Source organism: Pseudomonas sp. S2_B10, assembly GCF_054668425.1.
Genome location: NZ_CP162768.1, coordinates 3996609 through 4111951, shown reverse-complemented (window position 1 = coordinate 4111951; position 115343 = coordinate 3996609). Strand labels below are relative to the sequence as shown.

The 115343-nt window shown below is 60.0% G+C and carries 101 protein-coding genes and 1 pseudogene (2 of these 102 cut by a window edge); 51 read left to right on the top strand and 51 right to left on the bottom strand.

Annotated features, from left to right (window positions below; all coding sequences use genetic code 11):
* From era to lptF, 6 genes are all read right to left on the bottom strand, one after another.
* Window positions 1-499 carry the 5' portion of a GTPase Era gene (gene era, locus AB4O45_RS18285; protein ID WP_016771562.1) on the bottom strand. It extends 404 nt beyond the left edge of the window, so only the first 499 of its 903 coding nucleotides appear in the window; it begins with the start codon at window positions 497-499; the stop codon falls past the left edge of the window.
* Window positions 492-1181, bottom strand: a complete 690-nt coding sequence (gene rnc, locus AB4O45_RS18280) for a ribonuclease III (RefSeq protein ID WP_024011703.1) — start codon at window positions 1179-1181, stop codon at window positions 492-494. The genes era and rnc overlap by 8 nt, the downstream gene beginning before the upstream one ends.
* Window positions 1182-1350: 169 nt before the next feature.
* Entirely contained in the window at window positions 1351-2205 is an 855-nt protein-coding gene (gene lepB, locus AB4O45_RS18275; protein ID WP_056783094.1) for a signal peptidase I, read from the bottom strand.
* A gap of 9 nt (window positions 2206-2214) precedes the next feature.
* Window positions 2215-4011, bottom strand: coding sequence for a translation elongation factor 4 (gene lepA, locus AB4O45_RS18270; RefSeq protein WP_016771564.1), 1797 nt, complete (start codon window positions 4009-4011; stop codon window positions 2215-2217).
* Between the two features lie 173 nt (window positions 4012-4184).
* Window positions 4185-5246 (bottom strand): LPS export ABC transporter permease LptG, encoded by a 1062-nt coding sequence (lptG, locus tag AB4O45_RS18265; protein ID WP_056783092.1) that lies wholly within the window; start codon window positions 5244-5246, stop codon window positions 4185-4187.
* Entirely contained in the window at window positions 5239-6360 is a 1122-nt protein-coding gene (gene lptF, locus AB4O45_RS18260; protein WP_016771566.1) for an LPS export ABC transporter permease LptF, read from the bottom strand. The genes lptG and lptF overlap by 8 nt, the downstream gene beginning before the upstream one ends.
* Window positions 6361-6656: 296 nt before the next feature.
* On the opposite strand from lptF, the gene AB4O45_RS18255 reads away from it, so the two are divergent.
* The 5 genes from AB4O45_RS18255 (at window position 6657) to rlmF (ending at window position 13325) form a co-directional block, all read left to right on the top strand.
* Window positions 6657-8147, top strand: a complete 1491-nt coding sequence (locus AB4O45_RS18255; protein ID WP_460160405.1) for a leucyl aminopeptidase — start codon at window positions 6657-6659, stop codon at window positions 8145-8147.
* A 60-nt stretch (window positions 8148-8207) separates the two neighbouring features.
* Window positions 8208-8636 (top strand): DNA polymerase III subunit chi, encoded by a 429-nt coding sequence (locus AB4O45_RS18250; RefSeq protein ID WP_056783088.1) that lies wholly within the window; start codon window positions 8208-8210, stop codon window positions 8634-8636.
* 8 nt (window positions 8637-8644) lie between these two features.
* Window positions 8645-9031, top strand: coding sequence for a hypothetical protein (locus AB4O45_RS18245; RefSeq protein ID WP_056783087.1), 387 nt, complete (start codon window positions 8645-8647; stop codon window positions 9029-9031).
* Between the two features lie 194 nt (window positions 9032-9225).
* Window positions 9226-12072: a valine--tRNA ligase gene (locus tag AB4O45_RS18240; protein ID WP_256811867.1), complete on the top strand. Its 2847-nt coding sequence runs from the start codon at window positions 9226-9228 to the stop codon at window positions 12070-12072.
* 233 nt (window positions 12073-12305) lie between these two features.
* Complete coding sequence (gene rlmF / locus AB4O45_RS18235) at window positions 12306-13325, top strand: 23S rRNA (adenine(1618)-N(6))-methyltransferase RlmF (protein ID WP_016771571.1); 1020 nt, start codon at window positions 12306-12308, stop codon at window positions 13323-13325.
* Between the two features lie 194 nt (window positions 13326-13519).
* Here the strand turns inward: rlmF and AB4O45_RS18230 are convergent, their stop codons facing one another.
* Entirely contained in the window at window positions 13520-13801 is a 282-nt protein-coding gene (locus tag AB4O45_RS18230) for an HU family DNA-binding protein (protein WP_003221909.1), read from the bottom strand.
* A gap of 395 nt (window positions 13802-14196) precedes the next feature.
* Here AB4O45_RS18230 and yejK point away from each other — a divergent pair, with 395 nt between their 5' ends.
* The gene (yejK, locus tag AB4O45_RS18225; protein ID WP_305382269.1) at window positions 14197-15201 is read left to right on the top strand and encodes a nucleoid-associated protein YejK; all 1005 of its coding nucleotides are present in this window, start codon (window positions 14197-14199) and stop codon (window positions 15199-15201) included.
* Window positions 15201-15551: a glutaredoxin family protein gene (locus AB4O45_RS18220; protein WP_056783081.1), complete on the top strand. Its 351-nt coding sequence runs from the start codon at window positions 15201-15203 to the stop codon at window positions 15549-15551. Before yejK ends, AB4O45_RS18220 begins: the two co-directional genes overlap by 1 nt.
* A 116-nt stretch (window positions 15552-15667) precedes the next feature.
* On the opposite strand, the gene AB4O45_RS18215 is transcribed toward AB4O45_RS18220, so the two are convergent.
* The 5 genes from AB4O45_RS18215 to AB4O45_RS18195 all read right to left on the bottom strand — a co-directional run bounded on the left by AB4O45_RS18215 (window position 15668) and on the right by AB4O45_RS18195 (window position 19645).
* Window positions 15668-16603 (bottom strand): glutathione S-transferase family protein, encoded by a 936-nt coding sequence (locus tag AB4O45_RS18215; RefSeq protein ID WP_150636211.1) that lies wholly within the window; start codon window positions 16601-16603, stop codon window positions 15668-15670.
* A gap of 84 nt (window positions 16604-16687) precedes the next feature.
* On the bottom strand, window positions 16688-16990 hold the full coding sequence (locus AB4O45_RS18210; protein ID WP_095180433.1) for a GIY-YIG nuclease family protein: 303 nt from the start codon (window positions 16988-16990) through the stop codon (window positions 16688-16690).
* Window positions 16991-17030: 40 nt separating this feature from the next.
* On the bottom strand, window positions 17031-17501 hold the full coding sequence (locus AB4O45_RS18205; RefSeq protein WP_460160404.1) for a nuclear transport factor 2 family protein: 471 nt from the start codon (window positions 17499-17501) through the stop codon (window positions 17031-17033).
* A gap of 190 nt (window positions 17502-17691) precedes the next feature.
* Complete coding sequence (locus AB4O45_RS18200) at window positions 17692-18996, bottom strand: CynX/NimT family MFS transporter (protein ID WP_460160403.1); 1305 nt, start codon at window positions 18994-18996, stop codon at window positions 17692-17694.
* Window positions 18986-19645, bottom strand: coding sequence for a FadR/GntR family transcriptional regulator (locus AB4O45_RS18195; RefSeq protein WP_016771578.1), 660 nt, complete (start codon window positions 19643-19645; stop codon window positions 18986-18988). The genes AB4O45_RS18200 and AB4O45_RS18195 overlap by 11 nt, the downstream gene beginning before the upstream one ends.
* 166 nt (window positions 19646-19811) lie before the next feature.
* Here AB4O45_RS18195 and AB4O45_RS18190 point away from each other — a divergent pair, with 166 nt between their 5' ends.
* Together AB4O45_RS18190 and AB4O45_RS18185 are read left to right on the top strand one after the other, a co-directional pair.
* Window positions 19812-20123, top strand: coding sequence for a type II toxin-antitoxin system MqsR family toxin (locus AB4O45_RS18190; RefSeq protein ID WP_071174464.1), 312 nt, complete (start codon window positions 19812-19814; stop codon window positions 20121-20123).
* The gene (locus AB4O45_RS18185; RefSeq protein WP_150636205.1) at window positions 20120-20608 is read left to right on the top strand and encodes a type II toxin-antitoxin system MqsA family antitoxin; all 489 of its coding nucleotides are present in this window, start codon (window positions 20120-20122) and stop codon (window positions 20606-20608) included. Before AB4O45_RS18190 ends, AB4O45_RS18185 begins: the two co-directional genes overlap by 4 nt.
* Window positions 20609-20665: 57 nt before the next feature.
* On the opposite strand, the gene AB4O45_RS18180 is transcribed toward AB4O45_RS18185, so the two are convergent.
* The 4 genes from AB4O45_RS18180 to AB4O45_RS18165 form a co-directional block, all read right to left on the bottom strand.
* A complete protein-coding gene (locus AB4O45_RS18180) occupies window positions 20666-21430 on the bottom strand; it encodes an amino acid ABC transporter ATP-binding protein (protein ID WP_305382264.1) in 765 nt (254 codons plus the stop codon).
* 13 nt (window positions 21431-21443) lie between these two features.
* Window positions 21444-22538, bottom strand: a complete 1095-nt coding sequence (locus AB4O45_RS18175; RefSeq protein ID WP_024011693.1) for an amino acid ABC transporter permease — start codon at window positions 22536-22538, stop codon at window positions 21444-21446.
* A gap of 10 nt (window positions 22539-22548) precedes the next feature.
* Window positions 22549-23730, bottom strand: a complete 1182-nt coding sequence (locus AB4O45_RS18170; protein ID WP_041479500.1) for an amino acid ABC transporter permease — start codon at window positions 23728-23730, stop codon at window positions 22549-22551.
* Between the two features lie 66 nt (window positions 23731-23796).
* Window positions 23797-24828 (bottom strand): amino acid ABC transporter substrate-binding protein, encoded by a 1032-nt coding sequence (locus tag AB4O45_RS18165; RefSeq protein ID WP_016771583.1) that lies wholly within the window; start codon window positions 24826-24828, stop codon window positions 23797-23799.
* Window positions 24829-25296: 468 nt separating this feature from the next.
* Here AB4O45_RS18165 and AB4O45_RS18160 point away from each other — a divergent pair, with 468 nt between their 5' ends.
* The 5 genes from AB4O45_RS18160 (at window position 25297) to AB4O45_RS18140 (ending at window position 30579) form a co-directional block, all read left to right on the top strand.
* Window positions 25297-25953, top strand: a complete 657-nt coding sequence (locus AB4O45_RS18160; RefSeq protein ID WP_460160402.1) for an alpha/beta hydrolase — start codon at window positions 25297-25299, stop codon at window positions 25951-25953.
* Between the two features lie 96 nt (window positions 25954-26049).
* Window positions 26050-27528, top strand: coding sequence for an ATP-dependent RNA helicase RhlB (gene rhlB, locus AB4O45_RS18155; protein ID WP_460160401.1), 1479 nt, complete (start codon window positions 26050-26052; stop codon window positions 27526-27528).
* Between the two features lie 117 nt (window positions 27529-27645).
* Window positions 27646-28590, top strand: a complete 945-nt coding sequence (locus AB4O45_RS18150) for an ornithine cyclodeaminase family protein (protein ID WP_252877487.1) — start codon at window positions 27646-27648, stop codon at window positions 28588-28590.
* A 150-nt stretch (window positions 28591-28740) separates the two neighbouring features.
* Window positions 28741-29868, top strand: coding sequence for an NAD(P)/FAD-dependent oxidoreductase (locus tag AB4O45_RS18145; protein ID WP_460160400.1), 1128 nt, complete (start codon window positions 28741-28743; stop codon window positions 29866-29868).
* An 84-nt stretch (window positions 29869-29952) separates the two neighbouring features.
* Complete coding sequence (locus AB4O45_RS18140; RefSeq protein WP_016771588.1) at window positions 29953-30579, top strand: helix-turn-helix transcriptional regulator; 627 nt, start codon at window positions 29953-29955, stop codon at window positions 30577-30579.
* A gap of 101 nt (window positions 30580-30680) precedes the next feature.
* Here AB4O45_RS18140 and AB4O45_RS18135 read toward each other — a convergent pair whose 3' ends face one another.
* The 6 genes from AB4O45_RS18135 to AB4O45_RS18110 all read right to left on the bottom strand — a co-directional run bounded on the left by AB4O45_RS18135 (window position 30681) and on the right by AB4O45_RS18110 (window position 35938).
* Entirely contained in the window at window positions 30681-31457 is a 777-nt protein-coding gene (locus tag AB4O45_RS18135; RefSeq protein WP_460160399.1) for an ABC transporter substrate-binding protein, read from the bottom strand.
* Window positions 31458-31719: 262 nt separating this feature from the next.
* Complete coding sequence (moaE, locus tag AB4O45_RS18130) at window positions 31720-32172, bottom strand: molybdopterin synthase catalytic subunit MoaE (protein WP_016771590.1); 453 nt, start codon at window positions 32170-32172, stop codon at window positions 31720-31722.
* A gap of 2 nt (window positions 32173-32174) precedes the next feature.
* Complete coding sequence (locus tag AB4O45_RS18125; protein ID WP_024011686.1) at window positions 32175-32417, bottom strand: MoaD/ThiS family protein; 243 nt, start codon at window positions 32415-32417, stop codon at window positions 32175-32177.
* The gene (gene moaC, locus AB4O45_RS18120; RefSeq protein ID WP_041479492.1) at window positions 32414-32887 is read right to left on the bottom strand and encodes a cyclic pyranopterin monophosphate synthase MoaC; all 474 of its coding nucleotides are present in this window, start codon (window positions 32885-32887) and stop codon (window positions 32414-32416) included. Before moaC ends, AB4O45_RS18125 begins: the two co-directional genes overlap by 4 nt.
* 241 nt (window positions 32888-33128) lie before the next feature.
* A complete protein-coding gene (locus AB4O45_RS18115) occupies window positions 33129-34523 on the bottom strand; it encodes a PhoH family protein (RefSeq protein ID WP_024011685.1) in 1395 nt (464 codons plus the stop codon).
* 338 nt (window positions 34524-34861) lie between these two features.
* On the bottom strand, window positions 34862-35938 hold the full coding sequence (locus AB4O45_RS18110) for a polysaccharide deacetylase family protein (protein ID WP_370695134.1): 1077 nt from the start codon (window positions 35936-35938) through the stop codon (window positions 34862-34864).
* 374 nt (window positions 35939-36312) lie between these two features.
* Between AB4O45_RS18110 and yaaA the strand changes: the two genes are divergently transcribed.
* From yaaA to AB4O45_RS18045, 13 genes are all read left to right on the top strand, one after another.
* Complete coding sequence (gene yaaA, locus AB4O45_RS18105; protein ID WP_150636190.1) at window positions 36313-37092, top strand: peroxide stress protein YaaA; 780 nt, start codon at window positions 36313-36315, stop codon at window positions 37090-37092.
* A gap of 809 nt (window positions 37093-37901) precedes the next feature.
* Window positions 37902-39218, top strand: coding sequence for a nucleotide sugar dehydrogenase (locus AB4O45_RS18100; RefSeq protein ID WP_016771595.1), 1317 nt, complete (start codon window positions 37902-37904; stop codon window positions 39216-39218).
* A 79-nt stretch (window positions 39219-39297) separates the two neighbouring features.
* Complete coding sequence (gene alg8, locus AB4O45_RS18095; protein WP_162098720.1) at window positions 39298-40779, top strand: mannuronan synthase; 1482 nt, start codon at window positions 39298-39300, stop codon at window positions 40777-40779.
* Window positions 40780-40814: 35 nt separating this feature from the next.
* A complete protein-coding gene (locus AB4O45_RS18090; RefSeq protein ID WP_024011680.1) occupies window positions 40815-41984 on the top strand; it encodes an alginate biosynthesis protein Alg44 in 1170 nt (389 codons plus the stop codon).
* A gap of 9 nt (window positions 41985-41993) precedes the next feature.
* On the top strand, window positions 41994-43502 hold the full coding sequence (algK, locus tag AB4O45_RS18085) for an alginate biosynthesis TPR repeat lipoprotein AlgK (RefSeq protein ID WP_177342702.1): 1509 nt from the start codon (window positions 41994-41996) through the stop codon (window positions 43500-43502).
* Window positions 43499-44980: an alginate export family protein gene (locus AB4O45_RS18080; protein WP_056783051.1), complete on the top strand. Its 1482-nt coding sequence runs from the start codon at window positions 43499-43501 to the stop codon at window positions 44978-44980. Before algK ends, AB4O45_RS18080 begins: the two co-directional genes overlap by 4 nt.
* Window positions 44981-45006: 26 nt before the next feature.
* Window positions 45007-46578: a mannuronan 5-epimerase AlgG gene (gene algG / locus AB4O45_RS18075; RefSeq protein WP_051600606.1), complete on the top strand. Its 1572-nt coding sequence runs from the start codon at window positions 45007-45009 to the stop codon at window positions 46576-46578.
* Between the two features lie 10 nt (window positions 46579-46588).
* The gene (locus AB4O45_RS18070) at window positions 46589-48055 is read left to right on the top strand and encodes an alginate O-acetyltransferase (protein WP_460160398.1); all 1467 of its coding nucleotides are present in this window, start codon (window positions 46589-46591) and stop codon (window positions 48053-48055) included.
* Between the two features lie 8 nt (window positions 48056-48063).
* The gene (locus AB4O45_RS18065; protein ID WP_056783046.1) at window positions 48064-49176 is read left to right on the top strand and encodes a mannuronate-specific alginate lyase; all 1113 of its coding nucleotides are present in this window, start codon (window positions 48064-48066) and stop codon (window positions 49174-49176) included.
* A gap of 272 nt (window positions 49177-49448) precedes the next feature.
* Window positions 49449-51014 carry an MBOAT family O-acyltransferase gene (locus AB4O45_RS18060; protein WP_041479485.1) on the top strand — a complete coding sequence of 522 codons (1566 nt, stop codon included), beginning with the start codon at window positions 49449-49451 and terminating at the stop codon, window positions 51012-51014.
* A gap of 10 nt (window positions 51015-51024) precedes the next feature.
* Complete coding sequence (locus tag AB4O45_RS18055; RefSeq protein ID WP_460160397.1) at window positions 51025-52197, top strand: alginate O-acetyltransferase; 1173 nt, start codon at window positions 51025-51027, stop codon at window positions 52195-52197.
* Window positions 52198-52211: 14 nt separating this feature from the next.
* Window positions 52212-52868 (top strand): alginate O-acetyltransferase AlgF, encoded by a 657-nt coding sequence (locus AB4O45_RS18050; protein ID WP_095180418.1) that lies wholly within the window; start codon window positions 52212-52214, stop codon window positions 52866-52868.
* A 208-nt stretch (window positions 52869-53076) separates the two neighbouring features.
* Window positions 53077-54528, top strand: a complete 1452-nt coding sequence (locus AB4O45_RS18045) for a mannose-1-phosphate guanylyltransferase/mannose-6-phosphate isomerase (protein ID WP_024011673.1) — start codon at window positions 53077-53079, stop codon at window positions 54526-54528.
* 79 nt (window positions 54529-54607) lie between these two features.
* On the opposite strand, the gene AB4O45_RS18040 is transcribed toward AB4O45_RS18045, so the two are convergent.
* Window positions 54608-57352 carry an RHS repeat domain-containing protein gene (locus AB4O45_RS18040; RefSeq protein ID WP_460160396.1) on the bottom strand — a complete coding sequence of 915 codons (2745 nt, stop codon included), beginning with the start codon at window positions 57350-57352 and terminating at the stop codon, window positions 54608-54610.
* A 170-nt stretch (window positions 57353-57522) separates the two neighbouring features.
* Between AB4O45_RS18040 and AB4O45_RS18035 the strand changes: the two genes are divergently transcribed.
* The 3 genes from AB4O45_RS18035 to AB4O45_RS18025 all read left to right on the top strand — a co-directional run bounded on the left by AB4O45_RS18035 (window position 57523) and on the right by AB4O45_RS18025 (window position 60304).
* Window positions 57523-57987, top strand: a complete 465-nt coding sequence (locus AB4O45_RS18035; RefSeq protein ID WP_056783040.1) for a hypothetical protein — start codon at window positions 57523-57525, stop codon at window positions 57985-57987.
* A 35-nt stretch (window positions 57988-58022) separates the two neighbouring features.
* Window positions 58023-58847 (top strand): SDR family oxidoreductase, encoded by an 825-nt coding sequence (locus AB4O45_RS18030; RefSeq protein ID WP_056783038.1) that lies wholly within the window; start codon window positions 58023-58025, stop codon window positions 58845-58847.
* Window positions 58848-59008: 161 nt separating this feature from the next.
* A complete protein-coding gene (locus AB4O45_RS18025) occupies window positions 59009-60304 on the top strand; it encodes a hypothetical protein (RefSeq protein ID WP_460160395.1) in 1296 nt (431 codons plus the stop codon).
* 45 nt (window positions 60305-60349) lie between these two features.
* Here AB4O45_RS18025 and AB4O45_RS18020 read toward each other — a convergent pair whose 3' ends face one another.
* The 4 genes from AB4O45_RS18020 to AB4O45_RS18005 all read right to left on the bottom strand — a co-directional run bounded on the left by AB4O45_RS18020 (window position 60350) and on the right by AB4O45_RS18005 (window position 65248).
* A complete protein-coding gene (locus AB4O45_RS18020) occupies window positions 60350-61216 on the bottom strand; it encodes an efflux RND transporter periplasmic adaptor subunit (protein ID WP_236168112.1) in 867 nt (288 codons plus the stop codon).
* 10 nt (window positions 61217-61226) lie between these two features.
* Window positions 61227-61427, bottom strand: coding sequence for a DUF1656 domain-containing protein (locus AB4O45_RS18015; RefSeq protein ID WP_016771611.1), 201 nt, complete (start codon window positions 61425-61427; stop codon window positions 61227-61229).
* The gene (locus AB4O45_RS18010; RefSeq protein WP_460160394.1) at window positions 61417-63609 is read right to left on the bottom strand and encodes an FUSC family protein; all 2193 of its coding nucleotides are present in this window, start codon (window positions 63607-63609) and stop codon (window positions 61417-61419) included. Before AB4O45_RS18010 ends, AB4O45_RS18015 begins: the two co-directional genes overlap by 11 nt.
* A 139-nt stretch (window positions 63610-63748) precedes the next feature.
* Window positions 63749-65248, bottom strand: a complete 1500-nt coding sequence (locus tag AB4O45_RS18005) for an efflux transporter outer membrane subunit (RefSeq protein ID WP_460160393.1) — start codon at window positions 65246-65248, stop codon at window positions 63749-63751.
* A gap of 272 nt (window positions 65249-65520) precedes the next feature.
* Here AB4O45_RS18005 and AB4O45_RS18000 point away from each other — a divergent pair, with 272 nt between their 5' ends.
* The 4 genes from AB4O45_RS18000 to AB4O45_RS17985 all read left to right on the top strand — a co-directional run bounded on the left by AB4O45_RS18000 (window position 65521) and on the right by AB4O45_RS17985 (window position 70161).
* On the top strand, window positions 65521-66489 hold the full coding sequence (locus AB4O45_RS18000; RefSeq protein ID WP_024011667.1) for a LysR family transcriptional regulator: 969 nt from the start codon (window positions 65521-65523) through the stop codon (window positions 66487-66489).
* A gap of 413 nt (window positions 66490-66902) precedes the next feature.
* Entirely contained in the window at window positions 66903-67277 is a 375-nt protein-coding gene (locus AB4O45_RS17995) for a DUF6124 family protein (RefSeq protein WP_150742824.1), read from the top strand.
* A gap of 1259 nt (window positions 67278-68536) precedes the next feature.
* A complete protein-coding gene (locus AB4O45_RS17990; protein ID WP_095180411.1) occupies window positions 68537-69511 on the top strand; it encodes a 2-hydroxyacid dehydrogenase in 975 nt (324 codons plus the stop codon).
* 140 nt (window positions 69512-69651) lie between these two features.
* Entirely contained in the window at window positions 69652-70161 is a 510-nt protein-coding gene (locus AB4O45_RS17985; RefSeq protein ID WP_073473697.1) for a DUF2165 domain-containing protein, read from the top strand.
* An 18-nt stretch (window positions 70162-70179) separates the two neighbouring features.
* Here the strand turns inward: AB4O45_RS17985 and AB4O45_RS17980 are convergent, their stop codons facing one another.
* A complete protein-coding gene (locus tag AB4O45_RS17980) occupies window positions 70180-71082 on the bottom strand; it encodes a DMT family transporter (protein WP_460160392.1) in 903 nt (300 codons plus the stop codon).
* 140 nt (window positions 71083-71222) lie between these two features.
* Here AB4O45_RS17980 and AB4O45_RS17975 point away from each other — a divergent pair, with 140 nt between their 5' ends.
* The gene (locus AB4O45_RS17975) at window positions 71223-72098 is read left to right on the top strand and encodes a helix-turn-helix domain-containing protein (RefSeq protein ID WP_056783023.1); all 876 of its coding nucleotides are present in this window, start codon (window positions 71223-71225) and stop codon (window positions 72096-72098) included.
* A gap of 462 nt (window positions 72099-72560) precedes the next feature.
* Here AB4O45_RS17975 and AB4O45_RS17970 read toward each other — a convergent pair whose 3' ends face one another.
* The 6 genes from AB4O45_RS17970 to AB4O45_RS17945 form a co-directional block, all read right to left on the bottom strand.
* Window positions 72561-74990, bottom strand: a complete 2430-nt coding sequence (locus tag AB4O45_RS17970) for a TonB-dependent siderophore receptor (protein WP_460160391.1) — start codon at window positions 74988-74990, stop codon at window positions 72561-72563.
* 212 nt (window positions 74991-75202) lie between these two features.
* Window positions 75203-76192, bottom strand: a complete 990-nt coding sequence (locus AB4O45_RS17965; RefSeq protein ID WP_460160390.1) for a FecR family protein — start codon at window positions 76190-76192, stop codon at window positions 75203-75205.
* On the bottom strand, window positions 76189-76755 hold the full coding sequence (locus tag AB4O45_RS17960) for an RNA polymerase sigma factor (protein ID WP_460160389.1): 567 nt from the start codon (window positions 76753-76755) through the stop codon (window positions 76189-76191). The genes AB4O45_RS17965 and AB4O45_RS17960 overlap by 4 nt, the downstream gene beginning before the upstream one ends.
* A gap of 1 nt (window position 76756) precedes the next feature.
* A complete protein-coding gene (locus AB4O45_RS17955; protein ID WP_150636167.1) occupies window positions 76757-77083 on the bottom strand; it encodes a DUF3325 domain-containing protein in 327 nt (108 codons plus the stop codon).
* Window positions 77083-78666 carry a PepSY-associated TM helix domain-containing protein gene (locus AB4O45_RS17950; protein ID WP_460160388.1) on the bottom strand — a complete coding sequence of 528 codons (1584 nt, stop codon included), beginning with the start codon at window positions 78664-78666 and terminating at the stop codon, window positions 77083-77085. The genes AB4O45_RS17955 and AB4O45_RS17950 overlap by 1 nt, the downstream gene beginning before the upstream one ends.
* Complete coding sequence (locus tag AB4O45_RS17945) at window positions 78663-78968, bottom strand: DUF3649 domain-containing protein (protein ID WP_252887348.1); 306 nt, start codon at window positions 78966-78968, stop codon at window positions 78663-78665. The genes AB4O45_RS17950 and AB4O45_RS17945 overlap by 4 nt, the downstream gene beginning before the upstream one ends.
* A gap of 145 nt (window positions 78969-79113) precedes the next feature.
* On the opposite strand from AB4O45_RS17945, the gene AB4O45_RS17940 reads away from it, so the two are divergent.
* The 3 genes from AB4O45_RS17940 (at window position 79114) to fecA (ending at window position 83085) form a co-directional block, all read left to right on the top strand.
* Window positions 79114-79644: a sigma-70 family RNA polymerase sigma factor gene (locus tag AB4O45_RS17940; RefSeq protein WP_460160387.1), complete on the top strand. Its 531-nt coding sequence runs from the start codon at window positions 79114-79116 to the stop codon at window positions 79642-79644.
* Window positions 79641-80573 (top strand): DUF4880 domain-containing protein, encoded by a 933-nt coding sequence (locus AB4O45_RS17935; RefSeq protein ID WP_460160386.1) that lies wholly within the window; start codon window positions 79641-79643, stop codon window positions 80571-80573. Before AB4O45_RS17940 ends, AB4O45_RS17935 begins: the two co-directional genes overlap by 4 nt.
* 178 nt (window positions 80574-80751) lie before the next feature.
* Complete coding sequence (fecA, locus tag AB4O45_RS17930) at window positions 80752-83085, top strand: TonB-dependent Fe(3+) dicitrate receptor FecA (RefSeq protein ID WP_460160385.1); 2334 nt, start codon at window positions 80752-80754, stop codon at window positions 83083-83085.
* Window positions 83086-83969: 884 nt separating this feature from the next.
* On the opposite strand, the gene AB4O45_RS17925 is transcribed toward fecA, so the two are convergent.
* Both AB4O45_RS17925 and AB4O45_RS17920 read right to left on the bottom strand, forming a co-directional pair.
* On the bottom strand, window positions 83970-84377 hold the full coding sequence (locus AB4O45_RS17925) for an HPF/RaiA family ribosome-associated protein (RefSeq protein ID WP_016771629.1): 408 nt from the start codon (window positions 84375-84377) through the stop codon (window positions 83970-83972).
* A 200-nt stretch (window positions 84378-84577) separates the two neighbouring features.
* Window positions 84578-85525, bottom strand: a complete 948-nt coding sequence (locus AB4O45_RS17920) for a LysR substrate-binding domain-containing protein (RefSeq protein ID WP_016771630.1) — start codon at window positions 85523-85525, stop codon at window positions 84578-84580.
* A 135-nt stretch (window positions 85526-85660) separates the two neighbouring features.
* Here AB4O45_RS17920 and AB4O45_RS17915 point away from each other — a divergent pair, with 135 nt between their 5' ends.
* Both AB4O45_RS17915 and AB4O45_RS17910 read left to right on the top strand, forming a co-directional pair.
* On the top strand, window positions 85661-87037 hold the full coding sequence (locus AB4O45_RS17915; RefSeq protein WP_252883201.1) for an L-serine ammonia-lyase: 1377 nt from the start codon (window positions 85661-85663) through the stop codon (window positions 87035-87037).
* Window positions 87038-87300: 263 nt separating this feature from the next.
* Window positions 87301-87618 (top strand): DUF3509 domain-containing protein, encoded by a 318-nt coding sequence (locus AB4O45_RS17910; RefSeq protein WP_016771632.1) that lies wholly within the window; start codon window positions 87301-87303, stop codon window positions 87616-87618.
* Here the strand turns inward: AB4O45_RS17910 and AB4O45_RS17905 are convergent.
* Window positions 87615-88115 carry a phosphate-starvation-inducible protein PsiE gene (locus AB4O45_RS17905; protein WP_039759287.1) on the bottom strand — a complete coding sequence of 167 codons (501 nt, stop codon included), beginning with the start codon at window positions 88113-88115 and terminating at the stop codon, window positions 87615-87617. The genes AB4O45_RS17910 and AB4O45_RS17905 overlap by 4 nt on opposite strands.
* Before the next feature lie 346 nt (window positions 88116-88461).
* On the opposite strand from AB4O45_RS17905, the pseudogene AB4O45_RS17900 reads away from it, so the two are divergent.
* Window positions 88462-88716 (top strand): annotated as a pseudogene (locus AB4O45_RS17900) (YebG family protein); the annotation flags it as partial.
* 155 nt (window positions 88717-88871) lie between these two features.
* On the opposite strand, the gene AB4O45_RS17895 reads toward AB4O45_RS17900, so the two are convergent.
* Window positions 88872-89891 carry a Glu/Leu/Phe/Val dehydrogenase family protein gene (locus tag AB4O45_RS17895; RefSeq protein WP_041479665.1) on the bottom strand — a complete coding sequence of 340 codons (1020 nt, stop codon included), beginning with the start codon at window positions 89889-89891 and terminating at the stop codon, window positions 88872-88874.
* A gap of 184 nt (window positions 89892-90075) precedes the next feature.
* On the opposite strand from AB4O45_RS17895, the gene AB4O45_RS17890 reads away from it, so the two are divergent.
* Window positions 90076-90879: a SirB1 family protein gene (locus tag AB4O45_RS17890; protein ID WP_056782998.1), complete on the top strand. Its 804-nt coding sequence runs from the start codon at window positions 90076-90078 to the stop codon at window positions 90877-90879.
* 139 nt (window positions 90880-91018) lie between these two features.
* Here AB4O45_RS17890 and maiA read toward each other — a convergent pair whose 3' ends face one another.
* The 3 genes from maiA to hmgA are packed head-to-tail and all read right to left on the bottom strand — an operon-like array spanning window position 91019 to window position 94279.
* Window positions 91019-91654, bottom strand: a complete 636-nt coding sequence (gene maiA, locus AB4O45_RS17885) for a maleylacetoacetate isomerase (protein ID WP_252887342.1) — start codon at window positions 91652-91654, stop codon at window positions 91019-91021.
* A 12-nt stretch (window positions 91655-91666) separates the two neighbouring features.
* Window positions 91667-92971, bottom strand: coding sequence for a fumarylacetoacetase (fahA, locus tag AB4O45_RS17880; RefSeq protein ID WP_056782995.1), 1305 nt, complete (start codon window positions 92969-92971; stop codon window positions 91667-91669).
* A 3-nt stretch (window positions 92972-92974) separates the two neighbouring features.
* A complete protein-coding gene (gene hmgA / locus AB4O45_RS17875; RefSeq protein ID WP_460160384.1) occupies window positions 92975-94279 on the bottom strand; it encodes a homogentisate 1,2-dioxygenase in 1305 nt (434 codons plus the stop codon).
* A gap of 163 nt (window positions 94280-94442) precedes the next feature.
* On the opposite strand from hmgA, the gene AB4O45_RS17870 reads away from it, so the two are divergent.
* Complete coding sequence (locus AB4O45_RS17870) at window positions 94443-95222, top strand: IclR family transcriptional regulator (RefSeq protein ID WP_056782991.1); 780 nt, start codon at window positions 94443-94445, stop codon at window positions 95220-95222.
* 26 nt (window positions 95223-95248) lie between these two features.
* Here the strand turns inward: AB4O45_RS17870 and AB4O45_RS17865 are convergent, their stop codons facing one another.
* The 4 genes from AB4O45_RS17865 to AB4O45_RS17850 all read right to left on the bottom strand — a co-directional run bounded on the left by AB4O45_RS17865 (window position 95249) and on the right by AB4O45_RS17850 (window position 104742).
* Window positions 95249-98713, bottom strand: a complete 3465-nt coding sequence (locus AB4O45_RS17865) for a dermonecrotic toxin domain-containing protein (RefSeq protein ID WP_460160383.1) — start codon at window positions 98711-98713, stop codon at window positions 95249-95251.
* Window positions 98714-98866: 153 nt separating this feature from the next.
* A complete protein-coding gene (locus AB4O45_RS17860; protein WP_460160382.1) occupies window positions 98867-101242 on the bottom strand; it encodes a LuxR C-terminal-related transcriptional regulator in 2376 nt (791 codons plus the stop codon).
* Between the two features lie 315 nt (window positions 101243-101557).
* The gene (locus tag AB4O45_RS17855; protein WP_039759308.1) at window positions 101558-102925 is read right to left on the bottom strand and encodes a DUF1329 domain-containing protein; all 1368 of its coding nucleotides are present in this window, start codon (window positions 102923-102925) and stop codon (window positions 101558-101560) included.
* A 23-nt stretch (window positions 102926-102948) separates the two neighbouring features.
* Entirely contained in the window at window positions 102949-104742 is a 1794-nt protein-coding gene (locus AB4O45_RS17850; RefSeq protein ID WP_095180396.1) for a DUF1302 domain-containing protein, read from the bottom strand.
* 710 nt (window positions 104743-105452) lie between these two features.
* On the opposite strand from AB4O45_RS17850, the gene AB4O45_RS17845 reads away from it, so the two are divergent.
* Window positions 105453-106526 (top strand): S-type pyocin domain-containing protein, encoded by a 1074-nt coding sequence (locus AB4O45_RS17845; protein ID WP_460160381.1) that lies wholly within the window; start codon window positions 105453-105455, stop codon window positions 106524-106526.
* Window positions 106527-106782: 256 nt separating this feature from the next.
* On the opposite strand, the gene AB4O45_RS17840 is transcribed toward AB4O45_RS17845, so the two are convergent.
* From AB4O45_RS17840 to AB4O45_RS17825, 4 genes are all read right to left on the bottom strand, one after another.
* Entirely contained in the window at window positions 106783-107694 is a 912-nt protein-coding gene (locus tag AB4O45_RS17840) for an SDR family oxidoreductase (RefSeq protein ID WP_041478004.1), read from the bottom strand.
* A 152-nt stretch (window positions 107695-107846) separates the two neighbouring features.
* A complete protein-coding gene (locus AB4O45_RS17835) occupies window positions 107847-108749 on the bottom strand; it encodes an alpha/beta fold hydrolase (protein ID WP_150636130.1) in 903 nt (300 codons plus the stop codon).
* Entirely contained in the window at window positions 108749-109531 is a 783-nt protein-coding gene (locus AB4O45_RS17830) for a class II aldolase/adducin family protein (RefSeq protein ID WP_252887335.1), read from the bottom strand. Before AB4O45_RS17830 ends, AB4O45_RS17835 begins: the two co-directional genes overlap by 1 nt.
* A gap of 175 nt (window positions 109532-109706) precedes the next feature.
* Complete coding sequence (locus tag AB4O45_RS17825; protein WP_056782981.1) at window positions 109707-110162, bottom strand: flavodoxin; 456 nt, start codon at window positions 110160-110162, stop codon at window positions 109707-109709.
* 154 nt (window positions 110163-110316) lie between these two features.
* Between AB4O45_RS17825 and AB4O45_RS17820 the strand changes: the two genes are divergently transcribed.
* Window positions 110317-110793, top strand: a complete 477-nt coding sequence (locus AB4O45_RS17820; RefSeq protein WP_236169714.1) for a PAS domain-containing protein — start codon at window positions 110317-110319, stop codon at window positions 110791-110793.
* A gap of 54 nt (window positions 110794-110847) precedes the next feature.
* Complete coding sequence (locus AB4O45_RS17815; protein ID WP_024011639.1) at window positions 110848-111453, top strand: hypothetical protein; 606 nt, start codon at window positions 110848-110850, stop codon at window positions 111451-111453.
* Window positions 111454-111456: 3 nt separating this feature from the next.
* Here the strand turns inward: AB4O45_RS17815 and AB4O45_RS17810 are convergent, their stop codons facing one another.
* Complete coding sequence (locus AB4O45_RS17810; protein WP_252878154.1) at window positions 111457-112416, bottom strand: MerR family transcriptional regulator; 960 nt, start codon at window positions 112414-112416, stop codon at window positions 111457-111459.
* 211 nt (window positions 112417-112627) lie between these two features.
* Between AB4O45_RS17810 and AB4O45_RS17805 the strand changes: the two genes are divergently transcribed.
* From AB4O45_RS17805 to AB4O45_RS17785, 5 genes are all read left to right on the top strand, one after another.
* Window positions 112628-113197 carry an antibiotic biosynthesis monooxygenase gene (locus AB4O45_RS17805; protein ID WP_041477999.1) on the top strand — a complete coding sequence of 190 codons (570 nt, stop codon included), beginning with the start codon at window positions 112628-112630 and terminating at the stop codon, window positions 113195-113197.
* A gap of 58 nt (window positions 113198-113255) precedes the next feature.
* The gene (folM, locus tag AB4O45_RS17800; protein ID WP_460160380.1) at window positions 113256-113966 is read left to right on the top strand and encodes a dihydromonapterin reductase; all 711 of its coding nucleotides are present in this window, start codon (window positions 113256-113258) and stop codon (window positions 113964-113966) included.
* Between the two features lie 72 nt (window positions 113967-114038).
* Window positions 114039-114410: a dihydroneopterin triphosphate 2'-epimerase gene (folX, locus tag AB4O45_RS17795; RefSeq protein ID WP_016771653.1), complete on the top strand. Its 372-nt coding sequence runs from the start codon at window positions 114039-114041 to the stop codon at window positions 114408-114410.
* 96 nt (window positions 114411-114506) lie between these two features.
* Window positions 114507-114803, top strand: a complete 297-nt coding sequence (locus AB4O45_RS17790; RefSeq protein WP_056782977.1) for a DUF1244 domain-containing protein — start codon at window positions 114507-114509, stop codon at window positions 114801-114803.
* Window positions 114796-115134, top strand: coding sequence for a HopJ type III effector protein (locus AB4O45_RS17785; RefSeq protein WP_150636124.1), 339 nt, complete (start codon window positions 114796-114798; stop codon window positions 115132-115134). Before AB4O45_RS17790 ends, AB4O45_RS17785 begins: the two co-directional genes overlap by 8 nt.
* A 191-nt stretch (window positions 115135-115325) precedes the next feature.
* Here AB4O45_RS17785 and trxB read toward each other — a convergent pair whose 3' ends face one another.
* Window positions 115326-115343, bottom strand: partial view of a thioredoxin-disulfide reductase gene (trxB, locus tag AB4O45_RS17780; protein WP_460160379.1) — the 3' portion only. It continues 945 nt past the right edge of the window; 18 of the gene's 963 nt are visible here — the last part of the coding sequence; its start codon lies beyond the right edge, outside the window; its stop codon occupies window positions 115326-115328.

The window sequence follows — 115343 nt, the reverse complement described above, 5'->3', positions numbered from 1 at the left end:
CCAGCGCTTCGAGATTGTGCCCGTGCTGCGCGGAAATCGGGATGATCTGGGCGTTTGGCAGCTGTTCCTGCAACCAGCTCAGGTGCGGCATCAGCTCGGCTTTGTCTTCGATGCGATCGGTCTTGTTCAGCGCGACGATCAGCGGGCCGGTCACGTATTGCACACGCTCGAGCACCATCTGGTCTTCGTCGGTCCACTTGGTGCGGTCGACGACGAAGATCACCACGTCGACGTCTTTCAACGCCGCCGAAGCGGTTTTGTTCATGTAACGGTTCAGGGCCTTTTCGCCACCCTTGTGCATGCCCGGAGTGTCGACGTAGATCGCCTGGACGTCGCCCTCGGTCTTGATCCCGAGCATGTTGTGGCGGGTAGTCTGCGGCTTGCGCGAGGTGATCGCGAGCTTCTGCCCGAGGATGTGGTTGAGCAGCGTCGACTTGCCGACGTTGGGACGGCCGACGATGGCAACGTAGCCACAGCGAGTTGCGTTTGTATCAGTCATTGCCATTCTCCACGCCCAGGGCAATCAGTGCTGCGGCGGCCGCTACCTGTTCGGCAATACGACGGCTCACACCCTGACCTCGGCTTTTTTCATTCAGTAAGACCACTTCGCACTCGACGAAGAAGGTACGGCAGTGCGGTTCGCCCTGGATATCCACCACTTCGTAGCGTGGCAGTTCGCAACCGCGCGATTGCAGGTGTTCCTGCAAGCGGGTTTTCGGATCCTTGTTGGTGTCGACCAGCGTCAGGCCTTCGAATTCGCCAGCCAGCCACGCCAGCACGCGCTCGCGGGCGACGTCCATGCCGGCATCGAGGTAGATCGCGCCAATCAACGCTTCGAGGGCATCGGCCAGAATGGATTCACGGCGAAAACCACCGCTCTTCAGTTCACCCGAACCCAGGCGCAGATAATCGCCGAGGTCGAAACCGCGAGCCAGTACGGCCAGCGTCTCACCTTTTACCAGCCGTGCGCGCAAACGCGACAACTGGCCTTCGCGGGCCAGCGGGAAGCGATCGAACAGCGCCTCGCCAGCGACGAAGTTGAGGATGGCATCACCGAGGAATTCCAGACGCTCGTTGTTGCGCCCGGCAAAACTGCGGTGCGTGAGGGCCAGCAGCATCAGCTCCTGGTCCTTGAAGGTGTAGCCGAGCTGGCGCTCGAGACGGCTTAGAGAAACGCTCACGGTTTACCCACGCTGAGTTCGTGGCTGGTTTCCACTGCCATCGCCGGGGTACGGCGCAGGCCTGGGACAATTAACGCTGTGTTCAAAAAATAGATCCTGGCGATTGCGAAGCCGATTGTGCCGGCTCCAGAAATGCATTCGGCGCTGTGGTCAACAGCGCCGTGTTTGATTACTTGATCAGGCCGACCCGCGAGAAATTCGGCAGGTGGCTGAGTTTCGGCTCTGGCCAGCTCATCCAGACCGCGAAGGCCTTGCCGACAATATTCTTGTCGGGAACCATGCCCAGCAGATCCTTGGGAATGTTCGGATCATCCCAGTAGCGGCTGTCGTTCGAATTGTCGCGGTTGTCGCCCATCATGAAGTAGTGCCCGGCAGGCACCGTCCACGAACGATCCGGAGTGGCGCGGTAACGGCTCATTTCCTTGCGGATCAGGTGCTCGGCTGCGCCGAGTTTTTCCTGATAGAGCTCCGCACTGCCCAGCGAACCTGCTTCGGCGCCGGCCATCTTCTCGGCGATCGACTCACCGTTGACGAACAGACGCTTGTCGGCGGTGTAACGCACAGTGTCACCCGGCAGGCCCACCACACGCTTGATGTAGTTGACGTTCGGGTCGCTCGGGTAGCGGAACACCATCACATCGCCGCGCTGCGGGTCACCGACTTCGATGATCTTCTTGTCGATCACCGGCAGACGGATGCCGTAGGAAAACTTGTTCACCAGAATGAAGTCGCCGACGTCCAGCGTCGGTTTCATCGAGCCGGACGGAATCTGGAACGGCTCCACCAGGAACGAACGCAGCACCAGGACGATGAACAGCACCGGAAAGAACGACTTGCCGTATTCAACCAGCAGCGGCTCTTTGTTCAGCTTCTCGACCACCACAGGCTCGGGTTGGCTGACACTGCCTTGATAAGAGGCAATGGCAGCCCGCCGACGCGGTGCCAGGAACAGCAGATCAATCAACGCCAACAGGCCGCAGACGAACACGGCGATGACCAGCAACAGCGGGAAATTTAGCGACATAGGACCTGATTATTCCAACCTGAGCACGGCGAGGAAGGCTTCCTGTGGAATTTCCACGTTGCCGACCTGTTTCATGCGTTTCTTACCGGCCTTCTGCTTCTCGAGCAGCTTCTTCTTACGACTGACGTCACCGCCGTAGCATTTGGCCAATACGTTCTTTCTGAGCGCCTTGACGGTTGTCCGGGCCACGATCTGACCACCGATGGCGGCCTGAATCGCCACGTCGAACATCTGACGAGGAATCAGTTCTTTCATCTTCTCGGTCAACTGGCGACCTTTGAAGTGCGAATTGTCACGGTGCACGATCAATGCCAGGGCATCGACCTTGTCGCCGTTGATCAGCACGTCCAGTTTCACCAGATTAGCCGATTGGTAACGATCGAAATGGTAGTCCAGCGAAGCATAGCCGCGGCTGGTGGATTTGAGACGATCGAAGAAGTCCAGGACCACTTCGTTCATCGGCAGGTCGTAGGTGACTTGCACCTGATTGCCGAGGAACAGCATGTCGACCTGAACGCCGCGTTTCTCGATGCACAGGGTGATGACGTTGCCCAGGTGTTCCTGCGGCACGAGGATATTGGCGCGCACGATTGGCTCGCGCATGTCCTCGATCGCCGACACATCCGGAAGCTTCGACGGGTTGTCGACGTAAATCGTTTCACCGGTTTTCAGCACCAGCTCGAAAATTACTGTCGGCGCGGTGGTGATCAGGTCCAGGTCGTATTCGCGCTCGAGGCGCTCCTGAATGATCTCCATGTGCAGCATGCCGAGGAAGCCGCAACGGAAGCCGAAGCCCAGGGCGTCGGAGCTTTCCGGGGTGTACTGCAGCGACGAGTCGTTAAGGGTCAGCTTCTGCAGCGCTTCGCGGAAATCCTCGAAGTCGTCGGAACTGACCGGGAACAGACCGGCGTAAACCTGTGGCTGAATGCGTTTGAAGCCCGGCAGCACCGGCACATCAGGGGTGGAGCTCAGGGTCAGGGTGTCACCGACCGGTGCACCGTGAATGTCCTTGATGCTGGCGATGATGAAGCCCACTTCGCCGGCCTTCAGATCAACGGTGGCGGTGTGTTTCGGGTTGAACACGCCGACGCTGTCGACCAGGTGCACCTTGCCGGTGGACTTGACCAGAATCTTGTCGCCCTTCTTCACACGGCCGTGGCGCACGCGTACCAGGGAAACAACGCCCAGGTAGTTGTCGAACCAGGAGTCGATGATCAACGCTTGCAGCGGATCTTCGATGTTGCCGGTCGGCGCAGGAATGGTGTGCACCAGACGCTCGAGCACTTCGTCGACACCCAGGCCGGTCTTGGCGCTGCAAGTAACGGCGTCGGTTGCGTCGATGCCGATGATCTTCTCGATCTCGTCCTTGACGCGATCCGGCTCGGCCTGTGGCAGGTCGATCTTGTTCAGTACCGGCATGACCTCCAGGCCCTGCTCGATGGCGGTGTAGCAGTTGGCCACGGACTGGGCTTCTACGCCCTGCCCCGCATCGACCACCAGCAAGGCACCTTCGCACGCGGCCAGGGAACGGCTGACTTCGTAGGTGAAGTCGACGTGGCCCGGGGTGTCAATGAAGTTCAGCTGGTAGGTGATGCCGTCTTTGGCTTTGTAATAGAGGGTGACGCTATGGGCCTTGATGGTGATCCCGCGTTCACGCTCAAGATCCATGGAATCCAGTACCTGGGCTTCCATTTCACGCTCGGCCAGGCCGCCGCACATCTGGATGAAACGGTCAGCCAGCGTCGACTTGCCATGGTCAATGTGGGCGATGATGGAGAAATTGCGGATATGACTCAAATCACTCACGGATCAACACTCAAAAAGGCTGCAGGCTTGGCCCGCCGAAAAATAGCCGGGAATTGTACCTGATACACGGCGCAAGCGTCACGTTCGCCTGTCACCCGGATCGCATGCAAAAACGCCCCGGTCTGGCGACCGAGGCGTTTTCAGGGCTCAAGCGCTGAATGAAAGCTTGTTCATCAGCCCGCTCGCCTGAGCAGCCAGACACCCGCCAGCGCACACACGCCGGCCGGCACCAGCACCGCAAACAGCGGCGAGAAACCGAACACCAGACTCGATGGCCCCAGCAGATCCTGGACGATGCGGAAGGTGAAGCCCACCAGCACGCCAGTGAAGACCCGCTGACCAAGGGTCACCGAGCGCAGTGGGCCGAAGATGAACGAGATCGCCATCAGCACCAGCGCGGCGGTCACCAGCGGCTGCAACACCTTGACCCAAAATGCCAGCCAGTAGCGACCATTGCTCAGGCCCTGCTCCGCCAGATAGTGGATGTAGCCCCACAGACCGCTGATCGACAGCGATTCCGGCGCCATCACCACGGTGCTGAGCAGCTGCGGGCTCAACGCCACGTCCCACTCCTCGCTCGGACTGTTGACCACTTCAGTACTGCGCTCATGGAACAGCGTGGTGGCAACGTCGGTGAGCTGCCACTTGGTGCCGTCGAACTCGGCCTTCTTGGCGAAGCTGGAGCTGAGCAGATGGCGCTCCTTGTCGAAGTGATAGCGCGTCACGCCGTACAACAGACCGTTCGGCTGAACCGCGTTGATGTGGATGAATTCTTCACCCTGACGGTGCCACATACCGTGCTTGGCGCTTTGCGCATCGCCGCTGCCCTGGGCCAGCGAGCGATTGGCCTGGGCCATGCTTTCGGTGGCCGGGGCGACGTATTCGCCGATCAGCACGCCGGCGAGCATCAGCACCAGCATCGGCTTCATCACAGCCCAGACGATACGGCCGATCGACACGCCAGCAGCGCGCATGACCGTCAGCTCACTGCTGCTGGCCAGACTGCCGAGACCGATGAGGCAGCCGATCAATGCGGCCATCGGCAACATTTCATACAGCCGGCGCGGTGCGGTCAGCAATACAAAACCGAGCACGTCGACCAGGGTGTAGGTGTCGCTGACGTCGCCCATTTCATCGATGAAGGCAAACAGCGTCGCCAGGCCGAGGATGATCGCCAGCACGGCGATGATCGCCATGAACACGCTGCTGCCGATGTAGCGGTCGAGTTTAACCACGGGCCACCTCCAGCGCAGCGCTGCGACGGCTGGCCAGTTTCAGGCGCAGCGGCTCCCAGTAAAGCAGGCCGAGGCCGATCACCAAAAAGATCGCGTGTACCCACCACAGACCGAGGGCCGGCGGGATCTTGCCTTTTTCAAGGGCGCCGCGAGCGGCAATCAGGATGGTCAGGTAAGCCATATAAAGAAGAATCGCCGGCAGCAGCTTGAGAAAACGCCCTTGGCGCGGATTCACCCGCGACAGCGGCACCGCCATCAGGGTCACGATGAACACCAGCAACGGCAGCGACATACGCCATTGCAGTTCGGTTTTCGAACGAATGTCGTCGCTGCCCCACAGGGACGAGGTCGGCATCGCATCGCGATCGGTGACTTCTTCGCTGACGTCCGGCTTGGGCAGCAGCACGCCGTAGGTTTCGTAATGGATGGCGCGGTAATCGGCCTGCCCGGGGCTGCCGTCATAACGATAGCCGTTGTCGAGAATCAGGTAGCGATTGCCATCGGGGCGGATTTCCTGACGGCCCGACTCGGCCACCAGTACGGAAATCCCGCGGTCCTTCTTATCGGCACCGAGGTTCTTCTGCGAGATGAACACGCTGCCGAGATTGACGCGATCGTCGCTCAGGGTTTCGGTGTAGGTCACCCGAGTGCCATCACGCAGGGCCTGGAAGCGGCCCGGCTCGAGGGTATCGAACTCGGTCAGCGCGTCCTGCTTGTTCAGCAGCAGCTGAAACTGGTTGGCGCCCTGCGGAGCCAGGCCGAGGCTCAGCCACGCGACCACCAGTGCCACCAGCGTCGCCGGAAACAGGGTCATGCGAAACAGCTTCTGCTGGCTCATGCCGGTGGCCGAAAGCACGGTCATTTCGCTTTCAAGGTACAGGCGACCGTAGGCCAGCAGGATCCCGAGGAACAGGCCCAGCGGCAGAATCAGTTGCAGGAAACCCGGCAGACGAAAGCCCATGATCAGGAACAGCGAGCCCGGATCGAGCTGACCGGCCGCAGCCTGCGCCAGGTATTTGATGAAGCGACCGCTCATGATGATGACCAGCAGCACGGCACTTACGGCGCTGAGGGTCAACAGGACTTCGCGGGACAGATAACGGAAGACGATCAAACCAGACACTCCAGGGTTGTCAGGCTAAGGCGGCCAAACAAGCAAACACATCGACCGGCCCGCCATGCAGAGCGGTCGAAAAAAGATGCGGCATTATCCTGTGATTGGGTGCGCCTGTCACTGCGCACACTCATCCATCGCTGTAATCCTTTGCTGAGGGTTGTCAGGCGCGGGGAGCGAGGTTCAAACTGCGGCCCTTGTCGCAGGCTTTGGCCTGCGCCTCTTCTATCTATAAGCAGGCGACTGCGGACAGCGTCGAACGCCTGCGTGTTGACCATTCATTCAGGGATCCGGACATGGAACTGGTTGTAAAAAGCGTTAGCCCAGAAACGTTGAAAACCGCCACCCTGGTGGTTGCCGTCGGCGAAGGCCGCAAACTCGGTGTCGCCGCCAGACTGGTCGACGAGTCGAGCGGTGGTGCCATCAGCGCCGTGCTCAAGCGTGGCGACCTGGCCGGCAAGGTCGGTCAAAGCCTGCTGCTGCACAGCCTGCCGAATCTCAAAGCCGAGCGCGTGTTGCTGGTCGGCGTGGGCAAGGACGAGGAACTGGGCGACCGTCCGTTCCGCAAAATCGTTGCCGGCATCCTCAACACCCTCAAAGGCCTGGGCGGCGGTGATGCCGTGCTGGCGCTGGATGAAGTCATCGTCAAAGGTCGCGACAGCTACGGCAAGACCCGCCTGCTGGCGGAAACCCTGATCGACGGCGGCTACACCTTCGACCAGTTCAAGAGCCAGAAAGCCGAACCGCGCGCGCTGAAGAAAATCACCCTGCTGACCATCAAGGCTGCGCAAGCCGAAGTGCAGCGCGCCGTGAACCACGCCACCGCCATCGCCAACGGCATGGCCTTCACCCGCGATCTGGGCAACCTGCCGCCGAACATCTGCCACCCGACGTTCATGGGCGAACAGGCCAAGAATCTGGGCAAAGAGTTCAAGGATCTGAAAGTCGAAGTCCTCGACGAGAAGAAGATCAAATCCCTCGGCATGGGTTCGTTCTACGCCGTGGGCCAGGGCAGCGCCCAGCCGCCACGCCTGATCGTCATGCAATACAACGGCGGCAAGAAATCCGAGAAGCCATACGCGCTGGTCGGCAAGGGCATCACCTTCGACACCGGTGGCATCAGCCTGAAGCCGGGCGCCGGCATGGACGAGATGAAGTACGACATGGGCGGCGCTGCCTCTGTGTTCGGCACGTTGCGCGCTGTGCTTGAGTTGAAACTGCCGATCAATCTGGTGTGCATCCTCGCCTGCGCCGAAAACATGCCAAGCGGCAACGCGACCCGTCCGGGCGATATCGTCACCACCATGAGCGGCCAGACCGTGGAAATCCTCAACACCGACGCCGAAGGCCGTCTGGTGCTGTGCGATGCGCTGACCTACGCCGAGCGCTTCAAGCCACAAGCGGTGATCGACATCGCCACCCTGACCGGCGCTTGCGTGGTGGCCCTGGGCGCACACACGTCCGGCCTGCTGGGCAACAACGACGAACTGATCGAGCAATTGCTCAGCGCCGGCAAGGCTGCCGACGACCGCGCCTGGCAACTGCCGCTGTTCGACGAGTATCAAGAGCAGCTGGACAGCCCGTTCGCCGACATCGCCAACATTGGCGGGCCGAAGGCCGGCACCATCACTGCCGCCTGCTTCCTGTCGCGCTTCACCAAGAACCTCAACTGGGCGCACCTGGACATCGCCGGCACGGCATGGACCAGCGGCGGCAAGGACAAGGGCGCCACTGGCCGTCCGGTTCCGCTACTGACCCAGTACCTGCTCGATCGCGCCAAAGCCTGACACCGCTGATGGGCGGCGGCGTCACTTTCGGGTGACGCCGCTTGCCGCTCTGGAACCGCAATGACCAAAGTCGACTTCTATATCCTGCCCAGCGCCGATCCTTCGGCGCGCCTGGATTTCGCCTGCAAGCTCACCGAGAAAGCCTGGCGCATGGGCCATCGCATCTACCTGCATTGCAGCGATGCGGCCCAGCGTGACGATCTCGATGCGCGGCTGTGGGCTTTCAAGGGCGAAAGCTTCGTGCCCCACGGCCCGGCCGACAGTGAGCCCGACGGTTTGATCGTGCTGGGACACGGGGCAGACTGCGGTGAGCACCAGGATCTGCTGGTCAATCTCGACCTGAAAGTCCCGGCCTTCGCCAGCAAATTTGCCCGCGTGGCGGAAGTGGTGGTCGAAGATCCGACCATCCGAGCGGCGGCGCGGGAGAGTTTCCGTTTCTACCGCGAACAGGGCTATTCTCTGCAAGACCACCGTTTACAGCGACTCTGAGCATTCCAATGGACACTCCGAAACCGCAACAGAAATCCGCACACCTGCTGGACGATCTCGAATCGATCCGCCAGTTGCTCGGCGATGACAACCTGCAACCGCCGCTGTTGACCGATACGGTCGATGACGGCGAACAGGAACAGATTCCGATGCTGTTCGATTCCGTCGGCAATCAGCCGGCGGCCGTCGAGCCGCCACCAGCGCCGCCGGCTGCCCCGGCTGCCGCACCGGTCGATAAAGGTCCCGACGCTCTCCTGCACCTGGACAGCGAACTGCGCGCCGCCGCGCAATTGATCATGCAAGACGTGATCGACGACTTCGCCCCGCACATCGAAACCGAAATCAAACGCCGCCTGGATGCGCGGATGGAGCGGCTGCTCAGCCAGTACGAATAAGCCGCTGGTGTAGGAGCTACCGAAGGCTGCGATCTTTTGACTTTGCTTTCACAAAAAACAAGATCAAAAGATCGCAGCCTTCGGCAGCTCCTACATTTAGATCTCCGCCCGACCTCCCCCGCTCGCCCTCGGCACCACGCCCCGCTATACTTCCCGGCTTTTCCTGAATAAATGCCAATAGGGTCCCGCCGCGCATGGATAAGACCTACCAGCCGCACGCCATTGAAACTTCCTGGTACAAGACCTGGGAGTCCGAGAACTACTTCGCCCCGCAAGGCGCGGGCGAGTCCTACACGATCATGATCCCGCCGCCGAACGTCACCGGCAGCCTGCACATGGGTCACGGTTTCAACAACGCGATCATGGACGCGTTGATCCGTTTCCGCCGCATGCAGGGTCGCGACACCCTGTGGCAGCCGGGCACCGACCACGCCGGTATCGCCACGCAGATGCTGGTGGAGCGCCAACTCGAAGCCCAGGGCCAGAATCGTCACGATCTGGGCCGGGAAAAATTCCTCGAGAAAGTCTGGGAATGGAAAGATCAGTCCGGCGGCAACATCAGCCGGCAGATCCGCCGCCTCGGCTCGTCCGTCGACTGGAGCCGCGAGCGCTTTACCATGGACGACGGCCTCTCGGAAGCGGTCAAGGAAGCCTTCGTGCGTCTGCATGAAGACGGCCTGATCTACCGCGGCAAGCGTCTGGTCAACTGGGACACCAAACTGCACACGGCGATTTCCGACCTCGAAGTGGAAAACCACGAAGAGAAAGGCTTCCTGTGGAACCTGAAATACCCATTGGCCGATGGTGTAAAAACCGCCGAGGGCGATGACTTCCTGATCGTCGCCACCACCCGTCCGGAAACCATGCTCGGTGACTCCGCCGTCGCGGTTAACCCGAACGACGAACGCTACAAAGCGCTGATCGGCAAATTCGTCGAGCTGCCACTGGTTGGCCGCCGCATCCCGATCATCGCCGACGATTATTGCGACCCTGAATTCGGCACCGGCTGCGTGAAAATCACCCCGGCCCACGATTTCAACGACTACGAAGTCGGCAAGCGCCACAACCTGCCGCTGCTGAACATCTTCGACAAGAACGCCAACGTGCTGCCTGCCGCTCAGGTGTTCAACCTCGACGGCACGCTGAACGAGAGCATCGACGGCAAGATTCCGGCCGAGTTCGCTGGCCTGGAACGTTTCGAAGCGCGCAAGCAAATCGTTGCCGCGTTCGACGCCGCCGGCCTGCTGGTGAGTGTCAACGATCACAACCTGAAAACGCCAAAAGGCGATCGTTCCGGCACGGTCATCGAGCCGTGGCTGACCGACCAGTGGTACGTATCGACCAAGCCGCTGGCCGAGCCGGCGATTGCTGCCGTTGAAGACGGTCGCATCCAGTTCGTGCCCAAACAGTACGAAAACATGTACTTCTCGTGGATGCGCGACATCCAGGACTGGTGCATCAGCCGTCAGCTGTGGTGGGGCCACCGGATTCCGGCCTGGTACGACGAGTCGGGCAAGGTCTACGTCGGTCGCGACGAAGCCGAAGTGCGTGCCAAGCACAACCTCGGCCCGGACGTTGCGCTGCAACAGGACAACGACGTACTCGACACCTGGTTCAGTTCCGGCCTGTGGACCTTCTCGACCCTGGGCTGGCCTGAGCAGACCGAGTTCCTGAAGAAATTCCACTCCACCGACGTGCTGGTCACCGGTTTCGACATCATCTTCTTCTGGGTTGCCCGGATGATCATGATGACCATGCACCTGATGAAGAACGAAGACGGCACGCCGCAGGTTCCGTTCAAGACTGTGTACGTACACGGTCTGGTGCGCGACGGCCAAGGCCAGAAGATGTCCAAGTCCAAGGGCAACGTCCTTGACCCGCTAGACATCATCGACGGCATCGATCTGGAAACCCTGGTGCAGAAGCGCACCTCGGGCCTGATGCAACCGAAACTGGCGAAGAAGATCGAGAAAGCCACCCGCGAAGAGTTCGCCAACGGCATCGAAAGCTACGGCACCGACGCCCTGCGCTTCACGTTCTGCTCGCTGGCCTCGACCGGTCGCGACATCAAGTTCGACATGGGTCGCGTCGAAGGCTATCGCAACTTCTGCAACAAGATCTGGAACGCCGCGCGTTACGTTCTGGACAAGGGCGAAGACTGCGGCCAGAACGGCGAAGCCTGCGAGCTGTCGCTGGCTGATCGCTGGATCATCTCGCAGCTGCAACGCACCGAAGCCGAAGTGACCCGCCAACTGGATCAGTTCCGTTTCGACCTCGCCGCGCAAGCGCTGTACGAGTTCATCTGGAACCAGTACTGCGACTGGTATCTGGAACTGTCCAAGCCTGTGCTGTGGGACGAGAACGCACCGGTCGAACGTCAGCGCGGCACTCGCCGGACGCTGGTACGCGTGCTGGAAGTGGCGCTGCGTCTGGCGCATCCGTTCATGCCGTTCATCACTGAAGAAATCTGGCAGCGCATCGCGCCGCTGGCCGGCATCCAGGGCAAGACGATCATGCTGCAGCCTTGGCCGGTGGCCAACGAAGAGCGCATCGATCCGGCGGCGGAAAACGATATCGAATGGCTCAAGGAACTGATGCTCGGCACGCGCAACATTCGTGGCGAGATGAACATCGGCCCGGGCAAGCCACTGCCGATCTACCTGAAGAACGTCAGCGCTGAAGACCAGCGCCGCCTGACCGAGAACGAAGCGCTGCTGAAGAAGCTGGCGCGCCTGGAATCGATCACCGTACTCGCCGCTGGCGAAGAAGCACCGCTGTCCGCCACCGCACTGGTCGGCGAAATGGAAGTGCTGGTGCCGATGGCCGGTCTGATCGACAAGGGCGCCGAACTGGCGCGTCTGGACAAGGAAATCCTGCGTTTGCAGGGCGAAGTCCAGCGGGTTGGCGGCAAGCTGTCCAACGCAGGTTTCGTCGACAAGGCCCCGGCCGAAGTCATCGAGAAGGAACGCGCCAAACTGGCCGAGGCCGAACAAGCCCTGGGCAAGCTGGCCGAGCAGCATGCGCGGATTGCCAGCCTGTAACGGCAAACCGCACTGAAAAAGGGAGGCCCAAGTGGCCTCCCTTTTTTATTCCTGAAAAACCTTGAGTCCCCTGTGGGAGCGAGCCTGCTCGCGAAAGCGCTGTGTCAGCCGACAAATCTGCCGGATGTGAAACCGCCTTCGCGAGCAGGCTCGCTCCCACAGTTTGAACGGTGTTGCCTTCAGATGTGGGACAATGCCCGCCACTTTCAGCCATACCCGAATCGACCACGCCCATGACTGCCCCCCGCACACCCAAACCTGCGCGCAAGAAGCCTGACGCCGCGTCCCCGAGCAAAGCCGTCGAGCCGCGCGAGAAGGCCAGCCTGCATCCGCGCAATCGCCATCAGGGTCGTTACGACTTTCCGGCGCTGATCAAGACCACGCCGGAACTGGCCAAGTACGTGATCACCAACCCGTACGGCAAGGAAAGCATCGACTTCGCCAGCCCCGACGCGGTGCGTGTGTTCAATCGGGCGCTGCTCAAGGCGTTCTACGGCATTCAGCATTGGGATATCCCGGCGGATTACCTCTGCCCTCCGGTTCCGGGGCGTGCCGACTATGTGCACTTTCTCGCTGACCTGCTGGCGAGCATGAACGACGGCAAGGTGCCGCGCGGCGCGATCGTCAATGTGCTGGATATCGGCATGGGTGCCAACTGCGTTTATCCGTTGATCGGCAACAGCGAATACCGTTGGCACTTCCTCGGCTCGGAGATCGACCCGACAGCCGTGGCGGCGGCGCGAGCCATCGTGCAGTCCAATGATCTGAGCAAAGTGATCCAGCTGCGCCAGCAGGAAAACCGCAAGCACATCCTCATTGGCTTGCTGGAGCCGGGCGAGCGTTTCGACCTGACCATGTGCAACCCGCCGTTCCACGCTTCGATGGAAGAAGCGACCAAGGGCAGCGAGCGCAAATGGCGCGCCTTGGGCAAGGCCGACCCGAAACGCAAGCTACCGGTGTTGAACTTCGGCGGGCAATCGGCGGAGCTGTGGTGTGAAGGCGGTGAAGCGCGCTTTGTGACGCAGTTGATTGCCGAAAGTGCGAACTTCCAGCACAAGGTGTTGTGGTTCAGCACGCTGGTGTCGAAGGCCTCGAACCTGCCGGCCATCGAGACGGCACTGAAGAAGGCCGGCGTGCTGGAGAGCCAGGTCGTGGAGATGTCGCAGGGCCAGAAGCAGAGCCGCTTTGTCGCCTGGACCTTCCAGACCAAGTCCGAGCAGCAGATCTGGCGGCGTGAGCGCTGGGTTCGCTAACACACAGCAGATCCCCTGTGGGAGCGAGCCTGCTCGCGAAGGCGGCGTGTCAGTCAGCTTCAATATCGACTGACCTACCGCTTTCGCGAGCAGGCTCGCTCCCACATTGGCCCTGCGATTCAGTCGCTAAATCACAGACACAAAAAAACCGTGCCCCGGATCACTCCGAAGCACGGTTTTTTTATCGCTGCGTCTTACTTGTTCACAGCGTCGGTCAGGCCTTTGGCCACAACCAGCTTGATCACTTTCTTTGCAGGGATTTCGATGGCAGCGCCAGTCGAAGGGTTACGGCCGGTGCGGGCAGGACGCTCGGTCACTTTCAGCTTGCCGATACCTGGCAAGGTGATTTCGCCGCCGTTTTCCAGCTGATCGGCAACGATTTGGCCCAGTTGGTCCAGAGCGTTACGCGCGGTGGTTTTCGGCGCGTCGATAGCTTCAGCGATGTCGGCGATCAGTTGGTCTTTAGTAAGAGCCATGTAGTGTTCCTTCCCTATCAAATTCATATGGATTGCAGAGTGCAGTGTCAGCCATCGAGCCCGATCTTCTGGATCTGGCACCCTCGGCGATAACCACGACGAGTCGGGTTATAGATGCCGAAATCAGGGTTTGGTTCGACCTGACAAATGCTGAATGCACGCTTAACGCAGTGACTTCGCGTAAGACCGGGCAAAACTAGCACAGCGACAAGGAAATATCCGCCTCTAGCTACCCATTTGGTCAGCTTTATTGCGCTAAATCGGTAAAAAACCGCTTAAGGCCGGGCGCGCGCCCCGGTTTTGCCCTGCAACCCGCGCCAAAACCAGTGGTTGCGGTACACTGAGCGCTTTTTCGGGGGAGCCTGCCCTCCTCCCTTCCAACAGCCGAGAAGCCCATGCCGATCCGTCATTGCATCGTCCACCTGATCGACAAAAAACCCGACGGCACGCCCGCAGTTCTGCACGCCCGTGACTCTGAACTGGCCGAGTCCGCAGCCATCGAAAACATGCTCGCCGACCTCAACGAAAGCTACAACGCCAAACAGGGCAAAGCCTGGGGCCTGTTCCATCCGGAATCCGGCGCATTCCCCTTCAGCGGTTGGCTGAAGGAGTATATGGAAGGCGGCAGTGACTTCACCGCGTTCAGTAAAGTGGCGGTCGAGCATCTGCAGAAACTGATGGAAGAATCCAACCTGTCGGTGGGTGGCCACGTGCTGTTCGCCCACTATCAGCAAGGCATGACTGACTACCTGGCGATCGCCCTGCTGCACCACAGCGAAGGCGTTGCGGTGACCGACGAGCTCGACGTGACGCCCTCGCGCCATCTCGACCTTGGCCAGTTGCATCTGGCCGCGCGGATCAACGTTTCCGAGTGGCAGAACAACAAGCAGTCCAAGCAGTACATCTCGTTCATCAAGGGCAAGAATGGCAAGAAGGTCTCGGAGTATTTCCGCGACTTCATCGGTTGCCAGGAAGGCGTCGACGGCCCCGGCGAGACGCGCACGCTGCTCAAGGCCTTCAGTGACTTTGTCGAGAGCGAAGACCTGCCGGAAGACTCGGCCCGCGAGAAAACCAAGACCCTGGTTGACTATGCCAGCAGCCAGGCCAAGCTCGGCGAACCGATGGGTCTTGAGGAGCTGTCGGAGCTGATCGACGAAGAACGCCCGAAAGCCTTCTACGATCACATCCGCAACAAGGACTATGGCCTGTCGCCAGAGATTCCGGCAGACAAGCGCACCCTCAATCAATTCCGTCGTTTCACCGGCCGCGCCGAAGGTTTGTCGATCAGCTTCGAAGCGCACCTGCTGGGCTCGAAGATCGAGTACGACGAAGAGAACGGCACCCTGATCATCAAAGGCCTGCCGACTTCGCTGACCGATCAGTTGAAGCGGCGTAACTGATGCTCGGCAATGTGCTGAAAAAGGTCGCCCTGGTATTGCTGGTGGTCGTGGTCTATCAGAACTGGGGCAAGATCGAGCGGGTATTCAATCCCGCGCAAATGGTCTCGCCGCAGACCCGGGCGCAAGCCAATGTCGTGCTCTATGCCACCGACTGGTGCGGCTACTGCAAACAGACCAAACGCTTTCTCGACAGCAAGGGCATACCGTTCAAGGAGTTCGACATCGAGAAGGATGCCGATGCGCGCAAGGCGTATGAGGCACTGGGTGGACGCGGGATTCCGCTGATCGATGTGAACGGCACGTTGATTCGCGGGTTCGATCCGGACGAAATCCTCGCAGCCCTGAAATAACCAATGTGGGAGCGAGCCTGCTCGCGAAAGCGCTGCATCAGCCAACAACCATGTTGAATGATCCATCGTCTTCGCGAGCAGGCTCGCTCCCACAGGTTTTGCAGCTGCTTGATAAATCAGCGCGCTTCGATACGGAAACCAAAACGCGGAAAGTGCACATGCACCACGCCGCCACGTTCGTCTTCACGGCGAATGATCAGCTCTTCACTGCCAGCAAACAACAACTCGCCTGCCACCGGATCAACGCCGTAATCGACAGCGGCAATTGCCACTTGCTGTCCCGTCTTGAAGCCGTTCGGATCAACGAACCGCTCATCCGGCAATGCCGCTGGCGTCGCGTTACGCGCGACCTCCAATGCCTCGGCAGAGGACATCTCGCTCGCTGCGCCATGGCCGAACCCCAGCACCCGACCCAGCCACGCCGCAACCGCCGGATATTCATCCACCAGCGGCGCCGTGACGTGGGTCGCCTTGAGGAACCACATCGGATGCGCCAGGGCGAAGTCGGCAATCGATGGCTCGCCGAAGAGGAAGTCGCCCTGTTCGCGCTGCAACTGCTGCTCCAGACGCGCCATGATCGTCGGCCACTGATGCTTGGCCTGCTCGGCGGACAGGCGTGTGGCGCTGCCACCGCTGAACAAGCCGGCGCGGTCGGCCAGGAAGGCCTTGATCGCTTCCGGCGGCAATTTGCCGAAACGCACGGCTACCGATTCTGGCTGGAACACCAGGCTCACCGCGTGCTGAAACACCACCGAGTCGGCCCACGCCGCAAAACTGGCGCTGGTCATTTCCTGGCCTTCGGGGAAAAACGCCGGCAGGGCTTTTTCCTGTTCCAGGCGTCGAGCGATCAGTGCGGTGTCGCAATAGATGTCGGCACCGATCTGCAACACTGGAGTCTTGCGGTAGCCACCGGTCAATGCCGTCAGATCAGGCTTGGGCATCACCGGGGAAATATGCACCGAACGCCAGGACAGGCCTTTGAAGCCCAGCAGCAGGCGCGCCTTCTCGGCAAATGGAGAGGTCGGGTAATGGTGCAGAATCAACTCGGACATGCTCGGCTCCGCCGCTGGAAAAGTGAATCCGCAGCTTAGCGCGCATTGCCTGACAGGCCTACCGATCTGCCTGATGGGAACCAATCAGTCAGATTGATAAGACGCGACCAGGCATTCCTTGGCGCTCTTCTTGAGCTTTTTGATCAGCCGTTCCTGGCGCAAAGCATCGCTTTTGTCGCGGCACAGTTCGGTGTAGACCAGCGCCATCGCCGGGCTGGAAAGAAAGAACCGCGCTCCCTTGCCGCTCTGGTGCTTGGCGAAACGGCGTACGGGGTCGTCGCTGATTCCGCAATACAACGAGCCATTGGCGGCACGCACGAGGTAGACGAACCAGGATTTACTCACTGGTTCGGCAGCATCGACGGATTTTTCGCTAAGGCTGGTCACTTCGGGATCTGAACGTGTAGGAAAACAGGCGGCGATCTTATCAGCGCCCGGCCTGAAATGCCTTCAGTCCCTTGCGCGCCTGGGCACGTACGGCGTTGCGCACCAGCGGCGTCCAGCCCAGCAGCAGGCCTTTGAAACCCAACGCCTGCCGCGACCAGCGCCACAGATCGAAGTGGTCGTGGTGCTCACAGATCTTGCCGTCCCGGAAGACGAAGCGCGCCTGGATGTCGTTGACCACGACGTTGCCGGTCTGACTGAACAGGTAGGTCGCCACCCAATGCGCGCCGCCGGTGCGCTCGTCGGCGCGGACATTGTCAAAAGTCAGGGAAAAATCCCTGGCGCGGGTAGTCAGCATGCGCCACATGTCGCCGGCATCGCGCCCGCGCAACTCGCCGAAGGCCGGATCGCTGAAGACCACATCATCGGTGTAGCAGGCGGCCATGGCTTCTGCGTCAAGGCGCTGAAAGGCTTGGTAGAAGCAGGTGATCAGGGCGCTATGGGCTTCGCTCAAGGCAATCTCCAAAGAAATAGGTACAGATTGCCAGCACCATAATCTGCCGCGCGCAGAAACACTATCGGCAATACGCAAAACCCTTGTGGGAGCGAGCCTGCTCGCGAAGGCAATTCAACATTCAACATCCATGTTGACCGAAACACCGCTTTCGCGAGCAGGCTCGCTCCCACATTTGCACCCAGTGCATTCAGATCTTTTCGCTTTGCACCTGCACATACAGCGCCCGCCCGGCACCCAGCCCGGCCAGGATCGCACCGGCGCCGATAATGCCGAAAATCCAGCCCAGGGCATTCCAGCCACCGGTCCAGTCATGCACCACGCCCACGGCGAACGGCCCCATGGACGCCAGGGTGTAGCCAAAGCCCTGCGACATGCTCGACAGGTTCGCCGCGACATGGGAATCGCGCGAGCGCAGCACGATCAGGGTCAGGGCCAGGCTGAACGTGCCGCCCTGCCCCAGTCCGAGCAGAATCGCCCAGCCCCACAGACCTTCGATCGGTGCGTACAGGCAGCCGAACAGGCCGGCCAGGGTCAGCGCCATGACCACGACAATCGCCAGGCGCTGATCCTTGCCCCGGGTCGCCAGCCACGGCGCGGCCAGCGAACTGGCCAGTTGAATGATCACCGAACCGGACAGCACCAATCCGGCCTGAGTCGGTGTCAGCCCGCGCCCGATGAGGATTGACGGCAACCAGCCAAATACGATGTAGGCCAGCGACGATTGCAGGCCCATGTACAAGGTCACCTGCCAGGCCAGCGGATCACGCAGCAACCCGCGCACGCGATAGGCGACGTTGTGTGCGCCATGTTTGGAGCCGACTTGTGGCAGCCAGAATACCGCGGCCACCAATGCCGGAATCACCCAGAAGCCCAAGCCCATCGCCCAGCTGTTGCCGAAGTGTTCACTCAGCGGCACGGTCGAACCAGCCGCCATCGCCGCACCCAGGCACAGGGCCATGGTGTAGACGCCGGTCATGGTCCCGGCATGTTTGGCGAAATCGCGTTTGACAATGCCCGGTAACAGCACGCCGATAATGCCGATGCTGGCGCCCCCAAGCACGCTGCCGGCGAACAGGCCGATCTCGCCGAAATTACTGCGCAGGATAATCCCGCCGGCCAGCGTCAGCAGAATTCCCAGCACCACGCGCTCGGCACCGAAACGCCGCGCCAGAATCGGCGCCAGCGGCGCAAACAGGCCCAGGCACAGCACCGGCAACGTGGTCAGCAATCCCGCCTGCGCCGCAGACAGTCCGAGACTGCTGGAGACCTCGCTGAGCAAGGGCGCCATGCTCGACAACGCCGGGCGCAGGTTCAGCGCCACCAGAATCAACCCAAGCAGCAACAGCCACGGGCGTTTTACCAATGGGTGGCTTTGCTGGACCTGCTCGTCATCAGCCTCAGCATCGATCAGCAATTCCTTCAGTTCGGGCGAGCGTTTCGACGCTGTGGATAACTCATTGCGGGACATGGATTTCTCGGTTTCAAGGTTCATTGATCAACTGCCTAGACAAGGCTTTGGCCCGCTCCGGGTCGCGTTGCTCGACCGCATCGAGCAAGTCGATGTGCAGATCAAACACTTCCTGACGGCGCGGGGAGATATTCAAGGTCTGGCGCAATTGCGCGCCGACGATGCTGGAGAAATATCGATACAGCTCGCTGAGGGTCGGGTTGTGCGCGGCGTCGACCAGTCGGCGATGGAACACCAGATCGCAGGCGATGTAGGTGTCGAGATCGCCGTGGTAGTGGCTGCCGCTGGTGCCGAGCGCTTCGCGCAGGGCCGCCAGATCCTCATCGGTACGGCGCAACGCGGCCAGGCCGATGGCCTCGACTTCAAGGATGTGTCGGGTCTCCCGAGCCTGCTCCAGCGAACAGCGGGATAGCGCTTTAAGTGTGTCGAGCGGGTCGACCAGCGCACGAAGATAACTGCCGTCGCCTTGGCGAATTTCGATCAATCCCGAGAACGCCAGAACACGCATCGCCTCACGCACCGTGTTGCGGCTGATGCCCAGCTCGGCGCACAGCTCAGGTTCGGTCGGCAGACGCTCGCCGACCTGCCACGCACCGCTGTTGATGCGCTGCCGCAGTTGATCCAAAGCCTGATCGACCAGAGATCGCTTGATCAAAGGGGAAATGTCGGACATGAGCCTCACCTTTTCATCCAATCATAGGATGAATTTTCCGACATGTTAGTCAGACCCATGTAGGACGGCAACCACCTAGGGTCAATCGGAGACACATGGAGCGGCATTTTCGATTGGTCAAAATTACCCTTTAAGGGTAATTTCAGGGACAGGGTTTTGGCTTCTTATGGAAAAGAACACACCCCATTACGACTTGGCAGTCGTGAAGGCCGAAGTAATTAGACGAGGCAAAGAAGCCTTTACACGTTATGCACTTGAGACAGGCCGGGACATGGGCATGTCATGGAAAGTGATGATGCAGGTTGTGGCAACGCTTGAGCGGCGGATGCTCTACAAATCCATGACCTCTTATTCCAACCATCGTAACTGGCACGACGTCTATCACGTATCGTTTCGAAATCGGGAGATCTACATCAAAGTGACCTACTGCACGAGCGGTGGTTCTCCGGTGATCTCCTTCAAGGAGAAAAACACATGAGCAAGAGGCAATGCCTGAGTTGCGGCACCGAACACGCAATGCACCACTTTCAAGATCGCAGTCTCGACGTCAATTACAAACAGTTTTCGCGGCCCGTACACCTTCTCGCCGGCTGGGAGTGCAGGGTCTGTGGCGAAATCATTTTTGACAGTGGTACCGACAGTGCCGAGCGCTACGTAGATGCCGGCGATCAATTACTCGAAGACGTACTTCGGCTGATCGGTACCGAAATGAAGCGTATTCGCCGAAAGCTCCATCTCACTCAAAGAAGTGCGGTGAAGTGGCTGTCAGGAGGTGGGCATAATGCGTTTTCACGATATGAACGCGGCGAACTGGCTCCGCCGCAGCCGTTGTTCACACTGATGCGGCTTCTGGATCGTCATCCCGATCTGCTAGAGGAAATTCAGGCACTTCACGCAGACGACGGTCTCAAACAACTTCTGGAAACTCGTTACCCGGAGCGGGAACCTGTTCTGGCCAGATGAGCCCAGATAAAACAAACCCGGAACTGAGTCCGGGTTTGTTTCAGTGCCTGACGGGCATCAATGCAAAATCTGACTCAAGAACAACTTGGTCCGATCATTCTGCGGATTGTCGAAGAAGTCGTTCGGCGCGGCCTGCTCAACGATTTCGCCCTTGTCCATGAAGATCACGCGGTTGGCCACGGTGCGGGCGAAGCCCATTTCGTGGGTCACGCAGAGCATGGTCATGCCGTCTTCGGCCAGACCGATCATGGTGTCCAGAACCTCTTTCACCATCTCCGGGTCAAGCGCTGAAGTCGGCTCGTCGAACAGCATGATTTTCGGCTTCATGCACAAGGCGCGGGCGATCGCCACACGCTGTTGCTGACCGCCGGAAAGCTGCCCCGGATATTTGTGCGCCTGCTCCGGAATGCGTACGCGCTCCAGGTAATGCATGGCGATTTCTTCGGCCTTGCGCTTGGGCATCTTGCGCACCCACATCGGCGCCAGGGTGCAGTTCTGCAAAATGGTCAGGTGCGGGAACAGGTTGAAGTGCTGGAACACCATGCCGACTTCGCGGCGGATCGCTTCGATCTGCTTGAGGTCGTTGGTCAGTTCCACGCCGTCGACGACGATGCGGCCCTGCTGGTGTTCTTCCAGGCGATTAAGGCAACGAATCGTCGTCGATTTGCCGGAACCCGACGGGCCGCACAGGACGATACGCTCGCCTTGTTTGACATTGAGGTTGATGTCTTTCAGCACGTGAAACTGGCCGTACCACTTGTTCACGCCCTGCATCTGGATGATGCCTTCCGGACCCAGAGGCTTTTTGATTGCTTCGCTCATTTACAGAGAACTCCTAACGCTTGTGGCCAGTGTCGAGCTTGCGTTCCAGATGCATGGAATAGCGCGACATACCAAAACAGAAAATCCAGAACACCAGGGCGGCGAACACGTAGCCTTCGGTGGCCATGCCCAGCCATTTCGGGTCGGCGGCGGCTTGCTTGACGCTGTTGAGCAGGTCGAACAGGCCGATGATGATCACCAGGCTGGTGTCCTTGAACAGCGCAATGAACGTGTTGACGATGCCCGGGATCACCAGCTTCAGGGCTTGCGGCAGAATCACCAGGCCCATCGAACGCCAGTAACCGAGGCCCATCGCTGCAGCCGCTTCGTACTGCCCTTTGGGAATCGCTTGCAGACCACCGCGCACCACTTCGGCGACGTAGGCTGACTGGAACAGGATCACGCCGATCAGCGCCCGCAGCAGCTTGTCGAAGTTCATGCCTTCAGGCAGGAACAGCGGCAGCATTACCGAGGACATGAACAGCACCGTGATCAACGGCACGCCGCGCCAGAACTCGATGAAGGTCACGCAGACCACACGAATCGCCGGCATATTGGAACGCCGTCCCAGCGCCAGCACGATGCCCAGCGGCAATGCTCCGGCGATGCCGACGGTGGCGATCACCAGGGTCAGCATCAGGCCACCCCACTGGCTGGTCGGCACGGTGGTCAGACCGAAACCGCCGTGCAACAAGATGAAGGCGATGATCGGGTACAGCACCAGGAAGCTCAGGCCGTACACCGCTTTACGCGGCACGCGCGAGATGAACAACGGTGCTGCGCCGATGACCGCCAGCCACACGGTCAGGTCGACGCGCCAGCGCAGTTCGGTCGGGTAGTAGCCGTACATGAACTGGCCGAAACGCTGCTGAATGAACACCCAGCAGGCGCCTTCCTTGGTGCAGTCGGCGCGCGTGGTGCCGACCCAGTTGGCGTCGACAATCGCCCAACTGAGGATCGGTGGCACGACGAGGTAGATCAGGTAGAACGCAAACAGCGTCAGCAGGGTGTTGAGCCAGCTGGAGAACATGTTCGCGCGCATCCACGCCACCACGCCGATACTGCTGTTCGGTGGAGGCATGTCGGGTTTGAAAGTATGAGTACTCATGCGCTTTTCCTTACCGCTCGATCAGCGCAATGCGCTTGTTGTACCAGTTCATCAGCAGGGAAATGCTGATACTGATCGCCAGGTACACGCTCATGGTGATGGCAATCACTTCGATGGCCTGCCCGGTCTGATTGAGCACCGTGCCCGCGAACAGCGAAACCATTTCCGGATAACCGATACCGGCTGCCAGCGAAGAGTTTTTCGCCAGGTTGAGGTATTGGCTGGTCAGCGGCGGAATGATCACGCGCAGGGCTTGCGGGATGATCACCTTGCGCAGGGTCGGGCCGTTGCGCAGGCCGAGGGAACGCGCCGCTTCGGTCTGACCGTGGCTGACCGACTTGATCCCGGAACGCACGATCTCGGCGATGAACGCTGCGGTGTACACAGTGAGCGCCAGGGTCAACGCCAGCAGTTCCGGGATCAGCACCCAGCCACCGACAAAGTTGAAGCCCTTGAGCTCGGGCATTTCCCAGTGCAACGGAGCGCCGAAGATCAGCGCGCACAAGGTCGGGATCACCAGCGCAATTGCCAGGCCGGTCCAGAACTTGTGGAACGGTACGCCGGTTTCTTCGAAACGCTTGTTGGCCCAGCGGCACATCAGCACGATGCCGACGATGGCCAGCACGATGCTGATCACGAACGCCCAGAAGCCGTCAGCGGCGAGTGCGGCCGGCATGTTCAGGCCACGGCTGCTGACGAAGAAGGTGTCGCCGAAGTTGTGGCTGTTACGCGGCCCCGGCATGGTCAGGAACACCGCGAAGTACCAGAACAGGATCTGCAGCAGTGGCGGAATGTTGCGGAACACTTCCACATACACCGTCGCCAGTTTGGCGATGATCCAGTTCTGCGACAGCCGCGCCACGCCGACGATGAAACCGAGGATCGTCGCCAGGATCACGCCGATAAAGGTCACCAACAGGGTGTTGAGCAGGCCGATGACAAACACCCGCGCGTAGCTGTCCGCTTCGGTGTAGTCGATCAGGGTTTGAGCGATGCCGAACCCGGCACTGCGCTCCAGAAAGCTGAAACCGGAAGTGATACCCCGGTGCTGAAGGTTGGTTTGCGTGTTGTCGAACAGGTACCAGCCAAGCGAGATCACCGCCACAACGGTGATGATCTGGAATAGCCACGCACGCACTCGTGGATCGCTGAGGCTGAGCCTCTGCTTTGGTGCGCCGATAGAATTTTGCATGAAGTGCCCCGGAAGAAATGGAACAAGAACATCACCCGGCGGTTGGCCCGCCGGGCGATAGAACCATTAGCGCACTGGTGGTGCGTACTGAATGCCGCCGTTGTTCCACAGGGCGTTCAGGCCACGGTCGATTTCCAGCGGAGTGCTCTTGCCGAGGTTTTTCTCGAAGATTTCGCCGTAGTTGCCGACCTGCTTGACGATCTGCACAACCCAGTCTTTCGGCAGTTTCAGGTCTTTGCCGTATTCGCCGTCAGCACCGAGCATACGGGCCACGTCCGGGTTCTTGGTGGACTTGGCTTCAGCTTCGACGTTCTTCGAAGTGATGCCAGCTTCTTCAGCATTGAGCAGCGCGTAGCCGACCCAACGCACGATGGCCAGCCACTCGTCGTCGCCGTTACGTACGACCGGACCCAGTGGTTCTTTGGAAATGGTTTCCGGCAGAACCACGTAGTCCTTCGGCGAGGCCAGCTTGCTGCGCTGGGCGAACAGCTGGGACTTGTCGGAGGTCAGCACGTCGCAACGACCGGATTCCAGCGACTTGGCGCTTTCATCGGAGGTGTCGAAGGTGATCGGGGTGTATTTCAGACCGTTGCCACGGAAGTAGTCGGAAACGTTCAGTTCGGTGGTGGTACCGGCCTGGATGCAGATGGTCGCGCCGTCGAGCTCTTTGGCACTTTTCACGCCCAGCTTGTTGTTCACCAGGAAGCCGATGCCGTCGTAGTAGGTGATGAAGCCCGGGAATTTCAGGCCCATGCCCGCGTCACGGGAACTGGTCATGGTGGTGTTGCGCGACAGGATGTCGATCTCGCCGGATTGCAGCGCGGTGAAGCGCTCCTTGGCGTTCAACTGGCTGAACTTGACCTTGTTGGCGTCGCCGAAAACGGCTGCCGCCACAGCGCGGCAGACGTCAGCATCGATGCCGAGAATCTTGCCGGTCGCATCCGGTACCGAGAAGCCCGGCAGACCGTCGCTCACGCCACACTGCACGAAACCTTTTTTCTGTACCGCATCCAGGGTTGCACCCGCCTGAGCGAACCCGCTGACGCCGAGTACTGCTGCAGCAGTCACGACCGCCAGAGTGGATTTCAACATCTTCATTCAAACCTCCAGTTTTGCTCTTGTTGTGTCGGAGCTTGAGTCCTGTCGCACCCTTTTGAGGCGTTGTTGACCCGTGTTGGCTTTTTTTGGGGTCAACCGACGTAAGACCTTCGCTATGAGTCTAGTAGGAGAAAATCCACATCATGGATCACTCACTTCTCACCAATCGGCCGAACGGGCTGTAGCCCTTTCACGTTCGCTAAGCCCGTAGCGGCCATTGGCGAACATCCATCACCGGATTCGTTGCTATCCCATCGCGCGACTGACACTGATAGTGTTACCGCCACGCGTAGGACGCTTCGTACGCAAACCTCCATAGCAAACGCCGTACCACACCGCTTGCGAAAGTGATTGCGCGACACGTCAATAGCTAAACTTGTAACCTTGCGACATCTTGTTAACGGATCAACCGGGCGCGCACTTCAATCACGCACTCAATGAGAGCGCCCGCACATTTTTGGAGCAGACATGACCGAGCCCTTGATTCTTCAGCCTGTTAAGCCCGCAGACGCCTGCGTGATCTGGCTGCACGGCCTCGGCGCCGACCGTTACGACTTCCTGCCGGTGGCCGAGGCGTTGCAGGAAATCCTGCTGAGCACGCGTTTTGTGCTGCCGCAGGCGCCGACGCGTCCAGTGACGATAAATGGCGGATATGCCATGCCCAGCTGGTACGACATCAAGGCCATGAGCCCGGCCCGGGCGATCGACCGTGACCAGTTGGAAGCTTCGGCAGAGCGCATCATCGAACTGATTGAAGCCGAGCGCGCCAGCGGAATAGACGCCTCGCGGATTTTTCTCGCCGGGTTTTCCCAGGGCGGCGCGGTGGTATTGCACACCGCATTTCTGAAGTGGCAGGGGCCGTTGGGTGGCGTGCTGGCGTTGTCGACTTACGCACCGACGTTCAGCGACGAACTGGAGTTATCCGCCAGCCAGCAGCGCATTCCGGTGCTCTCGCTGCACGGCCAGTTCGATAACGTGGTGCAGAACTCGATGGGCCGCAGTGCTTACGAGCATTTGAAGAAGCATGGTGTCACCGTGACATGGCAGGAATACCCAATGGAGCACGAAGTGTTACCTGAAGAGATTCGCGACATTGGTGTCTGGTTGAGCGAACGGCTGCGCTGATTGTCGACCAATCCCTGCCCATTGATCCCTCCTACTACGCCGCGCCCGATTCTTGCATTACACTGGCCGGCGTACATTCCTTAACCAATTGATGAGATGACCGTGCTCAAAGCACTCAAGAAAATGTTCGGTAAAAGCGAGGCTGAGCAGCTCGCGCCAGTTCCCAGTGCGCCGTCGCACGCCCCCGGTCATCGCGCCGATGCCCCGCAGGCCGACCGCCCCGCTCCCGCAGCCGCACCGAAGCCCGAAGAAAAACCCGCTGCGGCCGCGCCAATGGCCGTAGAGCCTGCACCCGGCGAAGCGCCGAAATCGGCCAGACCGCGCCGCGAACCGAAGCCCAAGGCACCGGTCATTCCATGGAAACTCGAAGACTTCGTCGTCGAGCCACAGGAAGGCAAAACCCGCTTTCACGATTTCAAGCTTGCCCCGGAACTGATGCACGCCATCCAGGACCTGGGCTTTCCGTACTGCACGCCGATCCAGGCGCAGGTGCTGGGCTTCACCCTCGCCGGCAAAGACGCCATTGGCCGCGCGCAGACCGGCACCGGCAAGACCGCCGCGTTCCTGATCTCGATCATCACCCAGTTGCTGCAGACGCCGCCGCCGAAAGAGCGCTATATGGGCGAGCCGCGTGCGCTGATCATCGCGCCGACCCGCGAACTGGTGGTGCAGATCGCCAAGGACGCCGCTGACCTGACCAAATACACCGGCCTCAATGTCATGACGTTCGTCGGCGGCATGGACTTCGACAAACAGCTCAAGCACCTCGAAGCGCGGCATTGCGACATCCTCGTCGCCACGCCGGGCCGCTTGCTCGACTTCAACCAGCGCGGCGACGTGCACCTGGACATGGTCGAAGTGATGGTCCTGGACGAAGCCGACCGCATGCTCGACATGGGTTTCATCCCGCAGGTACGGCAGATCATTCGCCAGACCCCGCCGAAGTCCGAGCGCCAGACCCTGCTGTTCTCCGCGACCTTCACCGAAGACGTGATGAATCTGGCCAAGCAATGGACCACCGACCCGGCGATTGTCGAAATCGAAATCACCAACGTCGCCAACGAGAACGTCGAGCAGCACATCTACGCCGTGGCCGCTGCCGACAAATACAAGCTGCTCTACAACCTGGTCAACGATAACGGTTGGGAGCGAGTCATCGTGTTTGCCAACCGCAAGGACGAAGTACGCCGCATCGAAGAGCGTCTGGTGCGTGATGGCATCAACGCCGCGCAGCTGTCCGGCGACGTGCCGCAACACAAGCGCATCAAGACTCTGGAAGGTTTCCGCGAAGGCAAGATCCGCGTGCTGGTGGCCACCGATGTCGCCGGTCGCGGCATCCACATCGACGGCATCAGCCACGTGATCAACTTCACCCTGCCGGAAGTCCCGGACGATTACGTGCACCGCATTGGCCGTACCGGTCGTGCCGGCGCCGATGGCGTGTCGATCAGCTTTGCCGGCGAGGACGACTCTTACCAGTTGCCGTCGATCGAAGAAAAGCTTGGTCGCAAGATCAGCTGTGAAACCCCGCCGACGCATCTGCTGCGTGCGGTTGAGCGCAAGCGTCCGCAGTAAGCCCCGCCATATGAAAAAGCGCAGCCGGAAACGGACTGCGCTTTTTTTAGGCCCGATGGTTGCTCGCCAGAACTAAAAGTCCATAATGGAAAAATAAGTTTAGTTTCGGAGCGCGAAATGTCCAGTACGCCCTATGTGATCGATCAAGCCCAGGCCCATGAACTGTTGGCGCGTATCGATGTTCCGCAAATCCTGCGCAAGCTGTTCCGCGATCTGGCGGCCGGGAACGCCGTGCAGCCGGCGCAGCAATGGGTCGAGTTTCCGCAGGGTGCCGGCGACTTCATCAACTACTTGGGTGTACTGGCCGAGGACGGCGTGTACGGAGTGAAGACTTCGCCGTACATCGTCCGTGAGCAGGGTGCGCTGGTGACGGCATGGACATTGTTGATGTCGATGAAAACCGGCCAGCCGCTGCTGCTCTGTGATGCCGGCGAACTGACCACCGCGCGCACCGCCGCGACCACGGCCGTGGCGGTCGACGCCCTCGCCCCGTTGAATGCCCAGCGACTGGCGATCATCGGCAGCGGCAAGGTTGCTCAAGCGCATCTGCACTACGCCAAAGCGCTGCGCGACTGGAAGAGCATCAGCCTGTATTCGCCGTCGCTGCTGGAAGATGCGCAAACACAGGCCGAGTTGAAGTGCATTGTGCCGTCAGTGAAGATTGCCGACAGCCTTGAGACCGTCACCGCCGATGCGGATGTGATCATGCTCTGCACCTCGTCGGCCGGGCCGGTGATCGATCCTGCAACGTTAAGCAAACCGGCGCTGATCACCTCGATCAGCACCAACGCCCCGCGCGCCCATGAAGTACCGCCGCAAAGTCTCAACGACATGCAGGTGTTCTGCGACTATCGTCTGACCACGCCGGGTTCGGCAGGTGAGATGCTGATTGCCGCCGAACAGCATGGCTGGAACAAGGATTCGATTGTCGGCGACCTCGCCGACTTGCTCAGCGAAAAAGTGCCGCGCCCGGGTTACGACCGTCACGTGTTCTTCCGTTCAATCGGCTTGGGCCTGGAAGATATTGCCCTCGCCAATGCGGTTTATCACTTAACCCACTAACGCCAAAAATCCCCTGTGGGAGCGAGCCTGCTCGCGAATGCGGTCTGACATTCAGCGAAGATGTCGACTGATACACCGCTTTCGCGAGCAGGCTCGCTCCCACAAGGGACTAGCGAACGCCTTGATATTGCGTACCCACTGGAGACCTACATGAGCCACGCAGATTTCATCATCATCGGCGGCGGGATTGCCGGCGCTTCCACCGGGTTCTGGCTGGCGCCGCACGGCAAAGTGATCGTGCTCGAGCGTGAAACCCATCCCGGCTATCACTCCACCGGTCGCTCCGCCGCGCTGTACACCGCCGCCTACGGCACCGCACAGGTCCGCGCACTGACTCAGGCGAGCCGCGCGTTTTTCGACAGTCCTCCGAGCGGCTTTTGCGAGCACCCGCTGCTGACTCCGCGCGGCGAAATGACCGTCGACTTCATCGGTGATCCCGCCGAACTGAACAATCAATACCTCAGCGCCAAAGCCACGGTGCCGCAGATGCAACTGCTCAGCGCCGACGAAGCCTGCGCGCGTCTGCCGATCCTGCGCCGGGAAAAAGTCCACGGCGCGATCTACGACCCATCGGCCTGCGACATCGACACCGACGCGCTGCATCAAGGCTACCTGCGCGGCATCCGGCGCAACCACGGCGAAGTGCGCACCGATTGCGAAGTGCTCGGCTTGAGCCGCGATGCCGATGGCCTGTGGATCGTGCAGACCAACGGCGAGACATTCACCGCACCGGTGCTTATCAATGCCGCCGGTGCCTGGGCCGACAAGATCGCTGCCCTGGCCGGTGCGCAGCCGCTGGGTCTGCAAGCGAAACGCCGCGCCGCATTTATCTTTGCCGGCCCGGAAGGCGTTGACACTCATCATTGGCCAATGCTGGTCAGCCTCGACGAATCCTTCTACATGAAGCCCGACGCCGGCATGTTCCTCGGCTCGCCGGCCAACGCCGATCCGGTCGAACCGCACGATGTGCAGCCGGAAGAACTCGACATCGCCATGGGCATTTATCAGATCGAAGAGGCCACCACGCTGACCATCCGCCGTCCGACCCGCACCTGGGCCGGTCTGCGCAGTTTCGTTGCCGACGGTGATTTGCTCAGCGGCTTTGATCCGCAGGTGCCAGGGCTGTTCTGGGTCGCCGCGCAGGGCGGCTACGGCATTCAGACGTCGCCGGCGATGGGCCAGGCCAGTGCGGCGCTGGTGCGCGGCGAGCCATTCCCCGAGCACCTGCATCAATTCGGTCTGGACAGCGCCATGCTCTCCCCGGCCCGACTGGCTTGATCGCATCGACTCGTCGAAAAGATTGCGGCACACTCGCAGCGCCCCGGCACAAGGGGCGCTGACGCTGCCTGGAGCTCCACTGTCATGACTGCCCCTGAATTCGACCCGGCGCTGGATAACTTCCGCGCCATCGCCGACGCCATCGCCACGCTGTTCTTTCCACATGCCGAGGTGGTGCTGCACGACCTGCGCACGCAGAAGGTCGACTACATCGCCAACAACTTGTCCAAGCGCGAGATCGGCGACGACTCGTCACTGGAAGACATGCTCAGCGAGGATGTCAGCGACAGGAACATCGGCCCGTACGAAAAGCTCAACTGGGACGGTCAGAAAATTCGCAGCCTCAGCACCGTGCTGCGTGACAGCGAAAGTCGGCCGCTGGCGGTGCTGTGCATCAACCTGAATATTTCCCTGTTCGAGAACGCCAAAGCGGCGCTGGATCTGTTTCTCTCGCCGAGCAAGCTGATTCCGCAGCCGGACTCGCTGTTCCGTGATGACTGGCAGGAACGCATCAACACCTTCCTCCACGCCTGGTTGCGCGAGCGGCAGTTGAGCCTGAATCTGCTGACTCGTGACCACAAACGCGAACTGGTGCTGGCGCTGCACGCCGAGGGCGCGTTCAAGGGCAAGAGCGCCTCGAACTACGTGGCCAATGTGCTGAACATGGGGCGGGCGACGGTGTACAAACATTTGAAGGAATTGAAGGGCTGAAGATTTGCATCGCTAGCGCTGGCCTCTTCGCGAGCAGGCTCGCTCCCACATTTGGAATGCGTTACCCCTGTGGGAGCGAGCCTGCTCGCGAAAGCGCTTGATCAATCGCCGTAGATATCGGTCTTGAAATACTTCTCGGAAATCTTCTGGTACTCGCCATTCGCGCGAATCCCGTCGATGGCGCTGTTCAACTGGCTGACCAGCTCAGCATTGCCCTTGCGCACAGCAATCCCCGCGCCCTCGCCGACGTACTTCGGATCCTTCAGCTCCGGCCCGACAAACGCGTAACCCTTACCGCGCGGCATCGACAGGAAGTCATTGAGCGGAATGGTGTCGGCAAAAATCGCATCAAGGCGCCCCGCCGCCAGGTCCATGTAGATTTCTTCGTTGTTGCTGTAGCGCTTGACGTTGATGCCCTTGGGTTCGAACACCTCGGTGGCATAACGATCGGTGGTGGTCGCGCGCTGCACGCCGACGTTCTTGCCTTTGAGGCTGGCGTACTGATCATCCACCGTAGCGCCTTCCTTCATGACCAGACGCGAAGAAGTGAAATAGTACTTGTGGCTGAAATCCACCGACTTCTTGCGATCTTCGTTGATGGTCATCGACGACAGCGCCATGTCGATCTTCTTCACTTTCAGCGAAGGAATCAGCCCGTCGAACTCACCTTCAACCCACACGCACTTGACCTTCATCTGCGCACACAGGGCATTGCCGATGTCGTAGTCGAAACCGACGATTTCACCTTTATCGGTTTTCGAAGCGAACGGCGGATAGGCCGCTTCGATGCCGATACGCAGGGTTTTCTCGGCGGCGAAGACGCTGGAGCAGGCCAGCAGACTGAGAGCCAGACCGGTGATGAGGGGAAGTTTCTTCATGTTCGTTCTCTCGCGGGTTGTTGTTGGTTTGGCGAAGAAGAGCAACTACAAGCGGCAAGCTGATAGCGGCAAGACAGAAGCTTTTGTGTACTTGGAAATCCATACTGGACTCACAGGTACAAATCGTCAACCGGGTCGAGAGGGGAGGATTTTCGGTGTCGCTGATGACGCCTTCGCGAGCAGGCTCGCTCCCACAGGGAAACGCATTCCAATTGTGGGAGCGAGCCTGCTCGCGAAGACTGACCGGAGGGCGCTACAGGAATTACTTTTTCCAGCGATCAGCGGCGGCATGATCACTGTCGCGCCCTTCGACCCAACGCGGGCCGTCACTGGTGTTCTCTTTTTTCCAGAACGGCGCGCGGGTTTTCAGGTAGTCCATGACGAAGGCGCAGGCATCGAACGCGGCCTGGCGGTGGGCGCTGGCGGCGCCGACGAAGACGATCGGTTCGCCCGGTTCCAGCGCGCCGATGCGGTGCAGCACTTCCAGTTTCAACAGCGGCCAGCGCTGCTCGGCTTCGACAGCGATCTTGCCGAGAGCCTTTTCGGTCATGCCCGGATAGTGTTCGAGGAACATCCCGGCCACGTCGAGCCCGTCGTTGAAGTCGCGCACATAACCGACAAAGCTCACCACCGCGCCCACACCGACATTGGCCGCGTGCATCGCATTGACTTCAGCGCCCGGATCGAACGGCGTGGCCTGCACGCGAATCGCCATGTTCAGCCTCCGGTCACGGTGGGGAAAAACGCCACTTCATCACCATCGACAACTGGCTCGTCGAGCTGGCAGAGGTCTTCGTTGCGTGCGCACATCAGGTTTTGCTCGCTCAGCACTTCGGCGCCATCACGTTCTGCCAACAGTGCCCGAACGTCATCGACGGTGGCGAAATCGCCTTCAACCGCAACCGAATCCACGCCCAGCGCTTCACGGTAGCGGGCAAAAAATTTCACGGTCAGTTTCATGGCTGCTCCGCCTGGAAGTGGCCGCTCTTGCCGCCGACTTTCTCCAGCAGACGCACGCTTTCGATGGTCATGCCCCGGTCGACGGCTTTGCACATGTCGTAAATGGTCAGGGCGGCGACGCTGGCGGCGGTCAGCGCTTCCATCTCGACGCCGGTCTGCCCGGACAGCTTGCAGCGGGCGACGATACGCACGCTGTCATCACCTTCGGCGCTGAGTTCGACTTTGACGCCGGTGAGCATCAGCGGGTGGCACAGGGGAATCAGATCACTGGTCTTCTTCGCCGCCTGAATCCCGGCAATGCGCGCCACGGCGAACACATCACCCTTGGGATGACCGCCGCTGACGATCATCTGCAAGGTTGCGGGGAGCATGCGCACCAGCGCTTGAGCGGTCGCTTCACGGAACGTCACGGCTTTTTCAGTGACGTCGACCATGTTGGCGCGACCTTGGGAATCGAGATGAGTCAGCACGGGATTACTCCTGATCAGGAGCGTGGATTGTAAACCTGTGGGTCAGATATCCGCATCACTGATTATGAAATCACCGTTACCCCCTGTGGGAGCGAGCCTGCTCGCGAAAGCGGATTCAGATTCACTATAGATGTCGACTGATACACCGCATTCGCGAGCAGGCTCGCTCCCACAGGAGATATGCATTTATCCATAAAAAAAACCGGGCGGCTTTAAGGGCCGCCCGGTTCTGGGTGAAGGGTTACAAATGCGATTCGGCGTATTCGGCCAGGATCGAGCGAGGCACCCCTTGCAGGGTGATGTGCACACCGTTGGGGAAATCCTTGAAGCGTTCGGTCAGGTAGGTCAGCCCGGAGCTGGTCGCGGACAGGTATGGGGTGTCGATCTGCGCCAGGTTGCCCAGGCACACCACTTTGGAACCGGCGCCGGCACGGGTGATGATGGTTTTCATCTGATGCGGCGTGAGGTTCTGGCATTCGTCGATCAGGATCAGGCTCTGCTGGAAGCTGCGACCACGAATATAGTTGAGCGATTTGAACTGCAACGGCACTTTGCTGAGGATGTAGTCGACGCTGCCATGGGTGTTTTCGTCATCCATGTGCAAGGCTTCGAGGTTGTCGGTGATGGCGCCCAGCCAAGGCTCCATTTTTTCCGCTTCGGTGCCGGGCAGGAAGCCGATTTCCTGGTCCAGACCCTGCACGCTGCGGGTGGCGATGATGCGGCGATAACGTTTGCTGACCATGGTCTGCTCGATCGCAGCGGCCAGCGCCAGAATGGTTTTACCGGAACCGGCGGCGCCGGACAGGTTGACCAGATGAATGTCCGGGTCAAGCAGCGCATACAGGGCCAGACTCTGATAGATGTCGCGCGGCTTCAGCCCCCAGGCCTCCTGATGCAGCAGCGGTTCCTGATGCAGGTCGAGGATCAGCAGGCGGTCTTCCTGGATTTCCTTGATCCAGCCGACAAAGCCCTGCTCGTCGATGATGAACTCGTTGATGTGCACGGCCGGCAGATTGTCGATCAGTTGTACCTGATGCCAGGTGCGGCCGTGGTCCTGACGGGTTTCGACCTTGCTCACGCGGTCCCAGAAGGAGCCGGTCATGTTGTGGTAGCCGTTGGGCAGCAGGGACACGTCATCGACCAATTGGTCGGTGCTGTAGTCCTCGGCGTCGATCCCACAGGCGCGCGCCTTGAGGCGCATGTTGATGTCTTTGGTGACCAGCACCACCGGTTTTTGCGGATCGCGGGTATGCAGATCAATCAGTTGGTTGATGATTTTGTTGTCGTTCAGATGCTCGGGCAGAATCAGGTTCGACTCGGCCTGCTTGCTCATCAGAATTGACAGCAAGCCCTTCGGCCCGCCCTTGCCACGCTGGATCGGCACGCCCAGCTCAACGTCTTCAGGGGACGCATCGCCCAGGGTCTTGTCGATCAGGCGGATCGCCTGGCGGCATTCGGCGGCCACGCTGTGATGGCCGCTCTTGAGCTTGTCCAGCTCTTCCAGCACGGTCATCGGGATGGCGACGTGGTGTTCTTCGAAATTCAGCAGGGCATTTGGATCGTGAATCAATACGTTGGTATCGAGTACATACAGGATTGGCTGGTTGGAGGAAGGGCTGCGTCCGTGATCATCCATACTCGGTCACCTTTGTGGGAGCCATTCGACGCAATACCGTGACAGTGCTGCGCCTCGAGGTGACTGCCGAATTCATCCACGAGGGCCTGGATGAACTGCACACAATAGGAGTCTGGGAAGACGCCACCTGTGTCGCAGGTTTCGGCGGTCTGTCTTCGTAATACTCCAAAACCGATGACATAAAAAAGCACTTTGACGGTTTTTTTAAGTTTATTTTGCAGAGTGACGAAAAGCCCTTGGCGGACTCCCCGTACCCCGCTAAAGTCGGAAGTCCGCCTGCATCGAATTCCTCCTGAAAATCACCCCAAGCCCAATGTTTCCGGGCTTTTTGTCGTTTCTCAACGAAACGCGTCCTGACAGTCTTCCCAGCCGATGCCGCTCTGCGCAGTCTGGGTGATCAGCCACGGCAGGGACGTCTTCACCGCATCCTGTTTCATGTTGAAATTGATCACCCCGTGGCGCCACAGCAGCATCAGGGTCAGCACCCGCTGCGCGCTCGCCGGGCCTTTGAGTTTGCCGGCACCGTCCTGGGCATCGATGTCCCACAGCGCCACTTGCAGGCCCTGGCTGTTGAAGAAACCTTGTGCGTCACTGCGGCGCTGACCATCCGGCGGACGGAACAGCGGCACGTAGTTTTCCGGCAGTTTGTTCTTCACCAGATCGGCGCTGCGCCGCACCGAATCCTGCCAGTCCTGCCAATGGCTGTGAGAGCGGAACTCCCAGCCCTGCACGCCAACGCACTGCCGGGAGAAACTCGCCTGCAGGCTGCTGACCGAACGGCCAGCGAGTCGCGCCTGAATATCCTTGCCCAGTACAAAGAATGTCCCGCTCAGATTAGATTTTCGCAGGTATTCGGTCAGCCAGTCGGTGTTGTCCGGTTGCACGTTGGCGGCGCTGTCGAACGTCAGCAGAAACAGCCGGTCGTGCATGTCGTCGCCGTTGCGCTCGTAGTCGCCGAAACGATCGAATTCGTTACTGGTTTGCGGTGACAGCGCGGCCTTGCGCATCAGCTCGTCGAGGTACTGCAAATGGAAGATCCGGCTCGGCTCGGCCCACTTGGTGTAATAGCTGTCGTCGCTGACGACGAACTTGGCCGCCTGCTCGCGCAGGGTCGGCAGGTCTTCGACGAGGAAGCAGAACGAGGCGTCCTGATCGCAGCTTTGCTGGGCGTGGTTGTAGTTGGCGAGCAAGCGCTGCCAGAGGCGCTGGCGCAGCTGATTGACCGCATCGATATTGACCGTGCGCAGGCCCAGGCGCTGGGCCAGTGCCGCCTCGTCGATGGACTCGGTGCCGAGCAGGCCGCGAGCGAACATGAGGATTTCCGCCCGCGACGCGACGTCGAACAGGGTCGGGTTGCTGAGCTGCTCCGGCCAGGTCGTGCGATCCAGCGTCGCCGCATCACCGGGCGCCGCCATGGCGCCGAAGCTCAGCAGCCACGCGGTGAATAAAAGAACAATGCGCAAAGGGATGTCTCCATAACAAAACCCGCGCGGCACTATAGCTGATGTGCAAGATTCAAGGTCGTCACCCTCACCCCAGCCCTCTCCCAGAGGGAGAGGGAGCTGACCGAGCGGTTCTTTCGATATCCGTCTACCTGAGCTATCGAGTCGAACTCAAATTTGAAGCCAGCGAACATCGGCCCCCTCTCCCTCTGGGAGAGGGCTGGGGTGAGGGTAAAATCCACCAACCGTCGCAAATCCCGGCACTTGCACCGACCTATAACCCCCATAGCTGGAGTCAACAAGGACAACCCCCTAGAATCGCCCCCACGATTAAAGGAGACGACTTCATGCTGATGGTGATTTCCCCCGCCAAGACCCTCGACTACGAAACACCGCCGGCGACCCAGCGCTTCACCCAGCCGCAGTACCTCGACCATTCCCAGGAATTGATCCAGCAGTTGCGCGAGCTAAGTCCGGCGCAGATCAGCGAGTTGATGCACGTGTCCGACAAGATCGGTGGCCTCAACGCCGCGCGTTTCGGCAGCTGGACACCCGCCTTCACCCCGGAAAACGCCAAGCAGGCCCTGCTCGCCTTCAAGGGTGACGTGTACACCGGCCTGGATGCGCAGTCCTTCAGCGAAGCGCAATTCGATTACGCGCAAAAGCATTTGCGCATGCTCTCCGGCCTTTATGGCCTGCTGCGGCCGCTGGACCTGATGCAACCCTATCGCCTGGAAATGGGCACCAAACTGGCCAACGGCCGTGGCAAGGATCTGTATGCGTTCTGGGGTACGCGCATCAGCGAGTGGCTGAATGAAGCGCTGGCCGATCAGGGCGATGACGTACTGCTCAACCTTGCATCCAACGAATACTTTTCTGCGGTCAAGCGCAGCGCGTTGAAGGCGCGGATCATCAATACCGAGTTCAAGGATCAGAAGAACGGCCAGTACAAGATCATCAGTTTCTACGCGAAGAAAGCGCGCGGCCTGATGAGCCGTTTTGTGATCCAGGAACGCATCAACGACCCGGCTCAGCTCAAGCAATTTGATGTACAGGGTTATCGCTACAGCGCCGAACAATCGAAACCTGACAATCTGGTGTTTTTGCGCGACCACGCCCCGGAATAAAGCATGCCCTTTGCACGACTCTTTTCCTCCAGAGTCGTGCAGTCCGCCCGAAGTCAAAATCCCCCTGCGACATATCGCCAAATTCATGGCGCCAATAAAACCACACTCTATTTTCTAATTTTAGTTTCACTCGACACTGAAGTTTTTTTTCAGTAGTGGCACCTAAATTTTTTACCCGTAGTGGCACAAAACTATCGACCCCGGTTTCACCCCGATAACTAAAGGGCGAAATCGTTAGTGCTATCAATTTGCACCCAGTGCCATCTTCATCAATATTTCAAAAAATTTCGGCTGGCACGATGAGCGGGCTGGAACTATGTCCAAATGCGTTGCTCATACCACCGGTAACGATTCTCGCCGAGTTTGTACGAGATAACTTACGCAGAGCTGATAGCCATGTAACCAAGTTGTCACAGCAACTTGCCTGAGTGACTAACTAGTCTCAAAACAATCGAAGGACAGGAGATACGCACCATTAATATCCCCTACAAAGGCCAAGGCCGCGCCCCTATAAACGTGCTCGCCTGAGCACCTAACTGCTTGATTTACCGGCCCCCTACCGGACGTCGAGCAGGCTACACGACTGCACTAGAGTCTTCCCGCACGGAAGATCGGCTGCATAACAGGGCAAGTCATAACAACAAGGCCTAGTTGCGCACATCTTGAGTGCACTTATTAGACACTCGGAACTTTGTATGCCTGCACACGGCATTGTGGCGCCTGTAAGCCGCACTTCCGAGTGCACTAGTGACCGCTGAACACCATTAACTCCGGCCTTCTAAGGCCTGATATATACAGAGGTAATTGCGATGCGCATCAGCATATTTGGTTTGGGTTACGTTGGCGCAGTATGTGCCGGTTGCCTGTCTGCACGGGGCCATGACGTAGTTGGCGTCGATGTTGCCAAAGACAAGATCGACATGATTAACGCCGGCAAATCGCCGATCGTTGAACCGGGCCTGGGTGAACTGTTGCAACAGGGTATCCAGACCGGTCGTCTGCGCGGCACGACCAACTTCGCCGAGGCGATTCGTGATACCGACCTGTCGATGATCTGCGTCGGCACGCCAAGCAAAAAGAACGGCGACCTGGAACTGAACTACATCGAGGCCGTGTGCCGCGAGATCGGTTTTGTCCTGCGTGAAAAAACCACCCGCCACACCATCGTCGTGCGCAGCACCGTGTTGCCAGGCACCGTGGCCAACGTGGTCATCCCGATTCTGGAAGACTGCTCGGGCAAGAAAGCCGGCGTCGATTTCGGCGTTGCGGTCAACCCGGAATTCCTCCGCGAATCCACCGCCATCGCTGACTACGATCAGCCACCGATGACCGTTATCGGCGAGTTCGATACCGCCTCGGGCGACGTTCTGCAATCGCTGTACGAAGAACTCGACGCCCCGATCATCCGCAAGGACATCGCCGTTGCCGAGATGATCAAGTACACCTGCAACGTCTGGCACGCGACCAAAGTGACCTTCGCCAACGAGATCGGCAACATCGCCAAAGCGGTCGGCGTCGATGGTCGTGAAGTGATGGAAGTGGTTTGCCAGGACAAGACTCTGAACCTGTCCCAGTACTACATGCGCCCGGGCTTCGCCTTCGGCGGTTCGTGCCTGCCCAAAGACGTGCGTGCGCTGACCTACCGCGCCGGTTCTCTGGACGTCGAAGCACCGCTGCTCAACTCGCTGATGCGCAGTAACGAATCGCAAGTGCAGAACGCTTTCGACATCGTTGAAAGCCATGAAAAACGCAAAGTCGCCCTGCTCGGCCTGAGCTTCAAGGCCGGCACCGACGACCTGCGCGAAAGCCCGCTGGTCGAACTGGCGGAAATGCTGATCGGCAAGGGTTACGACCTGAGCATCTACGACAGCAACGTCGAATACGCCCGTGTCCACGGTGCGAACAAGGACTACATCGAATCGAAGATTCCGCACGTATCGTCCCTGCTCAACTCCGACTTCGACTCGGTGATCGACAACTCCGACGTGATCATCCTCGGCAACCGCGACGAGAAATTCCGTTCGCTGGCCCAGGAAGCGCCGCAGGGCAAGCAAGTCATCGACCTGGTGGGCTTCATGTCCAAGGCCACCAGCGCCGGTAGCCGCACCGAAGGCATTTGCTGGTAAGGCAAGCCTCAAGCTTCAAGCCGCAAGCAAAAGCAACACGCTTGCGGCTTGAAGCCTCCATCACCTTCGGATGACGGTTATGACCAAGCTCAAACATTTTTTTCTGCAATCAGCCGGCTGGCTTTTTTATCTCAGTCTGCTGATGGGCCTGGCCTTGATGCTGCCCACGTCCACATTCGACTCCGAGTCGAAGGACTTCATTTTCCTGATTGGCGCCGTGGGTATCTGGCGCTACTCGATGGGTGCAACGCACTTTGTGCGCGGCATGATTTTTCTCTACATCGTTTACCCGCACCTGCGTCGCAAAGTACGCAAGCTGGGTAAAGCGGCCGATCCGTCGCATGTGTTTCTGATGGTCACCAGCTTTCGTATTGACGCGCTGACAACCGCGCAGGTCTACAGCTCGGTGATCCGCGAAGCCATCGACTGCGAACTGCCGACCACCATTGTCTGCTCGATCGTGGAAATGTCCGACGAGCTGCTGGTCAAGGCGCTGTGGGCACGGATGAATCCGCCGGAGCGGGTCAAGCTCGACTTCGTGCGCATTCCCGGCACCGGCAAGCGCGATGGTCTGGCCTTCGGTTTCCGTGCGATCTCCCGTCACCTGCCGGACGACCGTGCCGTGGTGGCCGTGATCGACGGCGACACCGTGCTCGGCGAAGGCGTCGTGCGCAAGACCGTGCCGTGGTTCCAGCTGTTCGGCAATGTCGGCGGCCTGACCACCAACGAGTTCTGCGAAGTGCGCGGCGGCTACATCATGAGCGAATGGCACAAGCTGCGTTTCGCCCAGCGCCACATCAACATGTGCTCGATGGCCCTGTCCAAGCGCGTACTGACCATGACCGGTCGGATGTCGGTTTTCAAAGCCTCCGTGGTGACCAATCCGGAGTTCATCGCCGACGTTGAAAGCGACTCGCTGCAACACTGGCGTCTGGGCCGCTTCAAGTTCCTGACCGGTGACGACAAGTCGAGCTGGTTCAGCCTGATGCGCCTGGGTTACGACACCTTCTACGTGCCGGACGCCGCGATCAACACCGTTGAGCATCCGCCGGAAAAGAGCTTCATCAAGGCCAGCCGCAAGCTGATGTTCCGCTGGTACGGCAACAACCTGCGCCAGAACTCGCGAGCACTGGGCCTGGGTATCCGCCGCCTCGGCGCGTTCACCTCGGTGGTGCTGTTCGACCAGCGCGTGTCGATGTGGACCTCGCTGCTCGGCCTGACCGTCGCACTGATCGCCAGCTTCAAGTACGGCACCGCGTTCATCCTCGTGTACCTGCTGTGGATCGGTATCACCCGCCTGATCCTGACGCTGTTGCTGTCGTGTTCCGGCCACCGCATCGGCCCTGCTTACCCGGCGATTCTGTATTACAACCAGATCGTTGGCGCCCTGGTGAAGATCTACGTGTTCTTCCGCCTCGACCAACAATCCTGGACTCGCCAGCCCACATCCCTGACCCGTGATCTCGCCAGCTTTCAACGTTGGTTCAACACCTGGTCGTCTCGGACCATGACCTTCTCCGCCGGCAGCATTTTTGTCGCCGTGCTGCTGATGATGGTCTGACCCGCTCCTATTGAATTAACAAGGAAATCGCCCCTATGAATACCGCCGTCAACGTCAACGTAGTGCATGAATCCGAAGCCCAGCGCCAGCACGCTCGCGTGAAAATCCCGGCCAAGCTGCGTTTCTTCGGCCCTGACCGGACTCCGCTCGAAGCGCGGGTCCTCGATCTGTCGGCTGGCGGTCTGGCGTTCAACGCCGGGCAGATGCCGCTGACCATCGGCGAGGTGTACAAGGCGCGTCTGCAATTTGTCATCGACAACCTCGGCCTGGCCATGGACGTTGAACTGCAGGTGCGTTCCTTTGACCGCGCCACCGGCCGCGCCGGCTGCCAGTTCCAGAACCTCGAGCCGCAGGACATTTCCACCCTGCGCCACCTGATCACTTCGCACCTGGCCGGCGACATCGTCAGCATCGGCGAAGTGCTGGCGACCCTGCAGCGCGACAACTTCACCAAGGCGCGCAAGAACAAGACCAACGACACCGGCATGACCCCGTTCGGCCGCCTGAAAGCCGTGACCTTCAGCGCCGGTATTTTCGCTGTTGGTCTGGTCGCTGCCGGTTTCATCTTCAAGTCGGTGTACGGCATGTACTTCGTCAGCCACGCGCAGGCCGGTCTGGTCAGCGTGCCGGGGATGAACATCACCATGCCGCGTGACGGCACCGTACAGAGCCTGGTCAAGTCCGACGGCGTTGCCGCCAAAGGCGCACCGCTGGCGACCTTCAGCACCAGCATGCTCGACGTGCTCAAGGGCCATCTGGCCGAAGACCAACTGGCCCCGGCCAAGGTTGAAGAACTGTTCGGCAAGCAAATGACCGGCACCCTGACTTCGCCGTGCGACTGCACCGTGGCCCAGCAACTGGTGGCTGACGGGCAGTACGCGAGCAAGGGCGACGTGATCTTCCAGTTGGTGCCGCGCAACACCCAGGCCAACGTTGAAGCACGCTTCTCCTATCGCCAGTTCGGCGACGTGCGCCCGGGCACCCCGGTGAGCTTCCAGATCGCCGGCGAAGACAAGACCCGCACCGGCAAGATCGTCAGCAGCACGAGCCTGAAGAGCGCCGACCTGTCCTCCGACATCCGCGTGCAGATCCAGCCTGACGAGCCGCTCGACAGCAGCCTGGCCGGCCGCCCGGTTGAAGTGAACAGCGACCGTGGCCCGAACCTGAACTGGCTGATCGACAAAGCCATGGCTGCCGGTCTTTAAGTCGAGGACATGCCTGTGACTACGCATAACTTGAACACACCGCCGACCCTGTGGGAGCGAGCCTGCTCGCGAAAGGGCCAGCGCGGTTTGTCTGAAGTACCGAGTCGACTGCTTCGCGAGCAGGCTCGCTCCCACATGGGATTGATGGTGTGCTCGCTGGCACTGGCAGTTTCTCTGGCCGGTTGCGCCGGGCTGCCCGATCAGCGTCTGGCCAACGAAGCGCTCAAGCGTGGCGACACCGCCACCGCTGCGCAGAATTACCAGCAACTGGCCGATCTGGGTTATAGCGAGGCGCAAGTCGGCCTGGCCGATATCCAGGTCGACAGCCGTGACCCGGCGCAGATGAAACAGGCCGAGGCGACTTACCGCGCAGCGGCCAGCGTGTCGCCGCGTGCCCAGGCACGTCTCGGTCGTTTGCTGGTGGCCAAGCCGGGCTCCACCGAAGCCGAGCACCACGAAGCCGAAACCCTGCTGAAAAAAGCCGCCGCCAATGGCGAAGGCAACACGTTGATCCCGCTGGCGATGCTGTACCTGCAATACCCGCACAGCTTCCCCAACATCAACGCGCAGCAGCAGATCGATCAGTGGCGCAAGTCGGGCTACCCGGAAGCGGGCCTGGCGCAGGTGCTGCTGTATCGCACCCAGGGCACTTACGACCAGCATCTGGATGACGTGGAAAAGATCTGCAAGGCCGCGCTCAACACCACTGACATCTGCTACGTCGAACTGGCCACCGTTTACCAGAAACGTGGCCAGGCGGACCAACAGGCCGAGCTGATCAAGCAGATGCAGGCCGGTTACAGCCGTGGCACCGTCACCGCGCAGCGTGTCGACTCCGTAGCCCGCGTGCTGGCCGATTCGACCCTGGGCAAGACTGACGAAAAAACCGCGCAGGCGCTGCTCGAGCCGATCGCTCCGGGCTACCCGGCATCGTGGGTCACCCTCGCCCAACTGCTTTACGACTTCCCCGAACTGGGCGACGTCGACCAGATGATGAAGTACCTGGACAACGGTCGCGCCGCCGACCAGCCGCGCGCCGAACTGCTGCTGGGCAAGGTCTACTACGAAGGCAAAATGGTCCCGGCCGATGCGAAAGTCGCCGAGGAACACTTCCAGAAAGCCGTTGGCCGCGAAGTCGCCGCCGACTACTACCTCGGCCAGATCTACCGTCGTGGCTACCTGGGCAAGGTCTATCCGCAGAAGGCTCTGGACCACCTGCTGACCGCTGCGCGCAACGGCCAGAACAGTGCCGACTTCGCCATCGCCCAGTTGTTTTCCCAAGGCAAGGGTACCAAGCCCGACCCGCTGAACGCCTACGTATTCAGCCAACTGGCCAAGGCGCAGAACACCCCGCAAGCCGATGAACTGGCAGCGACACTCGAGGCGCAATTGCCGCCCGAGCGCCTGCCCGAAGCCCGCCGCCTGTTGCAACAGGAACAGGCCAGCCGTGGCGCCCTGAACTCGAACACGCTGCAACTGCACGCCCTGCAAGAAGAAGACGGCGAGGAAAAACTATGAAGCTGAACCCATTCGTGAAGGCCGGTATTGGCCTCACCTTCGCGCTGCTCTGGTCTTGCCCGACACTGGCTGCGATGACTGAAACCAAGAATTTCGGTCTGGAAGTGAAACTCACCGGCCAGTCCGAAGACGACCGTGACCTCGGCACTGCCGGCGGCGGTGACGTCAATGGCGTGGGCCTCGACCTGCGTCCCTGGATCTACGGCGAAAGCGGCGCGTGGAGCGCCTACGCGATGGGTCAGGCAGTGACCTCGACCGACATCATCGAGACCGACACCCTGCAACAATCGGACGGTGAACAAGCCACCGACAACAGTGATCGCAAAACCAAGAAGAACTACCTGGCGATGCGCGAGTTCTGGGTCGGCTACAGCGGCCTCACCCCGTACCCGGGCGAGATGCTCAAGTTCGGTCGCCAGCGTCTGCGCAATGACGACGGCCAATGGCGCGACACCAACATCGAAGCGCTGAACTGGACCTTCGACACCACCCTGCTGCGCGCCAATGCCGGTGTTGCCGAGCGTTTCAGCGAATACCGCACCGACTTGAAAGAGCTGGCGCCGAAAGACAAGGATCGCCTGCACGCCTACGCCGACGCTGCTTACCAGTGGACACCGGGCCAGTGGGTCGGCATTCGCGGCCACCACACTCACGATGACGGCAAACTCGATTACGCCGAGCCGGGCGTCCCGCGCGACTCGCTGGACAAGACCGAGAACGGCGACATCAGCTGGATCGGACTGACTGCCGACAGCGACGCCTACAACTGGCGCAACACCAACACCGTCAACTACTGGGGCAGCATCACCGGCATGAGCGGCGACCGCGACACGGTCAATGCGCTGAACGCCGACGGCACGCGCCCGACACAAGCCAAGCGCAGCGATGACATCAGCGGCTGGGCAGCCGATGTCGGCGTGCGTCTGCGCCTCGATCCGCAGTGGCAAGTCGGCGGTGCATACGCCCGCGCCAGTGCCGATTACGAACAGAACGGTCTGGAGAGCAACCGCTCCAACTACACCGGTACCCGCTCGCGCGTGCACCGTTTCGGCGAAGCGTTCCGTGGCGAAATGAACAACATGCAGACCGCCACCCTGTTCGGTTCCTGGATGGTCAACGACGAGTACGACGCCAGCCTGATCTACCACAAGTTCTGGCGTGTCGACGGCAACAAGCCGGTCGGCAGCAACGGCATCAATGCGGTGGAAAACAACACCGACGACGTCACCGGCGCAATCCTCTCCAGCACATCCTTGCCGCTTGAAGATGGCAACAAGGACCTCGGTCAGGAAATGGACCTGGTCGTCACCAAGTACTTCAAGCAAGGCCTGTTGCCGGCGGCGTTGAGCCAGTCGATCGACGAGCCTTCGGCACTGGTGCGATTCCGTGGCGGTGTGTTCAAACCGGGCGATGCCTACGGCAGCCAGGTTGATTCCTACATGCACCGCGCATTCATTGACGTGATCTGGCGCTTCTGATGCAAACCGCCAAGGGAGTGCCCGACATGATCAGCACCAGAACAGGCTCACTCAGCCTGCTGGCCGGCGCGATGCTGCTGGCCAGCGCCGGCGCCTTCGCCAATGTTGAACCGGCGAAACCTGCGACCGTGGCCAAGGAACTGCAACAGGCCAAGACCTACACCGTCAGCAGCGCGCCGACCGACGCACTGAAACTGGCCAAGCCGACACTGCCCGACCTGTCCGGCTTCACCGCCGAAGCCGCTGCCGCGAAGATCGTGCGCAGCAAACCGGGCAAGATCAGTGTGCGCCGGATGATGCAGGAAAACGCCCTGAAGGACTTCATCGGCGGCGATAACAAGATGGCCGAATGGGTCGTGCGTCAGCACGGCATTCCGCAGGCGATCTTCATCGACGACGGCTACATGAACCTCAAGGATCTGGCGAAAAAACTGCCCAAGCAGTATTTCAGCGAGACGTCCCCGGGCGTGTACCTGGCCAAATTGCCGATCGTGGTCGGCGAGAAAGGCATCCTCGAAATCGATGGTCAGACCCAGGAACTGCGCCTGTCCCAAGAGGCCGGTTCGTTCCTGGTCAATGACGGCAAACTGTTCGTGCGTGACACCAAAGTCACCGGCTGGCGCGAGAAGGACAACGGCCCGGCAACCTTCCGTTCGCCGAAGGAATTCCGTCCGTTCCTGCTCGCCTGGGGCGGCACCGAGACCTACATCGTCAACAGCAAGATGGCCAGTTTCGGTTACGCCAACAGTAAGTCGTACGGGGTGAGTATTTCCCAGTACACGCCGAACATGGCCAAGGTCCTCAAGCGCCCGGAACCGACCGGCTGGATCGTCGGCTCCGAGTTCTCGGACATGTGGTACGGCTTCTACTGCTACGAAACCAGCGACTTTGTGGTCAAGGGCAACACCTACAAAGACAACATCGTCTACGGCATCGACCCGCATGACCGCTCGCACCGTCTGATCATTGCCGAGAACACCGTTCACGGCACGAAGAAGAAGCACGGGATCATCATTTCCCGTGAGGTCAACGACAGCTTCATCTTCAACAACAAGAGTTTCGACAACAAATTGTCGGGCCTGGTGATCGACCGTAACAGCGTCAACAACATCATTGCCTACAACGAGATCTACAAGAACCACACCGACGGCATCACGCTCTACGAGTCCGCCGACAACCTGCTGTGGGGCAACAAGGTCATCAGCAATACCCGTCACGGCATTCGTATTCGTAACAGCGTGAACATCCGCCTCTACGAAAACGTCGCCATGACCAACGGCCTGACCGGTATCTACGGCCACATCAAGGACCTGACCGACACCGACCGTGACATCAAGCTCGACCCGTTCGACGCGCAGGTCTCGCTGATCGTCGTCGGCGGCGAGCTGGCGGCCAATGGCAGCGGCCCGCTGTCGATCGACTCGCCGCTGAGTGTCGAGCTGTATCGCGTGTCGATGCTGGCGCCGACCAAGTCCAGCGGGATCAGCTTCAACGGCATTCTCGGCGAGCGCCAGGATGAGATTCTCGATCTGTTGGTGCGCCAGCAGAAAGCCGTGCTGATCGACCCTGTCGAACGCCAGACCGAATTGCAGGACTGAGGATAATTTTATGCACCCACACATGATCAAACTGCTCAGCCTCTCGGCCCTGACTCTCGGCATTCTCGCTGCCGGCAACGCCCGCGCCGACGCTGACGGCGCAAGCGTCACGCCACCGAAGTTCACCGCCGAGCCGTGCTGCAACCTGTGCCCGGCGGCCCATGACGCGAAGAACTACACCACGCGTTATCAGCAGAACTTCACCACCCTGGTACAGGCTCAGGGCGACTGGCTGTTCCGTACCCAGGAAGACCTGCGTACCGAGTTCAACACCACGCCGGCCGGCTACAGGCGCCTGCAACAGTTGCACGATGCGTTCAAGAGCAAAGGCGTCGAGCTGGTGATCGTCTACCAGCCGACCCGTGGCCTGGTGAACCGCAACAAGCTCAACCCGCAGGAAAAAGCCGCGTTCGATTACGAGAAAGCGCTGGGCAACTACAAAACCATGCTCGGCCGTTTCGCCAAGATGGGCTACGTGGTGCCGGACCTGTCGCCACTGACCAACGAATCGCTGCCGGACACCCTGCCCGCCCACGATTTCTACTTCCGTGGCGACCAGCACTGGACACCCTATGGCGCCCAGCGCACGGCAAAAATCGTCGCCGAAAAGGTCAAGCAGATCCCGGCCTTCGCCGACATTCCCAAGCGTGAATTCGAGACCAAGCGCTCCGGGCGCATGGGCAAGACCGGCACTCTGCACAACATGGCCGGGCAACTGTGCGGCACCAGCTATGCGATCCAGTACATGGACCAGTTCACCACCGAGCCGAAAGGCGAGGCAGGCGACGGCGATCTGTTCGGCGATTCCGGCAATCCGCAGATCACCCTGGTCGGTACGTCGCACAGCGGCAAGAACTACAACTTCGCCGGTTTCCTCGAAGAAGCCATCGGCGCCGACATCCTCAACGTGGCCTTCCCCGGCGGCGGTTTCGAAGGTTCGATGCTGCAGTACCTGGGCAGCGAAGAATTCCAGAAGACCCCGCCGAAGATTCTCATCTGGGAATTCTCGCCGCTGTATCGCCTCGACCAGGAAACCATCTATCGCCAGATGATGGCGCTGCTCGACAACGGTTGCGAAGGCAAGGACGCGCAGATGTCCGCCAGCGCCACGCTGAAGCCGGGCAGCAAGCAAGAACTGCTGGTCAACAGCAAGAACCTGAACCTGCAGAACGCCAACCATCAGGTCGATATCCGCTTCGCCGACACCTCGGTGAAAACCCTGCAAGCCACCCTCTGGTACATGAACGGTCGCCACGAGGACATCAAGATCGAGAAACCGGAAACCTCCGACACCGACGGTCGTTTCGCCTTTGAGCTGCGCACGGACGAAGACTGGGCCTCGCAAAACCTGCTGGCAGTCGAAGTCCAGGGTCCTGAAGCCGGACCTGGCGCCGCGCCACAAAAAGTCGAAGCGAAAATCTGCAAACGCAACGTATTCCCGGGCGTCGGTCAACAGACCGCGCAGCTCGGGCAATGAGGTCTGCTATGCGAAATCCGAAACTGAAAAATCTGTTGGCACCGACACTCCTGAGCCTGGCGATGTTCGCCGGGGCAACTCAGGCCGCCGCGCCATTGCGTCCACCGCAGGGCTACTTCGCCCCGGTGGATAAATTCAAGACCGGCGACAAGAGCGACGGCTGCGACGCGATGCCGGCGCCATACACCGGTCCGCTGCAATTTCGCAGCAAATACGAAGGTTCGGACAAGGCCCGCGCGACGCTGAATGTGCAGTCGGAAAAAGCCTTTCGCGACACCACCAAAGACATCACCACGCTGGAGCGCGGCACCGCCAAGCGCGTCATGCAGTTCATGCGCGACGGTCGCCCGGAGCAGCTCGAATGCACGCTCAACTGGCTGACCGCATGGGCCAAGGCTGACGCGTTGATGTCCAAAGACTTCAACCACACCGGCAAGTCGATGCGCAAATGGGCACTGGGCAGCATGGCCTCGTCGTACATTCGCCTGAAATTCTCCGACTCGCATCCGCTGGCCCAGCACCAGCAGGAAGCGCAGTTGATCGAAGCCTGGTTCAGCAAAATGGCTGATCAGGTGGTCAGCGACTGGGACAACCTGCCGCTGGAAAAAACCAACAACCACTCGTACTGGGCCGCCTGGTCGGTGATGGCCACCGCCGTCGCCACCAACCGCCGCGACCTGTTTGATTGGGCGGTGAAGGAATACAAGGTTGGCGTCAATCAAGTCGATGCCGATGGCTTCCTGCCTAACGAACTCAAGCGCCAGCAACGCGCCCTCGCCTATCACAACTACGCCCTGCCACCGTTGGCGATGATCGCCAGTTTCGCCCAGGTCAATGGTGTCGATCTGCGTCAGGAAAACAATGGCGCACTGAAGCGTCTGGGTGACCGTGTGTTGGCCGGCGTGAAGGACCCTGACGAGTTCGAAGAAAAGAACGGCAAAAAGCAGGACATGACCGACCTGAAAGAGGACATGAAATTCGCCTGGCTCGAACCGTTCTGCACGCTCTACACCTGTGCGCCGGATGTGATCGAGAAGAAGCGCGACATGCAACCGTTCAAGACTTTCCGTCTTGGCGGCGACCTGACCAAGGTCTACGACCCGTCGCATGAAAAGGGCTAAAAGCCCCTCACCCTAACCCTCTCCCGGAGGGAGAGGGGACTGACCGAGGTGGCTGTGCGAGTTACGCCGAAATGAAATACCGAGTCGATCTCCATTTTTGAAAACCATGGAGATCAGGCTCCCTCTCCCTCCGGGAGAGGGCGGGGGGTGAGGGGGCGCGGTTTGACGGCCAGCCCAGACCTCAAGCAAACACTGTGTCACCCCTCCACTACCACGGGGGGGTTGGGGGGGCTTTGGCCCTTGACTGTTGGTTCAAACATGGAGAGATCGGGATGGTATTTTCATCCAACGTGTTCCTGTTTCTGTTCTTGCCGATCTTTCTCGGCTTGTACTACCTGAGCGGGCAACGCTATCGCAACCTGCTGCTGCTGATCGCCAGCTATGTGTTCTACGCCTGGTGGCGGGTGGACTTCCTCGCGCTGTTCGCAGCGGTCACGCTGTGGAACTACTGGATCGGCCTCAAGGTCGGTGCCGCCGGCGTCAGAACCAAACCGGCGCAGCGCTGGCTGCTGCTCGGTGTGGCCGTCGACCTGTGCATCCTCGGCTACTTCAAGTACGCCAACTTCGGTGTCGACAGCATCAACGAGATCATGACTTCGTTCGGTCTCGAGCCGTTCATCCTGACCCACGTGCTGCTGCCGATCGGTATTTCGTTCTACATCTTCGAATCGATCAGCTACATCATCGACGTGTACCGTGGCGACACTCCGGCCACGCGCAATCTGATCGACTTCGCAGCATTCGTGGCGATCTTTCCGCACCTGATTGCCGGCCCGGTTCTGCGTTTCCGCGACCTCGCCGACCAGTTCAACAACCGCACGCACACCCTCGACAAATTCTCCGAGGGCTGCACGCGGTTCATGCAGGGTTTCATCAAGAAAGTATTTATTGCCGACACCCTCGCCGTGGTCGCCGACCATTGCTTCGCCTTGCAGAACCCGACCACGGGTGATGCCTGGCTCGGTGCGCTGGCGTACACCGCGCAGCTGTATTTCGATTTCTCCGGTTACAGCGACATGGCCATCGGTCTGGGCTTGATGATGGGTTTCCGCTTCATGGAAAACTTCAAGCAGCCGTATATCAGCCAGTCGATCACCGAGTTCTGGCGCCGCTGGCACATCAGCCTCTCCACCTGGCTGCGTGACTACCTGTACATCACCCTCGGCGGTAACCGTAAAGGCACGCTGATGACCTATCGCAACCTGTTCCTGACCATGCTGCTCGGTGGTCTGTGGCACGGCGCGAACATCACTTACATCATCTGGGGCGCCTGGCACGGCATGTGGCTGGCGATCGAGAAAATGCTCGGCCTGAACACTTCGCCGCGCAGCCTCAACCCGATCCGCTGGGCACTGACTTTTCTGCTGGTAGTAATGGGCTGGGTGATCTTCCGTGCCGAGAACCTGCACGTTGCCGGGCGCATGTACGGTGCAATGTTCAGCTTCGGCGACTGGTCGCTGTCGGAACTCAATCAGGCCAGCCTCACCGGTCTGCAAGTGGCAACCCTGGTGGTGGCTTACGTGACCCTGGCGTTCTTCGGCCTGCGTGATCTGTACACCAATCAGCCGCCAGCCAAGACCAAACCGGAAGTCAACGTCGAGGCCAATGGCCCTGCCACGGCGACGCCGGGAATGATCAAGGCAGCGCCTGGGGAAAATCCGGCGAGCATCCACGAACCTGGCTACACCGTCGGCGTCGAAGCCCAGGTGCAACCGGCTTACTGGACCGCTGACTGGTCGCGCTACGTGATGCGCGGGCTGATCCTGCTGCTGTTCATCGCCTCGATTCTCAAACTCTCGGCGCAAAGCTTCTCGCCGTTCCTTTACTTCCAGTTCTGAGGGATCTGACATGACCCGCTCATTACGCATCTTCTACATCGCCCTGTTCCTGGTGACGCTGTTGGTCCTGGGTCTGTGGTCAGTTCGCAGCTTCTTCGGCTTCAGCACCAACGCCGATGCGACGGTGCTCAACGGCCGCTGGACGAAGGCGGTGGAAACCCACTATGACGATGAATTCCCGATCAAGCGCCTGGGCACCAACCTCTGGGCCGCGCTGGATTTCAAGCTGTTCAACGAAGGTCGTCCGGGCGTCGTGCTCGGCCGCGACCAATGGTTGTACAGCGATGAGGAATTCAACCCGATCGTCAACGAACAGCAGAACCTGCAAGGCAACTACGCGCTGGTCGAAGGCGTGCGTCAGACCCTGAAAGAGAAAGGCGTGAAACTGGTGATGGCGATCGTTCCGGCCAAGGTGCGTCTGTATCCGGAGCATCTGGGTGAAGTGAAGCCTTCGAGCATTCACCAGAACCTGTATCAAGATTTCCACGCCCGTGTCGCGGCCGGCAAGATCCTCGCCCCTGACCTGCTCGGCCCGCTGCAACAGGCCAAGCAGAACGGTGAGCAAGTGTTCCTGCGCACCGACACCCACTGGACGCCTGAAGGCGCCGAGATCGCCGCCAACACGCTGGCGAAAACCATTGCCGAGAAATTCCCGCTGAGCGGCGAGCCACAGCGCTTCGTTACCACGCCAGCAGAGAAGGTCACGCACAAGGGCGATCTGCGTCTGTTCCTGCCGCTCGATCCGCTGTTCGAAAACATGATGCCGGCGCCTGAGCCACTGCTCAAACGCAACACCGTGGCCGCCGAACAGCCTGCCGGTGACGACGCCCTGTTCGCCAACAGCGAAGTTCCGGTCGCGCTGATCGGCACCAGCTACAGCGCCAACCCCAACTGGAACTTCGTCGGTGCGCTCAAACAAGCGCTGCACAGTGACGTCGTCAACTACGCCGAAGACGGCCACGGCCCGATTCTGCCGATGCTCAGCTACCTGAAAAGCGATGACTTCAAGAACAGCCCGCCACAAGTGCTGATCTGGGAGTTTCCTGAACGATATCTGCCTGTGAACAACGAAATCGGCGACGCCGACCCACAGTGGGTCGCAGAGCTCAAACAAGCCGGCGCCCGCCAACAAAACGTAGCCATCAACACTAAATCCGAGACGCCCGATCGGGCGCAAAACTGAAAGAGAGGTACACCATGACTTTCACTACTACTCCTCGTCGTCTCGCTAAAAGCTTCGCACTGGTTGCTGGCCTCAGCGTACTTTCCGTCCCAGCCTTCGCCGGCGGCGACGCCGCGCTGTACGGCCCGACCGCTCCGAAAGGCTCGACCTTCGTGCGTGTCTACAACGCCAGCAACGCTGAAGTCAGCGCGACTGTCGGCAGCACCAACCTGAGCGACATCGCGCCACTGGCCAGCAGCGACTTCAGCTTCATGCCGGGCGGCGATTACAGCGCCAAGGTTGGCAGCCAGACCCTGCCGGTCAAACTCGCTGGTGACCACTACTACACCCTGGTCAACAACGCTTCCGGCGCGCCACAACTGATCGAAGAGCCACCGTTCAAGAACAAGCAGAAATCCCTGGTGCGTGTACAGAACCTCAGCGACAAATCGCTGACCCTGAAAACCGCCGACGGCAAGACCGAAGTGGTGCCGAACGTCGCTGCCAAGGGCCGTGGCGAACGTGAAATCAACCCGGTGAAAGTCAGCCTGGCGCTGTACGAAGGCGACAAGAAAGTCGGCGACGTGAAACCGGTCGCCCTGGAGCGTGGTGAGGCAGCCGTGCTGTACGTCACCGGCAACGGCAGCAACCTGTCGCCAGTCTGGGTGAAACGCCCGGTGTCGACTCGCTAACCAATTTCCCGCAGAGACGCTGATCCCTGTAGGAGCTGTCGAGTGAAACGAGGCTGCGATCTTTTGATTTTGAAGATCAAGATCAACAGATCGCAGCCTTCGGCAGCTCCTACGAGGGATGCGGCGTCTTCGGACACGAGACAAAAACAAGAGTGAAACGACACAACGTTCGTTGCTCTAACCAAATTGATTTTATGGAGTAAACACTATGATTCCGGTGATCTTGTCAGGTGGTAGCGGTTCGCGTCTGTGGCCTCTTTCGCGCAAGCAATTCCCCAAGCAATTCCTCGCCCTGACCGGCGAACACACACTGTTCCAGCAAACCCTCGAGCGCCTGGTGTTCGAGGGCATGGACACGCCAATCGTGGTCTGCAACAAAGAGCACCGTTTCATCGTCAACGAGCAACTGGCCGCGCGCAATCTGGAATGTCAGCGCATCCTGATGGAACCGTTCGGCCGCAACACGTCGCCGGCCGTGGCCCTGACCGCGATGATGCTGGTCAATGAAGGTCGTGACGAACTGATGCTGGTGCTGCCGGCCGACCACGTGCTGGAAGACCAGAAAGCCCTGCAACGTGCGCTGGCCCTGGCGACTGTCGCTGCCGAGAACGGCGAGATGGTCCTGTTCGGCGTGCCGGCAACCAAACCGGAAACCGGCTACGGCTACATCAAATCCACTGCTGATTCGCTGCTGCCCGAAGGCGTCAGCCGCGTCTCGCACTTCGTCGAAAAACCGGATGTGAAGCGCGCCACCGAGTACGTCGAATCCGGCGGTTACTACTGGAACAGCGGCATGTTCCTGTTCCGCGCCAGCCGCTTCCTCGAAGAACTGAAAAAGCACGATCCGGACATCTACGACACCTGCCTGCTGACCCTTGAGCGCAGCCAGCAGGACGCCGACACCATCACCTTCGACGAAGCCACCTTCGCCTGCTGCCCGGACAACTCCATCGACTACTCGGTGATGGAAAAAACCCAGCGCGCCTGCGTGGTGCCGCTGACCGCCGGCTGGAGCGATGTCGGCTGCTGGTCGTCGCTGTGGGAAGTCAACGAGAAAGACGCCAACGGCAACGTCAGCAAAGGCGATGTGGTCATCCAGGACAGCAAGAACTGCATGATCCACGGCAACGGCAAACTGGTCTCGGTGATCGGTCTGGAAAACATCGTCGTGGTCGAAACCAAGGACGCGATGATGATTGCCCACAAGGACAAGGTCCAGGGCGTCAAGCAGATGGTCAACACCCTCAATGCCCAGGGCCGCAGCGAAACCCAGAACCACTGCGAAGTCTATCGTCCGTGGGGCTCGTACGACTCGGTGGACATGGGCGGGCGTTTTCAGGTCAAGCACATCTCGGTCAAGCCGGGCGCGTGCCTGTCGCTGCAGATGCACCACCACCGCGCCGAACACTGGATCGTGGTCAGCGGCACCGCCGAAGTGACCTGCGACGAAAACGTGTTCCTGCTCACCGAAAACCAGTCGACCTACATCCCGATCGCCTCGGTGCACCGCCTGCGCAACCCGGGCAAGATCCCGCTGGAAATCATCGAAGTGCAGTCGGGTTCGTACCTGGGTGAAGACGATATCGAGCGTTTCGAAGATATCTACGGCCGCTCCACCCCGATCGAACGCGGCGTGTCGGTGAAAACCATCGCGCAGTAATCGCCTGCTGAAACAAGAAGCCCTCGTCCAGCCCGTTGCGTTCCCTATCCGCAGCGGGCTGGGCGGGGGCTTTTTTTGTCTAGCCGAAGACTGAATTGCGGCGTCTCGCCAGTGGTGAATCTTCATCGACCGACTCGCCTTCCGTCGCCTGCGCCAGCCCCGCGGGACCTTGTGTAAACGCGGCTGCAAACAGTTGCTGCGCCAACGGTGTGGACGTTGATTCCGGCTCTGCGAACAACGGCTGCCGCCGGGTCGATCGATTGAAGGACTGCAAGTCGACCGCCGGACTGTTCGAGGAGATGGCAAGAGGCACGGCAACGGGTGTGCTGAGCAGTTTGTACTGGATCCGCGTCTGAGCCTCGGAAACCTGCATGGCATTGCCCATTGCCACACTCAGTGAGCCCACCAACTGAGCTGCGGGGTTAGCGGCGTGCATCAGCAGATTTCCACCGATCTGGAAGCCTTTGGCCACGGCACCGCGCCTGGCTGCAAGCACTTGCGGTTCTTCGACAGGGCTGTTGAACGCAACGGACATGGGTCCCATGATCCGGCTGGTGGTCTCCTCCCCCAACACCCGATTCATTGTCGAAGAAACGAATTCACCGGAGTGGTACAGCACGGCCCCCGAAGGTGGCGCGGTGTGCGTCCGGACGGCGGCAATGACATGTGCCTGATGTGTGTTGAGCACGGAGTTGTCCCGGGCTCCCAGCTCTGCCAGCGCTACCGGTATTTCGCGGCGGTAGGCCTGGACGTCGGGATTTGGGTCATTCTCGAAGTAACGGCGCACGGGCTGCATGCCGGCGGCTTGCACGGGATTGACCAGTTTCTGGTCGGCAAGATCGTGATACACCCGATCGCCAGCACGCTTGTCGGGCTTGTCGGGCTTGCGCCCGTCGCTGTCCCTGTAAGTCATTGGGTTGTTGCGCAGCGCGCGATAGCGATTATGGCCGTCGATCGCTCCACCAGGATCGCTGTTCAGCCAGCGTTGCAGCCACGGCACGTAATAGCGAAACCCGTAATAGTAAAGTCCCGTGGCGTCACGTTCCTTTGCCGAATACCGCGCGGTCTTGTAGCTGACGTCGGGTTCTTCGGCCCACGCCGTTGCACCGAATGGATAAAAATGCTCGCGGCTGATCAACTGCGCATCCGCGTCCAGCTCAAGACTGATTGAGCCCAGATGATCATTGAAACTGTATCGGTAGAGATAATTGACGCCGGTCGGCGATGGGCTCTGCCAATGCAGGACGCGTACGATATTGAGTCCGGTCCGCACGATGATCACCTGCAGGCTCTCACCGGTGCCGGTATCGGTGCGTAATTCCAGCGCTGGCAGATAACGCACCTGTGCAAGAAGACTGCGTGCAGAGGCCCGTGACGAACGCGTCTTGCATACCCGCTGACCGGCGCCGTCGTAGAGATAGCTTTCACGATCATCGGCATCTGTTCGGCGTGAGACGACCACGACCGAGTCCAGCTGGCAACGCAGATTCCACTGCAACCGGCGTCCCTGATCCAGCAACAACAAATTACCCCGCGAATCGAAAGCTTCCGCGATCTCTGCTTCAGAGGGCGGCTTACCGTCGTGCCACGGCAAACACCGATTGCTAAAGCGTGCGGCCTGCAGTTGATGACCTGGACTCTGTTGGCCGACGTGAGTCAGCCCGCGCAAATTGCCGCCGACGTCGTAATGATAGCGCTGGCTGTAGTTGGCGACAGCGGTCGGCCCGCCACCGGCAACGCCGGCCTCCCAGCCAGTGGCATGGGACAACTGATAAAGACTGTCATAGCGGTAACGACTGACCGGCTCGATGCGCTGGTTGGCGAACCAGCGCACGGGCAATGCCTGGTCTTCGATACTCGTTACATTGCCCATCGGGTCGTAGGCGTAGATCAGATGCTGCAGCACATTGCCTAGATTGTCCTGAGCATGGCGCGTGAGCAGGCGGCCGTCTTCGGGACGGTAGCTCAGCGTAGTCAGCACGCCGTTGCCTGCCAGTTCATGAGTGACTTGTCCGTAAGCGTCGTAGCGAATATCACTGACGACCGAATGGTTCTGAGTCTGAAGTTTGAGCCGTATTTCAACTGCGCGTAACTGGCCGTGGAGAGTCAGTGCGAAGGCCTGCCGATTGCCACCGGCATCGATCTGTTCGAGCACAGGCCCCAGCGGGGCGTAGCGCCACTGTGTGGTTGCCCCTTGGGGTTCGAGCAACTTCTGTCGATCGACGATAGCCTCTGGCCAATCCGCGGCAACCGGCTCAAGCGTGAAGTGACGGATGTTTTCACTGCACTGCCCGGTGATCGCAAACTGCGAGAACAGAACACTGCCACCGGGATCGTCATGACGAATCACTTGACCGAGCTGATTGCGCAGCGGATCGCCCGCGCCGGGGCGGCCATAGGCAAGGCGCTCGGAACAACGGCGAGGTACGCCGGTGCCTTCCTCGAACACCGCGACAGGTCGCAACAAGTCATCGTATGCAATTTCGCGGCATGTGCCACGGCTGTCCCAGTTGCACAGCGTCTGGCCGGCCAAACCCGGCAACTGGACCTGGACTCCCGCATCGGTACTGTCCGAGCGCAGCGCGATATCGTTCAAGGCATGGACAGTGGTGAGGCTGGCGGGCGCTTGTGGATCAATCGCCTGCAACGCCCACAATCGCGCATCCCATTGTTTGACTGCACGGCCGGCGTTGTCGCGCAACGTCCGCTCGATCCGGGGCTCGCTTGCCAACGCCGCATCGGCGCGCCAGTAGTTGACGTTGAGGATGGCCAAACCGCGCGGATCGTTCACGGCAAGCGTTGGCGTATTGCTGTGGATGCCCATAGTGCGTCAACGTCCCAGTGTGCCCTTGGCTCATGAGAGCAAGCGCGGAACCGCATTCCTACTGTCAGAAATTACAGTCCCGACCAACGGTGCGCGCAAACTCGTCCCGAATACCCATTGCGCCAAGCCTTCGGTAGGATGGGGCTCACTCACCCACGGAGCGCTCACGCATGTTCATCGGCATCCTGCTGGTCATTACCTGGTTGATCCTGCTGCTGCGCTACCCGGCCAAGGCCTTGCCGGTTTCGGTAGCCGCTGCGATTGGCTTGGGTTTCGTGGCCATGTGGGTGGTGTGGCTGGACAACCGCGAGATCAAGCAACTGGCGCGCCTGGAACTGCGCATTGCCTACGCTCCCGAGCAATGCCCGGCCGACCGTCCGCTGCAATTGAAAATGAACAATGGCAACAATGTGCCGCTGACCGAGCTGCGCTGGCGCATCGCCGCTTATGCGCCGGGCGATACGGTCAACCTGGCCGACAATCAATACACTGCCCCACGCTATCGCGGCCCCGGCGAATTGCAGGCCGGCGCGACCTGGGAAGACTGCTTGCCACTGCCGCCGCTGCGCCCCGGCTATCGTCCGCAAACCCTGGAGTTTCGCGCCGAGCATTTGCAAGGTAGTTTCTCCGACTGATCCCCTCCCCCGACTGTTTGCACAAGGAATGCGCCATGCCCGTTGCGTTGATTACCGGTTGTTCCAGCGGCATCGGCCGCGCCCTTGCCGACGCGTTCAAAGCCGCCGGCTACGAAGTCTGGGCCAGTGCGCGCAAGGCTGAAGATGTCAGCGCGCTGAGCGCTGCCGGTTTCACCGCTGTCGAGCTGGACGTCAACGATGGCGCCGCGCTGGAACAACTCGCCGAGCGTCTGAGCCAGCAACACGGCAGTCTTGATGTACTGATCAACAACGCCGGTTACGGCGCGATGGGGCCACTGCTCGACGGCGGCGTACAAGCGATGCAGCGCCAGTTCGAAACCAACGTATTTTCGATTGTCGGCGTCACCCGCGCGTTGTTTCCGCTGCTACGTCCGGCCAAGGGGCTGGTAGTGAATATCGGCAGTGTGTCGGGTGTGCTGGTCACACCGTTTGCCGGCGCCTACTGCGCGTCGAAAGCGGCGGTGCATGCGCTTAGCGATGCATTGCGCATGGAGCTGGCACCGTTTGGCATCCGTGTGATGGAAGTCCAGCCCGGTGCGATTGAATCGAGTTTTGCGAAGAATGCCGGACATGAAGCCGAGCAGTTGATCAACGAGCAATCGCCGTGGTTTCCCCTGCGTGAAGGCATTCGGGCACGGGCCAAGGCATCGCAGGACAAGCCAACACCGGCCAGTGAGTTTGCGGCTGAGCTGTTGAAAGCGGTGCGGCAGAGCAAGCCGCCACGGCTGGTTCGCATCGGCAACGGCAGCCGGGCGTTGCCGTTGTTGGCGGCGTTGTTGCCGCAAGGGTTACTCGAATCGACGTTGATGAAGCGGTTCGGGTTGCGCGCCAAGCTCTGATCCCCAGTCGTTGCGACCAGCGGTAGCCAGACCTGTCAGAGTTGACAGTAGGCGCCCTCTAAGCGAAGGCCTATCGTGAGTTCAAGCCAGGTGAATAGTGTTAAGACAGCGTTAGCGCCCGGCGAGTAAACCGACCTCCCGACAACCGCGCAGGGACGTATATGGCAATCGCAGAGAAGGCCGCGAACATCAGGGCGACAATCGACGCTACATGGGGACGCGGCCAAGGCAAACTTCAACTTGACGATATATTCCAGGACGACCCGACGAAGTCCCGGCCCCTCACGGGGTCAACGCTGCTGCGCGATAAATCGTTGCTGGTCACCAGTACCTTCGACAAAGGCGTCTTCTTCATTTCCAAGCTGAACCACTTGGGTGCCGTAGACCTGGCGTTTGGGGTCGCAGGGCGTGTCACGGGTTCGTTCCTGGCCAATGAGCAGGCCTCTGGCGGGCCGATTGCAGAAGGTGCCGATGGGCGGCTGTTCATGGCAGGCAGCACAGCCAATGAGCAATCGAACGAGGTTAGCGCTGCGATTCTCTGCCTTGACAGCAAAGGCAATCGAGTGAGCAGCTTTGGCGAGAATGGCCAAGTCATCATCGATCCCCCAAACACACAACGGCTTACGAAAAAAGGCCCGGCATTCGTCTTCGCGCTACCCGATGGCAGCGTTATTGTCGGCGTTGATTACCACACGCCTGACGTGCTCAGGGCGCACCTTTACAAATTCGATGCGCAAGGCGCACCCGTGAAGGCATTCGGCACAGATGGCCGAGTTGAAATTAATCACGGGATGCCGCATGCATCGACTTCACTCAGCGACGGTTGCGTGCTCGACAATGGACTCTTGTTATTTGCAGGCTACGAAAAATACGAGCCCGACGTGAACACGGACGGTCTCCTCGTGATGTTGAATTCAGACAGTGGCGCGCTCCATGAGAGTTTCGGCCTCTCGGAAAGACCCGGGGTTGTGGTAGTCCGGTACAACTTCATGGGTGCCGAACTCAATACTGTGAGACAGCGAGCCCCTGATAGATTTACGGCATCTGGCTACACCAACATGGGCAGCGGTGTCAGTGAGCGATACGGCATGTTGTTCGCCTTCGATGAAAAAGGTAAGCCCGATTTTGACGTTTTCGGCAATCCGAATGTCATGCCACTCCCACCAGCTCTCGGCAGCGACAGGCGAGTCAACTGGGCGGACCATGTTCCTTTCGCTGATAACATCGTAGTTTCTGGTGGAGACGAGAAGGGCAATTATATTGCCTGTGTGAAAACCCGTAGCGGTGGCTACAACTCCGCTTTTTCAGACGCGGGTGGCGTCATCCATCGCGAGGAGACCACCGACTCGCTCTCCAGGCTTCATTATCAGCAGGCCCCAGGCAAATTGATTGTTGCCCTCAACATCAATCCAGAAAACCCTCTGGGTTGTCTGTATCGCTACAACATTTCCCAGTAGCTGGAAGCATCACCGCGTCGCCCTGGTCAGGGGCGACGCGGTAGATCAATTGCCTGCCAGGTCCTGCTTCACCACTACCGTGCAAGTAATCCCCGCCGCCAGTAACACGCCCTCTGGCACCTCATCAATATGAATCCGCACCGGCACGCGCTGCGCCAGCCGCACCCAGTTGAACGTCGGGTTCACGTCGGCAATCAGTTCGCGGCTTTCCGGGTTGTCGCGGTCGTAGATCCCGCGCGAAATGCTTTCGACATGACCCTTGAGCACTTCGCCGCTCATCAATTGCATGTCGGCTCGGTCACCGATTTTGACGTGCGGCAACTTGGTTTCTTCGAAAAAGCCGTAAACCCAAAATGAATTCATGTCGACCACGGCCATCTTCGCCTCGCCGATGCGTGCGTAATCGCCGCGATGCACATTGAGGTTGGTCACGTAACCGTCCACCGCCGCACGCACTTCGGTGCGTTTGAGGTTGAGTTCGGCGGCTTCCAGTTGCGCCTGGGCGTGTTGGTAATCAGCCAGTGCGGCGTCGGCGATGTTGCTGGCGTCGTCGCGGTTCTCTTTAGAGATCACCAGATTGTCGAGGTCGGCGCGGCGATGGGCGTTGACCTTGCGCATTTCCCAGGTCGACTTGCGCGAAGCGACCAGTGACTGCGCCTGCTTGACCGCAATGCGGTAGTGCTCGGGGTCGATGCGCATCAGCAGATCGCCCTTTTTCACCAGTTGGTTGTCACGCACCGGCACTTCGACCACTTCGCCGGTGACGTCGGCGGCAACGTTGATGATGTCGGCGCGAACGCGGCCATCGCGGGTCCACGGCGTGTTCATGTAGTGCTCCCACAACGTGCGGCCAATCCACAGCGCCAGGGCCAGCACCAGCAGGGTCGCGAGCAGGCTGAAAAACTTTTTCATCAAGATGTTCTCAACGGTAGACAGTCAGCGCCATGGCGCCGAACAGACAGGTAAACAGGCTCAGGCGCAGCAGCGCCGGGTGCCAGAAAAAGCGGTACAGGTCGAACCCCGAGAGGAAGCGGTCAACTGCCCAGGCCAATCCCGCAGCAATGAAAAACATCAGGGTCATGGTCGGCATGTACACGCCGTGGAAGGCGATTTCACGAGGCATGGGCAAGTCCTTCGGGCCTGGCGGGAGCGAATTCGGCCAGGGGTGATTGCGGGTCGAGCAACGAGGTGCGAATAAAGTGCAGATAGCTTTTCACCCGGCGCAACGCCGAGGTATCGAAGTGCGGCGCGAACGGCTCGTCGGTGGCGGCGACGCGGCTGATGGCGTGATCGACCGCGACCAGTGCGCGTTCGAGATTGCTCGCGTTCGGCTGCAAGAACAGCCGCACCAACGCACGCCCCATCACGCGGATTGCCTGACGCCACGGCTGCGATTCGGCATACGCCGGGTGCACCGGCAGGATCGCCTGCTCCTTGCGCAACTCGATGATCGCGTGGCCGACTTCCAGCACCACGAACATCCAGCGCAGCAGACTCTTCTGCACCTTCGGTTGCCCTGCCGCGAGGCCATAGGCCTGATGCAGCAGATCGCGGGTGCGGCTCTCGAAACTCGAGGCCAGGCCTTTGAGTTTTCCACTGATCGCATAGACCACTTGCCCGCGCAGATCCTGCTCCAGGCGCTGCCACAGCCAGCGACTGTTCGGCGGCAGAATAATCGCCCCCGCCGCAGCACACATGAGCATGCCCATGACCATGGCGATGTAGTCGTTGATGAAGGTGTAGGGGTTGTAGATCGTGAGATTGTCCGGCACTGAACCGGTGCTGAAAAAAATCAGCAGGCCCAGTCCGACCCCGGCGTATTGCGGCCGCGAGGCGAGGAACGAACCGAGCACGATCACCGGCGCGAGCATCACGCAGAGCAAGGGGAAACCGTCGATCCACGGGAAGATGAAAAACATCTCGACGAAGCCGATCAGCGCGCCGAGAAAAGTCCCGCAGGCCATTTGAAAAGCCATGCGTTTCGGGTTCGGTGTGGCGGCGGAAAGACCGACGGTGGCGGCGGCGATCAGGGTCATGGTCGCCCCGCTCGGCCACGCGGTGGCGACCCAGTAACTGCCCAGCACAATCAGAATGAACGAGGCGCGGATCCCCGAAGCGGCCGCCGCCCACCAGTTGGTTTGCGGGGTGAACGGCTCGTCCCAGCGTTCGCGTTCGTGACGATGCTCGCCCAGCGACGCGTGGGTCTGCGCATAGCTGTGCAGGTCATCGACGAAGCGGTAGAGCAATTCGTAGGCGGTGTGAAAATCCAGTTGTTCGGCCTCGCTCGGAGCAGTGTCCTGAAAGATTCCGCGCAACGCTCGGACACGAGCCGGCAGACCTTCCTTGTAGGTGGCCAACGCGGTCGCCAAACGTGCCGCGTCGGGGCTGGTCAGCGCGCGACCGCTGAAGCCGTCGAGCACTTCGGCGAGGTCCTGCAAGCCCGGTTTGATCGCTGCCACGACGTGCTCTTCGCCATTGCCGTGCAGGCGTTCGAGCAATTGATGCAAGGCGTTGAAGCGCGTGGTGATGCCCATGAACTCGCTGTTCAAACGACTCAGACGACCGTTGCGCCGGCGCATGTGCGGGTCTTCGAACACGGTCACGCTGCGCAGCCCTTCCAGGCCGACGGCTTCAGCAATGAAGCGCACGTTGCTGGCTTCGAACGCTTCGGCTTTGCTGCGCCCGCGCAAGCCGTCGGTGACGAAGAGCGCGAACACACCGAAGCGCTGATACAAGGCGTTGCGCATCGCCGCACTGGCGGTCTGCGGCAGGATCGCCGCGCTGATCAGCGTCGAACAGAGAATGCCCAGCGAGATCTCCAGCACCCGCCACACTGCCGCCATAAAGGCGCCGTCGGGATGGGCCAGCGCCGGCAGACCGACCATCGCTGCGGTGTAACCGGCAAGGACAAAACCATACGCGCGAAAGTTGCGGCAACGTGCGGCACCGGCTGAGCAGATGCCGACCCAGATCGCCAGCGAGCCGAGAAACAGCTCCGTGTTCTGCGCGAACAAAGCGATCAGCGTGACCATCATCGCCGACCCGGCCAGCGTGCCGAGCAAGCGATAGAAACTCTTGGCGAACACCTGGCCGCTCTGCGGCTGCATGACGATAAACACCGTGATCATCGCCGTACGCGGTTGCGGTAGTTCCAGACGCATCGCCAGCCATAGCGTGAGAAACGCGGCGAGCAACACCTTGAAGATATACACCCAGGTCACGCCATCGCTGCGTGCCCAGTCGAAAAAACCGCGACGCCATTCCAGGGAATGGAGCCAGCGCAGGGGGGCGGGCAAGGAGGTCATTGAAAATACTCAGGCATGCAATGCGGACTCGAAACCTGTGGGAGCGAGCCTGCTCGCGAAAGCGCAGTCTCAGGCAACATGTTCATTGACTGATACGCCCCCTTCGCGAGCAGGCTCGCTCCCACAATGGATGCTGTGTTCAACGCAGCAGCGCCGGGGTTTTCGGGGCTTGTGTCTGCTCGGCTGTCGGCACGTCATTACCAGCACCGAGGCCGCCCCCCAAGGCAGTCACCAGCTCGGCATGCGCACTCAACCGCGCCGCCTGCACTTGCTGCTGAACCTGCTGCTGCTTGAACAGCAAGGTCTGCGCATTCAGCACATTGAGGTAATCGGTGAGGCCGCGTTGATAAGCGATCATCGCGATATCGTAAGTCTTCTGCGCTGCGGCCACGGATTCGGCAGCGAAGTCCTGCTGCTTGTCCATCGACTCGCGGCGGATCAACTGATCGGATATGTTCTTCAGCGCGTTGATCAGGGTCTGGTTGTAGTGCGCCACGGCGATGTCATAACCGGCCGCCGCTTCGCCCAATTCACCACGCAGTCGGCCGCCGTCGAAGATCGGCAACGAGATCGCCGGGCCGACGTTGTAGTTGAGTTTCTTGCCGGTCAGAAACTCCAGCGCGCCGCCGCCCGTGGCCATGTAGCCGAGGCTGCCGACCAGATCGACGTTGGGGTAGAAACCGCCGTGGGCAACATCAATGCCACGCGCCTGCGCCGCCACTTGCCAACGACTGGCGACCACGTCCGGACGCTGGCCGAGCAGTTCGGCGGGCAATGCCGAGGGCAACTTCAACGGCGCCGCGAGGGACAGCGTCGGCCGCTGCAGTTGCGCCGCAGCGCCCGGGCCTTTACCGGCCAGCGCTGCAATCTGGTTGCGGCTCAGGGCGATTTCCTCGTCCAGCGCATCGAGTTGGCGATGGGTTTCGGGCAGCGGCGCTTCGGCCTGGCTGACTTCGAAATGCGTGCCGATACCGCCGCTGAGGCGTTTCTGCGCCAGATCGAGAATCTGCTGTTGCTGCTGGAGCGTCGCCGCGACGATGTCGCGCTGGGCGTAATGCAGCGACAACTCGATGTAGGCGCGGACCAGATTGCTCTGCAGTTCCAGCTGCGCCAGTCGCGCCTCGGCCACGCTCACATGGGCCAGATCCACCGCGCGTTCACTGGCATTGCGCTCGCGGCCCCAGAGGTCGAGGGCGTAGCTGAAGCCGAGCGCGGCGTTGTTGTCCCATGTGGTGGTATTGGCCAGTTCGCCGGGGCCGTAGAACTGATCGGTCGGCCAGTTGTGGCGCTTGAGGGTCGACTCGCCATTGATCTGCAACGCCTCGGCCGCTTCGGCAACACCGGCCATGGCCTTGGCCTGACGCACCCGCGCAGCGGCCATGGCCATGCTCGGGCTGCCTTGCACGGCGAGGTCGATCCAGCGATTAAGTTGCGCATCACCAAACGCCTGCCACCATTGGGCGCTGGGCCAGTGGGCGTCTTTGGCGGCCTCGGCAATGGCCGCGTCGGCGGCCAGTGAATCGGCCGCGAGTGCCTCGCCGTGAGGGGCAATGCCTTGGGTAGAGATGCAGCCGCCGAGAGCCAGGGTTAAAGCCAGAACACTGAGCGGCAAAAGCGCTCTGTTGATGCGACGCGGCACAGCTGCGAATTCCTGAGAAAGGGATCAATCGAGGGACTTGTGTAGGAGCTGCCGAAGGCTGCGATCTTTTGATCTTTTTAAAGACAACATCAAAAGATCGCAGCCTTCGGCAGCTCCTGCAGGGATCGGCGCAATTCTATGGAGCTGCCTCTGCGGCGATAAGCTGGGATTTCTGTGAATCTTTGTTACGGTTAACGAGATAATCCCTTGGTCGGGGGTCTCAGCCCCTGAAACTTCGTGTCACAATTTGCCATCTCCCTTGAGAGCACCCCATGGACACTTTGCAAAACATGCGCGCCTTCAGTTGTGTTGCCGAAGCGGGCAGCTTCACCGCCGCCGCCGTGCAACTGGACACCACCACCGCCAACGTCTCGCGCGCGGTCTCCAACCTCGAAGCCCATCTGCAAACCCGTCTGCTCAATCGCACAACCCGGCGCATCGCCCTGACCGAAGCCGGCAAGCGCTACCTGCTGCGCTGCGAACAGATCCTCGCCTACGTCGAAGAAGCCGAAGCGGAAGCCAGCGACGCCCACGCGCGCCCGGCCGGCCAGCTGAAAGTGCACACCATGACCGGCATCGGTCAGCACTTCGTCATCGACGCCATCGCCCGCTACCGCAAGACCCACCCCGACGTGACGTTCGACCTGACCCTGGCCAACCGCGTGCCGGACCTGCTCGACGAGGGCTACGACGTGTCCATCGTGCTGGCCAGCGAACTGCCAGACTCGGGCTTCGTTTCGCAGCGCCTGGGCATCACCTACAGCATCGTCTGCGCCTCGCCGGCGTACGTGAAAGCCAACGGCGCCGCACAGAAACCCAGCGACCTGCTCAACCACGCCTGCCTGCGCCTGGTCAGCCCGGTGATCCCCCTGGAGAAATGGGCCTTCGACGGCCCGGACGGCCAGGAAACGGTCACCATCAACAGCTCACCATTCCTGGTGAACTCCGCCGACGCCATGAAAACCGCCATCACCAGCGGCATGGGCGTCGGCGTGCTGCCGGTCTACGCCGCCATCGAAGGCCTGCGCAACGGCACCCTGGTGCGCGTGATGCCGAACTACCGCTCGCAGGAACTCAACCTCTACGCGATCTATCCGTCGCGGCAGTACCTGGATGCCAAGATCAAAACCTGGGTGGAATATTTGCGCGGATCGTTGCCGGAGATATTGGCGGCGCATCAGGCGGAACTGGTTGCGTATGAGTTGAGCGGGAGTCTGGCTGGCGCGCGCGTCGCCACCTGACTTTAAACACCGCTGACTTCGTGTAGGAGCTGACGAGTGCAACGAGGCTGCGATCTTTGGATCTTGCTGTTTAAAAATCAAAAAATCGCAGCCTACGACAGCTCCTACATCGCGGTGTTTACGGGGAAGTTTCCGACAGGTTTTGCAGGTTGTCCGTCGGAAGTGCGCTGGCTAGGATTTGGCGGTTGCTGACGAATCAGCGACCGGGTCTGGAAAACCCGCAGGATCACAGCGCATGACATAATGCCGCGCTCTTTCAGCGCCGGTATTCAGTTATGGCGGCTGTACGTGGGAGACCTTCGGGTCTGCCGGGTTTGATCCTTTGCCGGTTTTTCCAGTCCGCGTACAGCTGCCACCCCTTTCGCCTGGAAAACGAAAAATGGCAGCTCCATAAATCCAAAAGGATCTTTGCCATGTTCAAACCCACACCCAATCCCCCCGAATCAGCAAGCACCTCACCCTACCAATCCCCCGACTCAACGAAACTCCACGACGCCGCCGAGCGTGCGCTGGATCACTACCTCAAACCGTCCGCCAGCGCGCAGCAAAACCACAAACCCAGCACCATGTTCCAGGTCGCCCCGGACCAGGACAACGAAAGCCTGCTGGCCCACGCCTGCGAATCCCTCGCCTCGGCCAGCATCATGAGCAGCGACATCGCCGCCCACGTCGACAGCCCACAACGGCACACCATACTGGCCATCCAGCAGGTGATCATGCTGGCGGAACTGGCGGTGAACCGGGTGCTGGATAACTACGAAATCCATCAGCTCCCGTCACGCAGCTGACCTCCGGGGAGCGAGCCCGACCGCGAGGGCTTCGGCACATTCAACATTCGAGGTGTCAGATAAACCGCTTTCGCGAGCAGGCTCGCTCCCACAATTCTGGATCGTGTACATCAGCAAGATAGGAGTTGGCTGTCAGGCCGCCTTCGCTGGCAAGCCAGCTCCCACAGGGACGGGGTGAATCTGGCAGAGATGGGTTGGCAGTGGAGACGCCTTCGCGAGCAGGCTCGCTCCCACAATTCTGGATCGTGTACATCAGCGAGATATGAGTCGGCTGTCAGGCCGCCTTCGCTGGCAAGCCAGCTCCCACAGGGACGGGGTGAATCTGGCAGAGATGGGTTGGCAGTGGAGACGCCTTCGCGAGCAGGCTCGCTCCCACAATTCTGGATCGTATACATCAGCAAGATATGAGTCGGCTGTCAGGCCGCCTTCGCTGGCAAGCCAGCTCCACAGGGACAGGGTGAATCTGGCAGAGAGAGGTTGGCTGTGGAGACGCTTTCGCGAGCAGGCTCGCTCCCACAGTTTGAATCGAGTACATCAGCGAGAAACAGGTCGGCTGTCAGGCCAGTTCAAGCCAGCTCCCACAGGGACGGGGTGAATCTGGCAGAGATGGGTTGGCAGTGGAGACGCCTTCGCGAGCAGGCTCGCTCCCACAATTCTGGATCGTGTACATCAGCGAGATATGAGTCGGCTGTCAGGCCGCCTTCGCTGGCAAGCCAGCTCCCACAGTTTGAATCGAGTACATCAGCGAGAAACAGGTCGACTGTCAGGCCGCCATCGCGAGCAGGCTCACTCCTACAAAAGCAAAGGCAAAGCAGCGCAGCTGCCCGCGGCGCAGCCGCCCCACTCAACAATTAGCGCAAGCTCGAGTGCTCTTGATCTTGATCCACCGGCGACGTCGGAAGGCTGAGCGGAGGGATTGATCCGGGCGTGGGAGCGCAGCGACCGTCTGGCGCAGCCAGACACAGCGGAAGGAGGTGCAGCGAAGCAAACCGGAGCCGCTGCGCCCGGATCAGTCCCGGAGCGAAGGGACCCGAGCCTGCGAGGGCCGAACGTAGGAGCAAGCGTTTTTTTGCTTACTTTTTTTAGGCGTTTGTAAAAAAAGTGAGTCGCCGTAAGGGCGAAACCGCCAGCCGCAACACCCGCAAAAACGGATATACACCCAAACCACCCAAGGCATGGCCGGCCCAGAGGCCGCCAAGACAACCCGAGCGAGAAAATGTTAGCGTGCTTGCAATCAAGCCCCGACGAGCCCAAGCCCAATGAAAAAAACAGTCCTGGCCTTCAGCCGCATCACCCCGCCCATGATCGAACGCCTGCAAGAAGAATTCGACGTCATCGTCCCCAACCCCAAGACCGGTGACATCAACGCCCAGTTCAACGAAGCCCTGCCCCACGCCCACGGCCTCATCGGCGTCGGCCGCAAACTCGGCCGCGCACAACTGCAAAGCGCAACAAAACTCGAAGTGGTCTCGAGCGTCTCGGTCGGCTACGACAACTACGACCTCGACTACTTCAACGAACGCGGGATCATGCTCACCAACACCCCCGACGTGCTCACCGAAAGCACCGCCGACCTCGCCTTCGCCCTGATCATGAGCAGCGCCCGCCGCGTCGCCGAACTCGACGCCTGGACCAAGGCCGGGCAATGGCAGGCCAGCGTCGGCGCCCCGCTGTTTGGTAGTGATGTGCACGGCAAGACCCTCGGCATCGTCGGCATGGGCAACATCGGCGCCGCTGTCGCCCGGCGCGGGCGCTTCGGCTTCAACATGCCGATCATCTACAGCGGCAACAGCCGCAAGACCGAACTGGAACAGGAGCTCGGCGCGCAGTTCCGCAGCTTGGATGAACTGCTGGCCGAAGCCGATTTTGTCTGCCTGGTAGTGCCGTTGAGCGACAAGACCCGCCACCTGATCAGCCATCGCGAACTGGCGCTGATGAAGCCGAGCGCTATTCTGGTCAACATCTCGCGCGGCCCGGTGGTCGACGAACCGGCACTGATCGAAGCCCTGCAAAACAACCGCATCCGCGGCGCCGGGCTGGACGTCTACGAAAAAGAACCGCTGGCCGAATCGCCGCTGTTCCAGTTGAAAAACGCCGTGACCCTGCCGCACATCGGCTCGGCCACCACCGAGACCCGCGAAGCCATGGCCAACCGCGCCCTGGCCAACCTGCGCAGCGCCCTGCTCGGCGAACGGCCGCAGGATCTGGTCAACCCGCAAGTCTGGCGCGGCTGAAAAAAAGGGCCGGCGCAACATTGCGCCGGCCTTCACCTTACATAACTTGCAACCGAACAAAAACGCCAGACCAAGTAACAGCAATATAAGCTCTCGCAACTTATCAACTTATTGATTAATTGCCATGGAGAGCCAACCTCGTGAACACCCTGACCACCGACAAACTCATTCGTTACAGCAAAGTCATCTTGATGGCTTATATAAGTTTCTTTGGCCTGCTGGTGATGATCCATAACTTCACTGACTATGAGTCCAACTACACTTACGTTGCACATATCCTGAGCATGGACACCACCAACGCCAGCGAAAACATCATGTACCGCGCGATCGATTCGCCGATGATCCATCACCGGATCTACTGGTTCATCATCACTATGGAAGTCACCTATACCGTGCTTTGCCTGATCGGTACTTACCAGTTGTATCGCTACATCGATGCCTCGCCAGCGGCATTTCATGAAGCCAAGAAATTTTCGATCATGGGCATATTGGTTGCCATCTTCATTTATTACGTGTGTCTGCAAACTGTAGGTGTCGAATGGTTCGACATGGACACTTCGCAATCCTGGAATGCCAAGGACTGGGCGCGACATATTGTCGACTTCATCTTCCCGGTAATGATCTACATCACTTTAAAAGTTGAGCGCTGAGTATCAGCGCTCGCTTTATCAAGCCAACTTCCCTTGACCTGCAGACAACAGCACTTTCGGTTTACGAAACACCAGCACGTTGCCCAACATCACCAACACCAGCCCGACCAGCGCCGGTGCGGTCCATTGATAACCTTCGGCAAACGCCGACACGTTCAACGCCACCACCGGGAACAGCACCGTGCAATAAGCCGCCCGCTCCGGGCCCATGCGCCCGACCAGCGTCAGGTACGCGGTGAAGCCGATCACCGAGCCGGGAATCACCAGATACAACAGTGCCCCGACATAACGCGGCGACCAATCCATGTCGAAGGGTATGCCCTTGATCAGACACCACACCGTCAGCATCGCCGCGCCGTAGGCCATGCCCCAGGCGTTGGTGGTCAGCGGTCTGAGGCCGGCCTTCTGTTGCAGGCTCGAAAGCATATTCCCCGCTGAAAAACACAAGGTGCCACACAACGCCAGACCCAGCCCCAGCAGGGTTTGCGGACTGGCCTGATGCCCGGCCAGTTCCGGCCAGAACAACAGCCCCAGACCGAACAGCCCCAGCGCACCGCCCATCAACACATTGCGCGCAATGCGCTGGCCGAAAAACACCCGCGCATTCAGCGCGTTCCACAACGTCGCCGTAGAAAACACCACCGCCACCAGACCGCTGGGAATCCACTGACTGGCGGTCAGAAAACACATGAAGTTCACGCAGAACAGACATAACCCTTGAGCCACACAAATCAAATGCCCACGGCGGTTCATCGGTTGCAGACGCCGGCTGAGCAGCAAGAGGGCAAACAACACCAGCGCAGCCAGGCCGAAGCGATAGACAATCGACACCGGAATTTCGACCACGCCCAATTGCCATTTCAAGGCAATCCAGGTGGTGCCCCAGATCAGTACGGTCAGCAAGTACAACGACAGGTTCATGGCCAACACTCCTTAAACAGGCCTTGAGTGTCTGCCTCGGGCAGCCTTCGGCGCTTGCACAATCTTGCGCTTTTGTCTGGCGGCAGGCTGGCAGCGCGGCGTCTACGGAGTAGGATGCAAAGCGTTGGAGAGAACCGAACATGGCCGCTATCGATACCCTGCAAGTCTTTCAAGCCCTCAACCGCTCGCCGAATGCACGCCTTGTGCACAGCGCCGAGCTCGGTGACGGCATGTCTGCGGCTTTGTGGACCAACCACCACGATGCCCAGGAATACGAAGCGCCAAGTCATCACACGCTGTCCTGCTACGTCGCCGGCGGCACCGGCACATTCCGTCGTGGCCAGCCGGGCCGTAAGGGCGGGCCGGACAAGCTGTGCATCCTGCCGGCCGATCACGAATCGGGCTGGGTGATCAATGGCGACATCCGCTTGGCGCACCTGTATTTCAGCGCCGAACAATTCGCCCTCGGTTGCGTCACTTTGCTCGATCGCGAACCGCGCGAGATGCAATTACGCGAGCAGACCTTTCTCGAAGATCCGCAGCAGGCGCAGCGCTTTCGGCAATTGCTGAACCTGAACTGGCAAGAGCCGGCCGAGCGCTTGCTGACCAGCAGCCTCGCCCATGAATTGATCAGCCACACCTTGCTCAGCCAGGTCGGTGCGCGACACGGCTTGCGCTTGAAGGGCGGGCTGGCACCGCATCAGCGCCGACAACTGGTGGAGTTCATCGACAACCAGTTGGCCGAGCCGATCAGCCTCGGGCAACTGGCCGGGCTGTGTGCACTGTCGGAATATCACTTTGCGCGGATGTTTCGCCTGAGCTTCGGCCTGCCGCCGCATCAATATGTGCTGGCGCGGCGCTTGAGCCGGGCGCGGGAATTGTTGCGCGGCACGGCGCTGCCCTTGGGCGAGATTGCACTGGCGTGCGGGTTTGCCAGTGCGAGCCATTTTACCAATCGGTTCAGGCAGGTTTTGGGTGGGACGCCGGGCGAGTATCGGCAGGCGTTTTTGCGTTGAGCCCTTTTCCCCTCACCCCAGCCCTCTCCCAGAGGGAGAGGGGGCCGACCGAGTTGTCTTGCACTGTACGTCGACCTGAAACACCGAATCGATTATGGATTCAAAGCAACACATTCAAGTCGGTGTACCTCTGGAATATCCCACGGTCAGCCCCCTCTCCCAGAGGGAGAGGGGGCCTACCGAGTTGTCTTGCACTGTACGTCGACCTGAAACACCGAATCGATTATGGATTCAAAGCAACACATTCAAGTCGGTGTACCTCTGGAATATCCCACGGTCAGCCCCCTCTCCCAGAGGGAGAGGGGGCTGACCGAGTTGTCTTGCACTGTACGTCGACCTGAAACACCGAATCGATTATGGATTCAAAGCAACACGTTCAAGTCGGTGTACCTCTGGAATATCCCACGGTCAGTCCCCTCTCCCTCCGGGAGAGGGCTAGGGTGAGGGGCTTTTGATCTTGCCTCAAAACTCCAGCGTGCTGGAAAGCGAAACCTGCCGCGAATCCCCCATCGACACAAAGAAGCGGCTCGCCGAAGAGGTGTAATAAGTGCGATCAAACAGGTTCTTCACGTTCAACTGAAACTTGACCTTCTGCCCCTCAACCGTGGTGTCGTAAGTGGCAAACGCATCCGCCACGGTATAGCTCGGCAGGTCAAAATCATTCACCGCGTTGCCGGCACGCTCGCCGACATAGCGCGCGCCCGCCCCGACACGCAACTGATCGCCGCCAAACACATTGCCGAAGTCATACACCGCCGACAGCGAGCCGGAATTCTTCGCTACGTTCTGCAGGCGCTTGCCTTTGTATTCCGGGTCTTCGGTGACTTCGGCATCGGTGTAGGCATAGCTGCCGATGAGGTTCCAGCGCTCGCTGAGTTGCCCGCTCAGGTCGACTTCCAACCCGCGTGAACGCACCTCGCCCGCCGCACTGTAAATCGTTGTCGGACCTTCGGAGTTGGCCACCAGCACGTTGCGTTTCTTGATGTCGAACAACGCGATATTGCCGGTGATGCTGCCCGGCATATCCAGCCGCGCACCCAGCTCCCACGACTTGGCTTCTTCCGGCGCGATGCTGCCGTCGAGCACCGTACTGCTGCCGCTCAGCGGGGCGATGGTCGAGTTGGGTTTGAAGGATTCGGTGTAGCTGCCGTAGAACGACAAGGCGTCGGTGTAGCGATACACAAGACCGGCGCGCGGCACCCACTTCTGCCCATTGCTGTCGGTATTGGCCTTGAACGGCACGCCTTTGCCGGCGTACTGGTCGTACTCCTGAAAACGTCCGCCAGCGACCAGAATCCACTGCTCGTTGAGGTGAATCGAATCCTGCAGGAACAGCGAATCGCTACGCAGCTTATCGGTCTGCGCGCTGTCGGGCGCACTCACCGTAGTGCCCATCTCTTCGCGACCATACACCGGGTTGAGATAGCTGAACGTGGTCAGGCTTTTCTGCCGGATCAGATCCTCGCGGTAGATCTTGCGATATTCGTCGTCGACGCCGAACACCAGATCATGCTGCATGCCCAGTACATTCACCTTGCCTTCGAGGCTGGCGGTGGTGAAACGATCGGTGCTGATCGCATTCTGGGTGCCGTCCATGCTGCGGGTCAGTGTGCCTTTGTTGGTGTCGATCGCAGTCACGCGCACTTGGCTGGCGTCGTAGGTTTCGCGGTTCCAGCTGAAGCCGAAGTGGGCTTTCCAGTCGTCGTTGAGTTCGTGGTCGGCTTCGAAATGGTAGAGGTCCGAGCGCCCTTCCATGTCGTTGAACGGCTCGTCGAGACGCTGTTTGCGCGAGATATCCAGCGGATGGTTGGTGCGCGGATCGATCAGCGTGCCACGGTCGAAGGGGGTGAGAAACTCGCGGTGCTCGTAGGCGAACAACAGCTTGGTGCGCTCGCCGTACCAGGCCAGCGACGGTGCGATCAGCGTCTCGCGGTGGGTGCCGAAGTTGCGCCAGTAATCTTCGTCTTCATGATCGACGACCATGCGATAGGCGAAGCCGGAATCGCCCAGCGCACCGGTGCTGTCGAAGGCGCCACCGCTACCGTTCTTGCCGTCACCGTAGCTCGAACCGCGCACGGTCACGGCATTGTACTGGGTCAGTTCCGGCTTCTTGCTGACCAGGTTGACCACGCCACCCGGATCCTGAATCCCGTAGAGCAACGAGGCCGGGCCTTTGAGCACTTCGACGCGATCCACGGTCGCGTTCATGCCACGGCCCTGCACCAGCGGCATGCCGTCGCGCATGATCGAGCCGTTGCGGTTGTCGCCGAAACCGCGAGTCATCACCGAGTCCTGCGTACTGCCCAAAGTGTTGCCCTGGGTGATGCCGCTGACATTGGCCAGCGCGTCATCGAGATTGCGCGGCGCCTGATCGCGAATGACCTGCGCCGGGATGACATTGACCGTCTGTGGAATTTCTTGCAGCGACGCCGATGAGCGCATCACCGAACTGGTTTCCGGCGGCTGATAGCTCATCGATTCGTCGCGCGTGGACGTGATGGTGGTGGCGCCGAGATTGAGCGCCCCTTCGGTCGGCAACGGCTCCAGCGCCAGGGTATGACTGTCGGTGCGGCGAAAGCTCAGGCCGGAATTGCCGAGCAGGCGTTGCAGAGCCTGTTCGGCGCTCATCTGGCCGTTGACTGCCGGAGCATTGAGGCCGTACGGCGCTTCATCGGTGTAGACCACGCTTTGCCCGGTCACGCGGCTGAAGTCGCTCAGGGCTTGCGGCAACGGTTTCGCGGCGAGGGCAAAATTGAATTGCTGTTGCGCCTGATTGCTCACCGCTTCTGCCGCCAGGGCGATACTCATCGGCAGCAATGCCAACGCGGAAAAACTCAACGCCGACATGCCCAACCACTGTTTGACCGAACCGGATTTTGCCCTGGACTTCATTGCTCAATGACCTGTGTAGAACCGCAACGGATGCGAATGGCTCGCAGTTTCAGTCACTACACGGATGGGGCTCGGGGTTACCTCACCTTTAATTTGAAAATATTTTGCGGGGGATTTGTTGCCTGGGCTGACGCCTTCGCGAGCAGGCTCGCTCCCACCTTTGAAATGCGTACCCTGTGGGAGCGAGCCTGCTCGCGAAGAGGCCGGCAGCCTCAGCGCAAAATAATCAGCTGCCCCAACACCCGATGCTGCTCAAATCCCAACACCCCTCGCAGCGAATTGAGCACCGCTTGCGGATCCTTGCTCGGAAAGCTGCCGCTGACCTTGCGCGCCGCCAGCTCATCGTTGAGCAGCACAATCCGCCCCGGGTAATAGCGGCGCAGATCCTCGACGACATCGGCCAGCGTGGTCTTGTAGTAGGTCAGCCAACCCTGACGCCAGGCCAGTTGCGCTTCACTGTCCACGCCATGCAGTTTTTCCGCTGAGCCGTCGGCGTAGGCAACTTGCTGGCCGGCCGTGAGAATCTGCTGTTGGCCATGCTCATCGGCCGTCACCGCGACACGCCCGGACAATACCGTCACTTGCGCGCCATGGAGTTGCCGGCGCACTTCGAACCGGGTGCCGAGCACCCGCGCTTCGCCCTGCTCCGCCGCCACCACAAAAGGGTCGCCGGTGTGGGTGACGCTGAAGAAAGCAGCACCTCTGATCAATTTCACGCGGCGCTGACCGTGGCTGAAATCCACAGCAATCGCACTGTCGGCATCCAGTGTCACTTGCGACTGATCGGCCAGTGTCACCGTGCGAATTTCCCCCGGTGCCGAGACATGATCAGCGCGCAGATCGTCGAGCCAGCGCTGCGCCTGCCACCCGGTGCCGAGGCTGACCATCAGCAGCAGACACGCGGCCAGCGCCAGCGCTCCAGACCAACGCAACATCGGCGAACGACGCGGGGCGTCCATCGCCTGCAGATAACCTTGCAGCGCGAACGCATCTTCATCGGCCAGCGTGCGCGCGGGGCTTTCGCTGAGTTCCCAGATCACCTGCGCCTGCGCATACGCTTCGGCATGGGCCGGATCGGCGCGCAGCCATTGGCTGAAGGTGAGTTGATCGCCAGTGCTCGGGCGGTCGTGCAACAGGCTCAGCCAGGCCAGCGCGGCTTGCTCCTGGGCCGGCGTCGGTGTGATCGGATCGGATGGCTTCACGGTGCTTTCCCTGGCAGGCGTGGCGCGGGGTCGCGCAGGCTGGCCTTGCAGGCCTCGAGGGCGCGCATCATATGTTTTTCCACGGCACTTTGGGACAGGCCCATGGCCTTGGCGATGTCGGCGTACTTGCGCCCATGAATGCGATTGAGCAGAAAAATCTGCCGGGTGCGTTCGGGCAAGGCGCGCAATGCGGCTTCGACATGGCGCAGATCGTTGCCGGCTTCGAGGGCGGCCTGGGGTTCGCTGCCGTGGCTGTCGGGTTCGTCCGGCTGCCAGCCTTCGTTGACCCGCGTGCGCGCGCCTTCACTGCGCAAATGATCGATGGCGATGTTGCCGGCGCAGCGCAGCAGATAAGTGCTGAGCTCTTCGACCTGCACCAGCGGCCGCCGCCAGAAGCGCAAAAACAGATCCTGGACCAGATCCGCCGCCGTCGCCCGACAACCGACGCGGCGGTTCACCAGTGCTTCCATTTGCGCACGCTGTGACAGAAACACCTGAAGAAAATGCGCACGCGCGCCACGCGCTTCATCGTCACGCGATTCTGGCGGCAGACCGATCAGCACTTCAGCACTGCGCCCAGGCGGCGACCGGGCTCGCCAGCAGGCTCAACCCGGCCAGTGCCATGGCCAGACGCGGGCGATACGGCAGCAACAGCACCAGTGCCAAAGCACTGAGCATCAGCACCGCGAACCAGTCGACCAGACCGAAACTCCAGCCACCGGCCGCCACCGCCGCCCACAGTGAAAGCGCCAGCAACAGCCATCCCGCCACCGCCAGACCCTGACGGCGGCGCGTCGACGGTTTGGCGCCGAGCAACTCGGCATGATGGCGTGGCATCGACAGGCACAACGCGGTGAAGCCGGCATAGGTGAGCAACAGGGCCAGCAGCATCAGTTGGCCCCCTGTTCAACTGTGTTCGAGCGAGGCGAAGAACTTGCTTTGCGAACGCTGACGCGGTCGCCCGTACGCTGCATCTTGCGCGCAGCCCAGCCGAGAAAAAGCCCCGCCGCCAGACACGTCAGATCAAATCCGGCCAGTGCCCAGTCGCGCTGCATCAGGGTCGCGCCAAGATTCCACGGTGTGGTCAGCGCATTGATCAGCGGCACCGCGATAAACAGCGCGGCGCCGAGCGTCAGCTGTTCGATCCAGGCCTTGCGTCCCGGACGCAATACCGCGTGCATCACGCTCAGGCCCCAGGCTATGAAGAACGCATTCACTTCCCAATCGGCCCGCCCCGCCAGACTCACCGGCAGCAGTCGATTGGCCAGAAAGAACACCGCCACCGCCGATACCAGGCCGGCCATGCTGGCGATATTCAGCACCTCGACCAAACGCAATTCGAACGGCAGCGCCGCGCTTTTCACGTGCTTGAGCTGCCGCTTGCCGAGCCAGATCACCAGCCCGGTGCCGATCATTGCCGTGCCGGCCAGCCCGCAAATGAAATACAGCCAGCGCAACAGCGGCCCGGCGAAATGGCCCATGTGCAAACCGTAGAACGCGCCACCCACCGCCATCGCTACGGGTTGATCGGGGGTGCTGCTCAGAAGCTGCCCGGTGACGCCATTGAACGTCACCGCCCGGCCGAAATCATGCACCACCCGATCGCCCGCGCGGGACAGCACCACCGTGGCGCTGGCATCGCCCGGGTTGCTTACCGACAGGCGCGCGGTATGGCCGCCCGACCACTGCTCGCTGGCCTTGGCCAGTAGCGGCGCCATGGCGGTCAGCGGCGCGGCGATATCGGCACGCTCGGGCGTCTTCGAGGCGGGAAAGACTTCGTCGTAGAACTTGCGCACGTCGCTGCCGTAAGAGGCGACGATGCTGGCCGGCATCACCATCGACATGAAAATCACCAGGCTGCTGTAAGTGATCATCAAGTGAAACGGCAGCACCAGCACACCCACGGCGTTATGCCCGTCGAGCCAGGAACGCTGACCCTTGCGCGGGCGGAAGGTGAAGAAGTCCTTGAAGATTTTCTTGTGGGTGATGATGCCGCTGATCAACGCAACGAACATCACCATCGCAGCGAGAGTCGCCAGCCAGCGCCCCCACGGGTAAGGCATCTGCAACTGGAAGTGGAAACGGTAAAAGAACTCGCCGCCCATGCTTTCGCGGCCCTGTACTTCGACTCCGGTTTGAGCATCGAGGGTTCGGGATTCGAAGCGGCCGCGCTCGCCGGGTTTGCCCGGCGCCTGCTGCCAGCGCACGGTCAGACCGGGGTCGCGGGCATCGGGCAAGTCGATCAGCCAGCGCGAGGCACCGGCGGCGTGTTGTTGCAGATAGTTTTGCGCCTGCGCCAGGCTCGCTTCGCTATCAAGCGAATGTGCTGCGATCTCCGGCTGCATCCAGTGGCTGATTTCATCTTTGAAGTAAGCCAGCGTTCCCGTGAGAAAAATCGCGAACAGCAACCAGCCGAACACCAGCCCGGCCCAGGTGTGCAGCCAGGCCATCGACTGACGCAAACCCTCTTTCATGCCAGCCCCAGTCCGCGTGCGGCGCCAGAAACGGTGGCGAGAATCACGCTCGGCACCAAAAGGCCGACCCAGGCCGACCACGCGCTGCGGCAGGCAAAGCACCAGAGCACTGCGACCAGATAGACCAGAAAGGACACGGTCATGCCAGTGACCACCGCTTCGGCGCGGTTCAGCGGCAGCCACAACGTCAGGGTGACACTGGCCAGTGCCGCGACCAGATAGCCGCCGAAAATCGCCGCCAGTACCCGCGAAGTGACGGCCAGACGATAGGACATGGGAAGGGTTGCGAGTTTGCCTTGCATGTTTCGACCCTGAAACGGAAACGTTCGGCCGACAAGCCGAATCTACAGGCGAGCAATATTAATGATAAATATTCTCATACGCAAAAGCATCTGATTGCCGGACACTGTCGCCAGCCTCTACAATGCGAACCGTTCTTGTTCTCTAATGCACGTTCTCTACGCAAGTTTTGCGTCCGGAGTCATTTCGTTGCCGCCCGCCCATCCCGTCGAATCGCTCTACCATGCTCATCACAGCTGGCTCACTGGCTGGTTGCGGCGCAAGCTCGGCTGCCCCGACAGCGCTGCGGATCTGGCCCAGGACACGTTCATCAAAGTGCTGACCGCCCGCGAGCCACCAGTGATCATCGAGCCGCGCGCCTTTCTCGCCACGCTGGCCAAGCGCGTGCTGTTCAATCATTACCGACGCCAGGATGTGGAACGCGCCTACCTCGAGACGCTGGCGCAGATGCCTGAAATGGTCGTGCCGTCAGAAGAGCACAAAGCGATCATCCTGCAGACGTTGATCGAACTCGATGAGCTGCTCGACGGCTTGCCGCGCCAGGTCAAACGCGCCTTTCTGCTCGCGCAGGTCGATGGTCTGACTTATCCACAGATCGCCGCAGAACTGGGTATTTCGGTGGCCACGGTCAAACGCCATTTGAACAAAGCGGCCATGCGCTGCTATTTCGCTTTATGAATCGTGTGCCGGAATTTTCCGCGCAGGTCGCCGAACAGGCGGTGCACTGGCTGCTGGAAATGCAGCAGGGCACGCTGACCCCGCGCCAGCAACAGGCCTGGCAACAATGGCTGGATGCACACAGCGAACACCGCCGGGCGTGGGAACACATGCAACGGGTCAACCAGCGCTTGCGCGGCGTGTCGTCGCCGTTGGCCCACGCCGCGTTGAACGGACCGAAGTCTGGCAGCCGTCGTCAGGCGCTGAAAATGCTGCTGATTCTCGGTGCAGGCTCAGCGGCGACCTGGGGCATGCGCGAGCACACTCCGTTGCCGTCGCTGCTCGCCGATTACCGCACGCCGGTCGGCCAGCGACGCAAGATTGCCTTGGGCGGTGCCGATTCGTTGCAGCTCAATACCGCCAGCTCGGTTGATGTTGATGGTGCGCAGCGGTTGATTCGTCTGCTCGAGGGCGAAATGCTGTTGAGCGCTGCGAATCCGTTCGAGATACGTACGGCACACGGCGTGCTGAAAAGCCAAGGTGCGCGCCTCAATGTGCGGCAGTTTGTTGATCACACGCATATCGCGCTGTTTGAAGGACGAGTCGAACTCATCGCCAGCCAGCGCGCGCCCCTGCTGCTGCCGATCGCGCGGCAGTTGAGTTTTACTGCCAGCTCGGTCAGCGCCCCCAAACCGCTGGACGCCAACAGCGGCGCCTGGAGCGACGGCATGCTGGTCGCCGCCCATATGCGCCTCGGCGATTTCCTCGAAGAGCTTGGCCGCTACCGGCGCGGGCAGCTGCGGTGCGACAGTCAGGTTGCCGATCTGCTGATTTCCGGGACGTATCCGCTGGATGACAGCGAGCGGATTCTCGACCTGCTGCAGATCAGTCTGCCGGTGCAAGTGAAGCGCTTTACCCGTTATTGGGTGAGCGTCGAAGCTCGGGTTTAGAAAGCAAGATCAAAAGATCGCAGCCTTCGGCGGCTCCTACATTTGGAATGCATTTTTTCTGTAGGAGCTGCCGAAGGCTGCGATCTTTTGATTCTGAAAAAATAAATGAGCCGTTTTTCAGATCTGGCGTGACAGAGAAGGAAAGCCCCCTTGATTCCACCTTCTCAGGATCATCCACATGCAGCCCACCCGCCTTACGCCACTGGCCCGCAGCCTGCGCAATCTTCTGCTCGGCGCTAGCCTGAGTTTCACCGCCCTGCCCGCTGCGCTGGGCGCCGAAGCCAAGGTTTATCACATCGCCCCGGCGTCGCTGGAAACCGCGCTGAACCAGTTTGGCCGTGAAGCAGGCGTGCTGATTTCCTTCGGTTCGCAAGTCACCAGCGGCGTGCAAAGCCGTGGTCTGGAAGGCAATTACACCGCGCAACAAGGCCTCGATGCCTTGCTCGAAGGCACCGGCCTGCAAGCCCGCGCCGAGGGTAATAACGCCTTCAGCCTGCAACCGCTGGCTGACGCGGCGCTGGAGCTGGGCACCTCGACCGTAGTCGGCGACTGGCTCGGCGATGCGGCGCAGATCAATGTCTTCGAACACCCCGGCGCGCGTGATGTGATCCGCCGCGAAGAGTTCGAACGCCAGGGCGCGACCCAGGCCCGCGACGTGCTCAACCGCATCCCCGGTGTGAATGCGCCGGAGAACAACGGCACCGGCAGCCACGACATGGCACTGAACTTCGGCATTCGCGGTTTGAATCCGCGCCTGGCCGCACGCTCGACAGTATTGATGGACGGCATCCCGGTGCCGTTCGCGCCGTATGGTCAGCCGCAGCTTTCGTTCGCGCCGATCAGCATGGGCAACATGGATGCCGTGGACGTGGTGCGTGGCGGCGGTGCGGTACGTTACGGCCCGCAGAACGTCGGCGGCGTGGTCAACTTCGTCACCCGGGCGATTCCCGACGAGCCAACGGTCAAGGGAGGTTTGCAGACTGAAACCAGCCCATCGTCGAGCCACGACGGTTTCAAGACCAGCGCCAATCTGCTGGCCGGCGGCACCAACGCCAACGGCCTCGGTGGCGCCTTGCTGTACTCCGGCACCCGTGGTGGTGACTGGCGTGAACACAGCGATACCGAGATCGACGACCTGATCCTCAAGGGCAAGTACCAGCTCGACGACGCCAACAGCTTCAACGCCATGGCCCAGTATTACGAGGGCAAGGCCGACATGCCCGGCGGTCTCAATGTCGCCGATTACGATGCCGATCCGTATCAGTCGACGCGACCGAAAGACCAGTTCTGGGGGCGCCGCACGATGTTCAACTTCGGCTATCGCTATCAGCAAGATCGCCGCGAGTTCACCGCCAACACCTTCTTCACCAAAACCCTGCGCAGCGGTTATCTGGATCAGGGCACGTTTCTTTCGCTGTCGCCTCGCGAGTATTGGGTGCGTGGTCTGGAAACCCGTTTCGCCCAAGGCTTCGACCTCGGTCCGAGCAGCCACGAAGTCGGCGTCGGCTACCGCTACATCAATGAGGCCGGCCACGAACTGCGCTATCGCACGCCGATCAGCGCCAACGAATACCCGACCACCAGCAGCCGCAACGACCGCGACACTCGCGGTGGTACCGAAGCCAATGCGTTCTTCGTCGATGACCGCATCGACATCGGCAAATGGACCATCACCCCGGGCGTGCGCTACGAGATGATCGAGTCGCAGCAGACCAACAACCTGACCAACGTCAAATACAAGGGCGACTACAACACCGCGCTGCCGGCGCTGAACGTGCTCTATCACCTCACCGACAGCTGGAATCTGTATGCCAACACCGAAGGCTCGTTCGGCAGCGTGCAATACAGCCAGATGCCCAATCGCGTGAGCAGCGGCGAGGTGAAACCGGAAAAGGCCCGCACCTGGGAACTCGGCACGCGCTATGACAACGGTGCCCTGCGCGCTGAAATCGGTACGTTCCTGATCAACTTCGACAACCAGTACGAAAGCAACCAGACCAACGACTCGGTGATCGCTCGCGGCGAAACCCGCCATCAGGGCATCGAGACCAGCGTCAATTACGCGCTCGACGACTTGAGCCCGGCGCTGGCCGGTTTCGATGTCTACGCCAGTTATGCCTATGTCGATGCGACCATTCGCGAAGACGGGCCGAACAAAGGCAACCGCGTGCCTTTTTCATCCAAGCACAAAGGCACGATTGGCGTCGGTTATACCGAAGGGCCATGGAAGCTGAATCTGGACAGCAGCTTCCAGAGCGACCAGTTCGCCGACAACGCCAACACCTCGAAGGAAAGTGCCGATGGCAGCACTGGCAAGATCCCCGGTTACATGCTGTTCAGCAGCCGCGCCGGGTATGACTTCGGACCGCAACTGTCGGATTTGAATGTGGCGGTGGGCGTGAAGAACATCTTCAACACGCAGTACTTCACACGCTCGTTCGATGACAACAACAAGGGCAAGTACGTGGGAGAGCCGCGGACGCTTTACGTGCAGACGTCGGTGGCGTTCTGACCCCACCCCATCGAAGATCAAAAGCCCCTCACCCTAACCCTCTCCCAAAGGGAGAGGGAACTGACCGAGGTGTATTTACGATTTACGCTCGCCTGCAATATCGAGCCGAACGCTGGACTTGAAAACAACCGGGATCGGCCCCCTCTCCCAGAGGGTGAGGGACTGACCGAGGTGTATTTACGCTTACGCTCGCCTGCAATATCGAGCCGAACGCTGGACTTGAAAACAACCGGAATCGGCCCCCTCTCCCAGAGGGTGAGGGACTGACCGAGGTGTATTTACGCTTACGCTCGCCTGCAATATCGAGCCGAACGCTGGACTTGAAAACAACCGGAATCGGCCCCCTCTCCCAGAGGGTGAGGGACTGACCGAGGTGTATTTACGATTTGCGCTCGCCTGCAATATCGAGCCGAACGCTGGACTTGAAAACAACCGGAATCGGCCCCCTCTCCCAGAGGGTGAGGGACTGACCGAGGTGTATTTACGATTTACGCTCGCCTGCAATATCGAGCCGAACGCTGGACTTGAAAACAACCGGGATCGGCCCCCTCTCCCAGAGGGTGAGGGACTGACCGAGGTGTATTTACGATTTACGCTCGCCTGCAATATCGAGCCGAACGCTGGACTTGAAAACAACCGGGATCGGCCCCCTCTCCCAGAGGGTGAGGGACTGACCGAGGTGTATTTACGATTTACGCTCGCCTGCAATATCGAGCCGAACGCTGGACCTGAAAACAACCGGAATCGGCTCCCTCTCCCTCGGGAGAGGGCTGGGGTGAGGGGCTACGGTTTTAAACCCTGCGAGCAATCACCAACACCACAAACAAAAAACGGGCCTGCATCAGCAGGCCCGTTCTCCTTTGGTTACTTGTGAAATCAGCGCATCAACTGTTGATCGCTGCCTGTTCGTTCTCGTCAAATTCTTCCGCCAACAGCTTGTCGTTGGCTTTGCCGGTAAATGGCACTACAGCGGCGCGTGGTTTACCTCGCAGTTTGCCGAACAGATGATCCAGTTTGTGCTCGAGTTTCTCGGCAGCACCGTCGATCGCCTGTTCCAGCGAATCGGCTTTATGGGTCACGGAAATAGGTTGGTGGCCTTTTGGCCGCGCTTCCAGTTGGCAGCGCAAGTCATGGGGACCTGGTTTCTCGCCGTTCTCGTCGCTCAGGTGGACTTCGACACGGGTCAGGTCTTCTTCATAACGGTCGAGCGTGCTCTCAATAGTTGTACGTACCCACTCCTCCAGTCGCTTACTGCTTTGAATATGGTTATCGCTGTTGACTTGGATTTGCATAGTTCATCCCTTATTTCAGCTAGCTCGCTGGAGGCCTTGAGTTGAATTTCCTGACCTCCTGGTTACAACAATCGGCCCGAGCGACGAACATTTCAACCCCTGAAAAAAGAAAAATATTCATTCGCAAAAAAAGCCGGACAACCGAGCTGGGCGCTGTTAATGTCGGGAGTTGGGTCGACCCGCACCGCAGAAAAATCTGCTCACATCTGTTGCTCATTCAGCGGGTGCAGACTGCGAAAAATCCCCGCCTCTTCCACCAGCCAGTCATGCACAGCGCGCACGCCCGGATGGCTCAACGCCCCCGGTGCATACAACAGCACGTAGCGTTTATGGTTGGGCACCGACAAGCCGAACGGCACGATCAAAGTGCCGCGCTCCAGCTCATCGTTGAGCAACGTGCGCCGGGCAATCGCCACGCCCATACCGGCAATCGCCGCTTCGATGGTCAGGTGATTGCGATTGAACGTGTGGCCGCGCCGCACATCGGCGCCTTCGAAGCCGATCGCATTCAAATAGAACTCCCATTCCGCGTATTCGTAACTGCCACGCCAAGCGGTGATGTCGTGCAGCAGCGGGAAATGCACCAGATCCGCCGGCCCGTGCAACGGCGGTCGCCCGCGCAGCAGGCTCGGCGCGCACACCGGAAATATCTGCTCGTCGAGCAAGGCTGTAGATAACAATCCGGGGTAGCTGCCATCGTTGAGGTCGATCGCCAGATCGAAATCGCCCTCATGCAAGGGCACGCTGCTGTCCTCGGCCACCAGGCGCAACTGGATGTCCGGAAAGCGTTGCTGCAAGCGCGGCAGGCGCGGGGTCAGCCACTTGCCGAGAAACGACGGGATCGAACGCAACCGCAGAGTCCCGCTGATCATCCCGGCGTCCAGCCGGCGCAATTCCGCATCGATGCTGCCATAGGCTTCATTGACGGTAATCGCCAGCCGCTGCCCCTGTGCACTCAACTCAACACCCCGCGCTCGCCGATGAAACAGGCGAAAGCCCAGGCGCTCTTCCAATTGGCGGATCTGCTGGCTGACCGCGCCCGGGGTGATGTGCAGCTCTTCGGCACAACGGGTGAACGACAGGTGCCGCGCGGCACAGGCAAACACCTGCAGCCAGACATAGGTCTGGGCATGCAATTGACGACTCATTGTTTAGTCCTGCTAAAGGCTGTCTTAGGAGGTTTCGTTGGTCACCTCGAACCGAGGCAGGCAGTATCGCCGACATTGCGCTTGTCCGACAAAAAATGGCAGCGATTCCTACTCCATTGCTTGTAAGGGTTTAGCATGGCTATCAGTGTTTTCGATCTATTCAAAGTGGGCATCGGCCCGTCCAGTTCCCATACCGTCGGTCCGATGCGTGCAGCGGCGACCTTTGCCCAGGCCCTGATCGACCAGCATCTGCTCAATGACGTGCGACGGGTGGAAATCCGTCTGTACGGCTCGCTGTCTGCGACCGGCGTTGGCCACGCCACCGATCGCGCGACGGTCATGGGCCTGATGGGCGAGTGGCCGGACAGCATCGATCCTTCGACCATCGATCCACGCATTCAGCAACTGCGCGAAACCGGGCAATTGTCCCTCGCCGGTCAACGCTCGATTGCGTTTGACTGGCAGAGCGATCTGCTGCTGCTCGACGAGAGCCTGCCCTACCACCCCAACGCCATGTCGCTGAGCGCATTTGGCGAAAGCGCCGAGCTGTTCGCGCAAACCCATTACTCGGTGGGCGGCGGCTTCATCGTCGAAGCGGCTGAAGCCGAGTCTGGCGTGGCGCCAGCCAGCGACGTGGTGTTGCCCTACGATTTTTCCAGCGCCGCCGAACTGCTCGCTTTGTGCAAAAAGCACAATCTGCGCGTGTCCGAACTGATGATGGCCAACGAGCGCGCCTGGCGCAGCGATGCCGAGATTCGCCAAGGCCTGCTGCACATCTGGTCAGTGATGCGCGAGTGCGTCGAACAAGGTTTGCGCCACGAAGGCATCCTGCCCGGCGGTCTGAAAGTACCGCGCCGCGCGGCGAAACTGCATCGCAGCCTGTTGGAAATCGGCAAACCGAATGTGATCAGCTCGACCCTGTCGGCAATGGAATGGGTCAACCTGTTCGCCCTTGCCGTCAACGAAGAAAATGCCGCCGGCGGGCGCATGGTCACCGCGCCGACCAATGGCGCCGCCGGGATCATTCCGGCCGTTCTGCACTACTACATGAAATTCAATCCGGATGCGTCTGACGATGACGTCGTTGCGTTCTTTCTCGGTGCAGCCGCCGTCGGCATTTTGTGCAAGAAAAACGCCTCCATCTCCGGTGCCGAGGTCGGCTGTCAGGGCGAAGTCGGTTCGGCTTGCGCAATGGCCGCCGCCGGCCTCGCCGACGTCCTCGGCGCGACACCGGAGCAACTGGAGAACGCTGCCGAAATCGGCCTGGAACACAACCTCGGCCTGACCTGCGATCCGGTCGGTGGCCTGGTGCAAGTGCCGTGCATCGAGCGTAATGCCATCGCGGCGGTGAAGGCGATCAACGCCACGCAAATGGCCCTGCGCGGCGACGGCAATCACTTTATTTCCCTCGACCGGGTGATCCGCACCATGCGCGACACCGGCGCCGACATGCACGACAAGTACAAGGAAACCTCGCGGGGCGGGCTGGCGGTGAACTGGGTGGAGTGCTGATCGGCCTGACTGCACTGTCAGCGATCATCCGCTCATTCCTGCCCTGAAAACGCGCCACAAAAAACGGCGAGCCCCGAGGCTCGCCGTTTTTTTCGCCGTGTTTATTGTTCGACAATTTTTCCGGCATGCGCCTTGCTACATCACCCATGAGGCAAACGGACATTGCAAACCTCAGCGAACGAGATGCCAGTGGTCTGGTGTTGCGAACCAAATCAGATCATGGCCGGTCAACAACTGCACGTTCAATCAGGCGGTGACGCATCATGGACAACCCATTTCAAATCATTACCGATGCATTCGCGCCGGACTATCAGATCAATCTGAGCATCCAGGGCCTGGACGGCAGCATCATGCTGACCCTGTCCAACGCCGGTCGCATCGTGGCCAAACGCATGATCAGCGCCGAACAGCGCAATGATCCGGAACGCTTGAAGAGGCTGGTGCAAAGCATCCAGTTCGGCATCGCCATCGAACAGGGTCACAGCGCCATGTCGATCCTCGAAGCCATGACCAGCGGTGCCGGGCTTACCCCGCCACCGCCACGGGTCAAAGGCCAGCCGGGTCAGGCGGCGGGCCTTTAAAGCTCGCCCTTCTCCACTTCAGGATGTTCGCTGGAGCCCGTGCCGAGCTTGCGCTGCGGGTTCTCGATCTTCACTGAGGGGAATTGCGACGAAGCGTAACGCACCACCAGGATCGCAAACGCCAGCAGCAGAATGCCGCCGCACAGGTAGATAATGCCCATGTCCGGCGGGTTGTGGTGCGAGACGTTGGAGATCAGCAGGCGCGTCAGTGCAGTGATCGCCACGTAGATCAGGAAGCGCACCGGCATGTGGTTGGTCTTGAAATAAATCCCGACCATCGCGCCCAGTTCCAGATAGATGAACAGCAACAGAATGTCATCGATCTTGATGTGCCCGACTTCGAGCATCCCGAGAAACTCCATCACCGCCGCCCACGCTGTCACCGCACCGATGGCGAACAGCGCCAGATAGTGAAAGGTTTCGACGAACAGGTTGCCCAGGGACTCGGCCAGCTGATGCACGTTACGCCGCAGTTTCTCGGCCCAATTTATTTTCACGATGAGTTTCCTTAGCCCGTTTCGGGCGGATGATGCGTATCGCACGTGACGGTTTTGCGCGCGCGCCTTGTAGCAACGGTTTTCATGCAGGTTCAGGGCCACGCATCATGGCGATCCGCCGCAAATCCCGCGCCGTGGCGTTTGGTCGCAGGCTCGCGGCTTTGCACAATCCCCGTGGGAGCGAGCCTGCTCGCGAACAGCAGCGACACGGCTCACTGACAAACGCCAAATCCGGTCTACATTGAAAAGCCACTACCCATGGCGCAGGGATTCGCTTATCCTTTTCGCTGTATATGGATACAGTAGTCGTCAAGACAACTTAATGTGAAGGCATGTGAGGTGGTGAATGGCCGTCGAAGTGGTATACCGCAGCAGCCGAGATCTGGAGCGCTTGTTCATGGATAAAGCCGAAGCTGATCGTCATGACAAAATGCTCGAACTGGCCGAATATCTGGCCGATGTGCTGCAAAAAGCCGTTCCGTCCCTGACTGAACAGCAAGTGGAAGAAGCCGGGATCTACATGGCGAAGAATCGCGATGTGTTCGCCAGAGCGTTCAAGAGCCAGCCCGATGCGCTGTCGGAGCTGATCAATGCGCCGGCCGAGCCTGTCGAAAAAGCTGAAGCGGCAGAACCTGATGAGGCGCCGGCGAAGCCAGCCAAAGCAGCGAAAGCGCCGAAGTAATTAGAAAGATCGCAGCCTTCGGCAGCTCCTGCACTCGGAATGTAGGAGCTGCCGAAGGCTGCGATCTTTTGCTTTCAGCGATACAAAACCTTTTCGGCCAACTCATCCGCCACCCGCGCCGGCGAACGTTTTTCCGCCTGAGCATGGGCGAAGACTTCGGTCAGCCGCGAACTGATTTTCGACAGATGCGCCGTAATCGTCGGCAACTCCTCACCGCGATGTTTCAGTGAAACGTAAATCAGCCCGCCGGCATTGATCACATAATCCGGCGCATAAAGAATCCCGCGCCGTTCCAGTTGATCCGCCACATCCAGATGGGAAAGTTGATTGTTCGCCGAACCGGCCACCGCCGAGCAGCGCAGCTGTGAAACGCTGTGACTGTTGAGCACCCCGCCCAACCCGCACGGCGCGAGAATGTCGCACGGCGTGCTGAGCAATGCGTCGTTGGCGATCGGGTGAGCATTGAGCTGCTCCATCGCCAGTTGCACCTTGCCGTGGTCGATGTCACTGACGAGCAACTCGGCGCCTGCCGCGTGCAGTTGCTCGGCCAGCGCAAAACCGACATTGCCAAGCCCCTGGATGGCAACGCGCAGACCTTCGAGGTTGTCGCTGCCCAGGCGCGCCATCGCCGTGGCGCGAATGCCGGCGAACACGCCCATGGCCGCATGCGGTGCCGGGTCGCCTGCCGAAGTGGTGCTGGTAACGTGGCGGGTCTGCTGGGCAATGCAGTCCATGTCGGCCACTGAAGTACCGCTGTCGATGGCGGTGATATAGCGGCCGTCGAGTTGCTCGATGCAACGTCCGAAAGCCTCGAACAACGCGGCGCGATTCTCGACATGGGCCGGGCGCACGATCACCGCCACCCCGCCACCTTGCGCGAGGCCGGCGAGCGCCGCTTTGTAGCTCATGTTTTGCGCCAGGCGAATGGCGTCCTCGACCGCAGATTCGTCGTTGGGATAGGCAAGGTAACGGCACCCGCCCAGGGCTGGCCCCAGATGGCTGTTATGAATGGCAATGACCGCCTTCAACCCGGTGGCCGGGTCCACGCTCAGGTGCAGCGATTCCAGGCGAGTGCTTTGCATGAGAGCGAACATCGACAGGCTCCCGAATCACTTCTTGTAGAACGCCAGTATAGGCTTGCCCCTGAAAATTGCTGGCGCGCACCGGCATGAGCCGCCGAGCGGACAATGCTGCGCCGCTATAACTCGCGCTCAGTGAGCCCGGCACTGGACGAACAACCCGGACGGGGCTAAAACGAGGCATTGGAGGGAGATTTTGATGAGTGCGCGCCAACGCTTTTTCGAATGCCTGCATCGTTCACCGCCGGCCCTGCTGGAAGCTGCGCTGTGGATAAGTGCCGAGCACGACAAAACCCTCGAGCCCGAGGCATGGTTGCGCACCTTCAAGGATCTGCAACTACGCGTCAGCTATGGGCTGCCGATGCTGCCGGTCAGCGAACTGGCGCAACCGCTGTTGCGACGCATGGTCGATCTCGGTTTCGCGCAGGATGATTTCCTGCCGCTGCGCCCGCAGGCGGCGCTGCTGCATCGCGTGTTGCACACCCAACGCGGTCAGCCGTTGGCATTGGCGTTGATCGCACTGGAATTGGCGCGTGGGTTGGAGATTCCTCTGGTCGGGGTCAACTTCCCCGGACATTTTCTGCTGCGGGTACCCGGCGCCGACCACTTGCTCGATCCTTGCGGCGGGCGGCGACTGTATCCCAATGACTGCCGAGAACTGTTGCAACGCCAATACGGGCCGAACATGCAGCTCAGCGCCGAACATTTGCTGAGCGCAACGCCGGTGCAGATGCTGCAACGTCTGTCACGCAACCTGCGCCAATTGCACCTGACCCACGACGATCACATCGCCGCGCTGATCGACGCAGAACGAGTGCTCGAACTGGGCGATGCGAAGGCCTCCGATTACATGGCCCGGGCCAGTCTGTATCAACGGCTGGATTGCCCGAACGCTGAACGCTTCGATCTGGAGCATGCATTATTGCTCAGCGAAGACCCGATCCAGCGCCTGCGCCTGACCGAACGCCTCGGCCATCTGCCGCCCAACTCCGTCGTGCATTAACTACCTTCCGCAGGCTGCCACCATCCTTGAGGCCCACACAAACCTGTGTGGGAGCGAGCCTGCTCGCGAAAGCGGTGTGTCAGCTGAATGAAAGGCCACTGACACTCCGTCTTCGCGAGCAGGCTCGCTCCCACAGGAATTACGGGGTGTCTGGTTGATTGGCAGGATGCGCCTTGATAAACGCCGGATGTTCAGCCGCCAAGGCAGCCACACGGCAAATCTTCGGATATGCCTCCAGGCTGACGTTGAACCGCTCAGCCGCATACAACTGCGGAATCAGATACACATCTGCCACGCACGGCCATTCGCCAAAACAGAAACCGCTGTCGCCGATCAACTGCTCCACCGTTGCCAGCCCTTGGCTGATCCAATGGCTGATCCACTCCACAACTTGCGCCTCATTCTGCCCCGCCTGGCGCAGGCGATTGAGCACGCTGACGTTGTGCAGCGGGTGCACGTCGCAGCCGATCACCGCCGCGACACCGCGCACCTGCGCGCGCGCCAGCAGATCATCCGGCAGCAACGGCACCTGCGGGTAACGCTCTTCCAGATACTCGATGATCGCCGGCGATTGAATCAGCAGCGCGCCGTCATCGGTGCGCAAGGCTGGCACCCGGCCCTGCGGATTGAGCGCCAGATACGCCGGTTGCCGATGTTCACCGCCCGACGGTGCGATCAGGTTGACCGGCAACGCCTGGTAATCGAGGCCCTTCAACGCCAGCGCAATCCGCACCCGGTACGATGAAGTGGAACGGTAATAGCCATAGAGATCCATAAGCCGCTCCTGTCAGCGCGCAGCGATCACGGTGCCGCGACATTCGCCGAAGCCGATCGAGGCAAAACCGTCGCGGGCGCAGCGGGCACGCAGGATGATTTCGTCACCGTCCTCAAGGAATTTGCGCACTTCGCCAGAAGCCAGTTCGATCGGTTTCTTACCGCCCTCGGTAATCTCCAGCAGGCTGCCAAACTGGCCGTTTTCCGGGCCGGACAAAGTGCCCGAACCGAACAGATCGCCGGCCTGCAACTGGCAACCGTTGACGCTGTGATGCGCAACCATTTGCGCGACGGTCCAGTACATGTAGCGGGTGTTGCTCAGGGTCAGGCGATGGGCGGGCAGGTTCTGCTCGCGCATGGTTTCGGTACGCAACAGCACTTCCAGCTCGATGTCGAAGGCGCCGCCATCCTGATCGCGCTTGTCGAGCAGATACGGCAGCGGCTGCGGATCACCTTCAGGGCGGGCCGGTTGCGCCGTGCGGAATGGTTCCAGTGCTTCAGCCGTCACCACCCACGGCGAGACGCTGGTGATGAAACTCTTCGACAGGAAGGGGCCGAGTGGCTGGTATTCCCAAGCCTGGATATCCCGCGCCGACCAGTCGTTGAGCAGGCAGAAACCGGCGATGTGCTCGGCAGCGTCACCGATGGCAATCGGCTCGCCCATCTCATTGCCCTGGCCGATCCAGATACCCAGTTCCAGTTCGTAATCCAGACGCGCGCATGGACCGAATACCGGTTCGGTCTGGCCGGCCGGCAGCGTCTGGCCTTTCGGCCGGCGCACGTCGGTGCCGGACGCTCGCACCGTGGAAGCGCGACCGTGGTAACCGATCGGCACGTGCTTGTAGTTCGGCAGCAGCGGGTTATCCGGACGGAACAGTTTGCCGACGTTCTGCGCGTGCTCGATGCCGACGTAGAAGTCGGTGTAATCGCTGATTCGCGCCGGCAGGTGCATCTGGCAATCGGCAGCCAGCGGCAAGAGTTTCGCGCCTTGCGCTTCGATGTTGCCGCGCAGCGTGCTGCCTTCACTGAACAGTTCGATCAGGCGTTCGCGCAGGGCAACCCGCGCCTCACGGCCAAGTTCAAAGAACGCGTTCAACTGCCCGCCGTGCATGGCTTCCACCGCACTGCGTGCGACACCGTCGAACAGACCGGCCTCAAGCGCCACCTGCAAATCGAAGATGTGCTCGCCGATCGCCACGCCAGCGCGCGGCGCAGAACCCTTGAGGCTGAACACGCCCAGCGGCAGATTCTGCAAGGGGAAATCGCTGTGACCGTTGGCCGAAGCGACCCAACTGCGGGGGATGGAATTCTGTGTCATGGGTTATCTCCGGGTCGGGTCGAACGTGGCGGGCAGCGTCGCCCAGCAAGCGTCGTAACTGGGTTGCAACTGTGGGCATTCGAGGGCGAAACGACTTGGACGAAGCACTTGGCTGGTCTCGAACATGAAGGCCATGGTGTTATCGATTTTTGCAGGTGCAAGCTCGGCGTTGATCGCCCTGGTGCAGGTTTCGCCGTCCGGGCCGTGGGCGCTCATGCAGCTGTGCAGCGACGCGCCGCCGGGCACGAAGCCTTCGGCCTTGGCGTCGTATTCGCCCTGGATCAGGCCCATGAATTCGTTCATCAGGTTGCGATGGAACCACGGTGGCCGGAAGGTCTTTTCGGCGACCATCCAGCGCGGCGGGAAGATCACGAAATCGAGGTTGGCCAGACCGTGCACGCTGGTCGGCGAGGTCAATACGGTGAAGATCGAAGGATCGGGATGATCGAAACTCACCGTGCCAATGGTGTTGAAACGGCGCAGGTCGTATTTGTACGGCACGTTGTTGCCATGCCAGGCGACCACATTGAGCGGTGAGTGATTGAGTTCGGTGGCCCACAACTGGCCAAGAAATTTCTGCACCAAAGTAGTCGGTTGCTGCAGGTTTTCGTAGGCAGCGACCGGGGTGAGGAAATCCCGTGGATTGGCCAGACCGTTGCTGCCGATCGGCCCCAGATCCGGCAGGCGCAGCGGCGCGCCGTGGTTTTCGGCGAGGTAGCCGCGAGCCTGTGGATCGAGCAGTTCGACGCGAAATTTCAGGCCACGCGGCAGAACGACGATTTCCAGCGGCGCCACTTCGATTACGCCCAGTTCGGTGGCGATACGCAGGCGACCGAGTTGCGGCACCAGCAGCATTTCCCCATCGGCGTTAAAGAACACACGCTCCATTGAACGGTTGGCGGTGTAGTTATAAATGCTGATGCCGGAAGGTTTTTCGGCGCCAGCATTGGCCGCCATGCTGACCAGACCATCGATGAAATCCGTTGGCTCGGTCGGCAGCTCCAATGGATTCCAGCGCAGGCGATTGGGCGTCACTTCACCCAAAGGTCCGCCGGCCAGTTGCCGTTCCAGTTTGACGAACGCCGGGTGGTTGGCCGACGGCTGAATCCGGTACATCCAGGTGCGCCGCGCTTCGCTGCGCGGCATGGTGAACGCGGTGCCGGAGAACAGCTCGGTATACAGGCCGTACGGGGCTTTCTGCGGAGAGTTCTGGCCAACGGGCAGCGCGCCGGGCAACGCTTCAGTGCTGAATTCGTTGCCGAAGCCGGACTGGTAAACCAGGTCCTGCGCGGTTGAATCGGGCTTCATGGAGCCTCCTGAACAGGGAGTCGGCAGTGGCCCATCGCTCTGGCTCAGAGGTCTCGGCACGCCGGGGTTGTTATTATCGTAATCTGATTACGCATAACGTAATTTGCTCGCTATCCAGCGTCAAGCTATAAAGACGCCCATTCGAACCGGAACCGCCAGCCCCATGGAAAAAACCAGCGACAGCAACGGCAAACAGAAAGTCCGCTCCGCCGAAGTCGGCACCGACATCCTCAAGGCTTTGGCCGAGTTGTCACCGTCGACTTCGCTGTCGCGTCTGGCCGAACATGTGCAGATGCCGGCAAGCAAGGTGCATCGCTATTTGCAGGCGTTGATAGCCTCCGGATTTGCCGAACAGAACACCGCCACCAACCATTACGGCCTCGGTCGCGAAGCACTGCGCGTGGGCCTGGCCGCGCTCAACAGCATGGACGTGCTGAAAGTTGCCGCCCTGCCGCTGTCCGAGCTGCGCGATGAACTCAACGAAACCTGCTTTCTCGCGGTGTGGGGCAATCAGGGCGCAACCGTCGTGCACATTGAACCGGCGGTGCGCGCGGTGACGGTGGTGACGCAGTTGGGTTCGGTGCTGCCACTGCTCAGCTCGTCCACCGGGCTGGTGTTCAGCGCTTACCTGCCGCACCGGGAAACCGATGAATTGCGCGAGCAGGAGATCGCTGTCGAGAAGCATCCCCTCAAGGACGAAAAAGCCTATGCAGCGCTGTGTGAACAGATCCGCGAACGCGGTCTGCATCACGTGCATGGTTTGTTGATGCCGGGTGTGGATGCGCTTTCTGCGCCAGTGTTCAACGCGGTCGGCCAGATCGCTGCGGTGCTGACCATCGTCGGCCCGACCTCGCTGTTCCACGCCGATGAAAACGGCCCGGCGGCGCAGCGGTTGTTGGCTGCGACGCGGGCCGTGAGCTGGCGCATGGGTTACGAAAGATAAATCAGACTATGAGCCCTCGAAACGGCTCAGCGAACCGTGGTCTTGCTGAATGCAGACTCAGCCTCTTGCATCAGTGCCTTGAAGAACCCGATCAGTTCATCGGCGGGGTCTTCATGGCCGGTGTAATACGTAACCAGCTCCGCGACCGTGCGGGCGTCTTCAAACAGACTGAGAAACGAGCGTTGCGCACGGGTAAGTTCTTTAGCCGGCGCCCCCGCCGCTGCAGCCTGACCCAATGTCAGCAGTCCGCTCAATACATCCTGCACATGCCCCAGCGCGGCGGAATAATCACCGCGTCGGTGCGACTGCGACGCGTCGTAGATGCTTTTCATCACCTGCACAGCCACCACCACAGTGCCTACGGGTGGCACCAGCAGGCTGACAATGTTTGCGGCCTTCAACAGATTTTCATAAACCACACCGGCGATTATTTCGTTGAGACTGGTGGTCCGTTCGTCGATATCACTCAATACACGGCGCACTCGCTCGTCATGGAAAGTGAACAGATCGGGCAGTAACGAACGCTGCTGTGTGCGAATGACCGGTCGGGTATCAACCGTTGCGACCAGATTATCGAAGTAGTCATTGGTCACTTTCTGGTCAACCAGCAGTATCCGCTCGCTGTAATAGCTCCTGAATGGGCCTTTTCGAAAACGAATCGAAGGAATGAACTCAGCGATCGGTCGGAAGTTGACTTGATCCGGTGCGTCAGGCGTATAGAGCAAGTCGAAGAAACCTGACGACAACTTCAGTCGAAAAATATAAACGCCGCCAACCGCGCGGTCCCCAGGAGTCGTCAGACCCAGCGCGCCAATATTGAATTTGTACAGCCCGATATCACCTTCGGCGGTGCTGGTCCCTACCGACTGATAACCGCCACTCTCTTTCAGGTTATCGATGACCCCTTGGACAGCAGAGAAAGACTCTGTCGATAATCTGCCGTTGGTGAAATCGGCAAACGCATTGCGATACATCTCACAGCGGATTTTCCGGGCGTGTACCGCGCGCTTGAAAGCGTGATCAGGATGAGCCTTGTTCAGATATTGCTCTTCCAGCATCGCGCTGTATCGGTCACCAGGGCGGAAGGTTTTCGATAGCGAAGACAAATCCCGGATATCCAGTTTTTCAACGAGGGGATGTCCATTCACCAAGTAATATTTGGGGCTGTACTTGGTTTCATAGGCCGGATGATCCGCTTCGAAAGCGAGTCCCTCAAGCAAGACGTCGGTAACGCTCTTACGAAACTCTTCGGTCTGAATAATGATCTGGTCGGGATTGACCGAAATGTTGCTGCCGCGCGAACGCAATAGGTCTTCTATCTGGGCTTTCACCGCGTCATAGGTGAACTGCTCGAATGTCGGAAAACCATTGTCTCGTGCATCAACCGTGGACAGCGCCTTGAGTTCGGTTGTCAGACGCGAATAGCGCTTGCGCCCCTCAATGCCAAGCGCCCGATAAGCTGCCGGTGCAATGGCCTTGTGCAGCGCAACTTCGGCTCGGTAGGCGACATTTACGTAGTCCGCCAAAGGTGCCTTGGCGTTCAGATAAAGATCGACCGGCCGGCTATCAAGCGTGTAGCGGTAGCTCAGTTGAGTACCAGCGCTGCCAAGCAACTCACCCGCCTCGTGCAGGTAGTCGGGATGAATCATCAATGCGGCGTATTCACGATCCGCCGACAATGCCGACTCCAGCCAGCGGTTCGCCGCGTAGATATCGGAAAATTTCTGCAGTTCGAATTGCCCGTCAGCTGTTTTGACCAACATCAGCGACGGTGCGTATTCTTTGGCCGAAATCATCAGAACATCTTTCAATGCTGGGACTTGCAGCCTGATTTTCAAGCCCTGAATAGTCACCGCAGGGTCGTTGGCCATGGCTCGCGCGATGATGTTCGCATCGGTGGAATCCAGCTTCCCGGACTGGCGAGCTACAAAAACTGCAAACTCCATCTGGCTGAAGAGATAGTTGCGATAGGCCTCCTGCCAAGCAACCGACGGCGAGTATGCAAGACTGCCGGTAAACTCCAGGCGCAGATTACGATTTTCCAGCCACTGCTCGAGCGCTACTGCCGTCAGCCGACTTCCGTCGGGAGCGCCGATGATGGTCAGAGTCGCTTTGTAACCATTGTCGTGCAGACCGAAAACAAGAAACTCCGTCAGCGTCCGGGTTTCTTCCTGCTCGATGGTCCGTCCGGCAATCTGCAAAGTGTACGAGCTATGGACACTGATCGCTTCAGGATCCAGGCGTTCGTCAAAGGCCCTCTGCGCCCATGCGGAGAACGTGCGCAGCACATAGTCCTTGAAAGAAAAACACGTATCGAACGCGCTCGAATATGCAGCCTCATACTGGTCTTTGGATTCTTCAAGCTCGCTATAACGTTGTTGAACATCGCTACCAGCGGCATGCAGCCAAAGCGGCCAGTCGGTGCGCTTCAGTGCTGCCCAAAGCAGATAAAAGCGGGTGTCGATGCCGTAACGCAGCACATGCAGGCGTTGATTCTCCTGAAGCATGGAGGTCAGCGGTTTTTCCAGTTGTGCCCGGCCACTGATCAAGGTTGCCACGCTTTCAAGCTGACCTTTGAGGTGAGTGTCGACACAAAAGACATGAGGACTTTGCGTGGCTTTCGGGTAACTGATCTGCTCGCTACGCAGGGAAAGTCTCTGCTGAAGTTTGCTGTGCAAATCGGTATTTTTTTCAAAGAACTCAAAGCCGTTTTCCGGCGTGTGCAGCAAATAGGAAGTCGACTCGTTGACCAGTTGCATCTCTGCGACCGCACGCTCGGCATTGTCCAGAACGAAACAGGGCTGGCGCACCAGAAGATAATCCTGTGCCGGTTGCAGGTTGACTTCAAACGCTGCGCGACCGGCATCTGCTTCCAGCAGATGAGCGAATCGCTCGCCCAATCGGGCATCGAAATTGTTGGCCATGACCGACAGCGACAGCTCTGCACCGGTGACCACGGCATAGGCCTTGATGAAAGCCTGTTTGTTCGACAGCGGTGCATTGTCGGCATGGACGGGTTTCGCTGGCGCAGCCCAGAACTTTGCGATCTCGGCTCGCAATGTTTTTTCCAGTCCGGCAGTTACAGCAGCGATCAGATCTTCAACAACAATGGTATTGAGCACCTTGACTTTGAATTGCTCACTGAACGTATCCGGCAGAACAAAAACCCCATCGCCACCCATAATATAGGCAGGACTTATATGATTATTCAGACAATGAACCGTTACCTCCCAAAGAGTGCCTGATGGCCGATTTTCATCGGCAGGGAAAGCAGGATCCGTATTGATATAGACCTTGTCGATATCAACTGTTTTGCCCAGACGCTTCAATTCACCCTCAAGCATGCTGCGCAGAATATCCAGCACGCTCGGCATGGCGTCGATGATCTTGAACAGATCTGTTTTAGCCTGTGTTGCCTTTTCCCACTCTTCCGGCCAGGTAACCTGCTCACCGAAAGAACCACGCATCAAACTTTTATATAACTTGGCCACAAACTTTCCTTACTTGATTATCCAGAGCTGCAAGTGCAGCCACCGCCGATAATTGCAAGGTAGTTTCTTTTTCAGCCGACATGAAGCTCGAACAAATTACAAAACATGCCACCCAACAACGAACACCATGTTGTGCTACTGAAATTTACAAAACTAAACCAGTATCCCCATCAACTTGGCTTTCGCCACAGCCTGAGTTCTGCGCTCTACACCCAACTTACCGTTAATCCTCCTCGCATGGGTTTTTACTGTATGCAATGAAATAAACAGTTGTTCGGCAACTTGCTGATTGGATGCCCCTTGTGCAATCAACATCAGCACTTCGCGTTCGCGCCGACTGAGGCCAGGCGCCTGATCATCGTTTTCCCGTGGCCAGGCAGAAACCTCCTTGCCAGACCCAGTGAGGCTACCTCGGCGTAATTCCCACTCGCGCACGGCTTGCTGCAATCGGCAACGCTCCGCCAGCGTTGCGGCTCGCTGGAACGCTTGCTGCGCCGCCGCCGTGTCACCGTGCGCTTCGGCCAACTGGGCGAAGGCCAGCAACAATTCCGTTTCCGCCGCCAACATGCCTTTGGCCTGAGCGCGCTTCAACAATCGCTCAATGGTTGACAGAGCGCTTTCGTCCGGGACCGATTGCGCATTCGCGCAGGCCAGCAGGTATTCGATGCGAATAATCAGTTCGAACGTCGCGGGTGGCGCCTGCAACGCCGAAGGTCCCCGGTAATGCCGTAACAGTCGGCTCAACGCTTCTTGCGCAAGATGCGGTCGGCCCTGCTGCAACCAGAACTGGCTGCTCACCTGCAACACAACACCGCGATAGACCGTATCGGGAATCTGCCGCTGCTGCATGACCCTTTCGGCCTCGCGCAGGCGTTCGAAAGCGCAGGCATAATCGCCGCGATTGCCGGCCAGTTGCGCCTGCCCCAGATAACCATACAAGACCCGCTTGTCGTGGCTGCGCAAGCAATCTTCAAGGCCCTGGCTGAACAACTGCGCAGCCTGCTCTTCAAGTCCCATGCACAGCGCCAGTCGTCCGCGCCGCAGGGCAATCCGGCCGAGCAGTGGCACGGGCACTGTGGCGCGCTGGCGCAGCAAGTGCTCGATCTCCACCAGCAGGCTATCGGCACGCAAAGGCGCGCCCCGCTGCTCGAGCCATTGCGCATGGTCAAGCTCAAGCAAGCCTTCGAACAGCAAGGAGCCGTGAGCACGCGCCAGGCACAGCGCTTCGCGGTTGAGGGCATGGGCCTGATCCAGCTCGCCGCACAGTAACGCCTGCTGGGTCAGTCCCGACAGGCACATCAAACGCGCCTGCCAGGCATCGTCAGCCAGTGCAGACAAAGCCTCCTGAAAGCAGGCGCGTGCCGGCTCCATTTGCCCTTGCAGGTGAAACAGCCATCCCTGTTGCGCCTGCCAGCGGGCCAGCAGTTGCTGCTCCAGTTGCGCTGTCGGCTGCGGCATGAAGCGGCCGAGATGAGCCAGGCATTGCCCGGCCTGTTCGAACCGGCCGGCAAACAATAAGGCGCCCGTGACCAGCACGATCAGCTGTGGTGTCATCAGGGTCAGCTGCTGGCTTTGCTGCTCGTGCAAACGCAACAGCAGGACGACGGTCTGGTCTTCGAACAAGTCTTCGAAGCCGAAATGCTGCAACAGGCTGACGGCAGTTTCGTATTCCTCGGCCAACAACGCTTGCTCGAACGCCGCTCGCCAATCCTGCGTCGCGCTGAACCACTGACAGGCGCGCCGGTGCCAGGAACGCGCACACGGCCAGTGCGACTCCTGGATGATTCGCGACAGCGGGCGGAACACCTGGAGCCAGTCAGCGGACGCTTGCCAAGGCTCGATGAAGCAGCCCAGCACTTGCAGATCACGCAGCAGCTGAGCGCCTTCGCCAGGGCCGAACAAATGCTCGCATAACGGCGCGTTGAACCGTGGCAGGTGAGCCAGCACACGCCATGCCTCGTCCTGCTCCGGCGTCAGGTTGCTGAACAGTTCATGCTGCAGATAATCGAGCAGAGTGTCGACACGCTGCTGCGGTTGCAGGTTTTGCGACCAGTCGCATTTCTGCAGGAGCGCCATGCGCGACCCCGCGCACCAACCGCCAGTACGCTGGATGATACGGGTGGCGACGCGGTCCGCCTGGTCAGGCGGCAAATGGTGCAACACCGATACAACTTCATCGTGAGTCAGCGCCAGGCTGGCACTCTCGAATTCGTAGAGTTCGTCATCGAGCAACAGGCGCGGCCAGTTGCACTGCGGCCGGCGGCGAGTGCTGATCCACCAGGTGAGCGCCGGGCTGCTGACCGCCAGCAAGCGATCCAGCAGAGCATCCACAGCCGGATCCGGCAGCCGACTGTAATCGTCGATAAACAGCGACGTCGGCCTCGACCAATGGGCCAGCTCCGCCATCAGTTGCGTATCGTCAAGGCCTTCGACCAGCCCGAGCGCCCGCGTCAGACGCAGGCAGAATTCTTCGGTGCTGAGCGCCGCTCCCGCCAGCGGCAGCCAGATTGCCTCGCACTCCGCGCGCACCTGAAGGAGACATTCGGTGAGCAGTGCGGTTTTGCCACTGCCTGCCGGCGCGCACAACAGCCTGACCCGTGCGTTCGATGTCAGCAAAGGCGCAGTCAAGCGACTGCGAGGCTGATGATGTGAAGACAGCCTGGGCAAAAATCCGGGTCGATCCAGGCACGGGGTCATGGCGGTCATCGGGTGAGCCTTCTTATCGTTGTGCGCTCACCCTAGCCCTCTCCCGCGCCCTTGTTGACGAGTATTCAGCACGCTGATCGATGGCCATAAAAAAGGCGACCGTGCGGTCGCCTTTTGTCCAGCGGTACAGCAGAGCCGTTAGCGCACGCCCTCGGCGCGCAGGGCCGAAGGTGTGTAATCGGCAGCCTTGGCTTCAAAACCGAATTCGAAGCTGTGCTTCTCTTCGTTCTTCATGCCCAACGCAATGTAGCGGCCGGCAATGATGTCGTAGAGCGCTTCCAGCGTGTAAGCCTGAGCCTGATGATCGTAGTAGTACTGCGCGTGACCTTCGGCAACGCGCCACAGTTGCCCGCGACCGTCGTAGTGATCGGCCAGTGCCACTTGCCAGCTGTCCTCGTCGATGTACATGTGGCGCTTGGCGTAGATGTGCCGCTCGTTCGGTTTCACCGTGCCGATCACTTCCCAGACGCGGTGCAGTTCGTAACGGGTCAGGTCCTGATTGATGTGCCCGGCCTTGACGATGTCGTCGTACTTGAGCTTCGGCGAGTCGAGCTTGTAGCTGTTGTAGGGAATGTACATTTCCTTCTTGCCGACCAGTTTCCAGTCATAGCGATCCGGAGCACCGGAGAACATGTCGAAGTTGTCGGAAGTCCTCAGGCCATCGGCCGCTGTACCCGGGCCGTCATAGGCCACTTGCGGCGCGCGCCGGACCCGGCGCTGACCGGCGTTGTAGATCCACGCCAGACGCGGTTCCTTCACCTGATCGAGGGTTTCGTGCACCAGCAGCACGTTACCGGCCAGCCGCGCCGGGGCGGTCACCGATTGCTTGAAGAAGGTCAGCACGTTGGCGGCTTTTTCCGGGTCGATGTCTTTCATCAGTTGCGGCACGGCGATCTCTTCTTCGAAGCGGATCGGCGTGTAACTGCCGTTGGTCTGCGGTGTGACCTGGGTGATGATCCGCCGCAGATTGCCACCGTGGTAGCGGGTGATGTGGTTCCACAGCACCTCGACGCCGTTCTTCGGAATCGGGAAGGCGTAGTAGCGGTTGCCGGTGAAATTGGCCAGGCCGTTGCCGTCGTTGATTGCGTTGACGTTCAGCGCGCTGCGCTTGGCCGACTCATAGATTTCCGCCGGCGCGCCCACAGTGCGGTGGGTCGGGTAGACCGGGATCTTGTAGGTTTCCGGGTAACGTTTGAACATCGCCACCTGGCCATCGGAGAGCTTGCTTTTGTACTGCTCGACGTTCGCGGCGGTGATGGTGAACAGCGGTTTTTCGTTGGCAAACGGGTCGGCGAGGAAGCCCTTGCTGTCCACCGCGCCGGCGTTTTTCGGGATGCCGCCGGTCCAGGCCGGAATCGATCCGTCCGCATTGCCGGCCTTCTCGGCGCCGAGCGGGGTCAGGCTGGTGCCGAGCTTGTTCGCTTCATCCGGCGACACCGCCGCCATCACGTTGGCCGCCAGCAGACTCAAGGCCAGCACGCCACATTGCAGAATCGTTTTGCGCATTGCAGTCATCCTTCTCGGGCAGATCAGAAGTTCACGCCGAAGCTCAGGGCCACGAAGTCACGGTCTTCGAGGACGTTGTAGTCGCCACCGAAAAAGTCGGTGTAACTCAGGCTCGCGGTGTAGGTGTTGCGGTAGTCGGCATCGACGCCGAAGCTGATGGCTTTCGCACCTTCGTTGAACAGTCCGTTGGGGCCGTAACCGGCGACATCATGGGACCACGACAGGTTGGGCTTGAGGTTGATCCCGCCGATGACGTTGGCGTAATCGAGAATCGCCCGGGCGCGATAGCCCCACGAAGTCGAGGTAACGAAGCCGTCGGTATCGCCGCCGAAACCATACTGGCCGTAGACCGAATCACGGCCATAACGCAACTCACTGCGTGACTCCAGACCACCGACATGCACCACCGCCGCTTCGCCGACCACGGTCAAGCGTTCGGCGCCGAGCACCTGATCAAAGAAGTGTGTGAGGGTGCTCTGGATTTGCGTGACTTCCTTGCGCCGGTAGCCTTTGTTGTCGGCACCCGGCGAAGTGGCGAGTGGCGATGCGGTGCCGCCGGCAATCGGGTTGACCAGCGCCAGAGTGAGATCGTTAGTGTTGACCTGCACCGGCGCGTTCGGCCGATAGCTGATCTCGCCGGTCCATGCGGTGCCGGTGGGCAGCGTGGTGGAGAAACTGGCGCCGTACAGACGAATGTCTTCCGGATATTCGAGGTAATACTGACCGCGCCCGAGCATCACGCTTTGCGCCAGCCCGGCACCACTGCCGGGCGCGAGTCCGTTGGCGATGCCGACCATGCCTGGCAACGCCGCCAGTGTCGACAGCCCCGCCGTAGTGGTGCCGACCGTCGGCGTACGGCTGTGGTAGTTCATGAAGTAGAGGCCGTACTCGGTGTCGTCGCCGAGCCAGCGCAGCGCCGTGCCCCACTGCCCGGAATCGCGCGCATCACGATCGCCGCCACGGGGGATCACCACGCCCTCCCGGGTGACCTGGATGCCTTGGCCGAACGCGGTGGTCAGCGGCACCAGTGGCGCCACCGCTGGGCTGCCGACGGTGTAGCCGTTGTTGCAACCGTCCGCCGCCACGTCGACGCCGAAGAACGTGCCGCAGTTGTCGAGAACGGTCTGGTCCCACTCCAGTTGGTAGAAGCCTTCGACCGAGAGTTTGTCGGTCAGGCTCTGCGAGCCAAACAGCATGTTCACCGGAATCAAGCCTTCCTTGATCTCGGCACCGGGACGGCGGAATGCCGAGACGTCAACCGGGTTGATGCTGTTGATCGAGTTGCCGATGAAGGTACTTTCGCCCCAGCTCACCACCTGCTTGCCGGCCCGCACGGTGCCCGGCAAATCGGCGATGGCGTAGTTGTGATAGACGAAGGCATCGAGGATCTGCGCGCCGGAAGACTTGGCGCCTTCCTTGCGGCCGCTGTCGCTGATCTGTTTGAACTCGCGGTCTTCGTCCTTGAGTTCGAAGTCGTACCAGTATTTGCCCCGCACGAACACGCCGGTATCACCGTACTTCAGTTCGAGGTCATGGATGCCCTTGAAGATCTTCGAAAAGGTTTCGCCCTTCTTGAAATTCAGGCGCCCGTCATCACCGGTGGACGATTGTCCGCTGCCGCCATTGACCGTGCCGACCAGCGAGTTGTCGGCATCGCGCAGGCCCCAGCTCGCGCCGACCGAAAGTGACGAGTCGAAGGTGCCTTCGATTTCGCCGATGTTGAAGGCGACCGCTTGCGCCTGGGCGCAGCAACCCAGAGCCACCGCAGCGGCCAGCGCCTGCGGCGTGAAGATGGCGCGCATTGTTGTTTTTGTCATGCGTCTTCCCCGGTGAGTGACAGAAGGCCCCACCCTACTGCCGGGTGAAGCGGTCGATAAGCGCACCAAGGAGGTATTTGCGTTGTCGCTCGAAAGGATGAATAACCTTGTACGGCGGGGCTTGGGGCGGTTCATGGGCTGGCTGGATAGCGCGTCATCAGCGCCATCCATGCGCACGCCACTGTTGCGCGCCCCGTAACAGTGCATGTCTGGAATCGGTATTTTTCCTACAGGCTTGAGACCTTATTCTGAGCGCGCTTTCCTCGGCACACGCCGCAAAGCGCCAAGCTCGCCACGCTGAATCGCGAGCGACTGGCTACAGATTCTGGATAAATCGATGTTTTCGGTTTACCGCCCCGGTGTTCACTGACGTTGATTTGTAGCTCCTTGATCCAACGTCTTACCTTGGCCGCTGCGTTTGCAGCGGCCTTTTTTATGGGCGTTTAAAAAGGCTGGTTAGCGGTTCGGGAGCGCTTCCGATCAGCGCGTCAGACATTTCTTCGAAGCTCGGACGAATTCCCTCTGCATCGATGAAAACCCGCGAAAACCCTTTCGACATAACGCCCTGTTACCGACGGGCTTCTCGGATTTGATTACCGCCACTCTGATGTAACTTGAAACACCTCAACCATTCGCTGGTGACACGGATGTCATCGCCACCCGTGCGCACTTTCGAGCGAGTGAAAACGCACATTCACAAGGATATGAATATGCCAAAGCCTCCACCGTTAGAACTGGATCCGCGCCAGCGTGACATTGCCGAAGCGGTGCGCCGGGAGCGGGAAGAAATCCGCGTACGCGAACAGGCGCGTCTGGCCGCGTTGGCGGAGAAACAGCGTCGGGATACCGAACAGGCTCGACTGGCGGCTGAGACCGCGCGCCTGAATGCTGAGGCTGAAGCTCGGAAGAAAGAGCGGCTGGCTGAGTTGAAAATCGCCCAGGCCGAGGCACAAGCCAAAGCTGAAGCAGCGGCGCTGGCCAATGCGGCAGAACAGGCTCGGTTACAGGAGGAACGCAAGCATGTCTTTCCGGCTTATGGAGCAGTGGCCCGCAACGGCCCGGCCGTTTCTTTCGCTTCGACAGCCGTCCCGCTCGGCCCGGCTACCTCGGCGGGAATACTCAATGCGCTACGTACGGCAAAAGCGACCCTGACAGCGACGGGCACGACGCTGTTCGGCAGTCCGGTACTGATGGGATTCGCAGCGCTGTTGATGCCGTCACCTCTGGGCAACGGCGAACGCTTTGCGATGAGCGTTCCACTGGCCGAGTTGTCGTCCGAGCCGGCCGAGACGCTGCGTGAAATCGCAGACCGGCAGGGCACTTTGGAGATGCAGGTCGGGCTAGGGGTCAGGCGACTCGGGGCTGGCACGCAAGTGTTCGTCGCTATGAGCGATGACTTCCATATTCGCTCAAGTGTGCTGGTTCTCAATGCCGCATACGATCTGGTCAACGACTTATACAAGATCGCGCTATCGGACTCGCCCACCGACTTGCTGACCTGGACACCCGCTAACACGCCGGGTGACCAATCGACCGCCTTGCCAATAGCGGATACCGGTTCGCCCGCCTATTCCGGCGCTTCCGTTGTTCCGATTGAAGGGCGGCTGGATCTGAACCCGATCCTGGTCGAACGCTGGGATCGATTCATCATCGTTTTTCCAGCCGATTCGGGGATAGAGCCGCTTTATGTGGTGTTCAGCAGTCCTTATGAGGGAGCAACCGAAAAGGGAAAGCACAGCGGGCGTGGTTTCAACCCAGACGAGACTGGAGATGAAATGACATAGTCACTGTGTTCGCGTTACTTCAGGCAACGCCACATCTGGACATGATGATCAGACGCCACAATCGAGACCTGATCAACGAGTATGGGACCTTGGAAGCATCGTACGCTCGGCTCTCCGCTGCCGGGATTTTGCTGGAGGGGTAAAAAGGGCCTAGCTATCAAAGGACCTAACTGGCAGCCGCCCAAGTTCATGACAGAACAAAGATACATTTGAAAACTGGAGCCACCAGCCGCGAAGGCTGGTGGCTTCGTTACCTTCAAATCGAATACTTCTGCAAATTCGCCATCATTTCCTTCAATGCTTCAATATTGTCCTTCGGATGCGCCGCGCCTTCGAAATCACAAATCTGCTGCCAGTGCGCCGCCACATCCTCTGGCGAGAACCCCTCGCGCGGATCGAAGCCGGCACCGAGGCTGCGTTCCCAGCGCACCTTGCCCATCCAGCCGCCGCCGACTTCGAACAGGCCGGACGTTTCCTGACATTGCTCGCTGGCCAGATACACCACCAGCGGGCTGACCAGTTCCGGCTTCAGTTGCTCGAATACTTGCGGCGGGATCAGGCCCTCGGTCATGCGCGTGCCGCCGGTCGGGGCGATGGCGTTGACCAGAATGTTGTTCTTGCGCCCTTCGATCGCCAGCGTTCGGGTCAACCCGTAAAGCCCGAGTTTGGCCATGCCGTAGTTGGACTGACCGAAATTGCCATAGATGCCTGAAGTCGACGCAGTGAAAATCACGCGACCGTAGTTTTGCTCGCGCAGATGCGGCCAGGCGGCACGGGTAACCTTGTAGGCGCCTTCGACGTGGACGCGATAGACCAGATCCCAGTCGGCGTCGTCCATCTTGTGAAACGACTTGTCGCGCAGGATCCCGGCGTTGTTGACTACGACGTCGACGCGGCCGAAGGCATCAAGGGCGTTCTGTACCAGTTTGTCGCCGTCAGTCACCGAGTCGTGGTTGGCTTCGGCAATACCGCCGGCCTCGCGGATTTGCGCCACTACGCGGTCGGCAGCCGAAGCGTTGGCGCCCTCGCCCTGCGTCGAGCCACCGAGATCGTTGACCAGCACTTTGGCGCCCTGCCTGGCGAACAGCAGCGCATGCGCACGACCGAGGCCGCCACCGGCGCCGGTCACTATCACGACTTTATCTTCGAAACGCACAGGTTCATTCATCGCGGCAACTCCAGCAGGCCAAGGGATATTGCCCCGAGTGTCAGGCACGGCGCTTTGGGTCACAACGAACACGGCTGCGGCTGAATGGTGGGCGATAAGGCTGAGGGATGATCGAGTGTCAGGACGCCGAGAGCCCGTGCTCTCGGCGAGAATCAGGAGTACGCCACTTTGCGCGGAGGCAATACCAGACGATCGCGGAACGCCAGATAGTGCTTGAGTACCAGCACCGGCGCCTCGGTTTGCGGATAGTGGCCGATGCCGGGTAAGAGCACGGTGTCTGCATCAGGGATCAGTTCGCGATATCGCTCGACCATGTGCACGCCGGAGATCGGGTCAAATGCGCCGTCGATCACCCGCAAGGGAATGTCACCCTGCTGCATGGCCGTCACCCAGCGCTCACGTTGCACCCGGCGCTCGGGGATATAAGTGATCAATTTGTGCAGGATGCGCGGGCCATGGTTGCTGTCGACCAGACTCCAGTAATCATCCAGTTCGCTTTCAGTCGGCTGGGTCTGGGGGCCGAAGATCTGCCGGAAACCTTTGACCAACGCCTCACGACTGAATGCGCGACCAAGCAGCCAGCCAATCGGACTGAGCAGCAGTTTCTGCATCAGCAGTGGACGATGGGTTTCCGGAAACAGACCGCCATTAAGGAATACGCAACTGGCCACTTCAATGCGCTTTTCGTAGTGCCGCGCGAGCAGTTCCTGAGCAACGCTGTCGCCATAGTCGTGGGCAAGAATATGCACCGCTTGTTCAACCTGCAGATGGGCGAGCAGCGCCTGTTGCAGATCGGCCTGTTCCAGCAGGCTATAGGTGTGATTGCGCGGTTTTGCCGAATCGCCGAAACCGAGCATATCGCAGGCGATCACCTGATAACGCTGGGCCAGTGGCTGCCACAGGTAATGCCAATCCCAACTGGCGGTGGGGAAACCGTGAATCAACAACAGCGGTTCACCCTGCCCGACTGTCCAGTAGCGGATCGACTGGCCACGAAAGACAAAAGTCCGGCTGCGCTTGCGCCAGACACACAAAGGAATCTCGGCAAGTGGCATTAGAATTTATACCCCGGATCCTGCAGGTCGAGTTTGCGCAGCAGCGCCGGCCACGCCAGCGCGCCGCCCATGCCCTGCGCGCTCTTGGTGACGCCGGCAATCATCGCTTTGGCGCCGGCGAGAATCTGCGGTTCGATGGCGATCAGTTCGGTCCCTCCAGTCTGCGCCATGACCTGAATGTCGCAGGTCCGCTGGAAGGTGAACATCATCAGAAAAGTGTCGGCGATAGTCCCGCCGCAGGTGAGCAGACCGTGGTTGTGCAGCATGAGGAAACTGTTGTCGCCGAGATCGGCTTGCAGGCGCGCCTTTTCTTCATGATTCAGGGCCACGCCCTCGTAGGCGTGATAGGCCAGGCTCGACAACACAAACAGTGACTGTTGACTGATCGGCAACACCCCCTGCCTTTGTGCCGACACCGCAACGCCTGACGCAGTGTGCGTATGCAGCACGCAAACCACATCGTGGCGAACTTCGTGGACGGCGCTGTGAATGGTGTAGCCGGCGGGGTTGATTTCGTAGGGGCTGTCCATGAGTTTGTTGCCGGCCTGATCGACTTTCACCAGGCTTGAGGCGGTGATCTCATGGAACATCAGGCCAAACGGATTGATCAGGAAATCTTCGGTGCCGGGCACCTTGGCCGAGATATGCGTGAAGATCAGATCGTCCCAGCCGTGCAGCGCCACCAGACGGTAACAGGCGGCAAGATCGACGCGGGTCTGCCACTCGGCAGCGCTGACCTGATCTTTGACATTCGGCGACGATTGGACGGGGGCTACGCTCACTGTATGCACCTCTGCGTTCTTCTTGTTCTGCTCGTGTCAGCAGTCTAGTCAGGCGCAGGGCATCGCGTAGTTGCATTGGCAGCCAGCTTGATGACTGAACGAGTCAGCCGGGCAAACAGACTGGATCCGTTGCAATGCAACAACGCTTAGAAAGTGCAGCGATTATTGCCCGCAATCAGCCCTTGAGCGCTTCGATCAACTGCGCGAGCCACGGCTCGGCATCGGTTTCCGGCGTGACGCTTTCGCTGGCGTCGATGCGCAGCATTTCCTGAACCTCGTTTACGCCCAGTTCGGCAAACAGTTCGCGCATCTGCTCGCCACCGCCGCAGAAGGTGTCGCCGTAGCTGGCGTCACCGAGGGCAATCACCGCGCCGGGCAGGCCCCGCAACGAAGCAGGCAACTGATCGCGCAGGGTCGAATACAACGGTTGCAGGTTGTCTGGCAGCTCGCCCATGCCAGTGGTCGAAGTGACGGCCAAAAGAGCCTCAGGAGCGAACGCCTGAATATCGGCCAGCGCGGCCCGCGAGTTGTAGAAGGTTTCAAAGCCGGCGGCTTTCAGCAGGTTCTGGGCGTGGCGGGCGACTTCTTCGGCGGTGCCGTAGACTGAACCTGAGAGGATGGCGACTTTCATCAATCTGATCCTGGAACTGAAAAAAAAGAGCCGCGATAGTAACAGCCCATGCTGCGAAGTTGCGATTGGCTCTCAATGGAAGCTGATGGCCTATAGACAGTCCGCGGCTTTCTTCTAGAATGCCTGCCACTGACATAACGGAAGGGATTCTCGGATGATCAACGCCCGTCTGCTGCAAATGGTGATCAATGCTTCAAACGAAGGAATCGTCGTCGCCGAAAAGGAAGGTGATCGAGATAACATTCTTATCTACGTCAACCCCGCCTTTGAGCGCATGACCGGTTATAGCAGCGAAGAGATCCTTTATCAGGACTGTCGTTTCCTCCAGGCTGGGGACCGTGATCAACTCAGTCTGCAACCGATTCGCGACACATTGCGCGAAGGCGGCTCGTGTCGTGAGGTTCTGCGCAACTACCGCAAGGATGGCACGCCGTTCTGGAACGAATTGTCATTGTCGACGGTAAAGAATGCCGAGGACGGGCAGACTTATTTCATCGGCGTGCAGAAGGATGTAACGCTTCAGGTCAAGGCGCAGCAGCGCGTTGCACAGCTGGAAGCTCAAGTGGCGGCGCTGCAAAGCGAGCTGGCGGCACTCAAAGCGACGAACGGCGCAAACAAAACCGCGAACTGACGGTCATTAACTACAATCACCAATGACTTTGTAACTATTCACTTCGAGTTAGCCATGCAGCGCGACGCCCTCCTCACCCAGGACGAGCTGGATTTCATCCAGACAATGCAGCACAACCCGCAACTGAACGTGCGGGATGCGACGTCGAGTCTGCTGGTTAATGGTGGTTCGCAGATCCGTGACCTGCTGACACGTCTGGCTGCTCACGAGCAGGTGACGATCCAGGCCAACTTCGAAAATCAGCAGATGACTTTCCCGCTGCATCTGGTGGAAGACGAGTTCCACGCACTGCATCTGCGTCTCGGGGTGCCGAGCATCTATGAAGATGGCCCGATGGTGCGGCCGTGGCGCCTGGTATTGGAAGAGCCGGTGGCATTGGAAAACGCCAAAGGCCAGCCCGGCACGCTGTGGGTGCACGAGGTGTCGCACAAAGGTGTGTTGCTGGAAGTGCGCAACAAGACCAAACCACCGAAACATTTCGCCCTGTGGTTCAGCCCTTCCGGTTATGAGCGCATCTCGTTGCGCGGCCATTTCGAGCGTGAAACCGAGCAAGGTTTCTTCGCTTACGAACTGAGCCAGACCGATGCCGACGAAACCGAGCGCCTGCGCCAGTTCATCCTTCAACAGCATCGCCTGACCCACCCCGCCCTGCACGCCTGAGTCTCAGGTATCCAGCTTGCCTGCCATGAATTGCTTCATGCGTTGACGCATCGTTGCGCCCTCATTCCCTAGACATGCAACGGATGAACCGGCCAGACTGTCTTCGGCCAGTTCCGAGGCATCGCCGGCCAACATCAATTGGCAATCGAGGCTCAGTGCCAGACGATTCAGGCGCCGGGGCAGCTCTGGACCGGGGGCATGATTGGAAAACAGTACAAGTGCGTCAGGCTTGACCTTTTCGCAGACCAGCGTCAATTCATCGAACGGCTGGCCCGTGGTCAGCACCCGCACGCCAGAATCGTTGCCGCTGAGAAACAACGCCGCGACCAGCAACTCAAGCTCTCTGCACTGCCCCGCGAGCGCGCTGACAATCACCCGGCGCGGTTGCGCACCCCGCAACATGACAATGCGCTGCAGTACACGCACCCTGAGAAATCCGTCGAGAAACAACCATTCGCTGGTTTGCCCGAAAGCGTCCTGGCGCTGCAGCAGTTGACGCCACAACGGCATCAGAATGGCTTCGAACACCACCGGCAGCGCGTACGACGAGAAAATCTGCCCGTAGACGCGATCCAGCTGCTGATCGTCGAACGCACTGACCGCCTGCTGAACCTGCTCCTGCCATTGCTTGTAATCAGCCTGCACATGGTCATCGGGGATAAAGTTTGCCAGCACCTTCAGAGGCTCTGTCTTCGCCAGGATCTTGCCGACTTTGCTCACGGCCACGCCGCGATCGATCCAGTCGACAATGCTGCGCACGCGCTCGATATCGTTCATTGAATACAAACGATGCCCGCTTTCGGTGCGCGTCGGCTGGATGAGTCCATAACGGCGCTCCCAGGCACGCAGGGTCACCGGGTTGACGCCGGTCAGGCGCGCCACTTCGCGGATGGGAAACAGCTCTTCGCGCTCGATCGTGCCGAGTACTGTTGAAGCCGGGCGAGTGTCCGTGTTTACAGGCATCTGGCGGTCAACTTCCATGTCGGTTCATTGGATCCCATTTTAAACATGATGGACTGGAAACCTTCAAGTAGTGATCTGCGACGAAAGTGGCTGGTTTAATCGGCAAATTCAGGAATAATCCTTGCTTGTCGTAAAGCGCAGGCCTCTACCCCGGCCTGCGTCAGGCGAAGTTCTTACCCGGAACGACGCACTCGAAATACGGAGATACAAAATGTCTACTTCCCCCGTTACGTTGATGGTAGCGCGTCGCGTCGCTGATGGCCGCTATCACGATCTCATTGCATGGTTGCGCGAAGGCGAGCAACTGGCCACCGACTTCCCCGGCTACCTCGGCTCCGGCGTCCTTGCGCCACCGCCCGGTGACAACGAATTCCAGATTATCTTTCGCTTTGTCGATGAGCAGACGCTGCATGCTTGGGAATACTCGGCGTCGCGTACCGCCTGGCTTAACCGCGGCAGCGATTTGTTCGAACATCCTAAAGAGCACCGGGTCAGCGGCATTGAAGGCTGGTTTGGTGCTGCCGGCCAACGCCCGCCGCGCTGGAAACAGGCCGTGGCGATCTGGCTGGCGTTTTTTCCGGTGTCGCTGATATTCAACTTTGCCCTCGGCCCGCTCCTCGCTGAGCTGAGCCTGTTGCCGCGCATCTTGATCGGCACGGCGTGCCTGACGCCGCTGATGGTGTATTTCTTCATCCCGTTGTCGACGCGTCTGCTGGCGAACTGGTTGAACAGCACGCCGACGAGGCCATTGGCTGGCGCACCGTCGGCGCAGAATCGCTGATCTGCAGCGGGCGGCGAGCCTGTTATAGTTTTCGCTTCAACCGCGATGCGAGCCGCCCATGCCAGATTCCGCAGCCCCGATCCTCATCACCGGCGCCGGCCAGCGTGTCGGTTTGCACTGCGCGCAGCGCTTGATCGAGGATGGCCACCCGCTGATTTTCACTTACCGCACCGAGCGACCGGGCGTACAGGCCCTTCGCGATCTTGGCGCGACAGCGCTGTTCGCGGATTTTTCCAGCGAGGCCGGGATTCTTGCCTTCATCGAGGCGCTGAAAGCCCACACCGACAGCTTGCGCGCCGTCGTGCACAACGCCTCCGAATGGCTGGCGGAAACCCAAGGCAGCGAAGGACAAGCCTTCAATCGCATGTTCAACATTCACATGCTCGCGCCTTACCTGATCAACCTGCACTGCGCCGGGTTGCTGCAACGCTCGACACCTGCCGACATCATTCACATCAGCGACGACGTCACCCGCAAGGGCAGCAGCAAGCACATCGGTTATTGCGCCAGCAAGGCCGGGCTCGACAGTCTGACCCTGTCGTTTGCCGCGCGCTTTGCGCCCGCCATCAAGGTCAACGGCATCGCTCCGGCGCTGCTATTGTTCAACCCCGACGATGACGCCGCCTACCGCAGCAAGGCGCTGGCCAAGTCCGCGTTGGGTATCGAGCCCGGCTGCGAGGTGATCTACCAGAGCCTGCGCTATCTGCTCGACAATCCCTATGTCACCGGCACGACCCTCACCGTCAACGGCGGACGGCACGTCAAATAGGCCGTCCCGCTTCAGCCGCGAGTCGAGTAAGATCCACCAGAACGCCTGCAATAGACTGGACGGAGCAAATCAATGCCACAACTTCAACCGGGAATGGCGCGCATCCGGGTCAAGGATCTGCGCCTGCGCACCTTTATCGGCATCAACGAGGACGAAATCCTCAACAAGCAGGATGTGCTGATCAACCTGACCATTCTGTACGCAGCGCAGGAAGCGGTGCGTGACAACGACATCGACCACGCGCTGAATTACCGCACCATCACCAAAGCGATCATCGCCCACGTCGAAGGCAACCGCTTCGCGCTGCTCGAACGCCTGACTCAGGAATTGCTCGACCTGGTGATGACCAATGCATCGGTGCTGTACGCCGAAGTCGAAGTCGACAAGCCCCACGCGCTGCGCTTCGCCGAATCGGTATCGATTACGCTCGCAGCGAGCCGCTAGCTTCAAGCCTCAAGCCGCAAGCTGTAAACTTTGCTCACAGACACCCATCTTGCAGCTTGAAGCTTGCCGCTTGAAGCTGTCTCGAAGAGACCCCCCATGACTGATCAACAACGCCTGGAACTCGAAGCCGCCGCCTTTCGCCGACTGGTCGCCCACCTCGACAGCCGCAAGGACGTGCAGAACATCGACCTGATGAACCTCGCCGGGTTCTGCCGCAACTGCCTGTCGAAATGGTACAAGGCCGAAGCCGACCAACGTCAGATCGAGGTCAGCCTCGATGACGCCCGCGAAGTGGTGTACGGCATGCCCTACGCCGAGTGGAAAGCCCAATACCAGCAAGAAGCCAGCGCCGAGCAGCAAGCAGCGTTTGCCAAAGGAAAACCCAATGACTGATCTGAACACCCTGCGCGCCAGCTTCAAGAGTGGCGAGCATGTTTTCGCCGACACCCTGGCGTTCATCGCCGCCGGTTACGACTACCAGCCGCAAGCATTCAACAACGGCGGCGTGGAAAATGCTGCCGGGCAGAACGAAGGCTCGTGCAAGACCCTGGGCCTGGCACTGCTGGAAGGTCTGAGCGATGAAGAAGCGCTGCTGGCGTTCGGCGAGCATTACCGTTCGGTGCTGGCGACGCCCGAGGGCAGCGATCACGGCAATATCCGCGCGTTGATCAAGCACGGCCTGGCCGGGGTGAAATTCAGCGCCCAACCCCTGAACCGCCGCTGATCCCCAACAGCCACACATAACACCTGTGGGAGCGAGCCTGCTCGCGAAGACGGACTGACATGCAACGTTGATGTCGACTGATACACCGCTTTCGCGAGCAGGCTCGCTCCCACACTGGATGCGTGGCGACTGCGAATCTCGGGCACAAAAAAACCGGCCAATCTGGCCGGTTTTTTTTGTGCCCTGGGGTCTTAGAACGTGGCGCTCTG

Coding starts and splice junctions, on each gene's coding strand:
- AB4O45_RS18125 (WP_024011686.1), bottom strand. CDS start 32,417: ATGAAACTGACCGTGAAATTTTTTGCCCGCTACCGTGAAGCGCTGGGC.
- AB4O45_RS18060 (WP_041479485.1), top strand. CDS start 49,449: ATGGTATTTTCATCCAACGTGTTCCTGTTTCTGTTCTTGCCGATCTTT.
- AB4O45_RS18200 (WP_460160403.1), bottom strand. CDS start 18,996: ATGAACCTTGAAACCGAGAAATCCATGTCCCGCAATGAGTTATCCACA.
- algG (WP_051600606.1), top strand. CDS start 45,007: ATGATCAGCACCAGAACAGGCTCACTCAGCCTGCTGGCCGGCGCGATG.
- AB4O45_RS18050 (WP_095180418.1), top strand. CDS start 52,212: ATGACTTTCACTACTACTCCTCGTCGTCTCGCTAAAAGCTTCGCACTG.
- alg8 (WP_162098720.1), top strand. CDS start 39,298: ATGACCAAGCTCAAACATTTTTTTCTGCAATCAGCCGGCTGGCTTTTT.
- folX (WP_016771653.1), top strand. CDS start 114,039: ATGCCACAACTTCAACCGGGAATGGCGCGCATCCGGGTCAAGGATCTG.
- fahA (WP_056782995.1), bottom strand. CDS start 92,971: ATGACACAGAATTCCATCCCCCGCAGTTGGGTCGCTTCGGCCAACGGT.
- AB4O45_RS17915 (WP_252883201.1), top strand. CDS start 85,661: ATGGCTATCAGTGTTTTCGATCTATTCAAAGTGGGCATCGGCCCGTCC.
- AB4O45_RS18055 (WP_460160397.1), top strand. CDS start 51,025: ATGACCCGCTCATTACGCATCTTCTACATCGCCCTGTTCCTGGTGACG.
- AB4O45_RS17970 (WP_460160391.1), bottom strand. CDS start 74,990: ATGAAGTCCAGGGCAAAATCCGGTTCGGTCAAACAGTGGTTGGGCATG.
- AB4O45_RS18040 (WP_460160396.1), bottom strand. CDS start 57,352: ATGGGCATCCACAGCAATACGCCAACGCTTGCCGTGAACGATCCGCGC.
- AB4O45_RS18160 (WP_460160402.1), top strand. CDS start 25,297: ATGACCGAGCCCTTGATTCTTCAGCCTGTTAAGCCCGCAGACGCCTGC.
- folM (WP_460160380.1), top strand. CDS start 113,256: ATGCCAGATTCCGCAGCCCCGATCCTCATCACCGGCGCCGGCCAGCGT.
- AB4O45_RS18145 (WP_460160400.1), top strand. CDS start 28,741: ATGAGCCACGCAGATTTCATCATCATCGGCGGCGGGATTGCCGGCGCT.
- AB4O45_RS17920 (WP_016771630.1), bottom strand. CDS start 85,525: ATGAGTCGTCAATTGCATGCCCAGACCTATGTCTGGCTGCAGGTGTTT.
- AB4O45_RS18190 (WP_071174464.1), top strand. CDS start 19,812: ATGGAAAAGAACACACCCCATTACGACTTGGCAGTCGTGAAGGCCGAA.
- AB4O45_RS18025 (WP_460160395.1), top strand. CDS start 59,009: ATGGCAATCGCAGAGAAGGCCGCGAACATCAGGGCGACAATCGACGCT.
- AB4O45_RS17980 (WP_460160392.1), bottom strand. CDS start 71,082: ATGAACCTGTCGTTGTACTTGCTGACCGTACTGATCTGGGGCACCACC.
- AB4O45_RS18045 (WP_024011673.1), top strand. CDS start 53,077: ATGATTCCGGTGATCTTGTCAGGTGGTAGCGGTTCGCGTCTGTGGCCT.
- rlmF (WP_016771571.1), top strand. CDS start 12,306: ATGACTGCCCCCCGCACACCCAAACCTGCGCGCAAGAAGCCTGACGCC.
- AB4O45_RS18020 (WP_236168112.1), bottom strand. CDS start 61,216: ATGAAAAAGTTTTTCAGCCTGCTCGCGACCCTGCTGGTGCTGGCCCTG.
- rhlB (WP_460160401.1), top strand. CDS start 26,050: ATGACCGTGCTCAAAGCACTCAAGAAAATGTTCGGTAAAAGCGAGGCT.
- AB4O45_RS17845 (WP_460160381.1), top strand. CDS start 105,453: ATGCCAAAGCCTCCACCGTTAGAACTGGATCCGCGCCAGCGTGACATT.
- algK (WP_177342702.1), top strand. CDS start 41,994: ATGCCTGTGACTACGCATAACTTGAACACACCGCCGACCCTGTGGGAG.
- AB4O45_RS18215 (WP_150636211.1), bottom strand. CDS start 16,603: ATGTCCGAGTTGATTCTGCACCATTACCCGACCTCTCCATTTGCCGAG.
- AB4O45_RS18245 (WP_056783087.1), top strand. CDS start 8,645: ATGGACACTCCGAAACCGCAACAGAAATCCGCACACCTGCTGGACGAT.
- AB4O45_RS17940 (WP_460160387.1), top strand. CDS start 79,114: ATGCACGTTCTCTACGCAAGTTTTGCGTCCGGAGTCATTTCGTTGCCG.
- AB4O45_RS18150 (WP_252877487.1), top strand. CDS start 27,646: ATGTCCAGTACGCCCTATGTGATCGATCAAGCCCAGGCCCATGAACTG.
- AB4O45_RS17925 (WP_016771629.1), bottom strand. CDS start 84,377: ATGCAAATCCAAGTCAACAGCGATAACCATATTCAAAGCAGTAAGCGA.
- AB4O45_RS18070 (WP_460160398.1), top strand. CDS start 46,589: ATGCACCCACACATGATCAAACTGCTCAGCCTCTCGGCCCTGACTCTC.
- AB4O45_RS17870 (WP_056782991.1), top strand. CDS start 94,443: ATGGAAAAAACCAGCGACAGCAACGGCAAACAGAAAGTCCGCTCCGCC.
- AB4O45_RS18100 (WP_016771595.1), top strand. CDS start 37,902: ATGCGCATCAGCATATTTGGTTTGGGTTACGTTGGCGCAGTATGTGCC.
- AB4O45_RS17990 (WP_095180411.1), top strand. CDS start 68,537: ATGAAAAAAACAGTCCTGGCCTTCAGCCGCATCACCCCGCCCATGATC.
- AB4O45_RS18185 (WP_150636205.1), top strand. CDS start 20,120: ATGAGCAAGAGGCAATGCCTGAGTTGCGGCACCGAACACGCAATGCAC.
- AB4O45_RS18090 (WP_024011680.1), top strand. CDS start 40,815: ATGAATACCGCCGTCAACGTCAACGTAGTGCATGAATCCGAAGCCCAG.
- maiA (WP_252887342.1), bottom strand. CDS start 91,654: ATGGATCTCTATGGCTATTACCGTTCCACTTCATCGTACCGGGTGCGG.
- AB4O45_RS18010 (WP_460160394.1), bottom strand. CDS start 63,609: ATGACCTCCTTGCCCGCCCCCCTGCGCTGGCTCCATTCCCTGGAATGG.
- AB4O45_RS17840 (WP_041478004.1), bottom strand. CDS start 107,694: ATGAATGAACCTGTGCGTTTCGAAGATAAAGTCGTGATAGTGACCGGC.
- yejK (WP_305382269.1), top strand. CDS start 14,197: ATGCCGATCCGTCATTGCATCGTCCACCTGATCGACAAAAAACCCGAC.
- AB4O45_RS18115 (WP_024011685.1), bottom strand. CDS start 34,523: ATGGATGATCACGGACGCAGCCCTTCCTCCAACCAGCCAATCCTGTAT.
- AB4O45_RS18255 (WP_460160405.1), top strand. CDS start 6,657: ATGGAACTGGTTGTAAAAAGCGTTAGCCCAGAAACGTTGAAAACCGCC.
- AB4O45_RS17975 (WP_056783023.1), top strand. CDS start 71,223: ATGGCCGCTATCGATACCCTGCAAGTCTTTCAAGCCCTCAACCGCTCG.
- AB4O45_RS17835 (WP_150636130.1), bottom strand. CDS start 108,749: ATGCCACTTGCCGAGATTCCTTTGTGTGTCTGGCGCAAGCGCAGCCGG.
- AB4O45_RS17820 (WP_236169714.1), top strand. CDS start 110,317: ATGATCAACGCCCGTCTGCTGCAAATGGTGATCAATGCTTCAAACGAA.
- AB4O45_RS17895 (WP_041479665.1), bottom strand. CDS start 89,891: ATGTTCGCTCTCATGCAAAGCACTCGCCTGGAATCGCTGCACCTGAGC.
- AB4O45_RS17935 (WP_460160386.1), top strand. CDS start 79,641: ATGAATCGTGTGCCGGAATTTTCCGCGCAGGTCGCCGAACAGGCGGTG.
- AB4O45_RS17945 (WP_252887348.1), bottom strand. CDS start 78,968: ATGCAAGGCAAACTCGCAACCCTTCCCATGTCCTATCGTCTGGCCGTC.
- AB4O45_RS18000 (WP_024011667.1), top strand. CDS start 65,521: ATGGACACTTTGCAAAACATGCGCGCCTTCAGTTGTGTTGCCGAAGCG.
- AB4O45_RS18035 (WP_056783040.1), top strand. CDS start 57,523: ATGTTCATCGGCATCCTGCTGGTCATTACCTGGTTGATCCTGCTGCTG.
- AB4O45_RS17950 (WP_460160388.1), bottom strand. CDS start 78,666: ATGAAAGAGGGTTTGCGTCAGTCGATGGCCTGGCTGCACACCTGGGCC.
- AB4O45_RS17910 (WP_016771632.1), top strand. CDS start 87,301: ATGGACAACCCATTTCAAATCATTACCGATGCATTCGCGCCGGACTAT.
- AB4O45_RS18165 (WP_016771583.1), bottom strand. CDS start 24,828: ATGAAGATGTTGAAATCCACTCTGGCGGTCGTGACTGCTGCAGCAGTA.
- AB4O45_RS17815 (WP_024011639.1), top strand. CDS start 110,848: ATGCAGCGCGACGCCCTCCTCACCCAGGACGAGCTGGATTTCATCCAG.
- lepB (WP_056783094.1), bottom strand. CDS start 2,205: ATGTCGCTAAATTTCCCGCTGTTGCTGGTCATCGCCGTGTTCGTCTGC.
- AB4O45_RS18080 (WP_056783051.1), top strand. CDS start 43,499: ATGAAGCTGAACCCATTCGTGAAGGCCGGTATTGGCCTCACCTTCGCG.
- AB4O45_RS17825 (WP_056782981.1), bottom strand. CDS start 110,162: ATGAAAGTCGCCATCCTCTCAGGTTCAGTCTACGGCACCGCCGAAGAA.
- AB4O45_RS18180 (WP_305382264.1), bottom strand. CDS start 21,430: ATGAGCGAAGCAATCAAAAAGCCTCTGGGTCCGGAAGGCATCATCCAG.
- AB4O45_RS18220 (WP_056783081.1), top strand. CDS start 15,201: ATGCTCGGCAATGTGCTGAAAAAGGTCGCCCTGGTATTGCTGGTGGTC.
- AB4O45_RS17855 (WP_039759308.1), bottom strand. CDS start 102,925: ATGCGCAAAACGATTCTGCAATGTGGCGTGCTGGCCTTGAGTCTGCTG.
- AB4O45_RS18030 (WP_056783038.1), top strand. CDS start 58,023: ATGCCCGTTGCGTTGATTACCGGTTGTTCCAGCGGCATCGGCCGCGCC.
- AB4O45_RS17995 (WP_150742824.1), top strand. CDS start 66,903: ATGTTCAAACCCACACCCAATCCCCCCGAATCAGCAAGCACCTCACCC.
- AB4O45_RS17810 (WP_252878154.1), bottom strand. CDS start 112,416: ATGCCTGTAAACACGGACACTCGCCCGGCTTCAACAGTACTCGGCACG.
- fecA (WP_460160385.1), top strand. CDS start 80,752: ATGCAGCCCACCCGCCTTACGCCACTGGCCCGCAGCCTGCGCAATCTT.
- AB4O45_RS17785 (WP_150636124.1), top strand. CDS start 114,796: ATGACTGATCTGAACACCCTGCGCGCCAGCTTCAAGAGTGGCGAGCAT.
- AB4O45_RS18065 (WP_056783046.1), top strand. CDS start 48,064: ATGCGAAATCCGAAACTGAAAAATCTGTTGGCACCGACACTCCTGAGC.
- AB4O45_RS17790 (WP_056782977.1), top strand. CDS start 114,507: ATGACTGATCAACAACGCCTGGAACTCGAAGCCGCCGCCTTTCGCCGA.
- AB4O45_RS18135 (WP_460160399.1), bottom strand. CDS start 31,457: ATGAAGAAACTTCCCCTCATCACCGGTCTGGCTCTCAGTCTGCTGGCC.
- AB4O45_RS18195 (WP_016771578.1), bottom strand. CDS start 19,645: ATGTCCGACATTTCCCCTTTGATCAAGCGATCTCTGGTCGATCAGGCT.
- AB4O45_RS18250 (WP_056783088.1), top strand. CDS start 8,208: ATGACCAAAGTCGACTTCTATATCCTGCCCAGCGCCGATCCTTCGGCG.
- hmgA (WP_460160384.1), bottom strand. CDS start 94,279: ATGAAGCCCGATTCAACCGCGCAGGACCTGGTTTACCAGTCCGGCTTC.
- AB4O45_RS18240 (WP_256811867.1), top strand. CDS start 9,226: ATGGATAAGACCTACCAGCCGCACGCCATTGAAACTTCCTGGTACAAG.
- yaaA (WP_150636190.1), top strand. CDS start 36,313: ATGCTGATGGTGATTTCCCCCGCCAAGACCCTCGACTACGAAACACCG.
- AB4O45_RS18015 (WP_016771611.1), bottom strand. CDS start 61,427: ATGCCTCGTGAAATCGCCTTCCACGGCGTGTACATGCCGACCATGACC.
- moaE (WP_016771590.1), bottom strand. CDS start 32,172: ATGGCGATTCGCGTGCAGGCCACGCCGTTCGATCCGGGCGCTGAAGTC.
- AB4O45_RS18175 (WP_024011693.1), bottom strand. CDS start 22,538: ATGAGTACTCATACTTTCAAACCCGACATGCCTCCACCGAACAGCAGT.
- AB4O45_RS17850 (WP_095180396.1), bottom strand. CDS start 104,742: ATGACAAAAACAACAATGCGCGCCATCTTCACGCCGCAGGCGCTGGCC.
- AB4O45_RS18110 (WP_370695134.1), bottom strand. CDS start 35,938: ATGGCGGCGCCCGGTGATGCGGCGACGCTGGATCGCACGACCTGGCCG.
- AB4O45_RS18230 (WP_003221909.1), bottom strand. CDS start 13,801: ATGGCTCTTACTAAAGACCAACTGATCGCCGACATCGCTGAAGCTATC.
- AB4O45_RS18140 (WP_016771588.1), top strand. CDS start 29,953: ATGACTGCCCCTGAATTCGACCCGGCGCTGGATAACTTCCGCGCCATC.
- AB4O45_RS18170 (WP_041479500.1), bottom strand. CDS start 23,730: ATGCAAAATTCTATCGGCGCACCAAAGCAGAGGCTCAGCCTCAGCGAT.
- AB4O45_RS17890 (WP_056782998.1), top strand. CDS start 90,076: ATGAGTGCGCGCCAACGCTTTTTCGAATGCCTGCATCGTTCACCGCCG.
- AB4O45_RS17805 (WP_041477999.1), top strand. CDS start 112,628: ATGTCTACTTCCCCCGTTACGTTGATGGTAGCGCGTCGCGTCGCTGAT.
- AB4O45_RS17955 (WP_150636167.1), bottom strand. CDS start 77,083: ATGCTGCTGGCCCTGTTGCTCACCTATGCCGGCTTCACCGCGTTGTGC.